Raw genomic sequence first — 115,343 nt, 5'->3', positions numbered from 1 at the left:
CGCCGCGGCGAGGAGGTCCCCTTCGGCGGCGTCGTGATGGCCCCGCGGCCTTACTCCGACGGCAAGTGGTACGTGAAGGTGGCCGGCGGGAGCCTGCTGAACACCCCGCTCGACTCCCACGAGGAGATCGCCGCCTTCGTCCGCACCGGCGGCCGCAAGGAGGACATCGACGAGGCCTACGAGGTCCTGCGCGAACTGCTGCCCGGCCGGGAGTTCGGCGCCGCGCGGACCTGGCCCGGGATCGTCTGCGCCACCCCGACCGAACGCCCCTACATCGACTGGGCGGACGAAGGCGGCGAAGACGGCAGGAGGATCGTCGTCGCGGTCGAGGGGGAGCGCGGCGCCATGGCCGCCGACGAGATCGGACGGCTGGCCGCGGAGCTGGCCGTCAACGGACGGTGGAAGGACACCGTCCCGCACGAGGTGTTCAAGGCGCGGTGGACCGAGCCCGGCTGGACCACCTCGGGGTGGCTCGCCTCCATGATGGCCTGACCCGAGAAAAGGACGAGAACATGCGAGATGAGCAAGGACCCGTCATCCCGGACGGGATGCAGGAGATGTACGACGGCTGGCACATCGCGCCCGCCTTCCGGGCCGGGGACTTCGTCTTCTGCTCGGGCGTGCTGGGCACGGGCCCGGACGGACAGGCCCTGGCCGACCCCGCCGAGCAGTTCGACGCGATATTCCGGAACCTGCGCCATGTGCTCTCCGCGGCCGGCGCCGACCTGTCGCACATCGTGGACGTGGTGACCTTCCACATCGATCTGGAGGGGGACTTCGCCGCCTTCTCCGAGGCCAAGGAACGCCACATGAGTGAGCCCTATCCGGCCTGGACCGCGGTCGGCGTCTCCCAGCTGGGCGCGGGCGCGATACCCGGAGCCCTGGTGGAACTCAAGGCGACGGCTTACCTGGGCGGCTGAACCACCCGCCACGGACACCGGGGGTGGAACCTGCGCCGCCGGGACGTCCGCGGAACTCGCGGGTTCCCCAGGCCTCGTCGCCGGTCACTGACGACCGGGGCCGCCCGGCTCTGGACCCACGGTCCCGGGCCGGGCCGTCCGCGCACCAATCCTCTAATACTCTTTGGAATGTCATAATGAGGGATCCGGGCGGCCGGATCACGCACACCGAGGAGAGCGCATGGACCAGCGAACGGCCGAGGGGCACTGGGAGGGCGTCTACCGCGATCGAGGCGCCGACCAGGTCAGCTGGTTCCAGGAGGTCCCGCAGCCGTCGGCGGACCTGATCCGCGAGCAGACCGAGCAGATGGACTGCGGCCGCCGGTGCTCGGTGATCGACGTCGGCGGCGGCGCCGGTCCGCTGGCGACCCACCTGGTCCGGGAGGGGTTCACCGACGTCACGGTGCTGGACGTGTCCGCGGCGGCGCTGCGCGTCTCGCGGCAGGCCGCCGTCGACGCCCTGGGCCGGGCCGCGGACGCGATCGCCTGGGTCCACGCGGACCTGCTGCGATGGCGGCCCGAGCGCGCCTGGCGGGTATGGCACGACCGGGCGGTCTTCCACTTCCTCACCGACCCCGCGGACCGCGCCGTCTACCTGGACGTGCTGCGCGCCGCGCTGCCCGCCGACGGCGTGATCGTGCTGGGGACCTTCGCGGCCGACGGGCCCACCCACTGCTCCGGACTCCCGGTCGTCCGCTACACGCCCCAGGCGCTGGCCGCCGAGTTGACCGGCGTGTTCGGAGACGCCCTCACGGTGACCGGAACCCGCGCCCACGAGCACCGCACTCCCGCCGGAGCCGTGCAGCCCTTCACCTGGATCACCGCCCGCCTGCGCTGAGAAGGCTCCGGGAAACGGCGGGCGCACACCGGACGTTAGATGTCGTTCTTTGTCTCATAAAGGCATCGATATTCGGTTGCCGCCGGTAAAGATCGTGAACTCTCATACGATGACCGGCGCCATCTCCCCAGACGATCATCGGAGTTCGCGTGTCCAGCCCGCTTCTCATCCTCCGTCGGCACCTCCGGGACGAGGAGGTGGGACATGGCTGAGGCGGCCACCGGACGGCGTCGTTTCCTGCGTGGGCTCGGCGGGCTCACGGCCACGGCCGCGGCCCTCGCGGCCTGGCCCTCGGGGGCCGGCCCGGTCTCCAGCACGGCCAAGGCGGTCGAGAAGCGACAGGGCCGCGCGCGGGGAGACCGGCCGAACTTCGTGGTGATCGTCGCCGACGACGTCGGGATCGGCGAACTGGGCTCCTACGGCCAGCGCAAGATGAAGACCCCGAACCTCGACCGGATGGCCCGCCAGGGCCTGCGGTTCACCGACGGCTACTCGGCGGCGCCCGTCTGCGCCCCCGCCCGGGCGTCCCTGCTGACGGGTCTGCACGCCGGCCACAGCCCCGTCCGCCGCAACCCGCCACCGGGCGGTGACCTCCCGCTCAACGGGCTCCCGACCGTCGGAACCATCCTCCAGCAGCGCGGCTACCGCACCGGGCTGTTCGGCAAATGGGGGTTCGGCCGTGACCAGATCAGCCCGGACCACCCCAACGACAACGGGTTCGACGACTTCTACGGCTACCTCACCCACCACTCGGCTCACAGCTACTACCCGCCCCATCTGTGGAAGGACCAGCAGAAGGTCGAGCTGCCGGGGAACAACGGCGACAGCGGCGGCCTCTTCGGGCCCGACCTGATCATGGACGAAGCCGTGAAGTTCCTCGGCAAGGCCAAGAAGGACCCGTTCCTGCTGATCGTCGCCCCGAACCTGGCGCACGCGCCGTCCGTCGTGCCGAAGCTGGGCGCCTACGCCTCCCAGTCCTGGAAGTATCCGAACAAGGTCCACGCCGCCCAGATCAGCAGGCTCGACCGCTACGTCGGGATCCTGCTCGACCGGCTCAAGGCGCTCAAGCTGATCGACAACACGATCGTCCTGTTCACCAGCGACAACGGCCCGCACGAGGAGAAGGGCGTCAACCCCGACTTCTTCAACGGCAACGGACGCTACCGCGGCTACAAGCGCAACCTCTACGAAGGCGGCATCCGCGTCCCCTTCATCGCCTGGTCGCCCAAGCTGCTCACCCGCACCGCGGGAAAGACCACCGGCCACCCCGCCATCCAGTACGACATCCCCTCCACCCTCGCCGACTTCGCCGACGCACCCGTCCCGGACGGTCTCGACGGCCTGTCCCTGCGGCGGGTCCTGGAAGGCCGCGGCGACGCGCCCGCCCACCGCTACCTGTACTGGCTGCGACTGCACGTCGGGTCCACCCCCCGCCACCTCAAGGAAGACCGCGGCAAGGGCAAGAAGGTCGCCGCGGCCGTCCGCTTCGGCGACTGGAAGGTCATCGGGTTCGGCCCCACCGAGGATTACACGCAGCCCGGCCAAGACTGGACCTACGAGCTCTACAACCTGAAGAAGGACCCCGGAGAGACCCGCGACCTCGCCGCCAAGAACCGCAAACTGGTGAAACGCGGAGAGACGTACCTACGCGAAGCCTGGCTGCCGAACTGATCCGCCCCACGACCCCGGCTCGTCCGCCGAGCGTCCCGGACGGTCCCTGCGACGGCTCCCGCGCGGGGACCGTCCCGGCACCGGCCTCCGCCGGAACGGTCAGGGGCGGGAGGCGACGCCCAGGATCTGCGGCGCCACCGGGAAGGGCATCTGGGTCTCCGCGGTGCCGAGCCGGTCGATCCGTTCGATGACGAAGCCGGCTCGCTCGATCGCGGCGGCGGTGTCGCGGCCGCAGTGGCAGCCGCCGCCGAAGAACGGGAAGACCGTGGCGTCCAGGGCCTTCTGAATCCGGCGGCGGCCGGGTGAGGCCGCCTGGACGTGTTCGAAGAACCTCAACTGCCCGCCGGGCCTGACCACGCGGAGCATCTCGGCGAGCGCCTTCGCCTGGTCGGGGACGGAGCACAGCACCAGGGAGGCGACCGCCGCCTCGCAGGAGGAGTCCTCCGCGGGAAGCCGGTCGGCGACGCCGTCCACGACTTCGGTCGGAACGGGCGCGTGCTCGGCGTTGCCCCGGGCGAGGGCCCGCAGATGGGGTTCGGGCTCGACTGCGAGGACCTCGGTCACGGTGGCGGGGTAGTGGGCGAAGTTGAGCCCGTTCCCCGCGCCGACCTCGATCACCCGGCCCGACAGGCCTTCCAGCAGGGTGCGGCGGTGGGTCGCGAGCCCGCGCTCCATGGCGAGACTGGTCCGCGCGTAGAAGCGGGCGAAAAGCGGATGATGGTGGCTCATCGTCTGTCTCCTCCGGATAAGGCTTCCCAAGCTAACGGCACTCCGCCCTCCCGGGACAGACCCGGGCTCTCGCGGTGGGACGCCGCTCCTAAGATGAACGGGTGATCGGCGACCTTCAGCGACCCGCGGGCCCGAACCGCGCCGCGCTCGGACTCCTGCTGCTGATCACGGCGGTGCTGGTCGGCCTGGTGGGCATGCACGGCCTGATGGGGGCCGTCCCCACGGGCGTGTCGGCCACGGACCGTTCGGCTCCGGCCACGGGGCACGCGGCCGGGCACCGGCATGGCGTCGACGGGTCCGCCCCGGCAGAGGAGGCGTCGGCGGACCGGCTCTGCCATCACCACCCCGCCGGCGGTCACATCGATCACGCGGCCTCCGACTGCGCGGCCACCGGCGTCAGCGCCGCCTCTCTGCCGTCCGCTCCGGCCCCATCCCTCTACATCCCGGTCGCCGCCACCGCGGCGGCACCGTCGTGGACCTCGGTGGAGCGAGCGCCTCCCGACCTGGCGGAACTGCAACTCCTGCGGATCTAGAAGGCCCCGGGCGCCCGGTCTCCTCACCGGCCTCGGGCTCCGGTGCCGTTCTGTCGGCACGCCTTCTTCCACATCCGCAGACACAGGAGCAGCATTCACATGATCGTCAAGTTCCCCCCGGTCCGCAGGACCGTCGCCGTGCTCGCCCTCACCACCGCCGTCGCCCTGGGGGCGGCGGCCTGCGGCGACGACTCCTCCGAGCACGGCATGAACCCGTCCGGCGGGCACCCCATGACCAGCGCGCCGATGTCGCCGTCCATGGAGGCCGGACGGCACAACGCCCAGGACGTGGCCTTCGCGCAGGGCATGATCCCGCACCACCGGCAGGCCGTGGAGATGGCCGACCTCGCGGCCACCCGCGCCGGGTCGCAGCAGGTCAAGGACCTCGCCGCGAAGATCAAGGCGGCCCAGGACCCGGAGATCACCACGATGTCCGGCTGGCTCACCGCCTGGGGCGAGCAGGTCCCCGCCGACGGCATGCACGGCATGGACCACGGGACGGGCCACCCCGGCCAGGGCATGCCCGGCATGATGAGCGAGACGGACATGGCCGGGCTGGCGAAGCTCTCGGGCACCGGATTCGACACCCGGTTCCTGAAGATGATGATCGCCCACCACGAGGGCGCCGTCACCATGGCCACCACCGAGAAGTCCGAAGGCGCCTACGGTCCCGCCAAGGACCTGGCCGCGTCCATCATCACCGGTCAGTCCACCGAGATCGACCAGATGAAGAAGCTCCTCGGCGAGTAGCCGGACGGAACACGAAGGGGGGCGTGCCGCACGCCCCCCTTCTTCGTCTTCGGACCCGCCTCAGGGGAACGAAGTACCGTGGATGCCGAGAAGGTCTGCCGCGGTCGCCGAAATCGGCCATCCCGTGAGCTGCCCGAGGCGCACGGCCGGGTCGGCCCTCCACGGCGGGAGGGGCGGAACGGTGTACTGGCACGGTGACCACATGAACGGCTGGGGCTTCGCCTTCATGATGATCGGCAACCTGGTGTTCTGGGGAGTGGTGATCTTCGCGGTCGTGATGCTCGTCCGCTCCACGGCGCGCTCCGAGCAGCGAGGACAGGCGGCGCCGCCCAGGGAGCACCGGGACCCGGAGGCGATCCTCGCGGAGCGGTTCGCCCGCGGCGAGATGGAGGCCGAGGAGTACCGGGCGAGACTCCAGGTCCTGCGAGACCACCGGCCTGACGCCTGATCGGCGCCCTGTGGAGAGGAACTCGTCCATGATCCATGACATCGGGCACCGCGACCGGTCCGGACGGCCGCTCACGTCGAGCACGGTCGTGCTGGATGTGAGCGGGCTGAACTGGGCGTCGGAACAGAACGTGGTCGAGACGAAGCTGGGCGCCCGTCCCGGGGTGCTGGGCATCGAGGTGAACCCGGTGGCGCAGGCGGCCACGGTGACCTTCGATCCGGCTCGCACGTCGGTGACGGAGTTGAGCGGCTGGGTGCGGGAGTGCGGTTTCCACTGCGCGGGCCAGTCGGTGCCCGCCCACATGTGCGACCCCCTGGCCGAGCCGGCCGGGGAGCACGCCCATCACGCAGAGGCCGAGGCGGTCCGTTCCCCGCACGAGGTGATGGGGCACGGGGGCCACGGCGGCATGTCGATGGCGGCGATGGTCGCCGACATGCGCGACCGGTTCCTGGTGGCGCTGGTCTTCTCGATCCCGATCGTGATCTGGTCCCCCATCGGGGAGGAGGTGTTCGGCCTGGACGCGCCGGTGCCGTTCGGGCTGCGCCAGGACGTGTGGGCACTGCTGCTGAGCCTGCCGGTGATCTTCTATTCGTGCTGGATCTTCTTCGACGGGGCGGTGCGGGCGTTGCGGGCCCGGACCCTGGACATGATGGTGCTGGTCGCGGTGGCGGTCGGCGCGGGCTGGTCGTACTCCCTGGTGATCACGCTCACCGGGGGCGGGGAGGTGTTCTACGAGGCGGCCACGGTGCTGGCCGCGTTCGTGCTGCTGGGCCACTGGTTCGAGATGCGGGCCCGGGGCGGCGCCAACGACGCGATCCGCACCCTGCTCGATCTGGCCCCGCCCAGGGCGGTCGTGCTCCGCGACGGCGAGGCGGTCGAGGTGCCCACCTCCGAGGTGCGGGTCGGGGATCTGCTGCTGGTCCGTCCCGGCGCGAAGATCGCCGTGGACGGGACGGTCGAGGAGGGCGGCAGCGAGGTCGACGAGTCCATGGTCACCGGGGAGAGCCTGCCGGTGCACAAGGAGCCGGGCTCGCGGGTGATCGGCGCGACCATCAACGCCAACGGCACTCTGCGGGTGCGGGCCACCGAGGTCGGTTCGGACACCGCGCTCGCCCAGATCGTCGAGCTGGTCCAGGAGGCGCAGAACTCCAAGGCGCCCGGACAGCGCCTGGCCGACCGGGCCGCGTTCTGGCTCGTGTTCGTCGCCCTGATCGGCGGCGGGCTGACGCTGGCGGTCTGGCTGCTGGCCGGGGCGGTGTTCGGCACCGCGATGCTCTTCGCCATCACCGTCGTGGTGATCACCTGTCCGGACGCGCTCGGCCTGGCCACCCCCACCGCGATCATGGTGGGCGCCGGGCTGGGCGCCGGGCGCGGCGTGCTGTTCAAGAACGCCATGGCCCTGGAGGCCTCCGCCCGCGTCCAGACCGTGGTCATGGACAAGACCGGCACTCTGACCAGGGGCGAACCCGAGGTGACGGATGTGATCACCGACGGGATCGCCGAGGACGAACTGCTGCGGCTGGTCACCGCCGTGGAGGCCGAATCCGAACATCCGCTCGCCGAAGCCGTCGTCGGCCATGCCGAAGCCCGGGGCGTCGTGTCACCGCGTGCCGAACGCTTCGAGAACGTCCCCGGCCACGGCGCCGTCGCCGAGGTCGAGGGCCACCGGGTGGTCGTGGGCAACCGGAGGCTCGCCGAACGCGAGCACCTCGACCTCGGTGAGCTCGGCGCCCGGCGCGAGGAGCTGGCCGCCACCGGCAGGACCGTCGTGATCGTCGGGATCGACGGACGTGCGGCCGGTCTGCTGGGCATCGCAGATGCCCCTCGTGAGACCTCGGCCGCCGCCGTCGCCGCCCTGCACGACCTGGACGTCGAGGTGGTCATGCTCACCGGCGACAACCGGGCGACCGCCGAGCGCATCGCCCGGCGGCTGGGCATCGACACCGTGATCGCCGAGGTCCTGCCCGGGGACAAGGCCGCCAAGGTCGCCGAGCTCCAGTCGGGCGGCCGCAGGGTCGCCATGGTCGGCGACGGCGTCAACGACGCTCCCGCGCTGGCCCAGGCCGATCTGGGCATCGCCATCGGCGCCGGCACCGACGTCGCCATCGAGACCGCCGACGTCGTCCTCATGCGTTCCGATCCCCTGGACGTGCCCACCGCCCTGCGGATCGGCCGCGGCACCCTGCGCAAGATGCGCCAGAACCTGGGCTGGGCCATCGGCTACAACGCCATAGCCCTGCCCATCGCCGCCGGTGTCTTCGAGCCCGCCTTCGGCCTGGTGCTGCGTCCCGAGATCGCGGCCCTGTCGATGTCGGGCTCCAGCCTCATCGTCGCCGTCAACGCCCTGGCCCTCAAACGCCTGCGCCTTCCGGCGGGAGTGTGAGCGTTGTCTCATTTACCCCCAGGGGGTATGGGTTGTGTTCGATGATCCGCGGTGGCAGCATGGCCGTATCGGATACCCCATGGGGGTATATGGGACGAATACCGGGAGTAGTGATCCGCATGAGCAGCACCGCCACCTACACCGTCAGCGGCATGACCTGCGGGGGTTGCGCGAGCAAGGTCCGGGAGAGGGTCGGCCGGGTCACCGGCGTCACCGGCGTCGAGGTGGACCTGGGCGCCCGCCGGGTGACCGTGACCGGAGCGGGGCCGATCGACGACACCGCGGTGCGCGGCGTCGTCGAGGAGGCCGGTTACAAGGTCGAGGACTGATCCGGCGATGAGGACCGCGGTCGGGTCCGGGGCTTTGCCCCGGCTCGGCCGCGGTCCTTGACGGCCGGTGAACATGCCCCCGCAGTTTCGATCTTGCGACCCCCGCCTGGGCAAATTAGAAGAAATTGGACATCTGGTAGGTCTGGTGAGGAACTCCGGCGGGTGGGATGGAGACGTGCGGTCGGAGGAAGACGCGCCGTGGGGGAGCGTGGTGGGCTGTGATGGACGGCTGGGGCTGGATGTGGGTCTGGCCGGTACTGATCGTCATCGGATTGGCGCTTCTGGGCTACGCCGGGGTGAAGGCCGCCCAGGGAAAGCGGCGTTATCCGCCTCCCGGGAACGACCCGGGGGCTTCGGCACGCAGAGTCCTCGACGAGCGCTTCGCCCGCGGGGAGATCGATGAAGAGGAGTACGTGCGCCGCAAGGAGACGCTGGGATGAGCGGCGAGCCCGTCAGCCGGCGGAAGATCCTGACCCTCGCGGGGCTGGGCGCGGCGGCCGTGGCGGGCGGCACGGCCGGATGGCTCGCCGGATGGGGGGCTCCCGAGGACGAGAGGACGGATCGCCCCGCCTCGACGGGCGGAGACCTGTACCAGCCACCGGTGCTGACCAGCAGGGACGGGCTGCTGGAGGTGGAGCTGACCGCGGCGGCCGGGGCCCGATCGGCGGGCATGGACGCGTCGGTCCTGGGGTTCAACGGGACGTCGCCGGGGCCGACGCTGAAGGTGCGGCCGGGGGACCTGCTGAAGGTACGGCTGTCGAACCGGCTCGACCAACCGACCAACCTGCACACCCACGGCCCGGAGGTGTCACCGGCCGGCAACTCCGACAACCCGTTCGTCGTCATCGATCCCGGCGACGACTTCGACTACCAGATCCGGATCCCCGACGGCCATCCACCAGGTACCCACTGGTACCACCCGCATCATCACGGGACGGTCGCCGATCAGCTCTTCGGCGGGCTGATGGGGGCTCTCGTGGTGGACGGAGGCCCCGACCTGGGAACGAGCGCCGACCGGATCCTGCTGGTCTCCGACCTCACACTGGACGGCTCCGGCGTCGCGGCGGTGAGCCCCAGAGACCGGATGCTGGGCAGGGAAGGCGAACTCGTGCTGGTCAACGGCGCGCGCCGCCCGGTGATCGAGGCCGCGCCCGGCTCGTCGGAGCGGTGGCGGGTCGTCAACACCTGCACCTCCCGGGTGCTGTCGCTGCGACTGGAGGGCCACCGCCTCACCCAGCTGTCCCTGGACGGACGGTTCCTGCCGGCGCCCGTCGAACTCGACCGGCTGGTGCTGGCCCCCGGCAACCGGGCAGACCTGCTCATCCGCCCCAGGGAGGCGGGCCGATACGCCCTGATCACCGACCCCTACGATCGGGGCGGCCCCGGCATGATGGGCGGTCCGGGTCCCGGTCCCGGTCCTGGCCGGGGACGGGGAAACACCCCCTTCACGACGGATCCGGTGACCCTGGCGACCCTGTCGGTGTCGGGCCGCGCCACGACGTCATCGCAGCCGCCCGCGTCCCTGCCGGCACCCTCCGCCCCGGCGGGAAAGACGGCCAGACAGCGGCGGGTCGCCTTCCAGATGGGGATGGGCACGGGCCGGGGCATGATGGACTTCACCATCGACGGCCGCTCCTACGACCCCGACCGCGACGACCAGGTGGTCCGCCTGGGAGACGTCGAGGAGTGGACCGTGGTCAACGAGAGCCCCATGGACCACCCGTTCCACCTGCACGTCTGGCCCGTCCAGGTGATGGCCGCCGGAGGCGGCGACCCGCCGGCCGCCGGAGTGCGGCAGGACGTGGTGCTCATCCCCGCCCGCGGCTGGGTCCGGCTGCGCATCCCCTTCATCGGCTTGTCCGGCCGCACCGTCTACCACTGCCACATCCTCGACCACGAGGACCTCGGCATGATGGCCACCGTCGACGTCCGCTGAACTCCACTCCTCGCGATGCGCCGGACCGGCCGATCACACCGGGACCGGAGTCCCTGGCGTCCACGGTGCGGGCCGTGTGAGTGTTCCGGCATGAGGGGTTCTGCCGTGGCCTGGCTGGGGCATCCGGTGTCATTGGCGGCCGTGATCGTGCTGGCGGTCAACGACCAGGTGCTGAAGGAGGCCTTTCCCGGTCCGGTGACGGGGAAGATCAGCGATTTCGCGGGCCTGGTGTTCGCTCCCGCGCTGCTCGCACTCGGAATTTCGATGCTGGGCTGGTACGGGGACCGGGCGGCCCGGGGCGCCATCGTGGCGACCGGGGCCGGGTTCGTGCTGGTGAAGACGACCGCCGTCGGCGCACGGATCGCTGGCGAACTGTGGAGTCTGGCGGCGGGGCCGTCACTGATACGAGCCGACCCGACCGACCTCCTGGCGCTGCCCGCACTGGTGGTGAGCTGGAAGGTCCACCGGCGCGTGCGGGAACGGGACGTCTCCGCGCGGTGGATGCGGTTCGGGCGGACGGCGCTGCTCGTGCCCTTCGCGGTCGTCGCCACGGCGGCCACCTCGGCGCCCCTCGAGAGATCGGTCCTCACCGTCGAGATATCCGGCGAGCGAATCGTCGCCTGGACGAACTGGGAGATGGGCGTCTCGACCGCAGACGGCGGCGCCACCTGGCAGAAAATAGAGAATAACTGGGTGAAACGGGACGCCAAGGATCGGGCCTGTGTGCCGTCGGAGCCGCTGCACTGCTACCGCGTGGTGAAAGGACGGCTCGCCGTACAGGAGACCACCGACGGCCGCACCTGGCGCACGGCCTGGGAGATCTCACAGGGACGGACCGATTTCCTGCGACGCCAGGCCGGGGACAACGGCTACGACTCCGACATCTCCAGCAGGGCTCTGGTCGTGCAGCAGCAGCCGGGAGGGCATGTCGTCGTGGTGGCCAACGGAGGTGACGGCCTCACGATGCGCGACACGAGCGGCACCTGGCACCGGCTGGGCTTCCCGACCTGGACGGAGAGAGAAACCGGGATCGCCGAACCGGCCGCGCAATGGGAGGCCCCCGCACTGAAGGACGGGTCGGCCTACCGGTTCCGCGCCGGCTTCACCGTCCTGATCGTCCTGGCTCTCACCCTGCTCGCGGGTCTGGAACCCCGCGCACGCCTGCACTGGGGTTCCCTGCTGACCCTGGGCGGCGCGGTGGCCGGTCTGACGCTGCACTCGATGGACCTCCTGGCCGTCCTGATCGCCCCCCTGTCCGCACTCCTGACCCTCGCCGGTCTCACGCTGCTGTTCGTAGAAGTGTTCACCGCGGCGGACCCGCGACGCCCCCTCCGCGTCGTCCCCCTCGCCCTGATCAGCGCCCTCCTCTCTCCGGTCCCTCTGCTGTCCTGGACCGCCGGCGCACTCGACGACTTCAGGATCGCGGCCCTGGGCGCCGTGCTCATCGGCGCCGCCGGAGTCATCGCGACCCTCTTCGCCGGAAGGGCTCCGGCACGAAGAGCGTGACGCCTCGAAGACAAGTCCACGGCGAGCCCTGCCGGGGTTCCGCGCAGAGAGCAGAGAAGTTAGCATCACGGCCATGGCAGACAAGCAAGTGGTCACTTACTGCAGGATCTGTGAACCGCTCTGCGGGCTGGTCGCCACAGTGCGCGACGACCGGCTGGTCCAGCTGCGTCCCGATCCCGACAACCCGCTCTCCCGGGGCTTCGCCTGCCCCAAGGGCATCGCCATGGCCGAGGTGCAGAACGACCCCGAACGGGTGCTGCACCCGCTGCGCCGCACCCCCGACGGCGAATTCGAGCGGGTGAGCTGGGACGAGGCGCTGGACGGGATCGCCGCGCGGCTCAAGGACGTCCCCCGCGATTCCATCGGCTGGTACTTCGGCAACCCGGCGACCTTCTCCTACAGCCACCCGATCTGGCTCAACGGCTTCATGGGCGCGCTCGGCTCGCCGCACGTCTACTCCGCCGGAAGCCAGGACGTCAACAACAGGTTCGCCGCCAGCGCGCTGCTGTACGGCTCGCCCCTGCTCGTCCCGATCCCCGATCTGAAGCGCACCGACCTGCTGCTCATGCTCGGCGCCAACCCGCTGGTCTCGCACGGCAGCCTCATCTCCGCCCCGCGCATCAAGGAGGAGCTCGCGGCGATCCGCGACCGCGGCGGCAGGGTGGTCGTCGTCGACCCGCGCCGCACCGAGACCGCCAAGGCGCACGAGCACCTGCCCATCCGGCCCGACACCGACGCCTGGCTGCTGCTGTCCCTGCTCCAGGTCATCTTCGCCGAACGGTTGGAGGCGCCCTTCGAAGCTCGCGGGACCGAGGCACTGAAAACCGCCGTCGCCCCGTTCACCCCGGAGCACACCGAGACGCGCACCGGAATCCCCGCGGAGGACGTCCGGACGCTGGCACGGGACCTGGCCGCCGCCCGGCACGCCGCGGTCTACGGCCGCATCGGCTCCTGCCTCGGCCGGTTCGGAACCCTGACGGCCCTGCTCATCGACGCCCTCAACCTGGTGACCGGCAACCTCGACCGGGAGGGCGGGGTCCTGTTCGGCCGCGCCCCGCTGCCGGTGGACCACCTGGCCAGGATCGGCGGCCTAGCCTCCTACGGCAGGAGCCGTTCGCGGATCGGCGGCTACCCCGACGTCCTGGGCACCTTCCCCGCCGGGGTCATGGCCCGCGAGATCACCACCCCCGGCCCCGGACGGCTCCGGGCATTGTTCGTCTCGGCCGGAAACCCCGCCAACTCGCTGCCCGGCGGGCTGCCCGCCGACCGGCTCGACCTGCTCGTCTGCATCGACCTCTATCTCAGCGACACCGCCAGGCAGGCCGACTACGTCCTGCCCGCCACCACCTTCCTGGAACGCGAGGACTTCCCGCTGGCGTTCGGCCAGCTCGACCTCACCCCGCACGCCATCTGGACCGAGGCCGTGGTCCCGCCCCGGGGCGAGGCCAGGCAGGAATGGCAGATCATCGAAGACCTCGCCCGCCGGATGGGCCTGGGCGTCGGCGCCATCGCGCCGCAGCGGCTGGCCCACCGGCTGGGCGTGCGGCCCGGCCCCCGGATGATGCTCGACGCACTGCTGCGGATCGGCCCCTACCGGCTGAGCCTGCGCAAACTGCGCAGGCACCCTCACGGCCTGGTCCTGGCCGACCACCAGAAGGCCGGGACGCTCCGCAAACGCATGCTCCACAAGGACGGACGCGTCCACGTCGCGCCACCGGAGATCCTCGCCGAGATCCGGCGGCTGACCGAGGCGGACGAGCCCGCCGACTACCCGCTGCGCCTCATCGGCCTGCGCGAACTGCGCTCGCACAACTCCTGGATGCACAACGTGCCGGGCCTGATGCGCGGCAAACGCACCCACCTGGCGCGGATCAACGACCAGGACGCCGCGGAGCGCGGTATCGCCGACGGCGACCTGTGCCGCATCACCTCCGCCCGCGGCTCGCTGGAACTGCCGGCCAAGGTCACCGACGAACTCGCGCCCGGCACCGTCGCGGTCCCGCACGGTTGGGGCCATCAGGGAGGCTGGAGCCGCGCCAACGCGGCGGGCGGCGCCAACGTCAACGACCTGGCCGACCCCGAGGACCTCGAACCCCTGGCCGGGATGGCCCGGCTGAACGGCATTCCCGTCCGGCTGGAAGCCGTATCCCGTTAGCCGGATAAAGGCGAGAACGGGGTGAACGGCCCGGCGGAGCCTAGACTCAGGCCATGCCGATCGACCTGAGCCTGCTCGACGATGTGCGGTGGCGGGGGCGGCCGGTGGTCGGCGAGAGGGCTCAGGCGCTGCTCGCCGCGCTCGCGCTCGCCGGCCGGGCCGTGAACGCGGAGCGGCTCGTCGCGGAGGTGTGGGGGGACGACGAGCCGGCCCGTCCGGCGAAGGCGCTGCAGGTCCTGGTGTCCCGGACCAGGGCGGTCGTGGGGCCGGAGACGCTGGCCACCGAAGGGGGCGGCTACCGGCTCGAGGTTCCGCCCGACCGGGTCGACGCCGGCCGGCTGCACGCTCTGGCTGGCCGGGCGCGGACGCTGCTCGTCGAGGATCCGGCCGCGGCGGTCGTGGCAGCGGAGGAAGTGCTCGCACTGGGCGCCGGGACACTGCCTCCCGAAGGCGGCGGCCCGCTGGCCGAGGTGCGGCGGCGTGCGGAACGCGACCTGGCGTCCGCACGGGTCGTGCTCGCCCGGGCCCGGAGCCGCAGCGGCGACCACGGCCCCGCCCTGCCCGAGCTCGAAGAGGCCGCGCGCGTTCACCCGGAGGACGAGGGCCTGCTCGCCGACCTCCTGCGCAGCGAGGCGGCGGTGCGCGGGACGGGTGCGGCGCTGGACCGCTTCGAACGCCACCGGTCGGACCTGCGCGACCGGATCGGCGCCGACGTCGGCCCGGAGCTGCGGCGGGTCCACCGGGAGCTGCTGGCGCTCGACAATCCTGTGCGCGCCGGCGTGCGGTTCGACGCGACCCCGCTGCTCGGCCGTGACGACGACCTCCGGCGGGTGCGGGCGCTGCTCGCCACGTCCCGGGTGGTCTCGATCCTCGGCCCGGGCGGGCTCGGCAAGACCCGGCTCGCCCATACCGTCGCCCGCGAGGCCGCGCAGCCGGTGGTGTACTTCGTCGAGCTGGTCGGCGTGACCGCGCCCGAGGATCTGATCGGCGAGGTCGGGTCGGCGCTCGGCGTCCGCGACTCGGTGACCGGGCGCCGCACGCTCACCCCTCGGCAGAGCGCCGACGTCCGAGCACGGATCGCCCAGCAGCTCGGAGTGGCCCCGGCGCTGCTGGTGCTCGACAACTGCGAGCATCTGGTGGAGGCGGTCGCCGACCTGGTCGCCTACCTGGCCGCGACCACGCGGGAGCTGCGCGTCCTCACCACGACCCGCTCACCGCTGGCGATCGCCGCCGAACGCGTCTACCCGCTGCCGCAGCTGGGGACCGGCGACGCGGTCGAGCTGTTCCGTGACCGCGCGACCGCGGCCCGGCCCGGCGTGCGCCTCGACGAGGAGGACGTGCATGCCGTCGTGTCCCGCCTGGACGGCCTGCCGCTCGCGATCGAGCTGGCCGCCGCGAAGGTGAGGGTGATGTCACCGGCCGAGATAGCCCGCCGGCTGGAGGACAGGTTCGCGCTGCTGCGCGGCGGCGACCGGAGCGCCCCCTCCCGGCACCGGACACTACTGGCGGTGATCGACTGGTCCTGGAACCTCCTCGGGGAGCGAGAGCGCCGGGCCCTGCGCCGGCTCTCGGCCTTCCCGGACGGCTTCGCCCTCGACGCGGCGGAGGCGGTGCTCGGCGGTGAGGCCCTCGGCGAGGTGGAGGAGCTCGTGGAGCAGTCCTTGCTCACCGTCGTGGAGACGGCCGATGGCGTCCGGTACCGCATGCTCGAGACGGTGCGCGAGTTCGGCCGGATGCAACTGGACTCGGCTGGCGAGGCCGCCGAGGCGCGGACCGCAGTGCGCGATTGGGCCGTCGGTCACGCAGACCGGCACGGTGCTCGGCTGTACTCGCCGGAGCAGGTCGACGCGATGGCCCGGCTGCGTTCTGAGGAGACGAATCTCGCCGACGTCCTGCGTGAGGCCCTCGCCGACTCTGATCCGGAGGCGGTGGTGGTGCTGTACTCCGCTTTGGGCGGTTACTGGTCGATCTGCGGAGACCATCCGCGCAGCGTCGTCGTCGCCCCGGCCGTCGCCGCCGTCCTGACCGGATGGACGCCTCCGCCCCGGCTCCTCGACCGGACCCGGGTGGCACTGGGCATCGCGCTGCTCAACGCCACCGCCGTCGCCTCCGACGAGGTCGGGACGCTGGCGCGGCTGCTGGCCGCGCTGGGCGCCGATTCGGAGACCCCGGCCGTCCGGGCGCTGACGACCGCGCTGCTCACGATGATGTCGGACCCGGAGAAGGGCGTCGAGGAGATCCTCGGCGACCCCGACCCCATGATCCGCGGGTTCGTACTGCACTGGCTGAGTCATGACCGGGAGAACGCCGGCGACCCGGTCGGCGCGATCGAAGCGGCCCGGGCCGCCCTCGAGCTCGTCGGGGAGGGCAACGGACCCTGGCACCGGGCGGTGCTGCACACCCAGCTGGCCGGCCTGCACTCGCACACCGGAGACTCCGCACAGGCCTCCCGGCACGCCGCCGAGGCGCTCCCGGTGCTCGAACGCCTCGGAGCGGTGGACGACGCCATCCAGATCCGCGCCGTCCTCGCCTCGGCGGCGCTCGCCGAGGGCCGTCGCGACGAGGCCGCGCGGATGATCGACGAGTTGGAGGCGCTCGCCTCTCGGAGCAGCCACGCCGAGATCCTGTCGGTCACCGCCGGCAGAGCTCAGCTGGCCCTCGTCGACGGTGACATCGCCGAGGGACTGCGGCGGCACCGCGAGGCGGTCGCGGCGCTCCGGAACCTGCGTGTCCCGGGCATGCCGGACGGCCTCACACCTTGGTCCATCGCGGGCGAGGCCGCCGCGCTCTCCGCGTTCGCGCAGTATGGAGAAGGCGACGACGGCGCGGACTTCTTCGAGTCGCTGCGGGACAAGACCTCGATCGTGTTCGGCCCGGACCATCCCTTCAAGGACTATCCGGTGGCGGGTATGGTGCTCGCCGCGCTGGGCGTCTGGGGCCTGCTGAGGGAGGCGCTGCCCGCCCAGGAGGCGGTCCGGCTGCTCGTGCTGGCCGACAGGTTCGCCTACAGCCGGTTCGTCCCGACGATGCGGTGGTCGGTGCTGTCAGCGCACGCCGAACGCCTCGCCCCCGGTGTCCTGGCCCGGATCGAGGCCGAGTACGGCGAACGGCGCGGCCCCGACCTGCTGGCCGAGGCCCGCGCCGTCCTGGAGCGGGTGCTGTGAACCGCCTCAGATCTTGCGGGAGTACGAGCGGACCGCCAGCGGGGCGAACACCGCGACGACGACCGCGCAGCCGATGACCGCCCAGCCGACCTCGGCCGTCACGGCCCCGTCGTTGAGCAGGTCGCGCACCGCCGAGACGACGTGCGACACCGGGTTGACCTTCACGAACGCCTCCAGCCAGCCGGGCAGCGTCTCCGCGGGGACGAAGGCGTTGGACAGGAAGGTGAGCGGAAACATGATCATCATCGAGATGCCCTGGACGCTCTGCGCCGAACGCGCCATCGTGCCCAGCCAGGTGAAGATCCACGCCAGCGACCAGCCCGCGATCACGGTGAGCGCGACGCCGCCGACGCAGCCGAGCACGCCGCCGCCGGGCCGGTAACCGATGAGCAGGCCGGTGAGGAGCGTCAGCACCGACGCGATGCCGTAACGGGTCAGGTCGGCGATCATCGGTCCGGCCAAGGGGGCGATTCTCGCGATCGGCAGTGATTTGAAGCGGTCGAAGACGCCCTTGTCCATGTCCTCGCGCAGCTGCACGCCCGTCGCCATGCAGACGGTCAGGGCCGTCTGGGCGAGGATGCCGGGGATCAGCACAGGCAGGTAGTTCGACACGCTGCCGGAGACCGCGCCGCCGAAGATGAACGCGAACATCGCCGTGAACAGCAGGGGCTGGATCAGGACGTCGAAGAACTGCTCGGGCTTGCGGCGCATCTTCTTCAGGGCCCGCCACGCCATCGCCAGGACCTGGACCCGGGTCTCCTTGAGCGAGCTGCGGGGTGTCGTGCGGGCGACCACGGCGGCCGGGTCGACGCGCCGGGGGCCGAGAACGGTCGGGGTCACGGTGCTCATGGTGCTCATCGGGCCGCCTCCATCTGTGTCTCGTCGTCGGCGCCGTGGCCGGTCAGCGCCAGGAAGACCTCGTCCAGCGTCGGTTTGGCGACGCTCACCGAGGAGATGCCGAGACCCGCGTCGCGCAGGCCGATCAGGACGTCCGCGGCCCGGTCGGGGTCGGGGAGGGGTACGTTCATGCGCCCTGATTCCGGGGTCAGGACCGGCTCCTCACCGAGGAGCCGGCGGACGACGTTCGCGGCCAGCGCGGCGTCGGAGCCGTCCGCGAGCTTCAATTGCAGGGTTGAGTCGCCGACCTGGGTCTTCAGGGCGTCGGGGGTGTCCTCGGCGACCTTCCGCCCCTGGTCGATGACGGCCACCCGGTCGGCCAGCTGGTCTGCTTCGTCCAGGTACTGGGTGGTGAGGAGGATCGTCGAGCCGTCGGTGACCAGTTCGCGGATCGTGTCCCACATCTGGCCCCGGGTCCTCGGGTCGAGCCCGGTGGTCGGCTCGTCCAGGAAGATCAGTGGCGGACGGGTGATCAGGCTCGACGCCAGATCCAGCCGCCGGCGCATCCCTCCGCTGAACTGCGACAGGGGCCGGTCGGCCGCCTCCTGAAGGCCGAAACGTTCGAGCAGGTCGTCGGCGATGGCCTTCGCCCGTCTGCCGCTCAGGCCCTGGAGGCGGGCGAACAGCCACAGGTTCTCCCGTGCGGTCAGATCCTCGTCCACCGAGGCGTACTGCCCGGTGACACCCACCAACTGCCGGATCCGGTGGGGTTCCCGCCGAACGTCGACCCCGAAGATCTCCGCGTGCCCGCCGTCGATCGGCAGCAAGGTGGCGAGCATGCGGAGCGTCGTGGTCTTGCCTGCCCCATTAGGCCCCAGAACCCCGAAGATCTCGCCCTGCCGCACCTGGAGGTCGATCCCGTCCACGGCCCGGAAGCTCCCGAAGTCCTTGACCAGCCCGTCCGCCCGGACGGCACTGAGATCCGCCATGACGCGCCCCCTCTCCTCGCCGGGCACCTCCCGGCATCTGAAAAGAGCTTCCGCGTCCCCGGCTTCACCACGGCTTCAAGCCGGTTTCACCCCGGCCCGTCGGCGCCACGCCCACTCGGCGTGCCCGCCGTGGTCAGAGCCAGCCGTCCGAAGACCGGTCCGCAGGCCACACTGCCAGTTGCCACTGCGACCACCAGACCAGATCCGTGGGCTGCGGCTTTGACGGGCTGGGCGGAAAATCTCGGGCCTGCACCTCGTCAAGAAAGCGTTGGAACTTCACACACTGGCCGCTGCGCTTCAGGTGGATGAGGTCGGGATCCTTTTCCAGCCATTCAGAGGGGTAAGGCAGATTGCAGAGGGGATCGTATACGGCGTGTTCCAGAAGGTGAATGACGGTTTCGGCCTGCTTTTCGCTGATGATTCCGCCCTTCTCTGGTATCGCGAACAGGCAGGCCGTATTGTAGACCAGTTGCCACTTCGGTCCCGAAGCCGGGTACGATTCGGTGAAATCATGGTTTCTGCCGATCATCGGCAGCCGGGAGGCCAGGCGTGCGAACTCCTGGAAGAACCGTCCGTCCAGCCAGGGACCGCCCGGTCTCTTGAGCAGATCCCCGGGAATGACGATTCCGGTTTTCTTGACGAACTTCGCTGCCTTCCTCCTCCTCTTCCGCACCTCCCTGACCAGTACTTCTCCGTCGTCGGAGAGCTGGAACCTGCGCATTTCCGCTAGGTAACGTCCGACTTTCGCCATGTACCGCATGTCCCTGCGGGACCTGCGGTCGGTCAAGTAGGAGAGATTCCACATCCTCCTCTTTCGGAAGAAGACGGACTGGGAGAGGAGTGCGGGCAGGCTCAGATGCCCATAGAATTCCTTGAATTCATTAACCGATATATCGAGCAGGGCTTTGCGAATTTTCTCCGGGTTCCCTTCGCCGCCTTCTCTGGTCATCTCCTTGAAGACTTCCAGACTCCTGACGGGGGCACTTACTTCGGATCTCTCTATGAGCCTGGTGATCTCCTTGCGCAGCTGACTTCTTTTCATTTTTCGGGGCTCCCCCACTGGGGAGAAAATTTCGTCCTCCGCGTCTTTCCACTGGCGTCCGAACGTATCTTCTGCGGCGAGCATGGACAGGGATGAGGCCAACCGAAAACGCGCTCTCTTGAAGTCCGGATGGAACACCCTGTTGATGAGATTGAGGCGGATCGACTCAAGATGTTCTCCGTCCATGTCATGGAGGAGGGCCAGTTCATGACGTACCAGACCCGCACTGGGGCTGCTCATGACGGGAGTGGAGAGGATCTCCTTGCGTCGCTCCCGCTGTTTTATCTGCTCTTCCCTCCCGCCTTTGTCAGAACATACTCTCTTGGATTCAAGATAAGCGTTCAGATCCTCACCATCGATGGATCCGCTCATCCATCCCGGCATCGCCCTGTCCTGTAGGAAGACATACCGGCCGATGAAGGCAGCGGCTTTCCGGGCTACGTCCTCCGGTTTTTCTGCGGCCATGGTCTTGACCACCACGCTCTGTTCCGTCTTTTTGTCACAGAGATCGATGGTGAACAAACGGCCCGAGCCGGATCCCGTATTTTCCACCCGGAGCCGCACGCCAAATGATCGGGGCTTCGGCTCGATCGACTTGATGAGCCTCATGAACGCGCCGAAAACCCTGCCCCGATCAGACTGGAAAGACTCCGCTACAGAAGCGATGTTCTCCACCGTAGAACTACCGGGAATGAGCGGGGGCTTCTTGAGCTCGACCGCCGCGAGCATGAATTTCAGTTCATCCTTGACCTCTTTGCTCCCCTCGCCCGAAACTTCAATTTTCTGCACATCGACGGTCGGAGAAGAACGACGTGCAGAAACGGTGTCCAAATAGATCATGAAGGCCACCACCAGTGCGATGGCCGTGACCTCCCCCGCCAGGTCGGTTTTAGGGGTCGGCGACACCCCGAAAGCTGCGAAAAAAGGAGAAAAGAAGTCTCTCACGAGATGCGAGACCCCTTTGAAGAAAGCGGTGGCAAAACGCTCCGGTCCGGGAACACTATGGGCTCCGTAGATCGTGATGCCCACCAATGCCAGGACAATGAGGGAGGCCTCGACGCCACGCAAGGTCTTCTGGGTAAAATTGCGTGCCACCCACAACAAAAAAAGTGCAAGAGTAATAATGAATACATACTGAAGTATTATGTGAGTCATCATCTCGGCCTCGGTTGGGTGTGGCCTGAGGATCTATAATGGGCTCGTCGCTGCTATTTTATTCAGGAAGTCGCCATCCTCAAATATGTAAACAGGAAGGTCTTGGATACGTTGAGGCCGTAGTGGGACGCCTCGGTTGAGTGATGGCCGCCCTGTCGGCTCCCGTGGCTCTGCAGACCTTTGAGCGCCTCCATCCGTCTGCGCGCCCATACGTGCGAGGCGGGGGTTGCGTCCACGGAGGTGGTGTATGGGTTTCCCCGGGGCAAGAGTGTCGTCGTGACGTGAGACGGCCACCGCGTGATTCTTCGAATCGACCAAGATCTCGAAGAAAGGGAACGCGATGGCCGTGCATGACAGTGTGGACCCCGGGACGTGGCTGGCTGAGCAGATCGGGGCGTGTGAGCGGTCCGGACGGACCTGGCGGGGAAGCACGCGCTGGGGCTGGAGCTGGGTGACCCGGGGTTCGGCGCGAGTGTGCTTTGCGAGTTCCGGTCCCGGGTGATCGCGCGTGGCCTGGAGGAGCGGGTCCTGGACCTGCTGCTGGATGCGCTGAAGGACAAAGGGCTGGTGAAGGCGGGCGGCAAGCAGCGCACCGATGCCACGCATGTGGTCTCGGCGGTGCGGGACCTGAACCGGGTGGAGCTGGCCGGTGAATGCGTGCGTGCCGCGCTGGAAGCACTCGCGTCCGCGGCGCCCGGCTGGGTGGAGCAGGTGCTGGAGGTGCCGGGCTGGGCCGAGCGGTATCGCGCTCGTATCGACTCGTGGCGGCTGCCGGCCTCCAAGGCCAAGCAGGAGCAGCTCGCGCGTGCTTACGGCGCTGACGGGTATGCGCTATGCGCGGCGGTCTACGCGCCGTTCTCCCCCGCCTGGCTGCGGGAGCCGCCCGCGGTGCAGGCGTTGCGGGTGATGTTGATCCAGAACTTCGTCCGGGCCGTCGATGCCCGCGGGCGCCAGGTGGTGCAGCGGAGGCGGCCACTGAGCGAGGGCGGAGCGGGGCTGCCGCCCGGCAGGCACCGGCTGGCCTCTCCCTACGACCCCGACACCCGCTGGTCGGTCAAGGCCGACGTGTTCTGGAACGGCTACAAGGTCCACGTCAGCGAAACCTGCGGCCCGAGCGGGGGCACGGCAGGGCGAGCGCGCCGCCGAATCTGATCACGAACGTGGCGACCACGGATGCGACCGCCGTGGACAGGGCCATGACGACCTTCATCCATTCCTCGCCCCAGGCCCGCGCAGCCACCGGCTACGACCGGGCCGCGTTCACCATCGGCTGGACCGCCCGGCAGGCCATCTGCCCTCAAGGACAGACCAGCAGCTCCTGGACCCGCACCCAGGCCCAGCAACAAGCCCTCGACGCCGCCCGCACCCTCGCCGCCTGAACCGAGTTAGCCAGCAGGGTCAAGGCCGCAACAAACCCGAGCCCCAGAAGCAGGCGAACCGCTCGCACGCCCAGCTCCGCGGCCCCGGAGAGCGCGCGAACGCCCAGCTCAAGCAGTGGAAGATCCTGGCCAAGCCACGCTGCTGCCCCCATCGCGCCGGTCATCTCGCCAAAGCCATCAGCGTCCTGCAGAACCGCGAAGCCGTCGCGTGGTGAAAACGTTCAGTCTCTTTTGTGGTGCCAGTCCCACCGGTCACCGGCCGCATCTGCTTTCAAGGCCTCTGAAACAGAGCCTCCACGAGCCGGGGTGGTGGGGGTCAGGAGTTGGTGAAGGTCTTGGCGGGGTTGGAGCCGTAGGTCCAGGCGAGGTCGGTGCCGGGGACGCTGATGAGGCTGCCGGGGGAGATTCCGGGGGCCGGTTCGGGTTCTGTGACCCAGTCGGCGCCGGTGAAGCGGAGGGTCCCTGCGGCCTTCGGGGACATCGCGATGTAGCCGCTGGCGAACAGGGCGCCCTGGCCGTCAACGTGCAGGCGATTCAGCTGGGTGGGGAAGGACGGGGAATGTTCGGTGAAGGCGTTGTCGGTCCAACGGTAGATGCGTGAGGCGGCCTCTTGGGGGCGCTCCTGGAGGGCCCACACTTCGCCGGGGCCGGTGACGGCGATGCCGTCGCCGGAGTAGACGTCCCACTCGCCGGTCATGGGGAGGTCGGCGACCTTGGTCCAGGAGGTGCCGTCCCAGCGCACCAGGAAGTATTCGCGGCTCTGGCCCGTGCCGACGCCCAGGCCCCAGGCCTCGTTCGCGCTGATGGCGTGGATATCGCCGGAGATGCCCCTGATGCCGGTGGGCATCGGCGTGACCGTCCAGCCCGAGCCGTTCCAGCGGTACTGGGAGGACTTCTTGAGCCAGACACCCGCGGGGTTGACCGACAGGGACACCGTGCGCTCGGACGGCAGCGGCACCTTCTGGAAGGCGGTGCCGTCGAAGCGGGCGAGGTACTCGGGGTAACTGAGCTGGACGTGGCTGTGCACCCACACCTCGCCGCCCGACGCGCCGACGTCGTCGATCGGCCCGACATTCGAGGGAAGGTCGCGCAGCGGGTATTCCAGCCACTGCCCGCCGTCCCACCGCCGGACCACGGGATTGCCCGGACTGGAGAGCACACAGCTGTAGGGCGTCCAGCCGGGGATGCAGAACTTGCCCTGCCCGCCGCCGATCCAGACGCTGTCAGGAGCTGCTGCGGCGAGCTCGTTGATGAAATTCGAGGGCCACAGCGGGGGCAGCGGAACCTCGTGCCACTCGCCGGCCGCCTGCGCGGGTGTCGCGGGAAGGAGCAGCGCCACCGAACCGGCTCCGGCCAGAAGAACCTTCACGAAGAGCTTTCTCATACGCGAACGATGCACCAGAAACCATTGATCGTCCATTGACAGTATTTGCAAAATGTATAATTCGCACCCACCAATAAAGTGTCGTCCGGATTTTTGCCGAAGATTACAAGACGGCCCGAACTCAGCAGTTCATGGCACTGGCCGGGATGAGCGGGAGACCGTCGGGCACACGGTTTCGGAGAGTGGCGCCGTGCGGCTGGTTCCGCTCGTACCAGAGCTTCGGGAAGAGGGACGGGGTGCTGGAGTTGATGACGGCGTGAATGCGCTCTGTCATTGAGGCGACTGCCACGCACTTTACCCAAAGTGATGAATGGTCACTCGTAGCGATATTGCTGGAGTGGCTTTGCCGGCGAGAACGGGACCTGGCACAGAGGCCGTGAAGGCGTGACGGAGTGTGAGTTCAGTAGGGCGAGCAGGATCTTCTTGTGGAGCAGGGCAAGTTCGCGAGAAGGACGCCATACGGGCTGTTTATGGCGGTCACCATGCCTTACCTTCCCTCGTATGGATCTTGAAGCTCTGCCGCTGCGGGAAGTCCGGCACGGAAAATTCGGTGTCAACGAGGTCGATGGCCGGGGCGGGTGCCTGGGCTACGTCTTCGGTGGCGAGCCGCGGTTCGGTGATCTGGCGCGGGTGCTGCGCGACGGTGTGATCGTCGCAGACGATCTGCGCGTTGGCTACATCGTGCCGGAAGGTCCGGGCGGCAAGGCCCTGTCGCGGGCGAGCAAGAAAGAGTCCTTCCACTTCGGACTCGGCTTCCCGGGACTGCGGCCAGGGGACGTCGTCGAGTGCTACGAGCGCGACCTGCGCGAGTTCCGGCCGGGTGCGCCCGCGACGACGCCGATCACACACGACTACCGCACCGAGGTGGAGCTGGGACGGGCCTGGGTGGAACGCCCGTACCTCTTCGAGCGGATCGACGGGCGCGGCGGCGTCGTGCAGCCGGCGGGCGGCGTGCTTTCGGCGGGCGACCGCGTGCGGGTGGTACGCGGTGGGCAGATCGTCGCGGACGTACTGCGGATCGTCCTCCTTCATGGCGCGTCGGGCGCCGAAGTCCCCTCGATCCAGGGGCCTGGCCTGCTCTACGTCGCGTTCGACGGGCTGGAGGCGGGCGATCTGATCGTCGCCTACCGGGTGCCCGAACCGCGATACCGGGAGCAGCGGCTCGGTGAGCTCGGCATCGATCAGGTGCGCCTTGCCGGTCACGGCGCTGTCGCGGTGTCGGGGCCTCTCTTCACCGGACCGGTGCGCGCCGACACCCGCGCCCGTCTCGTCTCCGGCGACGAGGTCGTCGCCGACGGGCTCCCCGTCCTGGCCCTGCTGCGCGACGGCCGTCAGGTCTCCGAGATCGATGACGAGGATTCCCCCTTCGAGATCGTCGTCGACCGGCCGTCGTTGCCCGAGGGCATCGTCCTGGAGACCTACAGCCACGTCCCATCCTGATCCGGAGCGCTCCGGCTGGGCGGCTATGAAGATGAGAACCGGATCTGGCACAAAGCCCGGCCGCCGGTGGCCAAAGTCCGGCCATCCGGACTGAACCCCACCGAAAACACACTGTTGGTGTGTCCGGCGACGGAATGTCACTACTTCACGGACTTTGTGCCAGATCCCGAGACCGGGAGCCATGAGGCGAGGCGGGTGTTCTGCGGTGCGAAGCACCTCAGGGACCACTACTCCCACTCAGCCCTCGCGAGTAGCCGCCCAGCGGCGCCACCCGGCCGTATGGTTCCCGTCCTGCTCTGGCGTAGGTATCCGCGATGTCGACCAAGCGCGGATTCCCCTTAGCCTGCGCGGCCGTGTACAGCACACCGATGGTGGTCGCCGTGGCCTGCGCGGCCCGGTTGCGCGCGGCATCGGCGCACGTCGGGGAGTTGGTGCTGCATGCCCTGGACGGCGCACGGCCGGTACGCGACCAGAGCGCCCTGGCGCAGAGCATCGGCGCCGACAAGACGCGGATCATCGGCGTGCTGGACGATCTGCAGGAGCGGGGCCTGATCAGCCGCCGCCCCGATCCGGCCGACCGGAGGGCGCATCTGCTGTCGATCACACCGCACGGGCTGCGGCTGCGCGAGGCGGTCCGGGCCGGGGTCCGTGAGCGGGAGGAGCGGTTGCTGACGCGCGTTCCCCCTGAGGACCGGCGGGCGTTCCCGCGGGTGCTGCGCACTCTGCACGCACTGCCGAAAGACGAGATCACCGGCGAAGCCCGACCGACCGGGACTCCGCCGGTCGTGCGGCCATGGCCAGGTGGACGGTGCGAGGACCGCTCTCTACGATCGGCGTGTGCGGCTGAACCTTCTCGGGCCTGTGGAACTGCTCGTGGCCGGGCGGCCCACATCGGTGGGACCGCCCAAGCAGCGCGCGCTGCTCGCCCTGCTGGCCGTCAACGCCGACCGGGTGGTGCCGGCCGACGTGCTCGCCGACCGGCTGTGGGCCGGCGCCCCGCCGGCCTCCGCGTGGAACAGCCTGCACGCCTATGTGTCCAGGCTCCGCAGATGCCTGGAGCCTGACCGAAAGACCGGTGCGGCCGCCTCAGTGCTCATCAGTGCCGCGGGCGGCTATGGGCTCATGACCGACCGGCTCGACTTCGACGTCCGCGAGTTCGGCGCACTGGTCTCCTCCGGGCTGGCCCACCTCGACGGCGGCCGCCACCAGGAGGCGGTCGAGAGTCTGGCCCCGGCGCTCGCGCTCTGGCGCGGCGACCCCTACACCGACGTCCGTTCCGAGGAATGGGCGCAGCCCGAGATCGGTCGGCTCGGGCAGCTTCGCCTCGACGCGGTCGAGGCCTTGGCGGGCGCGCTGCTCGAACTCGGCCGTCACCCCGACGTGGTGGCGCTGCTCGACCCGTTCGTCCGTGACCACCCCTTGCGGGAACGGGCCTGGGAACTGCTGGTCTTGGCGCACTACCGGTCGGGGCGGCAGGCCGCCGCCCTGCAGTGTCTGCGCACGGTACGCGAGCTCCTGGCCACCGAGTTGGGCATCGACCCCGGGCCGCGGCTGTCCGGCCTCGAGACCGCGGTGCTCCGCCAGGACGCCGGTCTGCTGCCCGCCGCCTCCGTTCCCGAACCGCCGCCGTACGACCCGTTCGCCGGGTCCGTACGGCAGGAGACCGGGCGAACGGCGAAAGGACCGTTCGTCGGCAGGGAGGAGGCCCTGCGCGTGCTAGCCGACGCCGCGGCGTCGGCGAACGGACGGATCGTCCTGGTCGACGGCGAGGCCGGCGTCGGCAAGACCAGCCTGCTCAGACGGTTCTGCTCGGCCGCGAAGATCGCGGTGGCATGGGGCGTGAGCCCCGATCACGAGACCGCCCCGCCCCTGTGGCCATGGGAGCAGGTGCTCCGAGATCTCGTCACCGCCGCGTCTCTCCCCGTCGCGGGCGAGATCGCCGCCTTCTTGTCCGGTGGGCTCGGGGCGGTGCCCTCCTACGACGCGCAGGGCGCCAGGCTCCGGTTCTTCGAGGCGGTCCGGGCCTTTCTCGCCGAGGCCGGGCCGGTGATCGTGGTGCTCGACGACCTGCACTCCGCCGACGACGCGACCCTGCGATTGTTCGTCCATGTGGCGTCCGCTCTCCCGCCCGGCATGCTGCTGCTCGGCAGCTTCCGCAGGCACGAGGCGTCCGCGCTGACCGGGACCCTGTCGTCGCTGTCGCGGCTGGGAGCGCGGCGGTTGAGCCTCGAAGGGCTCGGCACCGACGAGACCCGCCGGCTGATCCTGGCGGTCACCGGCCGCGATCCGGGCGGCGAGCGGGCCGAAGAACTCCGGGCGCGGACGGCGGGCAATCCGTTCTTCCTCACCGAGGTCGCCCGGTCGGGGGAGGAGGCGCCGCAGAACGTCCTCGACGTCGTGCTGCACCGCGTCGCGGGGCTCGGCGAGCCGACGGGCGGTCTGCTCGAGGTGGCGGCCATCATGGGCGGCGCGTTCGAGGCGGGGATCGTCGCCGAGGTCACCGGCCGTGACGTCGGTGACCTGTTGCCTTCACTCGACGCGGCCGCCGCGGCCGGGCTGATCCGGGAGTCCGCGTCCGGCCTCGGCCGCTACGAGTTCGCGCACGCGCTGGTCACCGACGCTCTGCTGTCGCGGCGGTCACGGCTGTGGCGGGCCCGGACCCACGGAATGGTCGCCCGCGCACTGACCCGCGCGGACGGAGAGCGCGAGGAGCGATACGGCGTCATCGCCGGGCACTGGCTGGCGGCGGCCGAACTGGGCGCCGAGCCGGCCCGGATGGCGATGGACTACGCCGCCCGGACGGCGCGGGCCGCTTTGCGCCGGCACGCCCTCGATGACGCCGTCGTGTCATGGCAGGAGGCCTTGGCGGCGTCCGTCCTGGCCGGGGCGGACCCGGCCGAGCGGTTCGAACTCGCCGTCGGTCTCGCCGAGAGCAGGTACGCCGCCGGACGGCTCGACGACGGATACGAGGCGGTCGAGCAGGCCCTGGAACTTGCGGGCGACGACCCCGATCGGGCGGTCAGGGCCGCCGACATCGCGATGGCGCACGGGATCTGGCTGCCGTTCCGCCATGGCCGGGATCCGGTCAGGCTGCGCGAGGCGATGACCGCGGCGGTGCGGTCGGTCCCGGAGGGCTCGCCGGCCTGGACGCTGGCTCTGGCGTGCCGATCGGTCGCCCTGGCCCAGACAGGGGGCGCGGCCCGGCTCGACGCGGCGACGGCGGAGGCGGTCGCGGCCGCCGAACGGCTCGCCCTGGTCTCGGGAGACGGCGCGCGAACCGGCCCGGACGTCGACGATGGAAGCGAGCACCGAAGCACGAGCGCCATCGGCCGCCCCGACGGCGAACTGCTGTCGCGGGTCCTGCATCTGAGGCTGATCGCGCTGACCGGGCAGGACTTCGCGGAGCAGCGCGCCGACACGGCACGGCGCCTCCTGGCGCATCCGGGTCTGTCACCGCAGCTCGGCGTGATCGCCCGGATCCATCTGGCCTCGCATCTGGTCGAGCACGGCCGGATGCCGCAGGCACGCGCGCTGCTCGACGAGACCGATGCGCTCCTGGACGAGCTGCACAATCCGACTCTGACGTGCCAGCTGGCGATCATGCATACCGGCCTGGATCTCTTTCAGCGCCGGCCCGAGCCGTTCCGGCACATGGAACGGGTGGAGCGGATGCTCTCGACGGGGGACCGGGGCTATTTCGAGGTCGCCATGAGCAGCCAGCTGCTGCACTCGCTTCTCGAGGAGGACCGGCTCGGCGACGAGCTCCCGCTGGTACGGGAGGCCTACGAGCGGACCGGGGCGACCGGGGTCGGCCACGCCCTGGCCTACGGGCTGGCGCGGCGAGGCGAGCACGACCGGGCCCGCACGCTGCTGCGCGGCCTCGGGCTGCCGCCGCGCGACTACACCTGGAGCTCGACGGCGATGTGCCGGCTGCACGTCGCCATCCTGCTGGCCGAGACCGAGATCATCCGGGAAGTCCACGATCTCTTCCTGCCCTTCGCCGGCCGGTTGCTGGTCAGCGGGGCCTGCACCAACGTGGCCGGAGCCTATGACGGCCACCTCGGTGAGGCGCTCTTGGCGCTCGGCGACCGTGCGGGCGCCCGGGCTCGGCTGGAGAGCGCTGTGAGCCTGCTCGACCGCAGCGGTGGAACGTACTGGGCGGCAAGGGCACGGCAAGCACTCGACAAGGCGACGTAAGGAGGCGCGCCGCAGGCTGTTCCCCACAAGGAAGGAACAGCCGATGATCACACAGGAACAACTCTCCGGCTTCATGCTCATGCACGCCGCTTTCCGCACCGAATTCGGCCGACTCGCCGAGGCCTGCCCGCGGCCACGGGACGCCGAACACATGGACCTGCTCGAGGAACAGCTCGCCCTGGTGCTGGAGATGCTGCACGCGCACCACCGCCACGAGGACGAGACCCTGTGGCGGCGGCTCACCGGGCGCGAGCCGGCGGCACACGAGGCCATGGCCGAACTGGAGGCCGAACATCTGGCGCTCGACCCGCTGATGCGGGCGGCCTCGGACCGGACGACCCCGCTGCCCGAGCGGGCGGTGGTTCTGGCCCGGCTGCACGAGGTCGTCAACGACCACCTCGACCACGAGGAACAGGCGGCCGTGCCGCTGATGCTCCGTCACCTGACTCCGGAGGACCTCGAGTCGGACAAACGCACGGCGATGAACGACTTCGGCCGCCGCCGGGTCCCGGTGATCTTCGGCTGGCTCGCCTCCTGCGCGAACGACGAGCAGGTCGCGGCCACGCTGGCGGACCTGCCACCCGTCGCGAGGCTGATGTTCCGGTTGTTCTGGTGGCCGGCCTACCGCAGGCGCTTCGCCGCCCTCTACGGTGCCGGAGTCCCGCTCGCCAACTCCGTGCTCGCGGGCTGAGCCGACATGACCGAACCGACCTCACTTGCCCCGGCCGCCCAGACCACCCCTGCCCCCGGCGTCACCGCGATCGAGGCGTTGCCGCCGGAAGTCCGCGAGGTGCTCGAACGATTCATCGTGTGCGAGTACACCTCGCTGACCCGGACCGGACGACCGATCACCTGGCCGATCACGCCGTTCGTCGGTGCTCATGGAACGCTTGATCTCACCACCGGCCTCGGTTATCCCGACAAGGCCGAGCGCGCCCGCCGCGACCCGCGGGTGGCGCTGCTCTACTCCGACCCCACCGGGAGCGGGCTGCACCGGCCGCCGGTCGTGCTCGTGCAGGGCCGGGCCGCCGTGCGCGACGCCGATCTGCAGGCCAACACCGACCGGTTCATCCGCGACTTGCCGACGAAGACCACCGGGTTCGCCGGCACACCGTGGTGGGTGGTGCGCCGATGGAACTGGTACTTCGCGCGCATCTACATCGAGGTGACGCCCGAGCGCGTCGTCTGGTGGCCGGAGGGCGATCTGTCACACCCGCCGCTGGCCTGGACCCGGCCGGACGGAGCCGACTTCCCCACGTCCGACCCCGCGCCATCCGGGCCGCCGGTTCCGGGCCGCGCGCCGGCGGCCGCCGCGCCGCCCGATCCACGGCCGTTCCTGGACCGCGCCGAACAGCTCGGCGAGCCGGTGGTGTCGGCGGTGGTGGACGGCCTCCCGGTGACGCTGCGCTGCCGCTCGGCGGTGCGGACGCCGGGCGGCTTTGAGCTGCGGCTTCCCGCAGGCGCCGGGCCGGTGACCGGCCCGGTCTGCCTGACCTTCCACCGGCACGGGCCGGCGATGGAATGGCAGGAGAACGTGGTGCTGGTCGGGACCGCAAGCGAGAGCGATGGTGACGGCGAGGGTCGGCTGCTGCGCGTCGAGGTCGAGCGGGCACTGAACGACTGGAGCCTCGCCGGCGGCGGTATCCGCCGCAGCCGCGCGTTCCTCGGACGGGCGAGGACCCTGCGAAAGAAGATGCGGGAGGAGGCGGCCCGCCGGGGGCAGCCGGTGCCGGTGGTCCGCCGTCCGAAGCCCCTCTGAGCGTGGGCCGGAGCCATGCCCTGCGGGCGGACCAGCCGTCGCCGAGCGGGGCGGGCTCCGGCCGCCCGTCGAACGGGACACCGCGCAGGCCGAGGACGATCCGCAGCGCCGCACCGCCGGCGAGCGCGATGTCGGCGATGTTGCCGACGACCGCGGCCGCCGCCGTCACGGCGAACACCCCGGTGGCCCCGGTCCCGATCGAGAAGGCCGCGCCGGGGTCGAACAACAGCCGGAGGCTGATCACATGGGGATCAGCGTGATGTCCCGATCTTCGGAGAGCGCGGAGACCGCCCAGAACTTGGAGGCCTGGTCGACGACGAGGATCACCGCGGCCAGCACGAGCATCCGTATGTAACTACCGTCGGCGGCCCCGACCATGCGCGGTGGACGGGCCTGGCGGCGCCGGTGACGGGCTGCTCCAAGCGATTCCTCCTGTCGGTGGCGCAGGGAAGGAGGCAGCCGCGAGAGCCTCGGGTGAAAGCGTGCCCGCATAGTTCGGTGTTCTCGTCCTCCTGCTCGCCATGTCCTTCAATTCATCGCAGGCAAGACGTGCGGCATCGGCTTGTGCGCCCTTGCCCTGGCGTGCGCGGTGTTCGGCCACCGCCTCGGCAAGGTCGGCCAGGCATGAGATCAGCTCGATCAGCGCGACCGTCATCTCGTAGGCCTTGCGGCTCTCGGGCCCCATTGCATGTGCGAGCAGCCGGCTTGCCGCCCTCAGCCCTCGCGAGTAGCCGCCCAACGGCGTCGCCCGCCCATACGGTTCCCGCCCCGCTCTGGCGTAGGTATCCGCGACGTCGGCCAAGCGCGTGCTGCCGGTCGCCTGCGCGGCTGTGTACAGCACGCCGGTGGTGGCCGCCGCGATGTCGGCGCGAACCTGGGGGCTGCTGCTCCACCGGAACTGTTGGGCCGCCCGGGTGACGGCCTGGGCGGACGCCCGGTAGAGAACATCCCTCTCCTTCGCACTCCGTCCGGCCCGCGGACGGGAGGAGAGATCGGCGGAGAGTGCCGGATCGGCCCAGCGGCGGAGCAGCTTCGGGAGGCTGAGTTCCGGGGCGAGCTTGCCGCCGGAGAACCAGACCTGCTGCCCATCCCCGGTGAGGTCCCCGGGCAGTCCGACTTTGTATCCGGTCACCTCGGAAGCGTTCGACTTGCTGTAGCGCTTGCCGACCAGCAGCCCTGCCTCGTCGAGTTTGCCGAAGAACTCCTCCATGCCGCCAGCCCCAGCCGCAGCGGTCGCCACCGCCTTCCGCAACGTGTGCCGTGGAGTCTCTTCGCGCCCCTGACGTGCTGCTTTCTCCTGCTCGGCCCGGGAGGGCCGCGGCGTGGCGGTGCGATCGGCCGGTGTCGTCCGCCTCAACCCGTACCGCTCCTCAGCGGCGAGGCAGGCACCTCTGACCTTGAGTTTGTCGTTCCACAGCCGCGGTATGCGCCCGTCTTCCCGGGCGAGCGTGACGACGAGGTGAATGTGGTCATCCGCGTGCCGGACCGCGATCCACCGGCATCCGGCTTCATCCTCGGCCCGGATGAGACCGACCCTGTGGAGGGTCTCCTCGGCGATCTCGGCCCACTGCTCGTCGCTCAGATACGGGTCTTCCGGTGCGGCCCGCAACGAGCACTGCCAGACGGGCTGCTCATAACCCGACTCCTGGAGGGCCGTGACCGGCTGACGCAACAAGCTGATCAGTGATCGAAGATCCCGCTCCCCTCGCTGATGCTCGGCTCCAACTCCGTAGGCGTGCGGAAGCCGGCCACCGCATGCGGGTCTTCGTGCACACTGCTGCGGCCAGGTCCGTACAGGTAGACGATCAGGTTCCCGACGTTCGACCCGCGGGTGATCTTCCCGATCATCGGCGGTCGATCACCTCGTCCAACCGCACCGCCAATGCCTCTAGCTGTGCCAGGCCCGCAGCCACCCGCTCCAAGCACCGTCCCAGCTCCGGTGGGCACTCCCCGGACGTGTGAAACCGCATGGTGATCTGGTTGAGGTTTGTGCCTGCCCGCCGGATCTGCCGATTTCCCTCCATGACCTCACGCAACAGCGCCCGATCAGCCGACCTCGCCAGCGGCATTTCCTCACGCGCAGCCAAGAGAACCGCCTCAGCGGCAAAGAATGTACGGGTCACCCCGTTCCGCTCCGCTGCTGCTCTAATCGCCTCGTGCTCGTTCTCGCTGAGCCGCAGGCACAGACACCGCCTCCGCGCATCCTCCACGCGCCGCCGATACCCCCGCTGACGTGGCCACCTGTCTTCGCCCTGCCCATTGTCCGACACCCCACCTCCATGTTCGCCGTGTGGACCGCGCTCGGTCCGCACCCGTCCAAAGACAAATGTGAGGACCGCGCCCGGTCCTCACATTTGTAGCCACAAAGGCATCATCTTGCACCCGGCGGAGCCGAGCCGATAGGTGACGGTGGAAATCGAAAACTGGCCTGCTGTCTCGATTCTGAAGACGAAGTGTTAAAGAATTACGTTTGGTGTCGACGGATGTGGATCCCAATGAGGTTTTCCCGGTGGGCTTCAGATGATCATGCGGTGTTCGAAATGACTGAGGAGCCGTGCAACCGCTCCTGCCGCCGAGGAGCGGTTGCCGAAAGCAAGGACTTCAGCAGAAGCGGGTCGGGCCGCGTTATCACCGGAAGTGCAGCAGCGCCGTTCGCTACACACACCCCTTGGCGGCGCCGCAGGCGACCGGCCAGGCGGTCTGCATGGCCTTCGCCCAAGCGCTGGGTGACAGAAGCTGACGGCCGCCGGCGCTCTCGCCTGATGTTCATACCGGCTTATGGATGTGGCAGGCCACCGAATGGCCTGTTCCGGAGCCTGTGAGAATCGCCTTCAGGCTGGTATGCACCACGCGTAGTTCTTCTACTGGTGCATCCCTCGGTTGGTGCCTTCCTCTTCGAGGAACGTGGTGGAGCCTCCAGCAACTGAGCAGTCCCGTCAGCGGTCGAGGTCGTGTTTCCCCTGTCTCACGTCAGTGAGGAAGGCGGCCCACGGCTTCTGGCTGAAAGTGAGATACGGGGTGTGTGGGGACTTGCTGTCCCTGAGGGCGATGAAGTGGTGTGTGCGGGCTACTTCGATGCAGTCTCCGCCAGCTCCGTTGCTGTGAGTGCTCTTGCGCCAGATGAATGGAGACAGGGGGTGGGGAGCGAGCATGGCCGACGTCCTCCTTCTCATGCGGGGCTAGGTCATGTCGTCGGCGAAGCGGGCGATGAGGGAGTCCGAAGCCTCGGGAGACAGGGCCGATGCACGTAGATGGTCGATTACCACCGTATACCGCTCTATATCGTGTGGCTCTTCGAGATATTGGCTTGTGGTGAGGTCTTCGATGTAGACGATGTCGGGGTCTCCGGCGTCGGGGAACTTCATGATGTTGAACGAGGTGCCCATGGAGGCGTGGGCACCTGCGTTGAACGGGAGGACCTGCAGGGTGACGTTCGGCAGGGCGGCCATCTGGCGCAGGTGGGTGAGTTGCGCTCGCATGATGTCCGCTGATCCGACGACGCGATGCAAGACTGCTTCGTCCAGGATCGCCCAGTAGATCAGGGGGTCCGTGCGGGTAAGGGTCGCTCGGCGGGTGGCTCGGGCCGTCAGTTGGCGGTCGATCTCCTCGGGGCCTATGGCCGGCTGGTGGGCTCGGATCACGGCGTTCGCGTAGTCGTCGGTCTGCAGGAGGCCGTGGATGAGCTGGTTCTGGTAGGTGATCAGCGAGCGGGCTCCGTCCTCAAGGCCGACGTAGTTGTGGAACCAGAGAGGGAAGGCGTCGGTGTAGGAGTGCCACCAGCCTCGGTGGCCAGCCTGCTTGCGTAGAAGCATCAGCTTCTCCTTGAGGTCCTCCGGCACTTGGAAGTGCTCCAGGAGCCTGTCAAGGTCGTCGGCTTTCACTCCCACTCGGGCGGTCTCGATACGGCTGACCTTGGCTTCTGACCAGCCGAGTCTCCTGCCGAGTTCAGCGCAACTCAGGCCATGCTCCTCGCGGAGTTGACGCAGGGCGTTGGCCAGGCGGCGGCGTCGGGCCGTGGGGCTGGAGCGTGGGGGCATGAGGAGCCTCCGAATCTGAGTGGTTCCAATCTCTGCATCTTGCTGGCCGATCTGCAAGATGCAATCTAGTCTGCATCCGCATGGCCGGTAGCACTATGTCAGCTAGCGGTCACCGTACGCACGAGGATCGCACCACTGACGGGGGTCGGATGAGTGATGACGAGACGGCGCAGCGGGAAAGCGAGGCCGCTTCGCTGGCATGGCAGGAGGGTTGGTGCTCTGAGCAAACGTTCTTCGCCGAACTGGTGCAGGTACGGGCGGCGCGAGCATGGCTGCGGGAAGTGTTTCCGCTCGAGTGTTCGCTGCGGGACGACTGCGTGACGGTGCTGTCGGAGCTGCTCGCCAACTGTGCCGAGCATGGCGGCGGCGGTCAGGCGAGCATCGTCGTGACGCATGTGTGGGGGCGGGTGACGGGGATGCTGGTGCATCACGCCGTGCCCACGGCACGAGTGCGGGTTCCTGAGCTCGGAGTGGATGAAGTCGGGGACATCGAGCAGCTGGAGGAGTCAGGTCGCGGGTTGGTCGTGGTAGCGGGACTCTGCGGCGGAGAAGTGGAGATCGAGCAGAAGACCGATCGCACGGTGACTCGGTGGAGGCTGAACGGCAGCTGCGCTTGTGAAGAAGCCGACGAGTACTAAGTCAGGACAGGCCGAGGCCAACCCAGCACCGACAGGACGGAGGCAGAGCATACGAGTCGCCAGGCTCGGAGCCCTGCTGGAGCACTCAGGCGTCCCTGGACGGAGCACTACCGAATGTTCTTGGACGGGGCAGAAGAAAGATCCGAGACTGCGAGGTGCGGGGGCCACGCCCAACGGAGTGGTGTATGAAACGATCTCCGCGTGATCCTGTTCGTGCTGGTCAGGCGGTCAGTGCCGCCGGTTCCTGATCTTCCTGCCCGGCTGGCCAGTGACTATTCTCAGGCGGGATTTGGCGAGGATCTCCGCGCCCATGTAGCGGCGGGATTCGGTCCATTCGTCGGTCTGCTCCATCAAGACCGCGCCGATGAGGCGGACGATGCTGGCGCGGTCGGGGAAGATGCCGACCACGTCGGTGCGGCGGCGGATCTCCTTGTCCAGCCCTCTCGGTTGCGTCCACGGAGGTGGTGTATGAGTTTCCGCAGGTGAGGGGCGTGTCGTCGTGGCGCGAGACGGCCACCGCGTGATCCTTCGAATCGACCAAGATCAGAAGGAGAGAAAACGCGGTGGCCGTGAACAACAGTGTGAACCCTGAAGGTCGGCTGGCCGAACAGATCAGCGCGTGCGAGCCGGATCTGTTGCGGGCCATGGTGCAGACCATTGCGAATGCTTTGATGTCAGCCGAGGCCGAAGCGCTCTGCGGGGCCTCCTATGGCGAGCGCTCCCCGAAGAGCGGGTCAACTCCCGCAACGGCTACCGGGTGCGGGAATGGGACACCCGGGCGGGAACGGTGGAGCTGGCGATCCCGAAACTGCGGTCGGGTTCTTACTTCCCCGAGTGGCTACTGGACCGCCGCAGGCGGGCCGAACAAGCCCTGGTCTCGGTGGTGGTGACCGCCTATCTGCTGGGTGTCTCGACCCGGCGGGTGGACAAGCTGGTGGAACAGCTGGGCATCAAGGGCATCTCCAAGTCCCAGGTCAGCGAGCTGGCCAAGTCCCTGGAAGCCCAGGTGGAGGCGTTCCGCAGCAGGTCCCTGGACGGCGGGCCTTACACGTTCGTGTGGCTGGACGCCCTGACCCAGAAGGTCCGCGAGGGCGGCCGGATCGTGAACATCCACGTCCTGGTCGCCGCTGCGGTCAACGCCGACGGGCGGCGGGAGATCCTCGGTCTGGACGTCACGATCCAGTCTCCAAGGTGTCCACATTCAAGGGGAATGCCCCGACTCAGAGTAATCATCGGCCAGCCGGGGCAAGAAGATCAGGAACCGGCGGCACTGGCCGCCTGACCAGCACGAACAGGATCACGCGGAGATCGTTTCATACACCACTCCGCTGGACGTGACCGAGGATAGTCGCTCCCAGTGAGCTCGGTGCGCGCCCCACTTCTCCCTCGAGGATCTGCGCTGCTCCTTCGCGGAAGCAGGCGCCTCATGCCTTCATATGCTATGAAATTCCTCTGTGAGGCGCTGAGATGTACCAAGATGAAGGTCGCGCGGACAGTGGCTGATCATACGTCTGAGGAAGGGCATATTGGATGTCTGATGGCGCGACGTCTGCAGAGCTGCCGCCGCCCACGTGGAGCGAGGCGTTCCCGTGGCTCAAGGGTGCGGCCAGCCTGGCCCCTCAGCCGTGGTGGAACGATGTTATAGAGACTGCTGATCAGGTTGTGCGTCAAGAGCGTTTGACCTCCATTTGCGACATCGCGATGGAAACGTTGACGCGATGGCGCATCAGCGAGCTGTTCCCTGGTCTGGCCCTCGACATCGAGCTGCGCCGCCTGCAACTGCCTAAGCGTGCGATGAACGCACTTGACCGGCAGGGCTATTGCTATACCGGTGATCTCGCAGGCCTCACAGTGGATGACATTCTCGAGTGGCGACAGATCGGCGTGGCCTCGGTTGAGGCGATCGTTCATGCACTCGCTGATGCTTCGACGTCGGAGGTAGTCCCGACGGTCGTCACGCCATCGTCGACTGCGACACAGCCGTGGTTGCAACCTCAAGAGCTGCCTGGACGGCCGCCCGAGGTGGCGACAGCGATTGCCGAAGACCTTTATCAGCTGGCCGTCTGGTCCGCGGCCATCGGTGTGCCTGACCGATCGCTGCTGGGACCGCTGGGACCGCTGGGAGAGGCGGGAGCTCCGCAGGAGGTCATCGATGCGCGACGGCGCATCGAGGCGTTCAGTGCGGACAGTGTCCTGGGAGCTGATCAAGCAAGGCGCAATGTCGCGATGCTCTTTGATGAGGCCTTGCGGACGTTCGATCCACGAGCCTCTCGCATCCTGGCGCTCAGGTTGTTCGCCAATGCCCCGTGCACACTTGACCACATTGGGCTTGAGTACGGAGTGACCCGCGAGCGGGTCCGGCAGATCGAAGGCAAGGCCCGTGGTGAGATGCTGAGCCTGCTCAACAATGGCGGTCCGTTGGAACTTGTAGCGAAGACCGTACGAGGCCTCATCGACATCATTCGGCCACTCGATGACCTGATCAACCTGCTTCCTGCGCTCGGTAACGTTGTGGAGGCCGTCGGGCAGCCAGCATGGCGTGTCCTGGACCGCCTCGACGACACCTATGAGATCGAGGACGGCTGGTGCGTGGCGCCGAGCATGGCCGCTGTGATCGCGATGACGCAGACGCACCTGCAAGAGCGCGCGGACCGCTATGGAGTGGTGTGTCTCGACGACGTCGACATAGTCCCAGGGGGCCATCCTGAGCGCCGCCAGGCGCTGACCGTCGCCTGGCTTCAACACTGCGGCTATGTGATCGATGGCGACCATGTGCTCACGCGAACACAGTCGGTCTCTGACTACGGTGCCGCAATCTTGTCGGTGACCGGATCTCCGATGGGGTCGCAGCAGATTATCGATCGATTCGTTATTGAACGCAGCGCGGCTTCTCTGCGTAACGCTATGAGCGTTGACGATCGTTTTGAACGAGTCGATCGCGATAGCTGGGCGTTGGCGGAGTGGGGTCTGGATGCCTACTCTGGGGTGCGGTCACTTATCCGGGAGCGCATAAGCCGGGCCGGCGGCCGCATCCTGCTTGATGATCTTATCGAGTCCCTTACTAGCAAGTACAGCGTCACGGCCAGCACGGTCGTGGCATACGCCAGCTCTCCTCCCTTCGAGAACCGTGATGGGATTGTACGGATGCGCTCCGGTGCTCTTACGGCGCGCAAGCCTCCCGAACGCACCCGTCGGCTGTTTCGTCGAGCCGGGTCGTGGGCCTACCGAATCAAGATCACAAAAGAGCATCTGCGGGGGAGCGGCACGGTGGCGCCGATGGCGATTGCCGCGATCGCTGGACTGGAGTATGGCCAGACCGTTTATCTGACCTCGCCATTGGGACCGCAGACGGTCAGCTGGAAGGGCACACAGCCCATGTTCGGGACGATCCGCAAATTTCTCAAGGACGATGACATCGCGACCGACACCGAAGCATTCCTGGTGATCGGCGATGACGGAACGTTCACTTTCGAAGCGATGCCCGAGCCGACCGGCGACGCGCTGGCCGATGCGCTCGGTTTGATCGGAGTGCCGGTGGCAACGCTGCGAGAGAATCGCGCGGCATTGTGCATGGCGATCGGGTTGTCCGAGGACACTCCCACCGCAAGCCTTATCGGTGCCTACCGCGAACGCGGCGACGGCGATATCGCAGACCTGCTCACTGACGCTCGACCAGCCCTGGAGAGCCACACGATGGCCCCGCAGTCGTCGAGTACCGACATCGACGAAATCATGGACCTACTGTGAACACATCCCCGCCCGGTCTACGGTTCTGTGGCGTCAAAGGTCACTATCGCAGCGATCGTGAGGATGTCGTCGCGAACTTCTATCTGCCGGTTTTCGATGTCGCCACCCGCTACGACCGTGCCGTCGGTTACTTCACCTCCACCAGCCTGGCGCTGCTCGCACGCGGGCTGGAGAACTTCACTGAACGCGGCGGCACCATGCGGCTGGTGGCATCACCTCATCTGACTGAGGAGGACATCACCGACATCGAACGCGGCTACGACCTACGTGCCGTGGTCGAGCGTGCGACCTTGCGCGAGTTTGACTCCGATCAGCCCGATAGCATCCTGGATGGTCTCGGTCTGCTCGGACGCTTGATTGCCGAGGGCACATTGGACATCAAGCTGGCCTTCGTCGAACAGCACGGCAAGATCGGCATCTACCACGAGAAGATCGGCATCTTCTATGACGCGGCCAGCGACATCATTGCGTTCACCGGAAGCAGCAACGAGACCTACGGCGGTCTCATAGCCAACTTCGAGTCTGTCGAGGTCTATTGCGGCTGGGTGCAGGGCGATGGGGCACGCGCGGTCCGTCTGAAGGACGACTTCCAGGCGCTGTGGGACAACCAGACTCCTCACCTGCGCATCGAACATTTCCCCAGCGTTGCCCGCGAGCGTATGGTCCAGCTGGGCAAGGAACGACCTGGATGCCATCTACCGGGCACCGACGACGCTCTGGCGTTCCTGCCGCAACCTGCTCTCGGGCTGGCACGCCTGTCCCTGCCTGCGGGGATGACCGTACGGCCCTACCAGCGGCAAGCCGTCGAGGCGTGGCTTGGCCAGCAGGGCCGCGGCATCCTCAAAATGGCTACAGGCACCGGCAAGACTAAGACGGCGCTGATTGCGGCCACCCAGCTAGCCAACGTCCAACGTCAACGGGAAGAGCCTCTGCTCGTCGTGGTAGTGGCACCTCTGATACACCTGGTGGATCAATGGGTCACTGAGGTCGAAGCATTCGGCGTACGACCGGTCGCGGTGTACGAATCGAGCTCCAAGTGGCAGCCGGTTGTGGAAGACCAACTGCATGAGGCGCGGATGGGACAGCGTCCGGTTGTTGTCCTGGTGGTTACCAACGACTCCTTCACCGGTGCCAGGTTCCAGTCGGTGTTGTCGCGTAACACCCTGCCGATGCTCATCATCGCCGATGAAGCGCACCATCTGGGCTCCTCATCGCGTCGTGCGGCGCTGCCGGCTAGCGCAATCTACCGGCTGGCGCTATCTGCCACGCCCGAGCGCTGGTTCGATGACGAGGGCACCGACGCGTTGATCGGCTACTTCGGGCCGATCGCCTTCGAGCTCGGTCTCGCCCAAGCCATCGAGATGGGAGCGCTGTGTCGCTATCACTATCGGCCACGCCTAGTGGAACTTACTGATCGCGAAACCGCCCTGTACCTCGAGCTGACCGGGCAGATCGCCAAACGAATGGCCGCTGGCGACCGCCTAGACGACACAGACCCTAATTCGCCGATTGGTTTTTTGCTGCGCCAACGCGCAGGTGTACTCGGCCATGCCGAGGGCAAACTTGCTCAACTGCGCATGGACCTTGGCGAGCGAAGCTCCTCTTGGTTCCAGCTGATTTATTGCGCGGAGGGGAACCGGCCCTCAGAAGTCGGGGAACCGCCGGGCCCCAATCAGCTCAAAGATGCCATGAACATCGTGGGAAATCAGCTGCACTTGTCGGCCTACCCCTATGTCGCCGATACTCCGCGCCGCCGCCGTCAGGAGTTGTTGCGTAGATTTGCCACAGGCGACGACCTACGGGTCTTGGTGGCGATGCGCTGTCTGGACGAGGGTGTCGACATTCCTGATGCTCGGGTTGCCTATCTGCTGGCTAGCAGCAGTAATCCGCGCCAGTTCATCCAGCGTCGCGGTCGCATCCTGCGTCGCGCCGAAGGCAAGGACCATGCTGAGATCCTCGACTATCTGGCTGTCCCACCCGCGCAGGCGCCGATTAACTTCGATGTTGAACGGGCGCTGTTGGTCCGCGAGTTCGCGCGGGCACATGAGTTCGGGAAATTGTCGGACAACTATGAGACGACGCTCTCAACGCTGCGGCCGTTGAAAGAGCGCTACCAGCTGATGGACATCTAGACGCGGTGACGTATCTCATGTGTAGAAAGGACACCAGGTGACTGCAGATAGGCGCACGGAACAGCAGGTGATCGCGGAACTGAGTACCGAGGAGCGGGCGCTATTGAAGCGAGTCCTGGAGATCGAGCGAGCCAAGCTACACGTGCCAGCCTACGATGCGACCGATGACCTGCTCGCTGCGGTGAAGGAGATCATCCCGTGAAACTGAGGTCGATCACGGTGACTAATTTCCGGCAGTTCAAAGGCGTTCAGACCTTCGACCTCAGCTCGACCTCCGCTCAGCCGGTCTCCTTGCTGTTCGGCGCCAACGGTGCTGGCAAGACCACCTTCCTCAATGCCTTCACTTGGGCTTTGTACGGCAAGATGTCCGAGGACGTCGAAGAACAGGACCGAATGGTCACTGACAGCGCCTGGCGGTCCTTGAAGACCGGAGATTCCATCGAGGTCTCCGTCGAGGTTCGGTTTGACCACGATGGCCGCGTCTACCGGTTGGTACGCTGTGCCGATCTTCGAAAGGACTCCGACCAACAGCCGAAGATCTCCCCAGAAGTCCGGCTGTGGATCACGGAAACTGACGGTTCCACGGAACTGAAGGAGGCCCCGCAACAGACCATCCTCAGTATCTTGCCGCGGGGTGTCAGCCGCTTCTTCTTCTTCAACGGAGAGCGTATTGAGAACCTAGTCAAGAAAGGTGCCTACGCCGAGGTCCAGCAGGACATCAAGGTGCTGCTAGACCTAGAGCAGGTTGAGCGCGCCTTGGTGCATTTGCCCAAGGTCGATCGGCGGCTGACCCAGGAGCTGAAAAAGCACGGCGGCGCCAAGGCCAGCGATATCCAGACAGAGATTGACAACCTGCGCGACGCCGAGGCTAAGGCCCACGAAGGGCAGGCCGTCCTTGAGGGCGATTTGGCGGAGTTGACCGAGGAACATGAGCGGGTTACCGAGCTACTGCGGCAGCATTCCGAGGCCGCTCCTATCCAGACAGAGCGCGATGAAGTGACCAAACAGCTCGAAGATGCGCGCTCCGCTCTCCGGACTGCTGTAAAGGAAAGGGCGCACCTGGCGGCCACACGAGGTTTTCTAGCCTTCAGCGAGGAGCTGTGCGACCGGACCGTCACGATGGCCGAATCCCTATACCGTAAGGGGGCCCTGCCTGCACCGCTCAAGCGTGAGTTCGTCGACAAGCTGCTAGAGGACCGTACCTGTATCTGCGGGACGCCGCTGACCGAGCATACCTCTGCTTGGGAACATGTCACTGAATGGAGGCAAAAAGCGGGTCTCCAGGCGGTCGAGACGGCCTGGCAGCAGCTCAGTGCCCAGATGGGACCGATGAGGTCGGCACGAGTCGACCTAAAGGAGGCACTAGCCACACTCACCAAGCGCATTGGTACCGAACGGGACAATGTCACGCGCTTGGAGGAACGCCTGTCGGAACTTGATGGCAAGCTCATCGGCAGCCGTTTGGAAGACGTGCAGGGTCTGGAGACTAAGCGCCTGGATCTTCACAACCGCATCGGTGTTAAGCAGCAGCGGATCGGTGCAGTGAAAAACCAACTGGAAGGCATCACCAAGGACATCGATCGGCTGAGCCGGGAGCGTGGCAAGGCGGAGGTAACCGACGAGCTCGCGCTCAAAGCACGATCCCGTTCTGATCTCGTGCAGTCCGTCCGGCGTGCGCTCGTCGAGATCCTCGCGATCCGCGAAGAGGAGATGCGCAAGCGTCTGGACGCGGAACTAAAAACGATCTTTCGCAGCATCACTCACCAAAACCATGTTCCGACGCTGAACAAGGGCTTCGAGCTTACCCTGCATAAGAATGTGGATGGCGTGGAGCTGCCGGTACCCAAGTCGACTGGTGAAAACCAGATCCTCAGCCTCAGCTTTGTCGCTGCTGTGTCGAAACTGGCCCGGGAGATTCGGCAGGAGCGGCGTGCCGAAGGTGACCGGACGGAAGACTCAGGAAGCTACCCCATCGTGATGGACGCGGCCTTCGGCTCCTTGGACCAGGACTATCAGCAGGCCGTCGCGCGCGTCTTGGCCGGAATGGCACCGCAGCTCATCGTCCTAGTGAGCAAGAGCCAAGGGCTTGGCAAGGTCGTCACCGAGCTCATGCCCTATGTCAGCCATCTGGGAGTCATTGAGACCCACACCACCGCGCCGGGCAGCGGCGCCGATGACATTGTCCTCGAAGGGATTTCTCACCCCTACATCGTAGCCTCCGAATCCGACTACTCTCAGCTGAAGGTGATTAAGTGATCAGTACCTCTGATGTGCGGGTTCGCCGGCCACACGATCACGAGGCTCTCATGACGGAACTGCAGAACGAAGGGGGGTTTGCCACCTTCCGCGACGTTCTTCTGTTCGCGGCCGCTATCGGGTTCCGTAATGATAGGAGCGTCCCGTTCACCGCAGCTTCTGGCGACCCCATCCGATACGAGACCCTGACTGGTCCGGCCTTCAGTGATGCGTTTATCAACATGATCGCCGTCAACGTGGTGGATGATCCGGAGATCATGGACAGCAGTCGCCTTGAAGACCGTATCAAGATCTTCGAGAACTACGCTAACGGTGGTCTCGAATATCTCCAGGAACAGGTGAATATCCGACACAAGCCTGCAGCGCAGATTGCCATCGATTTGGTCATCGAGGCTCTCAGCGACAGCGGCAGCGCCAAACCCGCATCGGTGGAAGAACTGCTAAGTGGCGCCACTTGGCACTGAACAATGAGCCATTGTCAGTAACGGTCGGCTGCTTTGCGTAGCCGCTGGGTGGTGTGCGCTGGCGACCGAGAAGAGTAAAGCCCCTGGTAGAAGTGGTCTTGTCTAGAGATCAACTTCATAGCCAGAGGCTTCACGTGCCCACCAGTGTCACATACTCGGCGACCCTTGAGGTCCGCCGCCAGGCCGTGCTGTTCCCGTTTGCTCTGCTGAACTCCGAGCGCCGCTGCCGAGGCACCCGCCGACGGCGTCGCGCGCTGGGGTGTTTCGCCCAGGCCGTGCTCGTGCTGCGCTGGTTCTGCGACGGCACCCGGCTGCGGCAGCTGGCCGCCGACAACAAAATCAGCCGTAGCACCGCCTACCGCTACCTGCATGAAGGCATCGACGCCCTCGCCTCTTGCGCCCCCGGCCTGCGGCAGGCCTTGGCCGGCGCCGAAGCCGAGGGCCTGACCCACGTCAACCTCGACGGCATCGTCATCGCCACCGACCGCCTGGCCGCCCCCGGGCTGAACGGAGCGGACCTGTGGTGGTCGGGCAAGCACACACACCACGGCGGGAACATCCAGGTGATCTCCGCCCCGGACGGCTGGCCTCTGTGGGGCTCCGAGGTACGACCCGGCCGTGAACACGACATGCCCTGTGCCCGCGCCCACGGCGTCATCGGCGCCCTCGCCGAGGTCTCCGCCGGCCTGCCCGCCCTGGCCGACCTCGGCTACGAAGGAGCCGCCCACGTCCTTCGCGTCCCGGTCAAGAAGAACAAGCGCCGCAAACTCACCGACGACCAGCGCACCTACAACAAACTCCTACGCGGCCTGCGCGGAGTCGGCGAACGCGCCAACGCCCTGCTCACCGTCACCTTCAAAGCCCTACGCCGCGTCAGCCTCGACCCTTGGCGCATCGGTCGCATCACCCGCGCCGCCCTCGTCCTGCTCTACCAAGAGCACAACTGGACCCTCACCCCGTCACACAACGCGATCTTCGCTTACTGACAATGGCTCAATGTATGACTCCATCGCGGCTGCACAGATGGCGATCGAGAAATTTGAGCTGATAGGCGTATTCCGCTTCATATTTTTCAGCAGCTGGAAAGCTTAGATAGGCCCGGTAGAATAATCACCGGGCCTATCTAAGCTTTCCTATTTTGACCAAGAGGCGAAGAGCTGGAAACCGGAATGATCCTACCGGTAGTGGAAGCCCGCCTGGATCTGGATGCTGCCTGGAACGCACGTGAGACATGGCCGCCATGGCGATGTGCTCTCGCCGAGAACCACAAGCGCCGAGATAGGTTCACAGTGGGGGCTTCGTATTAAGCCACGCGCGATGCGAGGGCTTATTTCGGATTTAATCCAAATGCGCACATTTGGTGCCATTGTTGAAATAGAATTCGCCGTGGCTGTGAGGTGATCTCAGCGGAATGGTTCGGTCAGCTGGGATTTCCGGGGTGTAGAGCTGGTATTTCGGGCGGTTCGGGAGGGGTTGCCGAAGGCCGGAAACGGGACGTGGAGCCCCGGTAGGAAGAGGGCCACCACAGCTACTCTTCGCGTCTTCCGGAAGGCTCCACGTGATTGTCCATCGTGCCACGCTCGACGTCTCCCGTGACCTCGTTCTGCATGTCTCCCGGCTGCTGGGGGCCGAACGGCGCTTGTGCGGCACGTCTAAGGGCAGCCGGGCGTTGACCCCATTCCGCCAAGCGGTCCTGGTGCTGCGCTGGTTCCGCGGGCAGAAGGACATTCCCGCCCTCGGCCGCGACCACGGAGTCTCACGGGCCACCGCCTACCGACACGTCGACGAAGGCATCGATGTTCTCGCAGCTCAAGCACCTGATCTGCACGAAGCTCTCGACCGGGCCCGCATGGACGGCCTCGCCTATCTGATCATGGACGGCGCCCTGCTGCCCACAGACCGGTGCGCCGAGCAGACCCTCAGCGTCAAGGGCGAGCCGATCGATCTGTGGTACTCCGGCAAGGCGCACCGGCATGCCGGCAACGTCCAGGCCCTGTCCTGCCCAACCGGGCTGCCGCTGTGGGTGTCCGATGCTGAGTCCGGCTCGGTCCACGACCTGACCGCAGCCCGCACCCACCTGCTCGGCGCCCTCTACGCCGCTGCGGCCGACGGCGGATACGAAGGCGCGGGAATCGGCGTCCTGACGCCTGTCAAAAACCCTTCCGACGGGCAGGTTCTTAGCATCGACAACCGCACCTACAACCGGCTCCTGCGTGGCCTGCGCTGCCTCGGCGAACGCGGATTCGCCCTGCTCAAAGGCCGCTGGCGCACCCTCCAGCACATCACCGCGAGCCCCAGCAGAATCGACGACATCGCCCGCGCCGCCCTCGTCCTCACTGAACGTTTTTCACCAGCAGATCCGGGCTCGTTGATCACGGCATGATCGCGGTGGCGTGTCGGCCTCGAGACATGAAGCCCCTGGTAGTCGGGTTGATCACCACAATCTCCTCGATCCGCCAGAGGCTTCGCATGTTGTTCTATCGTGCTTCGCTGCCGTTGTCGCGTCAGACCCTGAACTACACCACCGGTGTGGTGCGCCGGCACCGCAAGAGCATCGGCAGCAAGGGCCGAGCCCTCACGCCGGGGATACAGGCGTTGATGGTGTTGGTCTACCTGCGCAAAGGCGAGACGTATCTCGAGCTCGGTGCCGGGTTCGGGGTGTCGACCACGACCGCCTGGAGGTACGTCAACGAGGTCGTCATGCTGCTGTCGGCACGCTCGCCGAAACTCCGTAAGGCGCTGGCCGGGGCCAAGAGGGACGGACTGCTGTACCTGGTGCTGGACGGCACGCTCATCCCGATCGACCGGGTGCGCGCCGACCGGCCGTTCTACTCCGGCAAGCACCGGATGCACGGGATGAACCTGCAGGTCATCGCCGGTCCGGACGGGGGCATCGTGTGGGTGTCCGGGCCGCTGCCGGGCTCGACCCACGACCTGACGGCCGCCCGGATCTGGGGCATCGTCCGTGAACTGGCCGCCACCGGGATGATCGTCCTGGCGGACAAGGCCTATCAAGGGGCGGGCGAGCACATCACCACGCCCTACCGGGGCAGGAACAAGCCCGAGTCCCAGAAGCAGGCCAACCGCTCCCACGCCCGCCTCCGCGGGCCGGGCGAACGCGCGAACGCCCAGTTGAAGACCTGGAAGATCCTGCGGAAACTACGCTGCTGCCCGCATCGCGCCGGACACCTCGCCAAGGCCATCCACGTCCTTCACACCCGCGAACTCGCCGCACGCTGAAAAACGTTCACTTATTTCGAGCACGGCCACCTACCCGAAAATCGCTGAGATTACCTCTGTGCGTGTTGAATTGATGCCAATTAATTGAAAAACTTTTCCTGAGTGGAAATCGGTGCTGATTAATTTAGCTTGTATCTATAGATGCCTAAGCGGGGTATCGATAATTTGGTTCCATTTCGCGGGGTGTGGCACTTAAGGTCGCGCTGGAGAGCCTTGCTCGCATCCTTGGTTTTATCAATTCATGAAGGTTGGCGCTGTCGATGGAAATCTCCATATGATCGAGCTAGTGATTTCATAGTGGCTAAAGGGTTGCCGGAACGGGCATCCTGGCGCAGTAAGCGGACCGTTTCGGGCGGGGAACGTAGACTCGGGGGCGGGAAGGTGGTTTTATCGTACTCCTGTAAAAATTTTTGGCAACCCGAGCCTGAAATATTCCGAGATGTTGATTTTATTGCACCTTATCACGTTTGTCTGAATCTAAGGGTGGTTCCGGGCGTTCGCCCATGGTGGCGGCGGGTGGTTGGCTGCCTAATGTTCGGCATGCATACTGGCTTCCTTGCATTGTGATACAACCTGATACAGGGTTTTCCGACTTGAGTCGGCTTGGGATGCTTTGCATCATGATTTTTCGTAGGATGTGGGTGTTGCCCTCACATAGGGGAAGTGTGCTATCTTCGCACGAAAAAAATGGCCTTCAGGTCTGCGTCGGCGTCACCCATAATGGCCTCAGAGGTCACATTTGCTGATGCTTCCTGGAAGGGATTAGGGCAGTCGTCGGCACATGGGATCTCTGCACGTACTCGTTCAGGGACACATCTCAATCCAAGGATCCTTCATGCTCATCGAAATCAAGACCGACGGCTGGGAACAACGTCTGGGGAGGTCACTCATGGTTGTTCTGCCTCCCGGCAGCGCTGGCGGTATCGTCTGGTTGGCTCTTCAGGAACCCGGTCCGTCTGCTGTCCAGAGCTGGTCGGCAGTGGCATCAGTAACGCTGGTATGCGGGCTGTCCTACGTCCTGGGGCGTATCCCACAGGTCATCCGAACCTCGCCGTCGTCGCAGGTGGACTCCGAGACGCAGACCGCGGCGCCGGTCCGCAGTCGCGGTATCTCTGCGCTCGCCGCCGAACTCGCTCATGCACATAGGGAGATCGACCGGCTGTCCGCGGTCGTCGCGCAGCTGACCGACCGCCGCCAGCGCAAGGTCTCGCCGACGAAGCGGAAGCCGCGATGACTGAAGCGGAGCGTTTTGTCGTTGACGTGAATGACATCTCGCTACGCGGCTTCGCCGCTCAAGCTATGCGTATCACCGATGTCTCGACGGATCGACTGGTTGCCGAGCTGGCGTTCCTGCATTTCTACAGGGCGGCCATAGCGGGGGATCTCGAGGACTCAGCGATCCGTGAGTCCTGGCGACGCATCCATGAAGACAGCGATCAAGCTGAGGTGTGGCGACTGTCTGCCCAGGGCGAGTGCCTGGTGAGGCTAGCGAAGGAGTCGTACCGCATTGCGCTCGGCCAGATGCATGACACGCAAGGTGTCCTCGGTGCCCCAGGCCTGTCTGCACCAGATCTGTCCAAGCCCGACCCGTCCACAGCTGGCAGCATGCACGAACTCGCCGATCTGCTCGAACGCTATCGAGTCTGGTCCGGGGAACCGTCAACGCGCGAAATCTCCAGGGTTCTGCGTTCGGCCAAATACCCGCATCCGGTCTCGCACACCACCATCGCTCGGATCCTGTACAGGAAGGATGGGACAAGGCCGCATCTCCGTCTTCAGTATGTTCGCGCCATCATCATTGGCTGTAACGGCAGCGTGGAGGATCAGGAACTTTGGGTTCATGCATGGCGCAGATTGTCTGGCGAGACCAATAGCGGATAGGCAGCATGCTCTTCGCCTCTGGTGGAGGCCGATGCCTGGCTGGTCACGATCAGTCTCTGCATCTGTCGCTAGCGGTCCCTTGCTGAACCGACAGAACCAACGGGAGCTTCCATGTCTGGGTTGCACTGGGAAAGCGATCGCCGCCTCACCGCGATCGGCCGTACCACGCTGTCAATAGCAGCCCGACAGGCTGTCGTCGATGGAGAGGCGAGCACCTCTACCAGCGTTCTGGACTACGGCAGCGGACGTGGCGACGATGTCCGTGGCCTACGCGGGATGCGGTTTCAAGCTCGGGGGTGGGACCCTTTCTATGCCCCCGATGAAGCTCCCCAGCCAGCGGACGTCGTGCTGCTGACCTACGTTCTCAATGTCATTGAAGACCCTGAAGAGCGACGCGAGGCGCTACAACGTGCCTGGGGACTTACAGAACGTCTACTTGTGGTCACGACCCGGCTCACCTGGGACCGGTCAAAAGTCCGAGGTCGGCAGTACGAGGACGGTGTCTTGACCAGCAGGCGGACGTTCCAACATCTGTTCAGTCCGGCAGAGCTTCGTGCTTACGTAGAGAAGACGACTGGTGTCCGCTGTGTCTCCGCTGCCCCCGGCATTGTCTACGCCTTCAAGAGCGACGATGCCCGCCTCCGCTACCTGGCCCGGAAGATCGTTCCGCACGCCGACTGGTTGGCCTCCGACGACACCGGTTCGGCGATCGCTGCCGTTGTGGACTACACCGAGCGACGAGGTCGCCTGCCAAAGCTGGAAGAGATGCCCACGGAGATGGCCAAACTCCTCGCACATCTCCAGCCGAACGAACTACAGCGCATCGTGAGAAAGTCCGCAGACCCCCAGAAGGCCGAGGCAGGCGTCAGAGCATCGACCCTCTCCACGCTCCTGTTCCTCGCAGTTGAGCTGTTCAACGGCCGTGGACCCTACAGCAGCTTGCCCATGTCCTTGCAACTGGATGTTAGGGCTTTCTTCACCTCTTACAAGGAAGCCTGCATGCGGGCCGACCGCCTGCTGTTGAAGCTACGCGACGACACCTACATCAGGGGAGCGATGCAGGCGTCGAAAGTCGGGAAGCTGACCCCCACGGCGCTGTATGTACATAGACGCGCGGTCGATCAGATGCCGACGGTGCTGCGTCTCTATGAGCACTGTGCTTCGATCGCGGCCGGGCGGCCGCCCTTCTGGTCGCTGGTCAAGCTCCGTCATCAGGGCCGTGCGGTGAGCTGGCTGGACTATCCAGAGTTCGACACCGATCCGCATCCCAAGCTGCACTCGTCATACATGGTAGATCTCACCACACTGAAGACATCGTTCAAATCCTATGAAGAGGCTGCGAACCGGCCGTTGCTTCACCGCAAGCATGAGTTCTTGGCTTCCGATGATCCGGACGCCCCCAAGTACCGGCGGTTGACGCACTCCGAGGTGCGGGCCGGACTCTACCGAAACCCGCACCTCATCGGAACGGAGGATGGTTGGGAGACTGAACTCCTCCGCTGCGGAAGGGAGCTTCGGGGACACCGCCTGGTGCGTCGCAAGGAGTCCTGATCAGGCGAAGTAGGACGCCTCCGCCTGAAACTCAGAGATCTCGTCCACCAGCTCGTTGACGTCCAGGTCCTGCACCTGGTCGGGGAACCAGGACAGCCGCAGGCCGTTGCCGGCGATCTCGTCCGGCAGCCCCATGCCGCGCAGGACATGGCTAGGGGTGTAGGACGCGCTAGTGCAGGCAGAACCGGTGGAGACAGCCACAAGCTCCTTGAGCTGGACGATCAGGGCCTCGGCATCCACACCCTCAAAGGACAGGTTAAGGATGTGCGGGACCACGTGTTCCTGGTCACCGTTGAAACGAACCTTGGTCTTGCCGAGAGCCTCTACCAGGCGAGCGCGGAATGCCACGGCCTGGTTCCACCACTGCTCATGCTCCTTCTCAAAGAGCTCGGCAGCCTTGGCGAGGCCGGCGATGAGCGGGACCGGTAGCGTGCCAGGCCGAAGCTTGCGTTCTTGCCCGCCGCCGTACATCAGAGGAGTAAGCGGAACAGTGTCACGGCCACGCCGCCGGACGAGCAGCGCGCCGACCCCCTTGGGCGCTCCAACCTTGTGGCCGCTAATGCTGATCATGTCGATCGGTGCTTTGAGATCCTCGGGGAGCTTGCAGAATCCCTGAGCGGCGTCCACGTGCAGGTAGGTAGGGGTGTCACGCAGCTGCTCCGCCAGTTCCGCGACAGGCTGGATCACTCCAGTCTCGTTGTTGACGTGCATGACAGAGACCAGCAACGTGTCGTCACGCAGCCGCTCGCGGACAGCTTCGACGCTCACCCATCCGGATGGGCCCGGAGAAATCAGATCGACGTCGAATCCGCGGGAAGCCAGGTGCTCCAAGGGCTCAAGGACGGCCTTGTGCTCGATCGCGGAGCTGATGATGTGGCGGCGGCCTTGGGACTCTCCGTACGGAGCCAGGCCGAGCAGCGCGATGTTGTTGCTCTCGGTGGCGCCCGACGTGAAGACCAGCTCAGATGGTCCGGCGCCAAGCCGTCCGGCGAGCTGCTCCCGAGCCTGCTGGACTACTCGCTTGGCCCTGGTTCCCCAGTCATGGGTGCGGCTTCCGGCATTGCCGAACTCTGTGGTCATCCAGTGGAGGACCACCTCGGCGACCCGGGGGTCGACCCGCGTGGTCGCCGCCGAGTCCAAGTACGCGGTCATGCTTGCTGCACCCCTCTGCATGTCGACTCTCACGTAAGCACGTGAAAAACTAGACGTACATACGGTACCGTCAAGCCAGTGAGGCCACTCTTGTCACAGCCGTCGACGAGCGGAACAACAGCGGGATTTGAGTACACCTTCCCGGCGATTCGGGGCGTTCAGGCGCAGCGTGAATTCTATGTCTCGATGTGTCCGCTGCGGCTCATCCCCAAGATCTTCCTGTTCGATGAAGAAGAGTTGGCACCCGAGGTGCGGGCGCAGCGGGTGCTCAACAAGGGGCGAATCCCCGCTCTCGCCTCTTACATCCTCGACAACCCCACCGACTACGTCTTCTCGGCTCTGACCGCGTCGGTGGACGGAGAGGTGCGCTTCGTCGGGATCGCTGACGAGGGCCCTGGCATGCGGATCGGGCAGCTTCACATCCCGATGGCTGCCCGTTTCCTCATCAACGATGGCCAGCACCGGCGAGCGGCGATCGAAACAGCGCTCGCCGAGAACCCTGAGCTGGGTGACGAGACCATTGCGGTCGTTTTCTTCCACGATGCCGGCCTGGCTCGCAGCCAGCAGATGTTCGCCGACCTCAACCGGCACGCGGTACGCCCCGCCCGATCCATCGGAGTGCTGTACGACCACCGCGACGAACGCGCCCAGATAGCAAGGCTGCTGGCACTGAAGTCACCCATCTTCCGCAACTTCGTGGAGATGGAGAGCAGCACCCTATCCGCCCGGTCCCGCAAGCTCTTCACACTCAGCGCTCTCTACTACGCCACCGGTGCGCTCCTGCAGGGGCTTGCGGTGGATGATATTGACGAGCTGGCCAAGCTGGCGGAGCAGTACTGGACAGCTGTCGACTCGCTGATCCCTGAGTGGGAACTCGCCCGCAAACGGAAGATAACGGCAGCGGACGTCCGGCGTCAGTACCTACACAGCCACGGGATCGCGCTGCACGCACTCGGCCGTCTCGGCAACACGCTGTTGCTGGAATCCACAGAACCCGATTCGTGGCGCCCCCGGCTGGAGCCGCTTGCCACGATGGACTGGTCGAGATCGAACCCGGACTGGGAAGGCCGAGCCATCGTCGGCGGTCGTGTGTCGAAGAACCACACCAACGTCGTGCTGACCGTCAGCTACCTGCGGCAGAAGCTCGGCATGGAACTCAGCCCCGAAGAAGCCAATATCGAAGCGATACACCTGCGAGGAGATCGATGACCGTCCCCCTGGGCATGCCGGCCCGCCGGGCCATCCCGTTCAAGGACCGTGGGGGTCTCGCCGCCGTCGTCAAAGAGCTGACCGAGGAGATTCGAGAGCTCTATCTGGCTGACGAGGTTCCCTGGGTCATCGGTTATAGCGGTGGCAAGGACTCCACCTCCGTGCTCCAGCTGGTCTGGCTCGCACTGCAGGAGCTGCCGGAAGACAAGCGCACCAAGCCGGTACACGTCATCTCCACCGACACTCTGGTGGAGAATCCGATCGTCGCCAGCTGGGTCACGCAATCCCTGGTCACCATGGAGAAAGCAGCAGAAGAGCAACAACTTCCCATCAAGCCGCATCGACTCACCCCTGAGGTTAAGGACACCTTTTGGGTGGGCTTGATTGGTAAGGGCTACCCGGCGCCCCGTCCTAAGTTCCGCTGGTGCACCGAACGGTTGAAGATCCGGCCGTCCAATACGTTCATTCGTAACGTCGTGCGCGAGCACGGCGAGACGATCCTCGTCCTCGGAATCCGCAAAGCCGAGAGCCAGGCCCGAGCGCGAGCCATGACCCGGCACGAGAAGCACCGTGTCCGCGACCGCCTCTCCCCGAACGGCAACCTGCCCAACTCACTGGTCTACAGCCCGATCGAGGAGTGGACCAACGACGAGGTCTGGACATTCCTCATGCAGCTCCCCAACGCCTGGGGACACAACAACAAAGACCTGCTGACTATGTACCAAGGCGCGTCCAGCGACGGCGAGTGCCCTCTGGTCGTGGACAACACCACCCCGTCGTGCGGTGACAGCCGATTCGGCTGCTGGACCTGCACCCTCGTCGACCAGGACAAGTCCATGGCGGCAATGATCCAAAACGACGAGGAGAAGGAGTGGATGCAACCTCTCCTCGAACTGCGCAACAAGCTCGACGTCCGCAACGAAGAGGGACGCCGCGACGACAAGCACCTGAGGGACTGGCGGAAGATGAACGGCTCCATCCAGCTGTTCAACGACCAGGTCGTCCATGGCCCGTACACCCAGAAGTCACGCGCGAACTGGTTGCGGGAACTTCTCAACGCTCAAACCTGGGTCCGGCAGAACGGCCCCGAAAGCGTCCGTGGCATCGATCTGATTACCATGGACGAGCTTCACGAGATCCGTCGCCTCTGGGTCTTCGAGAAGCACGAGGTGGAGGATCTTCTACCCAAGATCTACGAGGAAGAGACCGGAGAGAAGTTCCCGGGTGGCCCCCTCGACGAACATCTCACCCTCGCTGAGGACGAGATGGAGTTGCTCCGCGAAGTCTGTGGTGATGACGAATTGCACTTCACCACCGCTCGCGAACTGCTAGCAGTGGAACGCAAGTTCCGGACGATGACGCGCCGCTCTGGGCTCTTCGAGGAACTCGAGAAGACGATCCGCCGCGGCTACTACGAGAACAAGGAAGACGCCGAACAGAGCGCTCTGCAGCTCCAGAAGGAAAAAACCGTACCCGAGCTGTCGCTCTTTGACGAAGAGATCACTGATGCTCCTGCTTAATGTCACCCTTGAGAACTTCGGTGCCTACAAGGGCAAGCAGTCTCTCGACCTGACCACCCGCCCTGGTCGCCCGATCATCCTGATCGGTGGCCTTAACGGCTGCGGTAAGACCACGCTGCTGGATGCCATCCAGCTGGCGCTGTATGGAGCACGCGCACGCACCAGTGGCCGCGGCAACCGTTCCTACGACGACTATCTTCGCGACAGCATCAACCGGCAGGCCAACCCCAAGCACGCCCGGGTGACCGTTGAATTCTCCACAACGGTTGAAGGCCAGGAACGCCGCTACAAGGTCGTCCGGTCCTGGGAGGCCAGCGGCAAGTCCGTTCGGGAGTTCCTCAACGTGCTCATCAACGGCGAACTCGACCTTGTGGTCAGTGAGCATTGGGCCGACTACGTGGAGGACCTTCTACCGCTTGAAGCATCCTCGCTCTTTTTCTTCGATGGAGAGAAGATCGAGTCGCTGGCGAATCCAGACCGAGCGGCTACAGTGATCGAGTCCGCCGTGCAGTCGCTGTTCGGGCTCAATGCGGTCGAACGGCTGCGTAACGACTTGCTCGCCGTCCAGCGCCGACAGAAGATCTCAAAGGAAGATCAGCAGGTGCTGGAACAAATCCAGCAGATCGAGAAAGAGATCAGGCAGACAGACCAGCTCTGCGACGAGGGCGCCCAACGTGCCGCGTCGAAGGCATCCGAGCTGGAAGCGGCTGAGCGGCGTTTTGCAGGCGTCGACGAGGTGTTCGCCAAGGAAGGCGGTGACCTCTACACCCGCCGGGCAGAGCTAGAAGCCGAACGATCTCAGACGGCTGCCCAGCTCAAGAGCGTCAACGAGACGCTGGCCAACACTCTCGCCGCTGGCCCTCTGCCTCTGATGCTGCTGGCTCCACAGCTATCAGCAGTCCGGGACCAGGTCGAGAATGAGAGACAGGCTGCTGAGGTAGCGCAGGTCATCGATGTGCTGAGCGAGCGGGACGGGGAGCTGCTGGTGCTGCTGAAGGACCTCGTGCCTACTGACAGCCTCACAGCGGCAGAGAAGCACCTCACTGCTGACCGGGAACGGCGTGCATCGATCGTTGCCGGGACTCGTCAGATGTTCGACTTCCCAACCGAATCCCTCCCGCAGCTGATGTCTCTGGAGGAGATCTTGGGGCAGGAGGTTGCGCGCGCGCGTGATCTTATCGAACAAGCCCAACTTCTTCGGGAGCTTCTCAATGTCCTCGAGCGTCAGCTTGCTGGCGTACCGGCTCACGATGTAATCGCCACGCTCCTTGAACAGCGAGACGCCCAACGGGACGAAGTGACTCGCCTTGGACTTGAGCTCGACAAACTCAAGGAAGAGTTGGAGACCGCCCGCCGCCGTCGTGAGCAGCTCGTGCTTGAGCGTGAGCGTGCCTACAAGGGACGTGCCGCGAAGCTGGCCCAAGCAGAGGACGCGGAGCGCATTGTCACTTACTCCGAGAAGGTCCGTTCGACCATGGAGAAGTTCGGTGCCGCGCTCCTGCAGAGACACATCAGCAAGCTCGAGGTCGCGGTCCTGAGGAGCTTCCAGCACCTCATGCGCAAGTCTGCTCTCGTACGCGACCTGCGTATCGACACACAGAAATTCACTCTCACCCTGGTTGGTCACGACGGCCAGGAGTTGGATCCCTCCCGCCTAAGCGCGGGTGAACGTCAGCTTTTGGCGATCTCACTCCTGTGGGGCCTGGCGAAGGTGGCGGGTAACCGCCTCCCCAGCGTGATCGATACCCCCCTTGGCCGTCTCGACAGCCGCCATCGCGAACATCTGGTGGACCGTTACTTCCCTCACGCCAGTGACCAAGTGCTCCTGCTGTCCACGGACGAAGAGATCGACGAGTACCTGCTCAGCAAGCTGAAGCCGTCGATCGCGCACACCTACATGCTGGTCCACGACGACAAGACGTTCACCACTTCAGTCGAGCCCGGCTACTGGTGGACTGGAGGTACGGCTCATGTCGCTTGACAACGTTCGGCTCTCCCAGCCGGCGAAAGACCAACTGGTCAAGCTCAAGCGCATCACCGGCATCAAGAACTGGAATACCCTGTGCCGCTGGGCGCTTGCGCTCTCTCTTCAGGATCCGACGCCACCGCTGGTTCGAGAAATCAACACCGACTCCAACGTCGAAATGTCCTGGAAGACCTTCACCGGTGCCTACGGTGATATCTACCTGGCGCTCCTGAAGCAGCGTTGCCTCGCTGACGGCGAGGAACCCACTGAGGAGAACATCGTTCATACCCTGACCATCCACATCCACCGAGGGATCGGTCACTTGGCTGGCCGTCAAGACCTCAAGAACATCAGCGACCTCGTCTCACTCGCTGTCGCCTGAATTTTCGAAGGGGCACATGGTGAACCATGTGCCCCTTCGTGGATCTTGAGGAGTGGGTCTCCTCGTTGCCGGTAGTGGCTGATGAGTGCGCGGGTCTGGTGGATTCTGCGGAAGAGCGACCAGGCCAGGACGTGTTCGAGGGCGCTGGCGGTGGAGATGAGGATGCAGGCGATGGAGCTGCCGATCTCGGCGAGCGAGGGTCAGATCGGCAGCGGGGTCGGTTCATGTGGCTCTCCCGGGTTCGGGGGTGTTTTCCCAGGCCAGGAGCGCGGGCGGTGCCCTGGGGCTGCGGGCCAGGTATCCAAGGGTGGCCCCGCAGTGCTGGCGGGCCACTCCGACGGACTTGGTCCCTTTCTTGATCGCCTAGGTGTCATCAGCGATCAGCATCCCTCTGGCGAGTCAAGATCTCCACCAGGTAGGAGCGGACCTCATCGCGGAGCGCGCTGGCGTCCCACTTCGCGCGGTTGAGGAGCCATTTCAGCAGATAGCGGTCCGAGCTTATGGAGCAGTGGCGGACGATTCGGGCGCTGGAGGCTGTGCAGGTCGTAACAATCACCTCAGCTGGCCCATCCACCATGTGGCCTGTCTTCGCCCGGTGCTCTCGGGAGTCGTGCCACGATGGAGACCGACAGACATGAAGCGCGAAGGAGCCTTGCCAGGTGGAGATCTCGGCAGATTACCTCAGTTGGATGCGGGACCAGGTCAACAGAGTCGCTGATAACTACGATGTGACGAGTGATCGTGCCTTCGCCGCTTGGGCGATTCACTATGCACTCGAAGTCGCCGAGGACGATGCCTTCAACCAGTCTGACACACTGCAGCGCGGCGACGCCGGGATCGACGGCTGGCACTACGATCACGACGCCGGCATCTTTCACCTGGTGCAGGCCAAGTACTCCGATGACCCCACCGGGACTTTCGGTTCACCCGGCACATTGGACTCCCTATTCAAGGCCGCCATGCTCCTACGTGATCCGGAGAAGATCGAGAAGGGCCAGAACGCTGAGAAACTCAGAGACGTCGCGCTCGCACTCAAGGAGGCGCTCGACGACGGCGCATCAGTGTCCCTCGACTTTTTCATCGCGGGGCGGCTTTCCGAGGAGAGCAAGAAGCGGCTCACCGACACGGCTGTCGGGTTCGGCGAGAGCTACACGGCCAACATCTTCGATATCGAGCGGCTCTATGAGATGAAGCTCAGCGAGGATCCCATCGAGGACCTCGCCGGGCAGTCGGTTACGTTCAAGCTGTCAGGGAAGAACGAATACTTCGAGCGGTCGGAGTTCTCTCTTCCAGGTGTAAAGAGCGCCGGCGTCTTCGCGCTCGATGGCCGTTCGCTCGCGGACGCCGTCGCTAAGTGGGGTCCCCGCCTGTTCCACGGGAACGTACGGTATTACCTGAAGAAGTCCAATCGGGTGAACAAGGCCATGCTGGGGACGCTGGACGACGCAGAGAAGCGGAAGGCGTTCTGGTTGTACAACAACGGGATCACCTTGGTCGCCGAGTCGTTCGAGTTTCGTTCCAGTGATGAGACTGGCCCCATACTCATCGCGAGGAATCCTCAGATCGTCAACGGCGCTCAGACATCGTCGGTCTTTCATGAGCGGCGGGCCAGCCTGGAGTACGGCGAGGTGGCCGTGCAAGCGAGGATCATCGCGATCGAGCAGGGCGATGCGGGGCGTGACGCCCTCCGAGAGATCTCCCAGTACACCAACAGCCAGTCGCCGGTCCGGGCCGGAGACCTGCGCGCAAACGAGAACCGACACCGCAGGATCCAGAGCAACTTCGGGATGCTGACACCCCCGATCTTCTACGAGCGCCGCCGCGGCGAGTGGCAGTCGCTGACACCCGCCGACCGCAAGGCCTACAACAACCGGCGAGTGACTAAGGAGGATATCGGCCAGCGTTACCTGGCTTTCCAGGGGCTTCCTGCGGACGCGATCTCCAAGCGGGAGTCGATGTTCGGTGATTTGGAGAACCAGGCGTTCGACCCTTCGGTATCGGCGAAGGAGTACCTACTCGCCTACGAGCTGTATGAGCAGGCCTCCAACCTGCTGAAGGCCTCCAACAGCGAAAAGCTCAGTGCTCTCGCCCCTTCGCTGGGCAACAAGATGGGCGGTGACCCGGACGGCCCCACCCGCGTGGACGCACTGCGTCCAGCGCACAAACTCGTCTGCGCCCACGCCACCGCGCTGGCCCACGAGGTTCTGATCTGGCGCTTCTCCTCGTTGGGCCAGATTCGGGCGACGGCGATTCTCGAGCGAATGGCCGTCGGTCCCGAGGACCCCACGTGCAAGTTCGTCTGGCTGCGGGTCTGGCAAGCGATCAGCCTGTGGCTCGCCTCCGCCAAGAAGGACAACATCACCGTTAAGGTTGCGCTCCAGCGCCCCGACGCATTCTCCCAGATGAACGGCATCCTCAAGGATGCCCTCGCTGAAGCCGAGAAGACTGCGATCCCTTCCATCTCCTAGACCTAGAAGAACGATAAGGATCTTGCTTGGGGGCTGTCTGGCCGTAGGCCGGGCAGCTTCTTTTGTGGTTATGCGGTGGTTGGGGTGAGGGCCCAGGCGGTGCCGGTGTGGGTGAGGCCGAGGTTGATCAGGCGGCGGAGGTTGAGGGGCGGCGCGAGTGTGCAGCCAGGTGTTGTTCTTGATGGCGCAGTGGTAGCGCGGGCGGCGACTGCCGTGGTGCACCAGCCATGAGCTTCCCCGTTCAACAGCCAGGCACGATGAGAAGGGTCAGGCAGATCGTGGGAAGGAAGATCACGTGACTTCACCTCATCAGCCGGAATTCTGGCGCAGCCGAACCGCCGATGCAGCATAGCTGGCGCTGACAGAGATCCTGGCCAGCGGCAGTCCCCATCTCGCGGTGATTCTGGCTAGAAAAGGAGGGAGTGGAAAGCGATGGGCGGGGCTTCAGTGGTCGTTGCCTCCGGGGTTCTCCAGGGTGAACCACCGTCGCTCGTGTATTGACGAGTCATAGCCGTAGTGGCGGTCCTTGTATTGGTTGAGGGCTGCCTGCCATTGGCTGAGGACGAGGACCGCGTCGCTATTCTGCGGGAGGGTTTCCTCATCGAGCATGTCGACGAAGGCAAAGCTGGGGTCGTTTTCGATGACCTTGCTGAGCTCATTGAGGAGACGGTTAAGCATTTTGATCTTGAGGGTGTTCACGATGCCGTCCTGCTTTTTCTTGGACAGCTCGGTCATCTCACGGTGGGCAGCCACCAGCATGGGGACGAGCCGGTCATAGGTCGCTGCCTGCTCGTCGGTAGGTGGCAGTGAGGTGCCGTCGTTCAGCGTGGTGCGGTGGGACATATGTTCTCCTACTTTGGGAGCCGGCGGGTGAACTCGACGTGCTTCTTGCGCAATGCTTCGATAGCGCGCCGTCCGGAGTCGAGGAGGGCGACCATGAGGTCGAGATCTGAGTCGTCCAGGCACAGGACCGCGCGGCGCTTGGACGAGTGCAAGTCGACGATATTGCGCTGGACGCTGGTCTTCGGCGGGTTACGTGCGACGATCACACCGAGGCGGCCCATGTCCTCGTCGTCGAGGTAGCGATAGAGCTGATTGACGTGCTCTGTGTCGAGCACGGCGACGTTCTTGAGCTCGAAGACGAGCTGGCGCGCGCCGTACTGGTCCCGGAGGTCGGTCAAGAACGGCGTCTTGCCGTCGTTGTGGAAGATGATGTCTCGGATGTGGGCACCGCTGATCGTTCGTTCCTGCTGGCCAGCGAGGTCGAGCTCGGGGTAGAGCACGGAGGACAGGACGTCGAATACGAGCTCCTCGAACTTCTTGTCCGCTCCGTCGACGCGCCCGGTCGGCAACGCCTTTATCTCGGAGACCTTCTTCTTGACGGTCGCGAGTCTGAGCGGCGTGAAGAGTGGGTCTGGGGTGCACACGTCGGCTGCGGCCTCACGCTCCGCGACGTAACTGCGGACAGTGTCGAAGTGTACGCGGTTGTAAGTGAGTACGTCCTGCTTGGCGACGGCTCTGCCCGCGCGGCCCGGCGGTAGTACGAGCGGCGCGTAAGCGCTGCGGTAGTAGTCGCCGTAGTTGATCCAAGGCAGCCTGCGGAGCAAATTCAGTGGTGCAAGTAGGACGGGCGAGCCGTCGGCAGGGTTGTGTGGAAGGCGAGCATCGAACGGCCGCCAGTCGAGCGCTGCGGTGTCCCAGCCCAGGAGACGGCGGCGGCTCGTCGGGATGCCCCAGTCAGCGCAGCGGCGCTCAGTGAATTTGCTGAGCCAGCGTTTGATGACTGAAGCGGTCAGATCGCTGATGCGATCCTCGGCGATGCGGGGCACGAGCAGCGAGAGGACCTCCAGGTGGTCCAGGCTAGCGGTTTGGAGCTGCGGAACCTGTTGGAATGTGTGGACGATGCTGTCGATGGTGCCGGAACCGAGCGCTGAGCCCCGCTTAGTCCCGGCGGCATAGCCCAGCCCGAGTTCGGCTGGCTCGCGGATTTCTGAGAGAAGCATTCTTGCTCGCATGGCCCGTCCGTCGACGGCGTGCTTGCGGACTTCGTCCACGAAGCCGAGCAGATCGGCATGAAGCCGTCGGTACTCCGGGTCGTCGGACTTCCAGAGCAGGAATGGATCGAGGTACAGCGGGAGGTCCTCGCGTAGATGGGGGACGACAAAGTCCACCTCGTCTTGCCGGATCATCAGGCCGAAGACGTCGCTTAGGCGTGGGTTGAAGATACCGGCTGCGGGGTCACCCGTATCGCCGTCCGCTGCCATGTCTCCCAACCTTTCGTTACTTTCCGACGAGGCTACGCTAACGAAGAGCACCGACATTTTCCGGCACGCTCACCTAAGCTTTCCGAGTCCTGCCCTCGAACTTGAGTCCCGCGCGCGGGCGCTCACTGAGCCTTTGCCGGTAATCTCTCGTGACTGTTCGTGATTTCAGATGGTGTGGTTGTTCTCATGGTGGAGCAGGACGAGGGCTGCCGCGGTGATGGCGCCGATCCTCCAGGGGCGAGGCTGACTTGGCGCAGGGCCTTGAAAGTGACGATGAGCAGTGCGTTCGCGCGTTCGCCGATGTCGCGCAGACCGCGTAGCAGTTTGTTGGAGGTCTTGTGGTCGTCGGTGAGCCGGCGTCCTTTGGTCTTCTTGGCCGGGACGCGCAGTGCGTGGGCGGTGCCTTCGTGGCCGAGGTCGGCCAGGCAGGTCAGGGTGTCTTTGACCTGGGCGAGGGCGCAGGTGATGTCGTGTTGGCGGCCAGGCTGCACGGAGGAGGTCCACAGCGGCCATCCGTCGGGGGCGGAGAGGACCTGGACGTTGCCGCCATGGTGCTTGTGCTTGCCCGACCACCACAGGTTCGCGGTGTTGGGGCCAGGCGTGCTCATCCAGTCGGTGGCAATCACGACGCTGTCCACATTCACGTGCGAGTACTTGGCCTCCTGGGCGTCCCGCAGGGCGCCGTGCAGGTTAGGGCATGGGAGGCGAGCACGTCGATGCCCTCGTGCAGGTAGCGGTAGGCGGTCGTGACGCTGATGGCGTTGTCGACGGCCAGCCGCCGGAGCCGGGGTGATCCAGGAACCACCGCAGGATCAGCACCGCCTGCGCCCGGCAGTCCAGGACCCGTCGGCCTGCGCGGTGCCGCGCTGCTCACGCTCGAACTCCAGTAGTCCCGACACGAAGACGACCGTCCCCTCCTGCACGTCCAGGACGGCGGAGTCTGTGACATTTGAGGACGCGTGAAGCCTCTGCTCTATGAAGTTGATCTCTCGACAAGACCACTTCTAGGACCCCACATGCATCGTATTGATTTGAGTGGGCTATGGGGTGCCGACGAAGGAGGCAGTGGTGCCGGGCGATGCTGATTGAGACCGGGTTCGCATGTGAGCTGCCGGGGCGTAGCGGCGATTCCCAGTGACATTTGGGTGACAAAAGATCTTGAGCCGTGATCCATCCAAGTGGATCACGGCTCTGACCTGCGGAAACCTGGAGCGGATGACGGGAATCGAACCCGCGTAGCTAGTTTGGAAGACTAGGGCTCTACCATTGAGCTACATCCGCGTGGGGCCGTTGTGTGTGGCTCCGTCGGTAGCGTACAGGGTTTTGGGGGGTGTACGCGAAATCGGGGGTCGGCGGGTGCGGTGTTGGGCCGGGGTGAGGCCGCGGGTGCGCTTGAAGGCGGTGCTGAGGGCGTAGGGGGTGGCGTAGCCGACTTTGCGGGCTATGGCCTCGAGGGTGAGGGCCGGGTCCTGGAGGAGGTCGGCGGCGAGGCTGAGGCGCCAGCGGGTGAGGTGGGCCATGGGGGGTTCGCCTACCAAGGTGGTGAAGCGGCGGGCCAGGGTCGAGCGGGAGACGTCCAGTTGCCGGGCTAGGAGCTCCACCGTCCAGGGGTGGGACGGGTTGTGGTGCAGCAGGCGCAGGGCCTGGCCGATCATGGGGTCGGATTGGGCCCGGTACCAGGCGGGGGGCTGGACGTCCGGGCGGGTCAGCCAGGAGCGCAGGAGCGTGATCGTCAGCAGGTCCAGGAGGCGGTCCAGGATGGCGTTCTGGCCGGGGGAGTCCTGGGTGATCTCCTGGGTGAGCAGGTCGATCAGAGGGGTGTGGGCGGGGTCGGCGGGGAGGGCCAGCAGCGGGGGCAGGGCGTTCAGCAGTTGCTGCGCGGTCTCCGTGGCGGTCTCGTAGGTGCCGGTGAGCATGACCGTCTCGCCCGTGGGGGTGTTGCCCCAGGTGCGGATGCCCTGGGACATCGTCTCCTCCAGGCGGGTGCCGTCCAGGGTGGTGCAGATCTGGCCGGGGTGGATGACGATCTGGGGCGGGGTGCCGGGGGAGTCGGAGACGACGTAGGGGTGGGGGCCGCGGGCCAGGGCGACCTCGCCGGGGGACAGGCGCAGGGGCGGGTCCGTCTCGGGGGTGATCCAGGCGTGGCCCTGGGCGATGACCACGACCGTCAGAGGCGAACGGTCCTGGATGCGCATGGACCACGGCGGGTTCATGACAGAGCGCAGTAGGAAGGCGCCTGCGGCGCGAGGGCCGTCCAGCAGGGCGGCTAGAGCGTCCATGGGACGAAGGTAACGCGTGGACGGACGCGTATGCGCGTGCGCTTCTCAGCGATGGAGGCCACGGCTCCGGCGCAGTGAGATGGGGTGTAGTCGAACCCCGGAGGAGAACACCTTGAACCGTACTCTGCTGCTCGTCTCGACCGTCGGAGCCGGAGTGAATGCCGGAGTCTTCTTCGCGTTCTCCACTTTCGTCATGCGAGGGCTGGCGAATCTGCCGTCCGCTCAAGGCGCCGCCGCGATGCAGTCGATGAACAGGGCCGCGCCCAGCTCCCTCTTCATGCTCACTTTGTTCGGCACGGCGGTGACGGGCATCGTCGTGGGCGTCGGGGGACTGCGCGACCTCAGTGCGCCGGGAAGCGTGTATGCGGTGGTGGGAGCCGGCCTGCATCTGGTTCCGATCGTGCTGACGGCGGTCTACCACGTGCCTTACAACAACCAGCTCGAGGCGCTGGACGCCGCGGCCGCCGGTACGGCCGACTTCTGGAAGACGTACGTGTCGCGGTGGACGGCGTTCAACCATCTGAGGTTCCTGGGTGCGCTCGGTGCGGCGGCCGCGTTCGCCCTCGCGTACAGAAGTGGAAAGTAAACCCTTACGGAGGGTGGAGGAAGCCGGGGTCATTGGGGTTGAATAAGAAACCGAATCCGATTCGGTTGAGGAGCCCGGATGACTGATATCGAGGCGTATGCCAGTCAGGTGAAAGCCTGGCTGGAGAAGACCCCCATACCGGAGAACACGGGCGTCGACGTGTCCCGGGAGTTCATGGCCGAGCTCTACGACGCGGGCTACTCCGGCATCTCCTGGCCGGCCGAGTACGGCGGGCAGGGGCTGAGCACCGCCGAGGAGCGCGTCTTCCAGCAGGCCGCGCGCGGCAGCGGCAAGGCACTGCCGACCGGCGTGTTCGGCATCGGCCTCGGCATGTGCGGCCCGACGCTGCTGTCACTGGGCACCGAGGAGCAGAAGAAGCGCTACATCAAGCCGCTGCTGCGCGGCGAGGAGATCTGGTGCCAGCTGTTCTCCGAGCCCGGCGCGGGCTCGGACGTCGCCTCCCTGCAGACCCGCGCGGTCCTGGACGGGGACTCCTGGATCCTGAGCGGCCAGAAGGTCTGGACGACCGTCGCGCAGCACGCCGACTACGGACTGATCATCGCTCGCACCGACGTGGACGTGCCCAAGCACAAGGGCATCACGATGTTCATCGTCGACATGCACGCCCCCGGCGTGACGGTGCGCCCGCTGCGTGACATGACGGGCATCGCGCACTTCAACGAGGTCTTCTTCGACGACGTCCGCATCGCCGAGGACCAGGTCGTCGGCGGGGTGAACAACGGATGGCACGCGGCCATCACCACCCTCCTGCACGAGCGTCTGTCGATCGGCATGGGCAGCGCCGCCCCCGACCGTCCCACCTCCTACCGGAGCATCGCCGCCCGCGCGAGCAAGCGCGGCCTGACCGAGGACCCGGCCGTCCGCGAGAAGCTGGTCGACCTCTACATCCAGGAACGCGCGCTGGAACTGTTCAACGCCCGCCTGGCCCAGGAGGTCAAGGCCGGGATCAATCCCGGTTCGCGCGGTTCGGTCACCAAGCTCCTGCTGGCCGAGCTGACCCTCGACAGCGCCGAGACCGCAGCCGAGATCTTCGGTGAGGGCGTCGTCGCGCACTCCGAGGACGACGAGCTGGCGCGCTACGCCGCGGCCCTGGCGTGGGCTCCGGGCATGGCGCTGGGCGGCGGCACCAACGAGATCGTCCGGAACGCGATCGGAGAACGGGTGCTGGGCCTGCCCCGCGAACCGCAGGTCGACCGCGACGTCCCCTTCCGTGAACTCAAGGTCGGCACGCAGAAGAAGGAGGCGGGCGCGTGAGACTCATCCTTACCACCGAGCAGCGGGAACTGGCCGAGGCCGTCCGGTCGTTCCTGGCCTCCGCCGCGCCGATCGCGCGGGTCCGGCAGATCGCCGAGGGCGAGGAGTCCTACGACCGCAAGACGTGGGAGCGGCTGGCCGGCGAGCTGGGCGTCACCGGCCTGGCGATCCCCGAGGAGTACGGGGGAGAGGGCGCCGGACACGCCGAGGTCGCCGTCGTCCTGGAGGAGCTGGGCGCGGCCCTCACCCCGGTGCCGTACTTCGCCTCGTCCGTCCTGGCCGCCGAGGCGCTGCTCGCGCTGGGCGACGAGGAGGCCAAGCGGGAGTACCTGCCGGGCATCGCGGCGGGAACGACGGTCGCGACGCTCGCGTTCGGTGAGGGCGTGACGGCCTCCGCCGACCACACCCTCGACGGGTGTGCCGAGCGTGTCCTCTACGGCGCCGACGCCGACCTGCTCCTGGTCGTCGCCGACCTGGACGGCAGGCCCGCCGTCTTCGCCGTCCGGGGCGAGGCTGCCCGGCGCACCCCGCTGGAAGTCCTGGACCCGACCCGTCCCCAGGCCGCGGTCGAGTTCTCCGGGACCCCCGCCCGCCTCGTCGGCCCGGCGGACGCGACGGAGGCGCTGGCCCGCACCCTCGACGTCGCGGGCGCGGTCCTGGCCTCCGAGCAAGTGGGCGGGCTGCGCCGCTGCCTGGACACGATCGTCGATTACGCCAAGCTGCGCGTCCAGTTCGGCCGGTTCGTCGGTTCCTTCCAGGGAGTGAAGCACCGGCTCGCCGACCTGCACTGCCTCCTGGAGCAGTCCGAGTCGGTGGCCAGGTACGCGGCGTGGGCCGCCGACGAGGCGCCGGACGAGCTGCCGCAGGCCGCGGCGCTCGCCCAGGCCTACGTCGGCCCGGCCTACTTCCGGGTGGCCAAGGAGCACCTGCTGCTGCACGGCGGTATCGGCTTCACCTGGGAGCACGACGCGCACTTCTACTACAAGCGCGCCAAGAGCTCCGAACTGCTGCTGGGTCCGCGCCGCGGGCACCGGGCCAGGCTCGCGGAGCGGCTGGGTCTGGGCTGAGCCGGAGCGGCGCGCTGTCCTCTCCGCTCAATTCTTGAGCGGAGAGGACAAAAAATCCGGGAACTCCTTGCCGTCGTTGCCTGCTAGCTGACATATCCGTCATGCCACGATGGGGCTCCCTTCGACCCACCCCCGGAGGAACCATGCAGCCCGTGCTCCTGGCGTGCGCCGCCCATCTCATCTACCTCACCGGTTTCGTGATCTTCAAGACGACCGGTGCCTCGCTTCCCCCGCTCACCGCCCGGCGCCCGTTCCACGCCACGATGAAGCTGGCGACCAGCGGCTCGTGGCTGATCGGCCTGACCACGGTGATGAGCGGCACCGTGGTGGCCGCGTCCGCGGTGAACACCGCACCGGTCTCGATCATGCTGGCCACCTACCTCTTCGGCCTGCTCCTGCTGATCGTGGTCGGTGCGTACGGCTTCAAGGAGCGGCTGGCCCGCCGCGAGGTCAACGCACTGATCCTGCTGGCCGGGGCGCTGGTCCTGATCGCGGTCTCGGTGTTCTACGGATACGGGTCCTTCCCCTCGCGCAGCCAGGCCGGTCCACCCGACCCCTCTCCCTGGACGTTCGCCGCCGCGACGGTCCCCTCGCTCCTCTTCCCCATCTGGCTGTTCTGCGTGCGGGAGCGCAAGGCGGAAGGCCGGCACGCCAGGCGGCTCACGGGGGTCGCGTACGGGATCGGCGCGGGCGTGCTGCTCGGCACCGCCGAGACGATGGGCGTGGCGATGATCCCCTACATCACCGGCGCTCCGCGCGACCTGCTGTTCACGCCCTACCCGGCGCTGTTCGTGCTGGCCGGGGGACTGGGCCTGGGCCTGCTGCACATCGGACTGCAGCAGCGCCGCCTGATCCTGGTCTGCGCCGTGATGAACATCGTCGGCAAGATCCAGCTGGTGTGCGGCGCCGCGCTGCTCTTCGGGGAGCCCTGGCCGTCCGAGCCGCTGTGGCTCGCCCTGGAACTGGCGGGCGTCTTCCTGGCGCTTTACGCCGTCCTGCTCTTCCCCCGCTACGAGCGGGTCACGGGGACCCTCGCGGCCGAGCCGCCCGCGCCCGTGCGCGTTCCCCGTCCCGAGCACCGGACGGCGCCGCGCATGGCGGCGCCCCCGCGTGCCCATCTGTGAGGACGGGCACGCGGGCGGGGCTCAGTTCCTGACGGGCTCGCCGTCTCCGTCCTCGACGGAGACGGGCCTCCCGGGCTCCGCATCGGCTTCGCCCGAGTCGTCGGACGCTTCGGCCGTCTGCCGCTGTCCTTTCTCGGCCTTCTTCCGCAGGAAGAAGGGGAGGTGCTCCTCGGGGCGGGCGGCCAGCGAGGTGATGAGGGGCTGCAGCAGCCGCGCCGCCAGCGGGCCGAACGCCGCGAGGATGAGGACGTAGCCCGCGGCCAGCGGGCCGAGGTCCGGGTGGGCTCCTGCCGACACGGCCAGACCCGCGATGACGATGTTGAACTCGCCTCGGGGGACCAGCGCGATTCCGGCCCTGGCCCGCCCGGCCCGGCCGATGCCCGCCTTCTGCGCCGCGTAGTAGCCGGTGAGCAGCTTCGTGATGATGCTGACGAAGGCCAGCAGCAGCGCCAGCCCGGCCACCGGCAGGATCTTGGCGGGGTCGGTGTTGAGGCCGAAGAACACGAAGAACACCGCGGCGAACAGGTCGCGCAGCGGGGCCAGCAGCTCCTGCGCCTCGTGGGCGAGCTGCCCCGACAGGGCGACGCCGACGAGGAACGCGCCGACCGCGGCGGAGACCTGCAGCTGCTGGGCGATGCCCGCGACCAGCAGCGCCAGGCCCAGCACCTTGAGCAGCAGGACCTCGGAGTTGGGGCTGGAGACGAACATCTCGAGGTAGCGGCCGAACTTCAGCGAGACGACGAGGACCACGGTGACCGTGGCCAGCGCGATGCCGACGCTGGTGGCTCCGGCGGCGAAGCCCGCGCCAGCCAGGACGGCGGTGAGGATCGGCAGGTAGACGGCCATCGTGAGGTCCTCGAAGACCAGTAGCGACAGCACGACAGGGGTTTCGCGGTTACCGATCCAGCCCAGGTCGGTGAGGACCTTCGCGGTGATGCCGGAGGAAGTGGCGTAGGTGACGCCGGCCATCGCGATGGCCGCGACCGGGCCCCAGCCCAGTACCAGCGCGATGATGGCGCCGGGGGCCGCGTTCAGCACGAGGTCGACCAGGCCGCCTCTGGCGTTGCCTTTCAGGGAGGTCACCAGCTCGTCGGCGTTGTACTCCAGGCCGAGGGTGAGCAGGAGGAGGACGACACCGATCTCCGAGGCGGTGTGGACGAACTCCTCGCTGGTGCCCAGGGACAGGATTCCGCCGTGGCCGAAGGCGAGGCCGGCGATGAGGTAGAGCGGGATGGGGGAGATGCCCGCGCGGAGGGCGAAGGAGCCGAGGACTCCGAGGGCGAGGATGATGCCGCCCAGTTCCAGGAACAGAATTGCTATGTCGTGCACGCGCTCCCCTACCCGCCGGTCAAGATCTGAGTCGCGCCCTCGGTGCTCTCCAGGTCTCCCACCAGCACCGCGACGTCGTGCTCCCGCAGGACGAAGTCCGGCAGGGGGCTGGTGTTGACCTGGCCGCCTCGGACGACCGCCACGATGGAGGCGCCCGTCAGGGTGCGGACCTGGGCCGAGCCCATGGTCTTGCCGTGCCACCTGGACGAGACCGGCACCTGCAGGCTGACCAGGCCCTCCACCTCGCGGTGGAGGTCGTTGAGCCGCTGGACGATGCGGGGCGCGCCGAGCAGCTCGACGAGGGCGTCGGCCTCCTCGTCGTTGAGCTTGACGGTCTCGCAGGCCCGGTCCGGGTCCGCCTTGTCGTAGATCACCAGGTCGCGTCGGCCGGTCCGGTAGGACACGACGCCGATCCGGCGTCCGGCGCGGGTGGTGAACTCATGGCGCAGCCCTATCCCGGGCAGTGCCGTCTGTTCTACGTCCACTGCTTCCCCTCCTTGGGTACAGCACGAAAGTCCAAAGGCCGATTTTGGCCCAATGCCGTGCGGCGGACCAATCGAGGCGATCCCCCCGGCACGTGCCGGGCTCCCTTCGGGGTTCTGGGAGCGGATCGGGGAGTCCCGGGATGGGGAGCGTCCGAAACCCGCCGAACAGTGTCCGATAAGCCTGCGGCATATACCTGACCAGTCCGGTAACGGAAATGTTACCGGCTCCTCACGGACCGGCTCCGCAGCGTCAAGAAGGGCTCACAGGACGCGCCGGGCCGAGTGCGTGACAGGTAATCGGGTCTTGACCTCGCGGCAACAGCCGGGAAGAAGCGCACACCTACCTTCAGGGCAACGCAACGACCGAGCAGAACAGAAGTACCTGGAGGCAGGGCATGACCACGCTGACCGGCGAAAGGCCCAAGGCGCCCAGCGCAGGACAGGGCCGCTGGATCGAGGACTGGCGACCCGACGACGAGCAGTTCTGGAACGAGACCGGCAAGCACGTCGCCCGCCGCAACCTCGTCTGGTCGATCGTCACCGAGCACCTGGGCTTCTGCGTCTGGCTGCTGTGGAGCATCGCCGTCATCAACCTCGACAAGGTGGGCGTCGCGCTCAGCGTCGGGGAGACCCTGTGGCTGACGACCCTGCCCAACCTGGTGGGCGCGGCCCTGCGCATCCCCTACACCTTCGGGCCCGCGCGGTTCGGCGGACGGAACTTCACCATCATCAGCGCGCTGCTGCTGCTGATCCCGTGCGCGCTGTTCGTCTACGCGATCGAGAACCCCGACATCCCGTTCTGGGCGCTGCTGCTCATCGCCGCCACGACCGGTCTGGGAGGCGGCAACTTCGCCTCCTCGATGTCGAACATCACGCACTACTACCCGACCACCAAGCAGGGACTCCCGCTGGGCCTCAACGCCGCGGGCGGCAACATCGGCGTGAGCGTCACCCAGCTGACCATGCCGCCGCTGATCGTCGCGGCCGGCCTGGTCGCCGTCGGCTGGGTGTGGATGCCGCTGGTGCTGGTCGCCGCCGTCGGCGCCTACTTCTTCATGAACAACCTGCGCCACGCCACCAGCTCCTACACGATCAAGGAGATGTGGGGGATCTCCCGCAAGCCGCACACGATCATCATGTCGGTGCTCTACATCGGCACCTTCGGCTCGTTCATCGGCTACTCCTTCTCCTTCGGAGTACTGATCAAGAACCAGTTCCCCGAGATCAGCGCGAGCAACTACATCTGGCTCGGCGCGCTGGTCGGCTCCGTGGCCCGCCCGCTCGGCGGCCTGCTGGCCGACCGGCTCGGCGGCGCGCGGGTGACGTTCTGGAACTTCCTGGCCATGGGGCTGGGGATCGTCGCGGTGTGGTTCGCGGTGGACGCCGCCAACTGGGCCTTCTTCCTGGCGGCCTTCCTGCTGGTCTTCGCCACGACCGGGATCGGCAACGGCTCCACCTACAAGATGATCCCGGCGATCTTCCGCAACAAGGCGCTGGAGGGCGTCGACCGGGACGACGAGGGGGCCGTCGCCTCGGCGCTGGGCACCGCCCGCCGCAACGCGGCGGCCGCGATCGGCATCTCCTCCGCGGTCGGCGCCTTCGGCGGCGTGCTGATCCAGCAGATCTTCCGCATCTCGCTGGAGGAGACCAAGGCGATCAGCGCCGCACTGGTGATCCTCGCGGTCTTCTACGCGGTGTGCGTCCTGCTCACGTGGAGCGCCTACCTGCGCCGTCGCCTCACCGTGGGCACGGAGAAGGTCAGCCTCGCCCAGGCAGGTGTCTGACCCGGGGCCCGGCCGGTCTCCAGGGACCGGCCGACATCCCCGCTGACAAAAAGAGCCCCGGCGTCATGACGCCGGGGCTCTCTCCTGTTTGTCGGGCTGGCGGGATTTGAACCCACGGCTTCTTGCACCCAAAGCAAGCGCGCTACCAAGCTGCGCCACAGCCCGTGACGCGCGACAGTCTAGCCGCTCGGCGGCCGCCGGGAGGGTGGTGTTCCACAGCGGACGATCATCCTCCCCTTCCCCCGCCGCCTCCCGGGGGCCGGAAGAGACGTCAAAAGGCCCATGAGAGAGGCGGCGCGCGCGAAGGCATGTCACGGGAGGTGGCCGTGACCCCCTAGACTGAGGGCCGCATAGGCATGTGCTGTGCCGCCCGAAACGACCACGTGAGACCGGCGGCCGCTCTCGCTCGCGGCCTGGCAGGGCCGCGCCACAGCGCGCCGAGCCGTGTGAACCGCCGGATCAAGGAGACCTGCCCCAGTGAAGACCGCTGTCGAGGAGCTGACCCCGACCCGGGTGAAGCTCACCATCGAAGTTCCGTTCGAAGAGCTCAAGCCGAGCCTCGACAAGGCTTACAAGGAGCTCGCCAAGCAGGTGCGGCTCAAGGGCTTCCGCCCGGGCAAGGCACCCGCGCGCCTGATCGACCAGTACGTGGGTCGCGGCGCGGTGCTCCAGGAGGCCGTCAACGACGCGCTTCCGGGCCTGTACGGCGCGGCGATCGAGGAGAAGGAGCTCTTCGTCCTCGGCCAGCCCGAGGTCGAGGTGACCAAGCTCGACGACGGCAAGGAGTTCGAGTTCACCGCCGAGGTCGACGTCCGCCCGACCTTCGAGGTGCCCGAGTACGAGGGCCTGCCCGTCACGGTCGACGACGCGGTCGTCACCGACGAGGAGGTCGCCGAGACCCTCGACAACCTGCGTGAGCGCTTCGCCACCCTCACCACCGTCGAGCGCGCCGCCGCCGAGGGCGACACCGCCACCATCGACCTGAGCGCCGCCATCGACGGCGAGACCGTCGAGGACGCCGCCACCAAGGGCTACTCCTACGAGGTCGGCACCGAGGGCGCCATCGAGGGCCTCAACGAGGCGATCACCGGCCTGTCCGCCGGCGAGTCCAAGACCTTCACCACCACGCTCGTGGCCGGTTCCCGCCAGGGCGAGGAGGCCGAGGTCACCGTCACCGTCCAGTCGGTGAAGGTCAAGGAGCTGCCCGAGGCCGACGACGAGTTCGCGCAGCTGGCCTCGGAGTTCGACACCATCGAGGAGCTCAAGGACGACGTCCGCAGGCGCCTCGACCGGCAGAAGAAGATGAACCAGATCGGCCAGGCCCGGGACAAGGCCCTGGAGGCCCTCCTGGAGAAGGTCGAGGTCCCGCTGCCCGAGAGCGTGGTGGAGAGCGAGAAGTCCCGCCGCAACGAGCAGCTCGACCAGCAGCTGGCCTACGCCGGTCTGACCCGCGAGGCCTACCTGGCCGAGGAGGAGAAGACCCCCGAGGAGTTCGACGCCGAGCTCGACGAGGCCGCCCGCAAGGCGGTCAAGGGCGGCTTCATCCTCGACCAGCTCGCCCTCACCGAGGAGCTGGGCGTCGAGAACGAGGAGCTCAGCGAGTACGTGGTCAGCCAGGCCATGCAGATGAACCTGCCGCCGCAGCAGCTCGCCCAGTACCTCACCGAGAACAACCAGATCCCGGCTCTCGTCGCCGAGGTGCTGCGCAGCAAGGCGCTCAACCTCATCGTCGAGCACGTCAAGATCTCGGACGAGTCCGGTAACGAGCTCGACCTCGAGGCGCTCCGCAGGGAGATCAACGGCGAGACCGCCGCCGAGGAGGCCGTCGAGGAGGCCGAGGAGACCGGAGAGGTCGCCGAAGCCGAGGTCGTCGAGGAGACCGGAGAGGTCGCCGAAGCCGAGGTCGTCGAGGAGGCCGGCGAGAGCGCCGAGACCGCCGAGGCGAAGGACGCCGAGGACGAAGAGGGCTCCGCCAAGGCCTGATTTGTGTAAAAAGCCCAAATGCGCCCCGTATGCCGGAAATGGCATGCGGGGCGTCGGCGTTCAAACCACCGTTCGCTCGCGGCTAAACCCCGGGTCGGGAAAAGGGCGGAGGGTACGCCGCCAGCGAAAAGAACGCCCGTATGGCGTGAGGCCCCCGCGGGGCGCGTTAGTGTCCAATCATCCGACCGTTCAGGGATCAGAACTCGCCAGACACCTACGGAGGAACAGGGTGAGCAAGCCTCCGATTTTCCACGATCCGCTCTTCGCCCGTGAGGGCGGCGGACTGCAGGCCATCGCCGCGCAGGAGGCCCTGCACCAGCAGCTGCTGCGCAAGCGGATCGTGGTCCTCGGCCAGCAGGTCGACGACGACATCGCCAACCGCCTCGCCGCCGAGCTGCTGCTGCTGTCGGCCGAGGACGGAAAGCGCGACATTACCTTTTACATCAACTCTCCGGGTGGCTCCGTGACCGCCGGCATGGCGATCTACGACATCATGGAGTACGTGCCGAACGACATCGTGACGGTCGGCATGGGTCTGGCGGCGTCCATGGGGCAGTTCCTGCTCTGCGCGGGCACCCCGGGCAAGCGTTACGCCCTTCCGCACGCGCGCATCATGATGCACCAGCCTTCGGGCGGCATCGGCGGTACCGCCTCGGACATCAAGATCCAGGCCGAGCAGATGCTCTACGTCAAGAAGACGCTCGCGGAGCGGATCGCCTACCACACCGGCCAGACGGTCGAGCAGATCACCGCCGACTCCGACCGCGACCGCTGGTTCACCGCGGAGGAGGCCAAGGTCTACGGACTGGTCGACCACGTGGTCACCAGCGCCAACGAGGTTCCCTCCGAGGGCCCGGTCTCCTGATGGAGGGGTTCCGACCGATCATGCAGAGCAGCCGTCCGATTATGGAGAGCAGCATGGAGATTCGTGCCGGCGGCGTTCAGCCGGTCGACAGCCGCTACATCATTCCGTCCTTCGTCGAGCGGACCGCGTACGGGGTCAAGGAGATGAACCCGTACAACAAGCTCTTCGAAGAGCGGATCATCTTCCTCGGCGTGCAGATCGACGACGCGTCCGCCAACGACGTGATGGCCCAGCTGTTGACCCTGGAGTCGATCGACCCCGATCGTGACATCAGCATCTACATCAACTCACCCGGTGGCTCCTTCACCGCGATGACGGCCATCTACGACACGATGCAGTACGTCAAGCCCGACATCCAGACGGTCTGCATCGGCCAGGCGGCCTCGGCGGCGGCGGTGCTGCTGGGCGCGGGCACGCCGGGCAAGCGGGCGGCGCTGCCGCACGCGCGGGTCCTGATCCACCAGCCCGCCACGGAGGGCACCTACGGGCAGGGCTCGGACATCGAGATCCAGGCCCGCGAGATCATGCGCATCCGCGAGCAGCTGGAGACCATCATCGCCCGGCACAGCAACAAGTCGGTCGAAGAGGTCCGCCAGGACATCGAGCGCGACAAGATCCTCACGGCGGACGAGGCCAAGGCCTACGGTCTGATCGACGATGTCTTTGTCAGTAAGAAGCGCCGGGTAGAGGTAGTGTCTTCGTAAGACGGCGCTAAGTTCGGGGAGACCCCCGGCTTCGCGGTCAGATCCCGCTTCCTCGGGATGTGACCCGGCGCCCCGGAGACGGTACCGTCGAAGCAGCCTTTGCCGGCGGTGCGGGGAACGAAAGCTCCGCGCACCGCCGGGCGCAAGGCGGCCCCACGAAAAGGAGACAACCGGGTGGCACGCATCGGCGACGGTGGTGACCTGCTGAAATGCTCTTTCTGCGGCAAATCACAGAAGCAGGTCAAGAAGCTCATCGCGGGCCCGGGTGTGTACATCTGCGACGAGTGCATCGATCTCTGTAACGAGATCATCGAGGAGGAGCTCTCCGAGAGCTCGGACCTCAAGTGGGACAGCCTGCCCAAGCCCCGGGAGATCTACGAGTTTCTCGACGGCTATGTGATCGGGCAGGAGAAGGCCAAGAAGGCGCTGTCCGTCGCGGTCTACAACCACTACAAGCGGATCCAGTCCGGAGACTCGCGGGACGACGGGATCGAACTGTCCAAGTCGAACATCCTGCTGCTCGGCCCGACCGGATCCGGCAAGACGCTGCTCGCGCAGACCCTGGCCAAACTGCTCAACGTCCCGTTCGCCATCGCGGACGCCACGGCTCTGACCGAGGCCGGCTATGTCGGTGAGGACGTCGAGAACATCCTGCTGAAGCTCATCCAGGCCGCCGACTACGACGTCAAGAAGGCCGAGACGGGCATCATCTACATCGACGAGGTCGACAAGATCGCCCGCAAGAGCGAGAACCCGTCGATCACCCGGGACGTCTCCGGGGAGGGCGTGCAGCAGGCCCTGCTGAAGATCCTGGAGGGCACGACCGCCTCGGTCCCGCCCCAGGGCGGCCGCAAGCACCCGCACCAGGAGTTCATCCAGATCGACACCACCAACGTCCTGTTCATCTGCGGCGGCGCCTTCTCCGGCCTCGAGAAGATCATCGAGTCCCGGGTGGGCAAGCAGGGCGTGGGCTTCGGCGCGGTCATCCGCTCGAAGGTCGACTTCGCCAAGAACAGCGACATCTTCGGCGATGTCATGCCCGAGGACCTGCTGAAGTTCGGCATGATCCCCGAGTTCGTCGGCCGCCTCCCGATCATCACCAGCGTGCACAACCTGGACCGGGACGCGCTGATCAACATCCTCACCGAGCCGAAGAACGCGCTGATCAAGCAGTACCGGCGCCTGTTCGAGCTGGACGGGGTGGACCTGGAGTTCACCGACGACGCCCTCGAGGCCGTCGCCGACCAGTCCATCCTGCGCGGCACCGGGGCCCGGGGCCTGCGCGCCATCCTCGAAGAGGTGCTGCTCTCGGTGATGTACGAGGTGCCCAGCCGGCAGGACGTCGCCCAGGTGGTCATCACCCGGGAGTCGGTGCTGGAGCACGTGAACCCGACGCTCGTCCCGCGCGAGCGCTCGCCGAAACGCGAACCGCGCGAGAAGAGCGCCTGAGCGTTCCCGACAGACCCGGCTCATCCGAGCCGGGTCTTTCGCATCTTCCGGGCCTTCCCCGCTCCTCTGCGGGAATCTCAGGGCCTTGGAGGGATGAAGGCGCGGCGTCCTCAGGCCAGGGGCAGCCGGGCGGTGACGACGGTGCCGCCCCCCGGCCGGGACGCGACGGTGAGGGTGCCGCCGAGCTCGGAGGCACGCTCCCGCATGGACGTCAGGCCCAGCCCCGACCGCGGCTGGCGCGGCAGGCCCCGTCCGTCGTCCGAGACGGTGATCTCCAGCTCGCCGTTCTTCTCGCCCAGCCGCAGCTCCACGCTGGTCGCCTTGGCGTGCCGCCGGACGTTGGTGAGCGCCTCCTGGATGATCCGGTAGGCGGTCACCTCGTGGACGGGGGAGAGCTCGGGAAGGCCTTCGCAGCGCACGTCCACCCGGGGTTCGGGCAGGTCCGCGGCGAGCGCCTGGATCGCTCCCAGCAGGCCGAGCCGGTCCAGGGCGGGCGGGCGCAGCCCGTGCACCAGTTCCCGGATGTCTCCCATCGCCGTGGTCATGCGCTCGCGCAGCGCCAGCAGGGACGGCTCCACCGACTCCGGATCGGTGGTGAGGCGGACCCGGGCCGCGTCCACCGACAGCGCCAGCGCGGCCAGGGTGGGGCCGAGCCCGTCGTGCAGGTCGCGGCTGAGCCTGCGGCGCTCGTCCTCTCGGGTGTTGATGACGGTCTCGTGGGAGACCCGCAGGAGCCGGACGGTGTGCGCGAGGTCGGCGACGTGCCGGGTGAGCACCCCGATCAGCCTGTGGTCGGCGTGTCCCGGCCCGTACAGCAGCATCCGGCCGATCTGCTCGCCGTGCCACACCAGCGGGACCACCTGCGCCTGGCCGTCCTCCACCCCGTCGGTGTGCACGACCGCCTCGTCGATCTCCACCGAGACCCCGGCGACCGCCAGCGTGCGGCGCACCGCCCGCACGGCCAGCCGCAGCGCGGTGGCGGGATCCTCCGTCTGCTGGACGGTCCTGGCCAGCTTGTCGGCCAGGCGGTAGGGGTCGCGTTCCACCCCGAACAGCAGGTCGATGGAGAGCTGGACGCGGGAGCGGACGGGCTGGAACAGCGCGCCGACCGTCAGGGCTCCGAAGAACCCGGCGGCCTGGCCCGCGACCAGCCTGCTGACCAGGGCGATGAGCCCGAAGTAGACGGCGCCCAGGATCAGCGTCAGGGTGCCGTAGACCAGCGTCCGGTTGACGATCACGTCGATGTCGTAGAGCCGGTGGCGCATGATGGCGATCGCCAGCGAGATCGGCACCATGCCCACCGCGGTGCAGGTCAGGGTGGCGAACAGCCAGAACGGCATGTCCGGCCAGATGAGATCGGAGTAGCCGGCGAGCGCGGTGCCCAGCAGCGGATAGGCGATGAGCGCGATCTGCCGCCGGGCGATGGGGCTGCCCGCACGGAAGCGCACCGCCAGCGAGAAGAGGTTCAGGAAGGTGACCGCCACCGTGAGCGGCTGGACGCCCCGCACGTAGACGTCGTCGAGGTCCAGGAGCGCCCGCACGCCGAACGGGTTGGCGGCCTCGTAGCCGCCCACGCCCAGGTCGGCGGGGAGCAACATCCGGTGCACGATGTTGACGCCGATGATCAGCGCCGACAGCCACAGCACCGGACGCCACCGCGGGGAGGGCGTCCTGCCGTCCGGGAAGAGCAGCGGGACGATCATCACCAGCGGGAGGAACTCCAGCATGTACAGCCAGGTGGCGCCCCAGCGCAGCAGGACCGCGCCCGGCAGGTCGTGCAGCAGGGCCCAGCGGGAGAACGGGACCAGCAGCCAGTGGGCCGCCGCGATCAGGCCGATGGCCCACAGCAGCCTGGCGATCACCAGCCCCCGTCTGCGGCTGAGCAGGTACGCCCCGACGGCCGGGTACAGGCAGCCCATGATGACCTCGGGCCGCCAGGACTGGCTGGTGCGGTACTCCAGCGGCACCGAGTAGCGGAAGGCGTACGCCAGGACGACGCACAGCGGGCCGGCCAGCGCCCCGGCCCACAGGATGGTCCTACGTGCCAAGGCCGGCCTCGCGAGCCAGCACTATCGCCTGCGCGCGGTCGGCCACGTGCAGTTTCATGAAGATGTTGGAGACGTGGTTGCGGATCGTCTTCGGCGACAGGAACAGGATCCCGGCGATCTCCCCGTTGTTGCGCCCCTGGGCGATCAGCTCGAGCACCTCCCGTTCCCGGTCGGTGAGCTCGGGGAAGGCCGACTTGCGCGGGTCGGGCATCTCGGTGAAGTAGGTGAGGACCCGCCGCGCGATCTCCGGCCCGTAGATCGCCTCTCCGGCCGCCACGGCCCGGACCGCCCGTGCGATCTCCTCGGCGCCCGACTCCTTCAGCAGGTAGCCGCGCGCGCCGGCGCGCATCGCGGCGAACACCGAGTCGTCGTCGCGGAACATGGTCAGCACCAGCACCCCGATGTGCGGGCTGGTGCGGGTGATGGTGCGGGTGGCCTCGATGCCGTTGCCGCCGGGCATGTGCAGGTCCATCACGACCACGTCGGGCTGGACGTCGTGGGCGAGCTTGACGGCCGCAGGACCGTTCTCGGCCTCGCCGACGACCTCGATGCCCAGGGCCTCCAGGAGGGCGCGCAGGCCCTGCCGGAACATGGGATGGTCGTCAGCGATGATCACTCGGATGTTGTCGTCGGACACGACTGGGTTCCTCCGGGAGCAGGTTGAGGGGGAGACGGGCGACCACCGCGGTGCCGCCTCCGGGTCGGGGTCCGATGGTGCAGACGCCGCCCACCTCGGCGGCGCGTTCGCGCATCGCGGCCAGGCCCACGCCGTCCCGGCCGGCCGGGACGCCGGTGCCGGGGTCGGCGACGACCAGGTGGAGGGCCTCGGGGCCGCGGTTGAGCCGGACCAGGGCGCTGGCGGCGAGGGAGTGCCGCCGGACGTTGCTGAGCGCCTCCTGGATGATCCGGTACGCGGCGACCTCGACCGCCGCGGGAAGCGAGACCAGCTCACCGCTGATCTTCACTTCGACCATGATTCCGTCCATTCCGTCCGCCAGCCCGCCGACCGCGCCGGCCAGGCCGAGGTCGTCCAGCGCGGGCGGACGCAGGCCCGCCACCAGTTCCCGGATGTCGCCGACCGCCGCGGCCAGCCGCTGCCGCAGATCGCTCAGCAGCGGGCCGATCCGTTCGGGCCGGTCGCCCAGGGTGAGCCGGGCGGTGTCGAGGGCCATCGCCAGGCTGGCGAGGGTGGGGGCGAGCCCGTCGTGGAGATCGTGCCGCAGCCGCCGGCGTTCTTCCTCGGCGGCCGCCAGGATGCGTTCCCGGGAGCGCTGGAGCGCTCCGGCACGGTCATCCGCGGTGGGGGCCGCCCGCCGGGTCAGGATGACACCGACGGTGAGCCCCAGCAGGAACGCGCCGAGCGCGGTGACGCCGTACATACCGGAAACTCTCTCCGATCGCCGGAGCCACCGAACAGGGACGCGTGTCCCGGGTCAGGCGGGCTTCTCCACATCGGGCCGCATCCGGCGCATGATGTCGGCCAGCTGGGTCCACTGCATGGAGGTGACGGAGGCTCCGTTGATGTCCGGGCTGGCCGTGACCATGCCGAGCGAGGTGTCGGTCTGCCAGTAGCACAGCGGCACGGTGACGGTCGCCACGGTGATCTCGGCGCAACCCGCGGTGCCGGAGCCGCCCGGGTCGGTGTCGTGGATGGTGACCTGGGCGCCGGCGCTGGAGCTCTCCAGGCCCTGGCGGAACCCGTTGGTGTCTCCCATGTCGGTGCCGCTGACCCCGGTGAAGGTGACCTTGGAGCCGTTGACGTCGTAGGTCGCCGAGACCACGGTGCCGCGCGAGCCGAGCAGGTTCTTGAAGGCGTTGCCGTAGGGGTCGCCGCTGGAGTCGGTGACCTGCGGGTACCCGCCGGCGGTGGCCGGGGCGCTGACCGTGTACTTCTGGCTGCCGATGCCGTCGCCGCCGCTCAGGCTCACGACGGCGACCACGGCGAGGATCACCACGACGACCGCGGCTCCGGCGAGCGCCAGGATCAGGCCGGTCTTGTTGTTTTTGGGCGGCGCGGGGCTGAATCCGGCCTGCCCGAAGGGCGGGGGCGTGGGCTGTCCGAACGGCGGCGGCGTCGGCTGCCCGTAGGGCTGGGCGGGTTGCCCGTACGGCTGCTGGGGCTGTCCGTACGGCTGCTGTCCGTAGGGCTGCTGCGGCGGTTGGTCCCCGCCGTAGCCGGGTCCCTGAGGCGGGGGATTCCAACCACTCAAGGTCATCTCCGGGGGCTTTACGATGGAAACGGTCAGAACGTTATTCTGTCCTATCCGCTGTCTTCTGTCTCTCGCTCTTTCGCTCCGGCCCGTGGCAAGGGTTGACAGCCCGTAGAATCGGCGTTCGTGACCGAGTCCCAGTTGCCTACTCAGTACGCGCCCGCCGAGGTCGAGGGGAAGCTCTACGAGCGGTGGACCTCCGCCGGCCTGTTCGAGGCCGACCCCGACCGCGATCCCGGCGCCCCGGCGTACACGATCGTCATCCCGCCGCCCAACGTGACCGGCTCGCTGCACATGGGTCACGCCCTGGACCACTCCATCCAGGACACGCTGGTACGCCGCAGGCGCATGCAGGGATACGAGGCGCTGTGGCTGCCGGGCATGGACCACGCGGGCATCGCCACCCAGAACGTGGTCGAGCGCGAGCTCAAGAAGGAGGGGCTGACCCGCCACGACCTGGGCCGCGAGGCGTTCCAGGAGCGCGTGTGGCAGTGGAAGGCCGAGTCCGGCGGCCGGATCCTGGGCCAGATGAAGCGCCTGGGCGACAGCGTCGACTGGTCGCGTGAGCGCTTCACCATGGACGAGGGCCTGTCCCGCGCCGTCCTGACCATCTTCAAGCGGCTGTACGACGACGGCCTGATCTACCGCGCCGAGCGCATCATCAACTGGTGCCCGCGCTGCCTGACCGCGCTGTCGGACATCGAGGTCGAGCACTCCGAGCGCGAGGGCGAACTCGTCTCCATCAGGTACTCCGACGAGGTCGTCGTGGCCACCACCCGGGCCGAGACGATGCTCGGCGACACCGCGGTGGCCGTCCACCCGTCCGACGAGCGGTACGCCCACCTGGTCGGCACCGAGATCGAACTGCCGCTGACCGGCCGCCGCATCCCGGTCGTGGCCGACGAGCACGTCGACCCCGAGTTCGGCACCGGCGCGGTCAAGGTCACGCCCGCCCACGACCCGAACGACTTCGAGATCGGGCAGCGGCACGGCCTGCCGTCGCTGACCGTCCTGGACGAGCACGCCCGGGTCACCGCGCCCGGCCCGTTCGAGGGCATGGACCGCTACGAGGCCCGCGCGGCCGTGGTGGAGGCGCTGCGCGAGCAGGGCCGCATCGTCAAGGAGGTCCGCCCCTACGAGCACTCCGTCGGCCACTGCCAGCGCTGCCGGACGGTCGTCGAGCCGCGGGTGTCCCTGCAGTGGTTCGTCAAGGTCGAGCCGCTGGCCAAGGCCGCGGGCGACGCGGTCCGCGACGGCCGGGTGCGGATCCAGCCGCCGGAGCTGTCCTCGCGGTACTTCGCCTGGGTCGACAACATGCACGACTGGTGCATCTCCCGGCAGCTGTGGTGGGGCCACCGGATCCCGGTCTGGTACGGCCCGGACGGCGAGCAGCGGTGCTTCGGCCCCGGCGAGGAGGTGCCCGAGGGCTGGACCCAGGACTCCGACGTCCTGGACACCTGGTTCTCCAGCGCGCTGTGGCCCTTCTCCACACTCGGCTGGCCCGACGACACGCCCGACCTGCGGCGCTTCTACCCGACGTCCGTCCTGGTGACCGGCTACGACATCCTCTTCTTCTGGGTCGCCCGGATGATGATGTTCGGCCTGTACGCCATGGACGGCGTGGAGCCGTTCAAGGTCATCGCCCTGCACGGCATGGTCCGCGACCAGCACGGCAAGAAGATGTCGAAGTCCTTCGGCAACGTCGTCGACCCGCTGGACTGGATCGACCGCTACGGCGCCGACGCCACCCGGTTCACGCTGCTGCGCGGCGCCAACCCCGGCAGCGACGTCCCGGTCGCCGAGGACTGGGCGCAGGGCTCGCGCAACTTCTGCAACAAGCTGTGGAACGCCACCCGGTTCGCGCTGATGAACGGCGCGCACGTGAACGGGGAACTCCCCGCCGAACCGTCCACTACGGACTCGTGGATCCTGTCCCGGCTGCAGACGGTCATCGCCGAGGTCGACGCCCACATCGAGAACTTCGACTTCGCCAAGGCGTGCGAGGCGCTCTACCACTTCGCCTGGGACGAGGTCTGCGACTGGTACCTGGAGCTGTCCAAGGTCCCGCTGGCCGAGGGCGGCGCGACGGCCGAGGCCACCCGCCGGGTGCTGGGCGAGGTGCTGGACACCGTGCTGCGGCTGCTGCACCCGATGATCCCGTTCATCACCGAGGAGCTGTGGACCGCGCTCACCGGCCGCGAGACGATCGTCCGCGCGGCCTGGCCGACGGCCGACGCCGCGCGTGCCGACGCCACCGCGGAGGCGACGGTCACCTCGCTGCAGCGGCTGGTCACCGAGGTCCGCCGGTTCCGCTCCGACCAGGGCCTGAAGTCCGGGCAGCGGGTCACCGCCGCGCTGGAGCTGGACGGCAGCCCGCTGGCCTCCTATGAGGAGCAGATCCGCTCCCTGCTGAAGCTGACGGCTCCCGGTGACTCCTTCACCACCACCGCGTCCCTTCCGGTCGAGGGCGTCGTGGTGAAGCTGGACACCGCCGGCGCCATCGACGTGGCCGCTGAGCGCGCCCGGCTGGAGAAGGACCTGGCCGCCGCCCGCAAGGAGGTCGCCCAGACGTCCGGCAAGCTGGCCAACGCCGACTTCGTCGCCAAGGCCCCCGAGGCCGTGATCAACAAGAACAGGGCCCGGCTGGAGGCCGCCCAGGCCGACATCGCCCGGCTGGAGGCCCAGCTGGCGGCCCTGCCCGCGGGCTGATCCCGTACCGACGGCCCGGCTTCCCCACCGGAGGGGGAGCCGGGCCGTCGGCGTCCCACCTGCGCCGGGAGCGGCTTTCAGCTGGTTCTCATACGGGACTCAGCGGCGGTTCAGGGGGCGGGGGCAACCTGAGGAATGTAGGACGCGGTTCCGCCGCGTGGTTTCTCCAGGGAGATGAAGATGACCGAGCAGCAGCAGCCGGAGCGGGCACCCCGGGCGACAAGGGGGTCCGAACCGCTGGAAGAGCGGGCTTCGACCGAGCGGGCTCGGGTGACTGGTGAGGAAGAGGGCCTCCACCCGGAGGCCTCGGCGGGAGCGGGGGCGCAGCCGGAGACGGCGGCCCCCGCCCCGGACGCCCTTCCGCCGGAAGAGGGACGGAAGGCCCGGATGTCGCGGGCGTTCCGCGGTTCGGCGGCGCGCGTCCTGGCGGCGGGCGTGTTCGGCGCGCTGATCGGCGGAGGCGTCATGGCGGGAGCGGTGGCGGTCTTCGACGGACGGGGACACGACTCCTCGATGAGCCGGGAGGCCGAGACCCGGATGCCCGGCCAGGGCGGCCACTGGGGAGGGCAGGACAAGGGCAACGGCCTCGGCGGTCGGCACCGGGACGATGCCGGGCAGCGGCCCGGCCCACGGGGACAGCAGGACGACCAGGGCTCGCAGGAGCGGCCCGGGCACCGGGGCACCGGGCAGGCCGACGCCGGAACCGAAGGGATCTAGCCGAAACCGGGGGACGCCGGAGGCGGGATAGCCTTCGGATGTGACGGATTATCGGACCGCCGTGGCGTCGATCATGGCACGGGGAGTCGAATGGGAGTTCGACCCCACTCTGGATCGTATCCAGGACCTGCTGGACCTGATGGGTGAGCCGCAACGGGCCTGCCCGGTGATCCTGGTGGCGGGGACCAACGGCAAGTCGAGCGTGTCCCGCATGATCGACGCGCTGCTCACCGAGCGGGGGCTGCGCGTCGGGCGGTTCACCAGCCCGCATCTGAGCGAGCTGCGCGAGCGCATCGCGATCGACGGGGAGCCGCTGAGCGAGGAGCGGTTCGCCGAGGTCTACGAAGACGTCGAGCCCTATCTGCAGCTCATCGACGGCAAGCACCCGGTGCGCCTGTCGTTCTTCGAGACGCTGACCGCGATGGCCTACTCGGCGTTCGCGGACGCCCCGGTGGACGTCGCGGTCGTCGAGATCGGCATGGGCGGCACCTGGGACGCCACCAACGTGGTGGACCCGGCCGTCTCGGTGATCACCCCGATCGGCCTGGACCACACCGACTACCTGGGCGACACGCTCGAGGACATCGCCCACGAGAAGGCCGGGATCATCAAGCCCGGCACGATCGCGGTGATCGCCCAGCAGCAGCCGGACGCCGCCGGGGTGCTGCTGCGCCGGGCGGTGGAGACCGAAGCGCAGGTCGTCCGGGAGGGCATCGAGTTCGGGGTGCTCCACCGCGACCTGGCCCTGGGCGGGCAGCGGCTGACCCTGCGCGGCATCCACGGCGACTACGACGAGGTCTTCCTGCCGCTGTTCGGCGCGCACCAGGCCGCCAACGCCGCGGTCGCGCTCGCGGCCGTCGAGGCGTTCGCCGGCGGCGCCCCCACCAACGCGGTGCTCGACCCCTCCGAGGTGACCCGCGGCAGCGTCTCCTCGGACTTCTCCACCCCCGAGGGAGGGGAGGGCCAGCTGGATCCCGCGCTGGTCAGGGAGGGCTTCGCCCGGGTGGCCTCGCCCGGCAGGCTGGAGGTCGTCCGCACCGGCCCCACCGTGATCCTGGACTCCGCGCACAACCCGCCGGGCATGGCCGCCTCGGCCCAGACGCTGAGCGAGTCCTTCGACTTCACCAGGCTCGTCGGAGTGGTGGCGGTGGCGGCCGACAAGGACGTCACCGGCATACTCGAGGAACTGGAACCGGTCCTGGCCGAGGTGGTAGTGACCCGCAACTCCTCTCCGCGCGGCATGCCGGTGGACGAGCTGGCCGCGCTGGCCGGGGAGATCTTCGGCCCCGAGCGGGTGCACCGGGCCGAACGGCTGGACGACGCGTTCGACCGGGCGGTCGCGCTGGCCGACGAGGCCGGGGAGTACGGCGGTTCCGGAGTGGTCATCACCGGGTCGGTCGTCACGGCGGGCGACGCACGAGTTCTGTTGAAGGTGAAGTAATGCGGCGTATGCTCGCCACGATCTTGAGTTGTGAGGCGATCATTCTCGCCCTGGCGATTCCGGTCGCGATCTCGGTCGCGAAGGTGGACGCCGCGACGGCGGGGATCACCGGGGGAGTGCTGGTGGTCCTGGCCCTGCTCCTGGCCGGGACGCTGGGCCGGCCCTGGGGAGTGCCGGTGGCGACGGGCTTCCAGGTGCTCGTGCTGGCGCTGGGTTTCTTCGTGCCGACCATGTTCATCCTCGGTGTCGTCTTCGGTGCTCTGTGGGCTTACGGCATTTGGCTGGGAGCGAAGGTGGAAGGGCGGCAGAACCGCTAGGTTCTCGGCCTTTCTCGGGGCGTTCGATCTCGAAAAACGGATATTGCAGATATCTGCGATATCCGTCCTGAAAGTGCTGCCCTTTGGCCGCTGGGCCTCGGGCTGCCGCTCGCGCTGTGCTTCCCGCACCGCTCGGCGGCGACCTGATCGCGGGCTCGCTCCAGGCGGACGAGGTGCGGGGCGCGGACGGCGCCGCCGCCCGTCTGGAGGCGCTCGGCTCGGTCCTCCAGACCTGGCTGACGGCCGCCGGACTGCCGGCGCCGACGCTCGGAGCGCTCTTCGGCCTCATGACACGGCGCGGGGACGTGATCGGGGAAGATAGGCTCTTCAGGGCATTCAACTAGTCGAATTCACTGGAGAGCACAGCCGTGTCCGAGCGCACTCTGATCCTGGTCAAGCCCGATGGCGTACGCAAGGGCGTCGTCGGCGAGGTCGTCTCGCGCATCGAGCGCAAGGGCCTGAAGCTGGTCGCGCTGGAGCTGCGCACCCTGGGCCGCGAGGTGGCCGAGGAGCACTACGCCGAGCACCGGGAGCGTCCGTTCTTCGGCGAGCTCGTCGACTTCATCACCGGCGGCCCGCTGGTCGCCCTGGTCGCCGAGGGCCCGCACGCCATCAAGGCCTTCCGCGGTCTGGCCGGCGCCACCAACCCGGTCGAGGCCGGTCCCGGCACCATCCGCGGCGACTTCGCCCTGGAGATCGGCGAGAACATCGTCCACGGCTCGGACTCGCCCGAGTCCGCGGCCCGCGAGATCAAGATCTTCTTCCCGGAGCTGGGGTCCTGACGAAGGGCTGATCCAGCCGTAAGGGCACCACAGCCGCACCGCGCGCCGTATGATCGGCGCGCGGTGCGGCTGTCTTTCGGAGACCGGCAGTCGTTTTGCTGGAAACTGAACGTCGGCCGGACGTATTTTCGCGTAAGCGCGACCCGTTGGCGGCTGCCGCGGGGGTGAATATCGCGTTACGATGAATCACGCCGCTTCGATCGTCATCTCTGGTGACACCGCCAGCAGGAAGGGCCCCCTTTTCTCCATGGGTAACAAGTTGTCGTTCCTCGGTCGTGATATGGCGGTTGATCTGGGCACCGCCAACACCCTCGTTTATGTCCGAGGGCGCGGGATCGTGTTGAACGAGCCCTCGGTGGTCGCCATCAACACCCACACGAACAAGATCGTCGCGGTGGGCATCGACGCCAAGCGCATGATCGGGCGCACGCCCGGCAACATCGTCGCGGTCCGCCCGCTCAAGGACGGCGTCATCGCGGACTTCGAGGTCACCGAGCGGATGCTGCGCTACTTCATCCAGAAGGTGCACAAGCGCCGCCACTTCGCCAAGCCGCGCATCGTCGTCGCGGTGCCCTCGGGCATCACCGGCGTCGAGCAGCGCGCGGTGAAGGAGGCCGGATACCAGGCGGGGGCCCGCCGGGTCTTCATCATCGAGGAGCCGATGGCCGCGGCGATCGGTTCGGGCCTGCCGGTGCACGAGCCGACCGGCAACATGGTCGTGGACATAGGAGGCGGCACCACCGAGGTGGCCATCATCTCCCTCGGCGGCATCGTCACCAGCCAGTCGGTGCGGGTCGGCGGGGACGAGCTCGACGAAGCCATCATCACCTTCGCCAAGAAGGAGTACTCGCTCATGCTGGGCGAGCGCACCGCGGAGGAGATCAAGATCGCCATCGGCAGCGCCTACCCGTCGGCCGACGGCGAGGAGCCGAACGCCGAGATCCGCGGCCGCGACCTGGTCTCCGGCCTGCCCAAGACCGTCGTCATCTCCGCCGAGGAGGTGCGCCGCGCCATCGAGGAGCCGGTCAGCACCATCGTCGACGCGGTGAAGACCACCCTGGACAAGTGCCCGCCGGAGCTGTCCGGCGACATCATGGACCGGGGCATCGCGCTCACCGGAGGCGGCGCCCTGCTCAAGGGCCTGGACGAGCGGGTCCGCGAGGAGACCGGCATGCCCATACACATGGTCGACAATCCGCTCGACTCCGTGGTCCTGGGCACCGGCAAGTGCGTCGAGGACTTCGAGTCGCTGCGTCAGGTCCTGGTGCCCGAGCCGCGTCACTGATGCGAGACACCCGACGGACCCGTCTGGTGCTGGGCTTCCTGCTCGTCATCTCACTGGTCTTGATCACCGTGGACTACCGGGGCGGGGAGAACTCCCCGCTACGCGGGCTGAGAGGCGTGGGCGCGGCGGTGTTCGGCCCGCTGGAGCGGGTCGCCTCCAGCGTCGTGCGCCCCGTGGGCAACACCTTCGACGCGCTGCGCGACGCGCCCGGCCAACGGCGGCGCGCCGAGGACCTGCTGCGCGAGAACCAGCGCCTGCGCGAGCAGCTCCGGTCGGGCACCATCGACAAGGACCGCGCCGCCCAGCTGGAGCGGCTGCTGGGCAGTGCCGGGCTGGGCGGCTACAAGATCGTGGCGGCGAACGTCATCTCGGCCGGCCAGGGCTACGAGGACACCGTCACCATCGACGCCGGCACCCTCAGCGGGGTCAAACCCGAGATGACCGTCATGACCGGAGATGGGCTGGTCGGCCGGGTCACCAAGGCCGGGCCCGCCACCGCGACGGTCCTGCTGGCCACCGACGCCTCCTCCACCGTGGGCGCGAGGCTGGAGGACTCCAAGGAGATCGGCGTCATCAAGGGCGAGGGCAGGCGCGGCCTCGGCGTCGGCGCCACCCCGCTGCGACTGCAGCTCTTCTCCGCCGACGCGACGCTGACCGTCGGCCAGAGGGTGGTGACGCTCGGCTCGAAGGGCGACCGCCCGTACGTGCCGGGCGTGCCGATCGGCACGGTGGAGAAGATCGAGAAGACCCCGGGCTCCCTCACCCGCACCGCGCTGATCCGCCCCTACGTCATGTTCACCAGGCTGGACGTCGTCGGCGTGGTGGTCGCCCCACCGCAGCGCGACCCGCACGACGCAGTCCTTCCGCCCAAGCCTTCTGCGAGCCCGTCGGGGAGCTAGCCGTGCTGAACTCGGTCGAAGAGGTCAGGGGCGGGCCGTTCCGCTCCTTCCTCATCATCATCGTGGCGATCCTGTTCCAGGTCGCGGTGGCCAACAGGCTCCCGCTGCCCGGCTCGGTGACCCCCGACTTCGTCATGCTCACCGTGGTGGCGCTGGCGCTGTTCAAGGGCGAGACGGTGGGCATGGTCTCCGGGTTCCTCGCGGGACTGGCCACCGACCTGGTGCCGCCCGCCGACCACACCATCGGCATGTACGCGCTGGTGTACTGCCTCGTCGGCTACCTGGCGGGGCTGGCCAGCCCGGAGATGGACCGTTCGCAGATCCTGCCGTTCATGGCGGTCGCGGTCGGCGCGCTGGTGGGCAACCTCGCCTACGCGCTGGTCGGGATGATGCTCGGCGATCCGCGCGCCGACTGGTCCATCGTCTCGCGGATGGTGCCGCTCGCCGTCCTCTACAACGTGCTGGCCAGCCCGTTCGTGGTCTGGGCGGTGCTGAGGGTGTCGCGCAGCAGCGAACGGCTGGAGCCGCGCGGCGGGCTCAGCGTTCCGGGCTACGCCGCGAGGCTCGGCAGGCAGCAGCGGTGAACCCCCGCAGCCACTCCCGTCTCCTGGTGCTCCACGTCATGGTGGGGGCGCTGCTGCTGGTGCTGGTCGGCCGCATGTGGGTCCTCCAGGTGGCGCAGGGCGAGCGGTACCAGACCATCGCCGCCAACAACCGCACCCGCGACATCGTCGTCCCCGCCGTCCGGGGGTCGATCCTCGACGACATGGGCCGTCCGCTGGTCCGCAACCGCACCGCGCTGGTCGTCTCGGTCGACAAGACGGTGCTGTCCCGGCAGAAGGACCAGGGCAAGGCCGTGCTCGCCCGGCTGGCCGAGGTGCTGGGCACCACCCGCGAGCAGCTGGAGCTCAAGACGAGGCTGTGCTCGCCGACGGTGCCCCGCCCCTGCTGGCCCGGCTCGCCCTACCAGCCGATCCCGGTGGACGACAGGGTGAGCGCCAAGGAGGGGCTGCAGATCCTGGAGCGGCCGGAGGACTTCGACGGCGTCATCGCGCAGGTCCAGGCCGTCCGGGAGTATCCGCGCCCGGAGGGGGCCAGCGCCGCGCAGACGCTGGGCTACCTCCAGCCGGTCACCCAGCAGGAGCTCGACGAGCGCGAGGGCCTGAAGGTCACCGGCTACAGCGGGGTCGACCTCATCGGCAGGGACGGCCTGGAGGCCGTCTACGACACCGACCTGCGCGGTGATCCGGGCATTCGGAAGGTGAACGTCGACAGCCGCGGCAGAGTCACCGGCATCGCCGAGGAGACCGAGGCGGTCCCCGGCTCGCACCTGGTGACCAACCTGGACGCCAAGGTGCAGGCGGCGGTGGAGGGCGCGCTCGCCGAGCAGATCAAGGCGGTGAAGAAGGCGGGCGGCGACCCGGCGGCCGCGGGCGTCGTCCTGGAGGTCGAGACCGGCAAGGTCGTCGCGCTGGCCAGCTACCCGACCTACGACCCGAAGGTGTGGACCGGGGGCATCTCCCAGGAGGAGTACGACGCGCTGCTGGGCCCCAAGCGGGGCGAGCCGCTGATCTCCCGGGCCATCGCCGGCCAGTTCCCGCCCGGCTCGACCTTCAAGATCTCCTCCCTGGCCGCCGCCGTGGCCGACGGCTATTCGCTGAAAGGCATCTACCCCTGCCCAGGCTCCTACAACGTGGGCAGCAGGGCGTTCACCAACTTCCGGAGCACGGGCTACCCCCCGATGAACCTGCACCGGGCGATCGTCGTCTCCTGCGACACGATCTTCTACAAGTTCGCCTACGAGCAGTGGATCCGCGACGGTTCGACCAAGCCTGTGAAGAACCCCAAGGACCCCATGATCCATATGGCCCGGGTGTTCGGGTTCGGCGCCAGGACCGGGATCGACCTGCCCGGCGAGACCCCCGGACGCATCCCCGACCGGGCCTGGAAGCAGAGCTACTGGGAGAGCACCAAGGACGTCGACTGCAAGCGCGCCAAGACCGGCTACCCCGAGATCAAGAACTCCTCGCACGCCGCCTACCTGACGGCCATCGCCAAGGAGAACTGCCTCGAGGGCTACATGTGGCGCGCCGGCGACGCCGCGAACTTCTCGGTCGGCCAGGGCAACGTGCTGGTCACCCCGCTGCAGCTGGCCCGCGCGTACGCGGCCATCGCCAACGGCGGCACCCTGGTGGTCCCGCAGGTGGCCAAGGCCCTCGTCCGTCCGGACGGCACCGTGGCGCGCGAGATCAAGCCGGCCGAGGGCGTGAAGCTGCAGGTGGACAAGAAGACCATCGAGTACATGCGCAAGGCGCTGGCCGCCGTCACGAAGGAGGGCACCGCGGCGGGGGCCTTCAGCGGCTTCCCGCTGGACAAGGTGCACGTGGCGGGCAAGACGGGTACCGCGGAGGCGTACGGCTACAAGGACACCGCGTGGTTCGCCTCCTTCGCCCCGGCGAAGAACTCCAGGTACGCGGTGGTCGTCATGATCACCGACGCCGGGACGGGCGGTAGCTACGCGGCCCCGGCCGTCCGGAAGATCTACGAGGCCATCTACGGGTTCGGTGGCAAGCCCGCCGCCCTGGAGAACGGCGAGCCGCCCGCCAGACTGCCGAAGGTGAGCCAATGACCACTTTGGGGGAACGGAGGGCCTGGCCCGGCCGGGTCGTGCGCCGGGACTCGGTGCTGCGCAGGCTGGACTGGGGGCTGGTGCTGCCCGTCATCGTGCTGGCCGTGATCAGCGCGTTGCTGGTCTACTCGGCGACCCGGGCCGGCCATCGCGGCGATCCCGAGGCGTTCCTCAAGAAGCACCTGCTCAACCTGGGCATCGGGACGATCCTCTACGTGGTCGTGGCGTCCTTCGACTACCGGTTGCTGCGCGCCTACGCGCCGATCCTCTACGGGCTCTCGCTCGTCGGCCTCATCGCGGTCCTGACGCCCCTGGGCGAGACGATCAACGGCTCCCATTCCTGGATCGTGATCGGCGGCGGCTTCCAGGTGCAGCCGTCGGAGTTCGCCAAGGTGGGGCTGGTCGTGCTGCTGGCGATGATCCTGGGCGAGCCCAGGGACGGAGAGGTCGGGCCCGGACGCAAGGACATCCTGGTCGCGCTGGCGCTGGCCGGGGTGCCCGCGGCGCTGATCATGCTCCAGCCCGACCTGGGCACCACGATGGTGCTGTGCGCCATCCTGATGGGCATGCTGGCGATCTCCGGGGTGGCCAAGCGCTGGACCCTCGGACTGGTGCTGGCCGGAGTCGCCACCGCTGCCGCCGCCGTGATGCTGGGGCTGCTGGAGGACTACCAGATCGCCCGGTTCACCGCCTTCATCGACCCGTCCGCCGACCCCAGGGGCGCCGGGTACAACGCCAACCAGGCCAAGATCGCGGTGGGTTCCGGCGGACTGCTGGGCAAGGGGCTCTTCCAGGGCGAGCAGACCACCGGCCAGTTCGTGCCCGAGCAGCAGACCGACTTCATCTTCACCGTGGCGGGGGAGGAGCTGGGTTTCCTCGGCTCGCTGCTGATCGTCGTGCTGATCGGCGTGATCCTCTACCGGGGCCTGCGGATCGCCGTCCACGCCAGCGACCAGTTCGGTACCCTGGTCGCGGCCGGGGTGGTGTGCTGGCTGGGCTTCCAGACCTTCGAGAACATCGGCATGTGCGTCGGCATCATGCCCATCACCGGACTGCCGCTGCCCCTGGTCTCCTACGGCGGTTCCGCCACGTTCGCCACGATGATCGCCTTCGGCCTGCTCCAGGGAGTGCACGCCCGGGGCAGGAGCCTGTGAGCGGCGGTACGCTGAGGGTTTGACCTGGGATGCAGATCCCGCAAGCCACCCGGAAGGTATGACATGCCTGTTGAGTCGGTGTTCCCCCGGCTGGAACCGCTGCTGCCGTCGGTGCAGAAGCCGATCCAGTACGTCGGCGGAGAACTGAACTCCCAGGTCAAGGACTGGGACTCCGCCGAGGTGCGCTGGGCGTTGATGTACCCGGACGCCTACGAGGTCGGCCTGCCCAACCAGGGCGTCCAGATCCTCTACGAGGTGCTGAACGAGCGCGAGGGGGTGCTGGCCGAGCGCACCTACTCGGTCTGGCCCGACCTCGAGGCGATCATGCGGGAGCACAAGATCCCGCAGTTCACCGTGGACGGGCACCGGCCCGTCGGCGCGTTCGACATCCTGGGCGTCTCCTTCTCCACCGAGTTGGGCTACACCAACCTGCTCACCGCGCTGGACCTGGCCCAGATGCCCCTGCACGCCGTCGACCGGCGCGAAGAGGACCCGATCGTCCTGGCGGGCGGGCACGCGGCCTTCAACCCCGAGCCGATCGCCGACTTCGTCGACGCCGCTGTGCTGGGCGACGGCGAGGAGATCGTGCTGAAGATCACCGAGGTGATCCGGGAGTGGAAGCGCGAGGGCCGCCCGGAGGGCCGCGACGGCCTGCTGCACCGCCTGGCGGTGTCCGGCGGGGTCTACGTGCCCAAGTTCTACGACGTCTCCTACCTGCCCGACGGGCGCATCCAGCGGGTCGCGCCCAACCGTCCGGGCGTGCCGTGGCAGATCGTCAAGCACACCGTGATGGACCTCGACGCCTGGCCCTACCCCAAGCAGCCGCTGGTCCCCCTGGCCGAGACGGTGCACGAGCGCTTCTCGGTGGAGATCTTCCGCGGCTGCACGCGCGGCTGCCGGTTCTGCCAGGCCGGCATGATCACCCGTCCGGTGCGCGAGCGGTCGATCACCACCGTCGGCGACATGGTGCGGCAGGGCCTCAAGGCGTCCGGCTTCAACGAGGTCGGCCTGCTGTCGTTGTCGTCGGCCGACCACAGCGAGATCGGCGACATCGCCAAGGGCCTGGCCGACCAGTACGAGGGCACCCAGACCTCGCTGTCGCTGCCGTCCACCCGCGTGGACGCCTTCAACATCACCCTGGCCAACGAGTTCTCACGCAACGGGCGGCGCTCCGGGCTGACGTTCGCCCCCGAGGGCGGCTCCGAGCGCATGCGCAAGGTGATCAACAAGATGGTGTCGGAGGACGACCTCATCCGCACCGTCACCACCGCCTACGAGAACGGCTGGCGCCAGGTCAAGCTCTACTTCATGTGCGGGCTGCCCACCGAGGAGGACGAGGACGTCATGGAGATCGCCGACATGGCCCGGCGGGTCATCCAGGCGGGCCGCGACGCCACCGGCAGCCGCGACATCCGCTGCACCGTGTCCATCGGCGGATTCGTGCCCAAGCCGCACACCCCGTTCCAGTGGGCGGCCCAGGCCGACCACGAGACCGTCGACCGGCGGCTGCGCGCCCTGCGCGACGAACTGCGCCAGGACAAGCGGTACGGGCGGGCCATCGGCCTGCGCTACCACGACGGCAAGCCCTCGATCATCGAGGGGATGCTCTCGCGCGGCGACCGCCGGGTCGGCGCGGTGATCCAGAAGGTCTGGGAGGACGGCGGCCGGTTCGACGGCTGGTCGGAGTACTTCTCCTACGACCGCTGGACGGCCAAGGCCGAGGAGGTCTTCGCCGACCAGGTGGTCGACCTGGACTGGTACACCACCCGGGAGCGCGAGGAGGTCGAGGTCCTGCCCTGGGACCACCTGGACGCCGGGCTCGACCGCGAGTGGCTGTGGCAGGACTGGCGGGACGCCGTGGAGGACGGCGCCGAGGTCGAGGACTGCCGCTGGACGCCGTGCTACGACTGCGGTGTCTGCCCGTCCATGGGAACGGAGATCCAGATCGGTCCCACGGGTAAGAAACTGCTTCCGCTGACCGTGGTGAACGGTTGAGGATCTTCCCCCGAGGGAAGGGCAGACGAAGCGAACGGGGTTCGGTCGGCGTCGGACACACAGCGGGCGGCATCGACGTTGAACCGCGTAAACACTGTCTGACAAGGGCTGCGGGCCGGGGGGAGCGCCGCGCTGGCCTCAGCTGGGTCGCGCGCACCGTACCCTAGGGGCAGATACTTGCTCGGACAGCGGTCCCCGGACCGCTGACAGAGACCTTAGTAGGAAGGACAGAGCACTGGCCCCCATGCCGGACGGTCCAGCACCGGCCCCGGTGATCCAGAAGCTGCGGGTCCGCTATGCCAAGCGCGGCCGCCTCAGGTTCACCAGCCACCGTGACATCTCCCGGGCCGTGGAACGCGCAGTGAGGCGCGCCGGGATCCCTGTCGCGTTCAGTGCCGGATTCACTCCGCACCCGAAGATCTCTTACTCGGGTGCGGCGGCCACAGGGACGGCCAGCGAGGCGGAATACCTTGAGATCGGGCTCACCGAGATCCGCGACCCTGAGCGGGTGCGAGCAGACCTCGACGCGGCGCTCCCCGACGGCATCGACGTCATCGACGTCGTGCCGGCCCGGGCGGGCACGGCTTTGGCCGACCGCCTCGAGGCGTCCGAGTGGCTCCTGCGGCTGGACGGTGTCCCCTCGGACACCGCCGCTTCGGCCGTAGCCGCCTTTCTCGGCTCCGAATTGATCGAGGTGGAACGCCTCACCAAAAAGGGACGGCGCAGGTTCGACACGAGGAGCGCGGTGGTCGCGCTGACGGTCGAGCCTTCGGACGCCGGTCCCGGTGCGATTTTGCGCATGGTCGTAAGGCACGCCACACCCGCCGTACGACCGGACGACGTCCTCACCGGGCTTCGTCAGGTGGCCGACCTGGCGCCGCCGTCACCACCCCTGGTGACGCGGCTGGCGCAGGGGCCGCTGGACGAGCACGGGATGATCGCGGACCCGCTCGATCCCGACCGTGACCCGGAGGTCATGGCCGGAGCGGGCACCGGGCCGGACGCCGTCGGTGCCTGACCAGGATCCGCCGCCCTCGCACGGGCGGCGGCTCCCAGGGACGGTCGGGCACACCCTCGTGAGCCGGAACGGCTCTGAAGACTTCGTCGTGGCCTGGCCACGACGCCGACAGAACGGAGAGCTCCTGTGCGGCGCACTTTGAGCCCCGCCCACGGCAGTGCCGCGGGCGTCCTCGGTGCTGCCCGGGAGCCTGACGGGAGACTGCCCGAATGCTCGACAACGAGAACGAACCCAACGCAGATGTGACGGAGGAGACCGCCGGCACCCGGGCCAAGGCCCCCGGCCGCCGCAAGGCGGCACGGCCCGCGGGCCCGCCGCCCGAGACCGAGGACGAGGCCGTTCCCGCGGTGATCACGGTCCCCGCGTCGGCGGTCCCGGCGACCCCGCAGGTCCAGGAGTCCTCGGAGGCCGGAGAGACCGAGGAGGACGAGGAGTCCGCTCCGGCCGTGGCGCCGGTGCGGAGCGAGCGGCGTGCCGCGCGTCCGGCCGGGCCTCCGCCGGAGGACGAAGAGGTGCCGGCGGTGATCACGGTGAGTGAGCCCCGGCCCGCCGCCGTGCCCGTCGTCGAGGCCGGCCCCGCCGAGCCGCCGGCCGTGGTGACGGTGCGCAACGAGCGGCGTGCCGCCCGGCCCGCCGGACCGCCGCCGGAGGAGATCGACGCGGAGGAGGCCGCCGAACTCGGCCCCGACACCGAGCTCGCCGAGCCGGTCGAGGACCTGGCCGAGGTGACCGGCGAGGCCGAGGCCGTGCTGGAGGCCGCCGCGGCGCTGGAGCCCGTGAAGCGCACCAGGACCCGCAGGCGCAAGCCCGCCGAGTCCCCGGAAGCCGCTGAGGCCGCGCCGGAGACCGCCGAGGCCGAGCCGCCGACCGCGGAGCCCGTCAAGGCCGCGGAGGTCACGGAGCCGGCCGTGGAGGCCGTGGAGCCCGCGGTCGTGGAGCCGAAGAGGACCCGCAGGCGGACCGTCCGCAAGGCCGAGCCGGCCGTCGAGGCCGACCGGGACGAGGCCGCGGCCTCCGCCGAGCAGCCCGCGCCGCTGGTCGCCGATCCGTTCGCCGCCGCTTTCGCCCAGCCGTTCGCCACTCCCTTCGCCCCGCCGGTGGAGGTCGCGCCCGCCGCCGAGACCGAGCCCGAGCCCGAGCCCGCAGGGGCCCCGGACGTGCTGTTCCAGCCGCCGATGGTGGTGTTCCAGCCGCCCACGGTGATCGAGCCCAAGCCCGTTCCGTCCGCCGGGCAGCCGCCCGTGGAGGAGGAGGCCGAGGAGGCCGAGGAACCCGAGGCGGGGGAAGAGGACGAGACCGAGGACCTCGAGCGGCCCACCCGTCGTCGGCGCCGCAGGGGCGGCCGGGGCAGGGGCCGCGGCCGGGACGAGTCCGGTGAGGACGAGGGCGCCGAGGAGATCGGCGAGTCCGCCGAGCCCGAGAAGGGCGCCGAGGCCGCGAAGCCCGCCGGAGCCGTGCAGGAAGAGCCCGCCGAGGAGGAGGGCGAGTCCGAGGAGGAGGCCGAGGAAGGCGCCGAGTCCGAGGAGGGCCTGTCCTCCAGCCGTCGCCGTCGCCGTCGCCGCCGCCGTTCGGGGGGCGGGGAGGACGAGCCGCACCCCGACGACCCGCCGAACACCGTGGTGCGGGTGCGCACGCCCCGGATCACCCGGATCGAGGACGAGGTCCAGGCGGTGCGGGGCTCCACCCGGCTGGAGGCCAAGAAGCAGCGCCGCCGTGAGGGCCGTGAGCACGGCCGCCGCCGCCCGCCGATCATCACCGAGGCCGAGTTCCTGGCCCGGCGCGAGTCGGTCGAGAGGGTCATGGTGGTGCGGCAGCAGGGCGAGCGCACCCAGATCGGGGTGCTGGAGGACGGCGTCCTCGTCGAGCACTACGTGGACAGGGCCAGCCACCAGTCCTACGTCGGCAACGTGTACCTGGGCAAGGTCCAGAACGTCCTGCCGTCGATGGAGGCGGCGTTCGTCGACATCGGCAAGGGCCGCAACGCCGTGCTGTACGCGGGCGAGGTCAACTGGGACGTGGCGGGCCTGGTGGGCCAGCCGCGGCGGATCGAGTCGGCGCTCAAGTCCGGCCAGTCGGTGCTGGTGCAGGTCACCAAGGACCCGCTGGGCCACAAGGGCGCCCGGCTGACCAGCCAGGTCTCGCTGCCCGGCCGCTACCTGGTGTACGTGCCGGACGGTTCGATGACCGGCATCAGCCGCAAGCTCCCGGACGCCGAGCGCTCCCGGCTCAAGTCGATCCTGCGCCGGATCATGCCGGAGAACGCGGGCGTCATCGTCCGCACCGCGGCCGAGGGCGCCTCGGAGGAGGAGCTGGCCGGCGACGTCAACCGGCTGGCGGCCCAGTGGGAGCAGATCCAGAAGCAGATGAAGACGGCCACCGCGCCGTCGCTGCTGCACGGTGAGCCGGACATGACGGTCCGGGTCATCCGCGACATCTTCAACGAGGACTTCGTCAAGCTGGTCGTGTCCGGCGACGGGATCTGGGACCAGGTCCAGGACTACGTGGACGGGGTCGCCCCGCACCTGGCGGACCGGACCGAGAAGTGGGACGGCGGGAGCGACGTCTTCTCGCACTACCGGATCGACGAGCAGCTGGCCAAGGCGCTGGAGCGCAAGGTGTGGCTGCCGTCCGGCGGATCGCTGGTCATCGACCGCACCGAGGCGATGACCGTCGTCGACGTCAACACCGGGAAGTTCACCGGGCAGGGCGGCAACCTCGAGGAGACCGTCACCCGCAACAACCTGGAGGCGGCCGAGGAGATCGTCCGCCAGCTGCGGCTGCGCGACCTCGGCGGCATCATCGTGGTCGACTTCATCGACATGGTGCTGGAGTCCAACCGGGACCTGGTGCTGCGCCGCCTGCTGGAGTGCCTGGCCCGCGACCGCACCAAGCACCAGGTCGCCGAGGTCACCAGCCTCGGCCTGGTGCAGATGACCCGCAAGCGCGTCGGCAGCGGCCTGCTGGAGGTCTTCTCCGAGATCTGCGAGTGCTGCAACGGGCGGGGCATCCACGTCCAGCTCACGCCGGTGGACGAGGGCAAGCCCGAGGCCGTCCAGAGCGGTCGCAAGCGCAAGCGCAAGGGCGAGATCGAGCGGGTCGTCGAGGCCAAGCTCTCCCGGCAGGAGGTCGAGCAGGCCAGGCCCGCCGAGGAGACCGTGGAGAAGGAGCCGCCGGTCGTCGTCTCCGTCGCCGAGCTGCCCGCCGTCGAGCCCCAGCCGGCCAAGCCGCGCCGTGCCCGCCGTACCCGCCCGGCCGGTCCGCCGCCCGAGGAGTTCGAGGACATCGGCACCGTCGCCCTCACCCTCGAGGGCGGCGAGACCGTCCGTGTGGAGGCCGTGGTGGGCAACGGAGACCTGGCCGACCCCGAGGCGGCCGTCGAGCCGGCCGAGCCCGCCGAACAGGGGGCCGAGCAGCTCACGGTCGAGGCCGCGGAGCAGGAGTCGGGAGAGCCGGAGGAGTCGGCTCCCAAGCGCCGCCGCACCCGCCGCCCCACCCGCGCCGAGAAGATCGAGGCGGCCAAGGCCGAGGTCACCGAGTAGGTCCCGTCCGGGCCCGAGGGCTGACGAGGCGAACCCGGCCGGAGGAACGACGTTCCTCCGGCCGGTCGTCTTCCGGGAGGATCCCGCGGGGGCGACCGATTCGCCTTTCTCCGCGGGGCTCCGGTAGTCTGAACGGCGGGCGTGTTCCAGCACGCCCCGATTCGCCTCCGACAGGGGCGCGTGCCTCATCCGAGGCGAGCAGAGAGCACCGGAAGTCGGCTTCGGTCGTTCTTCGCGGTGTGCCGTCCGGGCTTCAGCCGGGATAGGCCCTCACGCAGGGGCTCTGGAAGAAACAAGCGAAAGGTATCGCTGTGTACGCGATTGTCCGTGCGGGTGGACGCCAGGAGAAGGTCGCCGAGGGCGACGTCCTGAACGTCGACAAGCTGGGGGCCGAGGTCGGCGCCACCGTCACCTTCCCGGCGGTGCTGGTCGTCGACGGCGAGAAGGTCGTCTCCGCCGCCGACGAGCTGGCCAAGTTCACGATCAGCGCCGAGGTGCTCGGCGCGGTCAAGGGCCCCAAGATCAACATCATGCACTACCGCAACAAGACCGGGTACAAGCGTCGCCAGGGCCACCGTCAGCCCTACACCCAGGTCAAGATCACCGGCATCTCCGCGAAGTAAGGAGTCCCTGAAATGGCACACAAGAAGGGCGCATCGTCCAGCCGTAACGGTCGCGACTCCAACGCCAAGCGCCTCGGAGTCAAGCGCTACGGTGGTCAGGCCGTGCAGGCCGGCGAGATCATCATCCGCCAGCGCGGCACCCACCACCACCCCGGTCTCAACGTCGGCATCGGCCGTGACGACACGCTGTTCGCGCTCGTCGCCGGCACCGTCGAGTTCGGCCGTTACCGCGGCCGTCGTGCCGTGAGCATCGTCCCGGCCGCGGAGTAATCCGCACGGGCGACTGGTTGTACCGAGGGCGGACCTGCACTGGTCCGCCCTTGTCTTTTGTCCGGCAGATCTTCGTCCGGATGGCTTTCCGCTCGGGAAGCCCCACCCCGGCTGATACAGGAGCGCACAGTGGCTGACTTCGTGGACCGGGTCGTCCTGCACATCGCGGCGGGTAACGGCGGGCACGGTTGTGCCTCCGTGCACCGCGAGAAGTTCAAGCCGCTCGGCGGCCCGGACGGAGCGAACGGGGGCAAGGGCGGAGACGTGATCCTGGAGGTCGACTCCAACACCTCCAGCCTGCTGGACTACCACCGCCGCCCGCACCGCAAGGCGGGCAACGGCAAGCCCGGCGCCGGAGCCCTGCGCAACGGCGCCAACGGCGAGGACGTCCTGCTCAAGGTGCCGAACGGCACGGTCGTGAAGACCAAGGACGGCGAGGTCCTGGCCGACCTGGTCGGCGAGGGCACCCGCTACATCGCGGCGCGGGGCGGGCAGGGGGGCCTGGGCAACGCGGCCCTGGCCTCGGCCAAGCGCAAGGCGCCCGGTTTCGCCCTGCTGGGCGAGCCCGGCGACGAGCTCGACGTGGTGCTGGAGCTCAAGACCGTCGCGGACATCGCGCTGGTGGGCTTCCCCAGCGCCGGCAAGTCCTCGCTGATCGCGGCCCTCTCCGCCGCCAAGCCCAAGATCGCCGACTATCCGTTCACCACGTTGATCCCCAACCTGGGCGTGGTCAGCGCGGGCGAGAACGTCTTCACCGTCGCCGACGTGCCCGGCCTGATCGAGGGCGCCAGCCAGGGCAAGGGCCTGGGCCTGGAGTTCCTGCGGCACATCGAGCGCTCCTCGACGCTGGCGCACGTCCTGGACTGCGCCACCCTGGAGCCGAACCGCGACCCGATCACCGACTTCGAGATCATCGAGCGTGAGCTCGCGGCCTACGACGAGCTGCTCGCCGGGGAAGGCGTGGTGCCGCTGCGGGACAGGCCCCGCATCGTGGTGCTCAACAAGGTGGACGTCCCCGACGGCAAGGACCTGGCCGAGCTCGTCCGCCCCGAGTTCGAGGCGCGCGGCCTGCGCGTCTTCGAGGTCTCGGCCGCGGCCCACATCGGGCTGAAGGAGTTGTCGTTCGCGATGGCCGAGATGGTCGCCGCGCACCGCGCCGCCCAGCCCGAGCAGGAGCCGACCCGGCTGGTGTTGCGCCCGACCCCGGTCGCGGGACCGGAGTTCGAGGTCAAGACGCTGGGCGACAACCAGTATCTGGTCACCGGGACGAAGCCGGTCCGCTGGGTGCGCCAGACCGACTTCCAGAACGAGGAGGCCGTCGGCTACCTCGCCGACCGGCTGAACCGGCTCGGTGTGGAGGACGCGCTGCGCAAGGCGGGCGCCGAGGAGGGCGCCACCGTCATGATCGGCGCCCGGGACGACGCGGTCGTCTTCGACTGGCACCCCGACATCTCCTCCTCCGGTGAGGTCCACATGGGCCCGCGCGGCACCGACCAGCGACTCTCGGACTGGTAATCCGTCCCTTCAGGAGCAGCATGGACACCCTCAGGCCGGCGCTGTCCGGCGCCCGGCGGATCGTGGTCAAGGCGGGATCGTCTTCGCTGACCACACCTCAGGGCACCATCGACGGCGACCGTATCGACGCCCTGGTGGACGTGCTCGCCGAGCGGCGCAAGGCCGGCGGCGAGGTCGTCTTCGTCTCGTCCGGCGCGATCGCCGCCGGGCTCGGCCCGCTCGGGCTCACCCGCCGTCCCACGGACCTCGCCATCCAGCAGGCGGCCGCGAGCGTCGGGCAGGGGCTGCTGGTGGCGCGCTACACCTCCTCCTTCCACCGGTACGGTCTCGGGGTGGGGCAGGTGCTGCTGACGGCCGACGACATGATCCGCCGCGCCCACCACAACAACGCCCAGCGCACCCTGCTGGCGCTGCTGCGGCTGGGCATGGTCCCGATCGTCAACGAGAACGACACGGTCGCCACCGACGAGATCCGCTTCGGCGACAACGACCGGCTCGCCGCCCTGGTCGCCCATCTGGTCCGGGCCGACGCGCTGGTGCTGCTGTCGGACGTCGACGCCCTCTACACCGGCGATCCGCGGCTCCCGGAGTCACGCAAGATCCAGGACGTGCGTTCGGAGAGCGACCTGGAGGGCGTCCAGACGGGGTCGGCGGGCAGCAAGGTCGGCACCGGCGGGATGGTCACCAAGGTCGAGGCCGCCAGGATCGCCACGGGGGCGGGCATCCACACCGTCCTGACCGACGTCTCGGCGGCCGCGCAGGCGCTGGAGGGGGAGCCGGTGGGCACCTACTTCCACCCGAACGGCCAGCGGCCGTCGACCCGGCACCTGTGGCTGGCCCACGCCACCACGGGGCAGGGCAAACTGATCCTGGACGACGGAGCCGTCAACGCGATCGTCAACCGCCGCAAGTCGCTGCTGCCCGCGGGCGTGACGGGGGTGCGCGGCGACTTCGCCGCCGGAGACCCGGTCGACCTGTGCGGTCCCGACGGGCGGACCGTCGCGCGCGGTCTGGTGCACTACGACGCCTCCGAGATCCCCGACCTCATGGGCAGGTCCACCCGCTGGCTCGCCCGCGAGCTGGGCCCGGAGTACGAACGCGAGGTCATCCACCGGGACGATCTGGTGGTGCTCGACCCGCCGCGCTGACGGCGGAGCGGAACTCGGCGGACCGAGGCGTCCGCGGGCAGGATAGGAGGCCGGTCAGATCGGCCGGCCGAGGAGGAGCGGCTCACAGGAGCCGGGAACAGGAGCAGGCGATGAGCGAGGGCACGCGCGAGCAGGTTCTGGAGGTGGCGGCCCGCGGGCGGGCCGCGGCGGCGGACCTCGCTCCGCTCCCGCGCAGCGCCAAGGACGCCGCGTTGCACGCCGTCGCGGACGCGCTGACCGCCCGGGCCGAGGAGATCCTCGCCGCCAACGCCGTCGACATCGAGCGCGCGAAGGAGTCCGGCACGCCCGCCTACATGCTGGACCGGCTGGCGCTGTCCACCGACCGGCTGGAGCAGATCGCAGCGGCCGTCCGCGAAGTGGCGGGGCTGCCCGACCCGGTCGGCGAGGTCGTGCGCGGCTACACCCTGCCGAACGGCCTGGAGCTCCGCCAGCTGCGGGTGCCGCTGGGCGTGGTCGGCATCATCTACGAGGGCCGTCCCAACGTGACCGTGGACGCCGCCGCCCTGACGTTGAAGAGCGGCAACGCCGTCCTGCTGCGCGGCTCCTCGTCGGCGTACGACTCCAACGTCGCGCTGGTGAACGTCATGCGCGACGCGCTCGAGGGCACGGACGTGCCGGTGGACGCGATCCAGCTCGTCCCCGGCCGCGACCGCGAGTCGGTCAAGCACCTCATGCGGGCCCGCGGCCTGGTGGACGTGCTCATCCCGCGCGGCGGCGCCTCGCTCATCAACTCCGTCGTCGAGGAGTCGACGGTCCCCGTCATCGAGACGGGCGTCGGCAACTGCACGGTGTACGTGGACGGTGACGCCGACGTCGAGATGGCGCTGGGCATCCTCGTCAACGCCAAGACGCAGCGCCCGTCCGTCTGCAACGCCGCCGAGACGTTCCTGGTGCACAAGGACATCGCGGACGTGTTCGTGCCGCGTGCCCTGGAAGCGCTCAAGGACAAGGGCGTGACCGTGCACGGTGACGAGCGCGTGCGCTCCTACGGCGCCGACGTCGTGGAGGCGACGGAGGAGGACTACCGCACCGAGTACCTGTCGCTCGACATCGCCGCGGCGGTCGTCGACTCGCTCGACGACGCGGTCAAGCACATCCGCGCCTACAGCTCCGGCCACACCGAGGCGATCGTCACCAACTCGCAGCAGGCCGCCAAGCGTTTCGTCTCGCTGGTGGACTCCGCGGCCGTCGCGGTCAACGCCTCGACCCGCTTCACCGACGGCGGGGAGTTCGGTTTCGGTGCGGAGATCGGCATCTCCACCCAGAAGCTGCACGCGCGCGGTCCGATGGGCCTGCCCGAGCTGACCTCGACCAAGTACGTCTTCACCGGCGAAGGGCACCTGCGGGGCGTCTGAATGTGACATCACGGTTATTGATGTCACATGCGGGGTGTGGTCTCATAAAGTGTTGTGATCCGCGACACGCCTCCCGAGGCCACCCCCCGCGTGTTTCCCCGCCGTCAACTGCTCAAGGGCGCCGCGTTCGGCGCGGTCGCCTCGGGCCTGGTCGCCTTCCCCGGCCGTGCCGCCATCGCCGTACCCGCGCTGCGCGGCACCGTTGAGGGCACGACGCTCGCCCGCACCCTGCGACTCGGCAAACCGGGCAAGGGCGGATACCGGAAGATAGTCGCCGGTCCGGGCGAACCTCATCTCCTGCGCGACGACCTGGGCGGTACCGCCGCGGCCGGCCGCGTCTCGAAACGGCGCGAACTGCTGTCGTTCGTCCATCTCACCGACGTGCACATCATCGACGCGCAGTCCCCGGCCCGGGTGGAGTACCTCGACCGGCTGAGCGACCGGGGCGGGGTCCTGTCGTCCTTCCCCGTCACCGGCGGCTACCGGCCTCAGGAACTGCTGACCACGCAGGTCGCCGAGTCCATGGTCCGGGCGGTCAACCGGATCGGGCGCGGCCCCGTCCTGGGCGCGCGTCCGTCGTTCACCATCAACACCGGCGACGCCGCCGACAACGCCCAGTACAACGAGGTCCGCTGGATCATCGATGTGCTGGACGGCAAGCGGATCCGTCCGGACTCCGGCGATCCCCGCCGGTACGAGGGCGTCATGGCGTGGTCCGACGCCCGCTACTGGCACCCGCACGGAGGCGACGACCTGCCGAAACGCGAGCACGGCTTCCCCACCGTCCCCGGCCTGCTCCCGGCGGCGCGCCGCCCGTTCACCGCGACCGGTCTGAAGACCCCGTGGCTGGCCGTCTACGGCAACCACGAGGCGCTCGTCCAGGGGAACCTGCCGCTGCTGCCCGTCTTCAGGGAACTGGCCGTCGGCAATGTGAAGATCACCGCTCCGGTGAGCGACGCCGAGCGCCGTGAGGTCGCGGACGCCCTGCGCAAGGGCGACAAAGCCGCGGTCAAGCGGATGACGGAGAGCCGTTCGAAGGTCTTCCGCGAGGTCACGCCCGACCCGGACAGGCGGCTGCTCTCCCGCGCCGAGGTCATCCGCGAGCACGGGACGCATCACGGGTACACCGCTGCGAACCTGAAGAACGGCACCGCCTACTACGCGTTCGACAGGGGAGTGGTGCGCGGCCTCGTCCTGGACACCTGCAATCCCGCCGGCTACTCGGAAGGCTCCCTCGACAGCGCCCAGTTCGCCTGGCTGGAACGCGAACTCGTCAAGGGCTCCAGCCGCTACGTCGGCGAGGACGGCCGGATCGTCCGGCGGAGGGCGGCCGACAGGCTGTTCATCGTGTTCAGCCACCACACCATCGAGACCCTCACCAACGGGCTCGGCGGTGACCGGGTGCTGGGCAAGGAAATAGAGAAGCTCCTGCTGCGCTTCCCGAACGCTGTCCTGTGGGTCAACGGCCACACCCACGTCAACGAGGTCATCCCGCACCGGCGCAAGAAGGGCCCCAAGGGCGGTTTCTGGGAGGTCAGCACCGCCGCCCACATCGACTGGCCGCAGCAGAGCCGCATCCTGGAACTCGCCGACAACCGCGACGGCACCCTGTCGGTGTTCGCCACCGTCATCGACTCGGCGGCCCCGGCCTCCCACCAGGGCCGCCTCGACGATCCCGACCGGCTGGCAGCCCTCTCCCGAGAGTTGTCCGCCAATGACTGGCAGCCCCACCTCGACGGCTCGGGCAAGCCCGAGGACCGCAACGTGGAACTGCTCCTCCCCGCCCCGTTCTAATTCGGTGAGGCGTCGCCGCGGCGGCCGAGGCGGTCGAAGACCGCGCCGGCCAGGTCCGCGGCGCCGCCCGCCACGTCGCGGACCTTGCCGACGAACGGGTCGGCGGTCTGCTCCCAGGACTCCTTGTAGGTGCGGGCGGTGTTCTTCACCTCTTCGGTGAAGGACGCGCGGGAGTCGTCGGCGCGGCGCGGGTAGTCGCCGTTGAGGATCGCCTGGTACTCGCCGGAGAGGTGCCACTTGTGGATCTCGGCGAACCGGATGACCGCGAACGGGTGGCTCTGGCGCATGAGGTTGAGGAATTTCAGCACGCCGTCCCGCAGGTCGCCGGTCTCCTCGTACTCGCGGGCCTGGGCCAGGAACGCCTCGGTGGACATCTCGTGCAGCCGCGAGCCGCCGGCGATCTTCATCAGGGCGCGCTTGACCGCGTCGACGTCCTGGCTCGCCAGCAGCCCCGCCCGGTCGGCCGACAGTTCGGCCTTGCGCTGCCACTCCTGCAGCCCGATGAGGATCGCGCCGATCGCGATGTTGCCCAGCGGCAGCCACGCCAGCCGGGAACCCAGCCCGGTCAGGATCAGCGCCATCTGCCGGTAGACGGCGTGCCCGGACAGGACGTGTCCGACCTCGTGCGCGATGACGAACCGCAGCTCCTCTTCGTCCAGCAGGTCGATGAGCCCGGTGTGCAGGACGATGAACGGGTTGTCGGTGCCGATCGCCATGGCGTTCGGCTGCGGGTTCTGCACGACGTACAGCTCGGGGACCTTCGGCATGTCGAGGATGTAGCAGGCGTCCCGGACCATGTCGTTGATGTGGCGGAACTGCCCCTCGCCGACGCGGACCGTGCCGCCGAGGAACATGAGCCTGACGGACCGCTCGCTGATGAGCCCGGACAGTTTGCGCAGTACCACGTCGAACCCCGTGAGCGACCGCAGCGCGATGAGCGCGGAGCGGTCGAGCGGGTGCTCGTAGGAGCGGGAGGAGATTCCGGGGAAACGGACACGAGCACGATCGGGGGTGTTCGTCATATCGGGCATGCTAATCCGACGATCAGGGCCCCTGGCCAGGTTCCCGGAAAAGCGGTCACCTAGGCTAGGTCACCATGAGCGAGCGCCGGGTAGGGATCATGGGCGGGACGTTCGACCCGATCCACCACGGGCACCTCGTCGCGGCCAGCGAGGTACAACATCTCTTCGGGCTGGACGAGGTCATCTTCGTTCCCACAGGTCAGCCTTGGCAGAAGGCGGACAAGAAGGTCACCGCAGCCGAGGACCGGTACCTCATGACGGTCATCGCGACCGCCTCCAACCCCCGGTTCCGGGTGAGCCGGGTGGACATCGACCGGAGCGGGCCGACCTACACCTACGACACGCTGCGGGACATGCGCGAGTTCCTCGGCAGCGGCACCGACCTCTTCTTCATCACCGGGGCCGACGCACTGGGCCAGATGCTGACCTGGCGCCACGCCGAGAAGATGTTCGACCTCGCCAGGTTCATCGGCTGCACCCGGCCCGGACACGTGCTGGCCGATCCCGGCCTGCCCGAAGGACGGGTGGATCTGGTGGAGGTCCCCGCGCTGGCCATCTCCTCCACCGAGGTGCGCGACCGGGTCAGGGCCGGAGAACCCGTCTGGTACCTGGTGCCGGACGGCATCGTCCAGTACATCAACAAGTGGGAGCTCTACCGCGACTGAATCCGGTACCGCTCGGGCACCTGCTGCAGGTGCCCGAGCGGGGCGCGTCCGACCGGCTGGTCCGGACGGGGAAGCGTGGGCACCTTCTTGGGGATCGGACGGGTCAGGGTGTCCCGCAGCACATGCTCCTCCCCGTGGTGGAAGATCGTCAGTTGCGGCCCCTCCACCAGCTCGTAGACCGCCTCCCGCGAGTTCACCGTCACCTTGATGAGGGATCCCCGGTAGCGCAGCCGGAACTCCAGCCGCACCAGCGTCTCGGGGATACGGGGCTTGAAGCTCGGGTGTCCCTTGTGCCGGCGCAGTCCGCCGAACCCGGCGACCAGCGCGTTCCACGCCCCGGCCAGCGAGGCCAGGTGCAGCCCGTCCCTGGTGTTGTGCTCCAGGTCCCGCAGGTCCATCAGGGAGGTCTCGGTGAGGTAGTCGTGCGCCAGGTCCAGATAGCCCACCTCGGCGGCCATGACGGCCTGCGTCTGCGCCGACAGGGACGAGTCCCGTACGGTCATCGCCTCGTAGTAGCAGAAGTTGCGTTCCTTCTCCTCGTCGGTGAACGCGTCGCTGCACAGGTGCATCGCCAGTACCAGGTCCGCCTGCTTCACGACCTGTTTGCGGTAGAGGTCGAAGTAGGGGTAGTGCAGGAGAAGGGGGTAATGCTCCCCCGGGGTGTGCCGGAAGTCCCAGGGGGCGCCGTCGGTGAACCCGTCGTTCTGTGAGTGGACGCCGAGCCGGTCGTCGAAAGGAATGCGCATCTTGTCGGCGGCGTCGCGCCAGGAGGCGGCCTCCTCGGCCGTCACCTCCAGCCGGTCGGCCTCGTCCGGCAGGGAGAGCACCAGCTCCGCCGCCGCGCGCAGGTTCTTCTGCGCCATGAGGTTCGTGTAGACGTTGTTGTCCACCACCGCGGTGTATTCGTCCGGTCCGGTGACGCCGTGGATGCGGAACATGCCGTCGAGGTCGTGGTGCCCCAGGCCGCGCCACAGCCGAGCCGTGTGGACGAGCAGGTCGACTCCCACCTCGCGGGCGAAGTCCATGTCGCCTGTGGCGTCCAGATAGCGGCTGACGGCGTCGGCGATGTCGGCGTTGATGTGGAACGCGGCGGTGCCCGCCGGCCAGTACCCCGAGCACTCCCCGCCGCTGATCGTCCGCCACGGGAAGGCCGCGCCCTTCAGGCCCAGCAGCGTGGCGCGCGCCATCGCCTGCGGGAGCGTCGAGTAGCGCCAGCGCAGCGCGTCGGCCGCCGCGTCGGGGACGGAGTAGGTGAGCGGGGGCAGGACGAACGTCTCGCTGTCCCAGAAGGTGTGCCCGTCGTACCCGGGGCCCGTCAGGCCTTTGGCCGAGATGACCCGGCGCTCCGCCCTGGCACCGGCCTGCAGGATGTGGAACAGGGCGAACCGGACGGCCTGCTGGACCTCCGGGTCGCCGTCGACCTCGACGTCCGCGCCCCGCCAGAACTCGTCCAGGTAGGCGCGCTGCTCGGTCACCAGGCCGTCCCAGCCGTTCAGCTCGGCTCCCGCCAGCGCCGCGGCGACCTGATCGTGCAGCGCGGGACGGGACCGGTGGCTGGACCAGCCGTAAGCCACGTACTTCACCAGCTTCAGCCGCTCCCCGGGCTTGAGCCGGGTGGCCAGCGTGTACCGGCCGATGTCCTCCTGGGCCTCCACGTCGACTGTCTTCTTGCCGGGGGTCTCCACCTCGTGGCTCATCGCCGCGGCCATCCGCAGCCCGCTGCCCTTGGTCTCGTGCACCAGGACGATCCTGTCGCTGTTGGCCAGGTTCTCCAGGGCGCGCAGAGGACACTCCAGGATCGCCGCGGTACGCGGATCGGCTCCCAGGAAGGGCAGCGGCTCGTTGGCCACCAGCTCGGACTGGATCACCAGCTGCACCTCGGAGTCGAGCGGCTCGAGCTGGTAGCAGATCGCCATGATCGACCGCTGGGTCAGCGACACCAGCCGGGTCGAGGTCATCTTGATCGTGGGACCGGCCGGCGAGCACCACCGCATGGTCCGGGTGAGGGTGCCCGCCCGCAGGTCCAGTACCCGATCGTGGGAGTCCAACCGCCCGAACCGCACGTCCAACGGCTCGTCGTCCACCAGCAGGCGGATGATCTTGCCGTTGGTGATGTTGATCAGGGTCTCGCCGGTCTCCGGATAACCGTAGCCCGCCTCGGCGTAGGGCAGGGGCCTCAGCTCGTACATGGAGTTCAGATAGGTGCCGGGCAGCCCGTGCGGCTCCCCCTCGTCCAGATTGCCGCGCACCCCGATGTGCCCGTTGGAAAGGGCGAAGACGGACTCGGTCTGCGCGAGCCGGTCGAGGTCCAGCGTGGTCTCCCTGATCTGCCAGGGATCCACCTCGTAGGGAATGGCCATAATCGCTCCAGCAGTTCCGCCAGGTCGTTGACCACCAGATCGGCGCCGTGCGCCTTCAACGCCGGCCCGTGGAAGCCGTCCTGTATCCGGTCGACCCCGACGACGGTGCCGAACCGGCCGGCCCGCCCCGCCTCCACCCCGGCGAGGGCGTCCTCGAAGACCGCGCAGAACCCGGCGGGGACGTCGACCGCCGCGGCGCCGGCCAGGAAGGTGTCGGGCTCGGGTTTGCCCGGGAGCCTGCGCTTGCGGGCGACCACCCCGTCGATCCGGGCGTCGAAGAGACCGCTGATCCCGGCCGCCTGCAGCACCTGGACGGTGTTGGCGCTGGAGGAGACCACCGCGGTGTGCATTCCGGCCGCCCGCACCGCCCGGACGTACTCCACCGACCCGGGGAAGACCTTCACCCCCCGCTCGGAGATCAACTCGAGAAGGAGGGTGTTCTTGCGGGCGGCGAGGCCGTGGACCGTCTCGGCCTGCGGAGGGTCGTCCGGACCGCCCTCGGGCAGGGCGATCCCCCGGGAGATCAGGAACGTCCTGACCCCGTCCTCGCGCTTCCTGCCGTCGACGTACTGCCCGTAGTCCTTGACCGGATCGAAGGGGGCCTCGCCCCGAGAGGCCAGGAACGGGTCGAACATCGTCTTCCAGGCCGCGGTGTGCAGCACTGCGGTATCCGTCAGGACACCGTCGAGATCGAACAGGCAGGCCTTCGTCGTCTCGGGTAGTCCCAGCATGTTCCCTGCCCTACCCAGGCCGGGGACCGTTACTCGTTCGGCCAACCGGCACCCGGACGGATACGCTGAGACCGGCAGCATGGGCTACGAGAGGGATCACGACTTCGTGACCGCATCCGAAAGAGCCGTCCAGCTGGTCAGGCTCGCCGCAGAAGCGGCGGCCGACAAGCTGGCCGACGACATCATCGCTTACGACGTGAGCGAGCAGCTGGTGATCACTGACGCCTTCCTGCTCTGCTCCGGCACCAATGACCGTCAGGTCCAGGCCATCGTCGAGGAGGTGGAGAAGCGCCTGCGCGAGGAGGCCGGAGCCAAGCCGGTCCGCCGCGAGGGCCAGCGGGAGGGCCGCTGGGTGCTCCTCGACTACATCGACGTGATCGTGCACGTCCAGCACGAGGAAGAACGCGCCTTCTACGCGCTGGAACGGCTGTGGAAGGACTGCCCGCCGGTCGAACTGCCCGCGGACATCAACGCCCACATGGCCCAGCGCGCCAGGGGCACCGCGTGAGCAGACGCAGGCTCGTTCTCTGGCGGCACGGCCGCACCTCCTGGAACCTCGAGAACCGCTTCCAGGGCAAGACGGACATCCCTCTGGACGAGGTCGGGGTCGCGCAGGCCGAACGCGCGGCCCTGCTCCTGGCCGCGCTCGAACCCACCGCGCTGATCGCCTCTCCGCTGCAGCGCGCGGCCCGCACCGGCCAGGCCCTGGCCGTCCGCACCGGGCTGCCCATCGCCTACGACCCCGACCTCATCGAGCGGGACGGCGGCGAGTGGGAGGGCCTCACCGGAGCCGAGATCCGCGCCCGCTACCCCGCCGAGCACGCCATCTGGCAGCCGCCCGGCGGAGAGACCAGCGCCGAGGTCGCCAAACGGGTCGGCGGGGCGCTGGAGCGCGCCGTCAGCGGCCTGGAGGACGGCGGGCTGCTCGTCGTGGCCTCCCACGGCGCCGCCCTCAGGCTCGGCATGTGCTACCTGCTCGGCCTGCCCGAGGAGTTCTGGGAGCGCATCGGCGGCCTGTCGAACTGCTGCTGGTCCGTGCTGGCCGAGGGCCGCCACGGCTGGCGGCTGATCGACCACAACGCCGGGACCCTTCCCGAACCGGTGCTCAGCGACGACCGCGCCTGACCCCCCAACCGGTTCGAACTCCTCCCGGGAGTCAGATACACTGATCGGGCGCTGGGGATGAAAGTCCACCAGTTGCGGGGCTATAGCGCAGTTGGTAGCGCGCCTCCATGGCATGGAGGAGGTCTGGGGTTCGAATCCCCATAGCTCCACCGATCAGGCCCGTGATCTTCGGATCACGGGCCTTCGGCGTTCCGGGGTTCGTGGACGTCAGATCGCGGTGTAGGCGGCGGTGGTCCGCTCGGCCTGTGCCTTCGCCTCCGCCTCGGGGACGCCGCTCGCCGCGTTGGCCGCGCCCCACAGTTCGCTGCTCTCGGCCATGAATCGGCGGCCTTCGGGTGACACCGACCAGGCCATGGCCTCGGCCGGGTCCAGCGGCTCCCCGCCGGACAGGTGGATCGACAGCCCCAGCAGGGCCGAGTCCCAGCCGACGCCCACAGCACCGGGACCGAACTCCGCCCAGCGCTCGTCGTCCACGTGGGCGATGTGGCACAGCTCGAACCGGGTGCCGTCGCCCTCGGGGGTGAGGGTCAGCTCGATCCAGCTGATGTCGCCGCCGTACTCCCAGGTGGCGCGGAAGGACCGGGGCGGCTCACAGGACTCGACGACTCCGCCCGCGTTGCCCTCCAGCTGGTAGCGTCCGCCGACCTTGAGCTCGCCGGTCACGGGCATGAACCAGCGGGGGATGCGCTCGGCGCTGGTACAGGCGTCCCAGACGTCCTCCAGGTCCGCGGCGTAGGTCTGGCTGATGGTGATGATCCGGGCCTGGCCGGGCTCCAGGACCCGGGTGCCCACCTGGCGGCGGACCGAGTTGAGCTGATGGGTGACATCGATCATGGGGATTTCCTCTCGTCCTGCTCGTCTTGTCGCAGCCTGCGCTCACGTGCGCCTCTGGCCAGCTCGGTCGCCAGCGCGTCCAGGTGCGGGGTCCAGAAGCGACGGAACCTGTTCAGCCACTCGTCCACTTCGGCGAGGGGGGCGGAGTTCACCGCGTACAGGCGCCGCGCCCCCTCGGCCCGCACGTCGGCGAAACCCGAGTCCCGAAGGACCCGCAGATGCTGGGAGACCGCCGGCTGGGAGATGCCGAACTCCTCCTGGATCACCGCGCAGACCTGGCCGGAGGCCAGTTCCCCGTCGGCCAGGAGCTCCAGGATGCGGCGGCGGACCGGATCGCCGAGTACTTCGAACGCATGCACGAGATCACCGTATAGGCATCGGCTTATATAAGGCAATGATTAGACGATGGAGGCGTCGATTCGCGCTGAAGGCCGGACCCCTGTAAGCTCTCACCTCGTTGCCGGGAGATGAACTCGGCGGCGGGGCTATAGCGCAGTTGGTAGCGCGCCTCCATGGCATGGAGGAGGTCTGGGGTTCGAATCCCCATAGCTCCACTTTCGGGGAAAGGCCCCGCCTCGTCAGAGGCGGGGCCTTTCCGCTTCTCCGGGCCATCCCGCGGGCATGGGCTGCGGGACCCCTATCGGGGTGGAGGCCGGGAACGAAGGATCGTCGCGGACGTCCTGCGCCAGAACCCTCAGCACCCGCAGCACCAGGGAAGGATCCCCTGGAGCGACGGGCGCTCGGGCCGCCAGGCGGTCGGTCGCCTCCTCCACCTCGTTCCGGAGGGCGACGCCCCGGGCGGTCAAAACGCCCGAGCCGTCGAGGATCCCGCGGTCCGTCAGCTCCGCCTCAGCGGCCTCCCACTCCCCGTCGCTCCAGCCGCGCGTCGTCTGGACGGAATCCCGCCGCACCTTGCCGGTGGCGACATGGGTGACGCTCGCCTGCAGACCGGTCAGACCCCGCTTCGTCGCGGCGACGACGAAGAACAACGAGGTGACCACGGGCGCGGTCACCCGGCCCAGCGGGGCGGCCCGGCCGGCGAAGTAGCCGTTCCACCAGCCCGTCAGGCCGCTGTCGACCATGGCGGCGGGGACTCCCGCAGGTGGAGACGGGCAAGGTGACTCTTCCGAGAGAAGACCCTGCTTTGGTGTGCTTCGCGGGGCTTTGGAGGTTGACTGAGGTGTAGAGGACGAGCCGGAGGGCTTCGGAAGGTTTGAGGACTCTCAGCAGAGGGCAGGAACCTCGGTTTGACGGATCTTGCGAGGTGCCGTACAGTCGACACTCGTCGGTCGGAAGACCGAAACCTCCCAACGCAGATCGGCTCGAAAGAGCGGATTTGACAGGCTGAAACGGCCTGATAAATTGGAAGGGTTGCTCCGGAGGAAGCCCGAAAGGGTGGACGAAAGAGCGAGTCCGTTTCTTGAGAACTCAACAGCGTGCTAAAAGTCAGTGCCGAAATAACGGCCAGGACCTGTGGTTCTGGTCATCCTCGTCAAGAGGAACCTTTGAGGCAGATGCAAGGTCAGCCAAGACCTTGTTCTTGCCAGTGTCAACACCATGGGTTTGGCTTCCGGGTTTCCCGGGGGTCGTTGGACCTTAATGGAGAGTTTGATCCTGGCTCAGGACGAACGCTGGCGGCGTGCTTAACACATGCAAGTCGAGCGGAAAGGCCCTTCGGGGTACTCGAGCGGCGAACGGGTGAGTAACACGTGAGCAA

At 67.9% G+C, this 115,343-nt stretch carries 94 protein-coding genes, 4 tRNA genes, 1 rRNA gene and 5 pseudogenes (1 of these 104 running past the window's edge); 75 read left to right on the top strand and 29 right to left on the bottom strand.

What is annotated here, in order from left to right:
- The 4 genes from ABGB12_RS00520 to ABGB12_RS00505 all read left to right on the top strand — a co-directional run.
- Positions 1–492, top strand: partial view of an FAD-dependent oxidoreductase gene (locus tag ABGB12_RS00520; protein WP_347673546.1) — the final stretch only. It extends 774 nt beyond the left edge of the window; 492 of the gene's 1,266 nt are visible here — the last part of the coding sequence; its start codon lies off the left edge, out of view; the stop codon is at positions 490–492.
- A 20-nt stretch (positions 493–512) separates the two neighbouring features.
- The gene (locus ABGB12_RS00515) at positions 513–920 is read left to right on the top strand and encodes a RidA family protein (RefSeq protein WP_347673544.1); all 408 of its coding nucleotides are present in this window, start codon (positions 513–515) and stop codon (positions 918–920) included.
- A gap of 220 nt (positions 921–1,140) precedes the next feature.
- On the top strand, positions 1,141–1,797 hold the full coding sequence (locus ABGB12_RS00510; protein ID WP_347673542.1) for a class I SAM-dependent methyltransferase: 657 nt from the start codon (positions 1,141–1,143) through the stop codon (positions 1,795–1,797).
- 204 nt (positions 1,798–2,001) lie between these two features.
- Entirely contained in the window at positions 2,002–3,468 is a 1,467-nt protein-coding gene (locus tag ABGB12_RS00505; RefSeq protein ID WP_347673540.1) for an arylsulfatase, read from the top strand.
- Positions 3,469–3,567: 99 nt separating this feature from the next.
- Here ABGB12_RS00505 and ABGB12_RS00500 read toward each other — a convergent pair whose 3' ends face one another.
- Positions 3,568–4,197, bottom strand: coding sequence for a class I SAM-dependent methyltransferase (locus tag ABGB12_RS00500; RefSeq protein WP_347673538.1), 630 nt, complete (start codon positions 4,195–4,197; stop codon positions 3,568–3,570).
- A 101-nt stretch (positions 4,198–4,298) separates the two neighbouring features.
- Between ABGB12_RS00500 and ABGB12_RS00495 the strand changes: the two genes are divergently transcribed.
- The 10 genes from ABGB12_RS00495 (at position 4,299) to ABGB12_RS00450 (ending at position 17,401) form a co-directional block, all read left to right on the top strand.
- On the top strand, positions 4,299–4,730 hold the full coding sequence (locus ABGB12_RS00495; RefSeq protein ID WP_347673536.1) for a DUF6153 family protein: 432 nt from the start codon (positions 4,299–4,301) through the stop codon (positions 4,728–4,730).
- A 99-nt stretch (positions 4,731–4,829) separates the two neighbouring features.
- Positions 4,830–5,480: a DUF305 domain-containing protein gene (locus ABGB12_RS00490; RefSeq protein WP_347673534.1), complete on the top strand. Its 651-nt coding sequence runs from the start codon at positions 4,830–4,832 to the stop codon at positions 5,478–5,480.
- A gap of 181 nt (positions 5,481–5,661) precedes the next feature.
- Positions 5,662–5,928 (top strand): hypothetical protein, encoded by a 267-nt coding sequence (locus ABGB12_RS00485; protein WP_347673532.1) that lies wholly within the window; start codon positions 5,662–5,664, stop codon positions 5,926–5,928.
- 28 nt (positions 5,929–5,956) lie between these two features.
- Positions 5,957–8,311 carry a heavy metal translocating P-type ATPase gene (locus ABGB12_RS00480; protein WP_347673530.1) on the top strand — a complete coding sequence of 785 codons (2,355 nt, stop codon included), beginning with the start codon at positions 5,957–5,959 and terminating at the stop codon, positions 8,309–8,311.
- Positions 8,312–8,430: 119 nt separating this feature from the next.
- Positions 8,431–8,640: a heavy metal-associated domain-containing protein gene (locus ABGB12_RS00475; RefSeq protein WP_347673528.1), complete on the top strand. Its 210-nt coding sequence runs from the start codon at positions 8,431–8,433 to the stop codon at positions 8,638–8,640.
- 221 nt (positions 8,641–8,861) lie between these two features.
- Entirely contained in the window at positions 8,862–9,080 is a 219-nt protein-coding gene (locus ABGB12_RS00470; protein ID WP_347673526.1) for an SHOCT domain-containing protein, read from the top strand.
- A complete protein-coding gene (locus ABGB12_RS00465; protein WP_347673524.1) occupies positions 9,077–10,576 on the top strand; it encodes a multicopper oxidase family protein in 1,500 nt (499 codons plus the stop codon). Before ABGB12_RS00470 ends, ABGB12_RS00465 begins: the two co-directional genes overlap by 4 nt.
- A 90-nt stretch (positions 10,577–10,666) precedes the next feature.
- On the top strand, positions 10,667–12,082 hold the full coding sequence (locus ABGB12_RS00460) for a hypothetical protein (RefSeq protein ID WP_347673522.1): 1,416 nt from the start codon (positions 10,667–10,669) through the stop codon (positions 12,080–12,082).
- A 73-nt stretch (positions 12,083–12,155) separates the two neighbouring features.
- Positions 12,156–14,237, top strand: a complete 2,082-nt coding sequence (locus tag ABGB12_RS00455; RefSeq protein WP_347673520.1) for a molybdopterin-dependent oxidoreductase — start codon at positions 12,156–12,158, stop codon at positions 14,235–14,237.
- 53 nt (positions 14,238–14,290) lie between these two features.
- On the top strand, positions 14,291–17,401 hold the full coding sequence (locus tag ABGB12_RS00450) for a BTAD domain-containing putative transcriptional regulator (protein ID WP_347673518.1): 3,111 nt from the start codon (positions 14,291–14,293) through the stop codon (positions 17,399–17,401).
- A 6-nt stretch (positions 17,402–17,407) separates the two neighbouring features.
- On the opposite strand, the gene ABGB12_RS00445 is transcribed toward ABGB12_RS00450, so the two are convergent.
- The 3 genes from ABGB12_RS00445 to ABGB12_RS00435 form a co-directional block, all read right to left on the bottom strand.
- Positions 17,408–18,259: an ABC transporter permease gene (locus ABGB12_RS00445; protein ID WP_347673517.1), complete on the bottom strand. Its 852-nt coding sequence runs from the start codon at positions 18,257–18,259 to the stop codon at positions 17,408–17,410.
- The gene (locus ABGB12_RS00440; RefSeq protein ID WP_347673516.1) at positions 18,256–19,227 is read right to left on the bottom strand and encodes an ATP-binding cassette domain-containing protein; all 972 of its coding nucleotides are present in this window, start codon (positions 19,225–19,227) and stop codon (positions 18,256–18,258) included. Before ABGB12_RS00440 ends, ABGB12_RS00445 begins: the two co-directional genes overlap by 4 nt.
- A gap of 133 nt (positions 19,228–19,360) precedes the next feature.
- Positions 19,361–21,364: a hypothetical protein gene (locus tag ABGB12_RS00435; RefSeq protein WP_347673514.1), complete on the bottom strand. Its 2,004-nt coding sequence runs from the start codon at positions 21,362–21,364 to the stop codon at positions 19,361–19,363.
- Between the two features lie 558 nt (positions 21,365–21,922).
- On the opposite strand from ABGB12_RS00435, the gene ABGB12_RS00430 reads away from it, so the two are divergent.
- The 3 genes and pseudogenes from ABGB12_RS00430 to ABGB12_RS00420 form a co-directional block, all read left to right on the top strand.
- Positions 21,923–22,576 (top strand): hypothetical protein, encoded by a 654-nt coding sequence (locus ABGB12_RS00430; RefSeq protein ID WP_347673513.1) that lies wholly within the window; start codon positions 21,923–21,925, stop codon positions 22,574–22,576.
- Positions 22,577–22,584: 8 nt separating this feature from the next.
- Positions 22,585–22,803, top strand: a complete 219-nt coding sequence (locus ABGB12_RS00425) for a hypothetical protein (RefSeq protein WP_347673512.1) — start codon at positions 22,585–22,587, stop codon at positions 22,801–22,803.
- 20 nt (positions 22,804–22,823) lie between these two features.
- A pseudogene (locus tag ABGB12_RS00420) lies at positions 22,824–23,018 on the top strand (transposase family protein); the annotation flags it as partial.
- A gap of 101 nt (positions 23,019–23,119) precedes the next feature.
- Here ABGB12_RS00420 and ABGB12_RS00415 read toward each other — a convergent pair.
- A complete protein-coding gene (locus ABGB12_RS00415; protein ID WP_347673511.1) occupies positions 23,120–24,187 on the bottom strand; it encodes a hypothetical protein in 1,068 nt (355 codons plus the stop codon).
- 501 nt (positions 24,188–24,688) lie between these two features.
- Between ABGB12_RS00415 and ABGB12_RS00410 the strand changes: the two genes are divergently transcribed.
- The 5 genes and pseudogenes from ABGB12_RS00410 to ABGB12_RS00390 all read left to right on the top strand — a co-directional run bounded on the left by ABGB12_RS00410 (position 24,689) and on the right by ABGB12_RS00390 (position 31,583).
- Positions 24,689–25,627: a hypothetical protein gene (locus tag ABGB12_RS00410; RefSeq protein ID WP_347673510.1), complete on the top strand. Its 939-nt coding sequence runs from the start codon at positions 24,689–24,691 to the stop codon at positions 25,625–25,627.
- 314 nt (positions 25,628–25,941) lie between these two features.
- A pseudogene (locus ABGB12_RS00405) lies at positions 25,942–26,229 on the top strand (MarR family transcriptional regulator); the annotation flags it as partial.
- Between the two features lie 235 nt (positions 26,230–26,464).
- The gene (locus ABGB12_RS00400) at positions 26,465–29,824 is read left to right on the top strand and encodes a BTAD domain-containing putative transcriptional regulator (protein WP_347673509.1); all 3,360 of its coding nucleotides are present in this window, start codon (positions 26,465–26,467) and stop codon (positions 29,822–29,824) included.
- Positions 29,825–29,867: 43 nt separating this feature from the next.
- A complete protein-coding gene (locus ABGB12_RS00395) occupies positions 29,868–30,515 on the top strand; it encodes a hemerythrin domain-containing protein (protein ID WP_347673507.1) in 648 nt (215 codons plus the stop codon).
- 6 nt (positions 30,516–30,521) lie between these two features.
- Positions 30,522–31,583 (top strand): pyridoxamine 5'-phosphate oxidase family protein, encoded by a 1,062-nt coding sequence (locus tag ABGB12_RS00390; protein WP_347673506.1) that lies wholly within the window; start codon positions 30,522–30,524, stop codon positions 31,581–31,583.
- A 355-nt stretch (positions 31,584–31,938) separates the two neighbouring features.
- On the opposite strand, the gene ABGB12_RS00385 is transcribed toward ABGB12_RS00390, so the two are convergent.
- The 4 genes from ABGB12_RS00385 to ABGB12_RS00370 all read right to left on the bottom strand — a co-directional run bounded on the left by ABGB12_RS00385 (position 31,939) and on the right by ABGB12_RS00370 (position 35,620).
- Positions 31,939–33,258 carry a hypothetical protein gene (locus tag ABGB12_RS00385; protein ID WP_347673504.1) on the bottom strand — a complete coding sequence of 440 codons (1,320 nt, stop codon included), beginning with the start codon at positions 33,256–33,258 and terminating at the stop codon, positions 31,939–31,941.
- Between the two features lie 5 nt (positions 33,259–33,263).
- A complete protein-coding gene (locus tag ABGB12_RS00380) occupies positions 33,264–33,431 on the bottom strand; it encodes a hypothetical protein (RefSeq protein WP_347673502.1) in 168 nt (55 codons plus the stop codon).
- A 1,088-nt stretch (positions 33,432–34,519) separates the two neighbouring features.
- Positions 34,520–34,735 carry a DUF397 domain-containing protein gene (locus ABGB12_RS00375; protein WP_347673501.1) on the bottom strand — a complete coding sequence of 72 codons (216 nt, stop codon included), beginning with the start codon at positions 34,733–34,735 and terminating at the stop codon, positions 34,520–34,522.
- Between the two features lie 27 nt (positions 34,736–34,762).
- The gene (locus tag ABGB12_RS00370) at positions 34,763–35,620 is read right to left on the bottom strand and encodes a helix-turn-helix transcriptional regulator (protein ID WP_347674995.1); all 858 of its coding nucleotides are present in this window, start codon (positions 35,618–35,620) and stop codon (positions 34,763–34,765) included.
- Between the two features lie 149 nt (positions 35,621–35,769).
- Here ABGB12_RS00370 and ABGB12_RS00365 point away from each other — a divergent pair, with 149 nt between their 5' ends.
- Positions 35,770–36,258: an ATP-binding protein gene (locus ABGB12_RS00365; RefSeq protein WP_347673499.1), complete on the top strand. Its 489-nt coding sequence runs from the start codon at positions 35,770–35,772 to the stop codon at positions 36,256–36,258.
- A gap of 220 nt (positions 36,259–36,478) precedes the next feature.
- On the opposite strand, the pseudogene ABGB12_RS00360 reads toward ABGB12_RS00365, so the two are convergent.
- A pseudogene (locus ABGB12_RS00360) lies at positions 36,479–36,696 on the bottom strand (transposase); the annotation flags it as partial.
- Positions 36,697–36,821: 125 nt separating this feature from the next.
- On the opposite strand from ABGB12_RS00360, the pseudogene ABGB12_RS00355 reads away from it, so the two are divergent.
- The 12 genes and pseudogenes from ABGB12_RS00355 to ABGB12_RS00300 form a co-directional block, all read left to right on the top strand.
- A pseudogene (locus tag ABGB12_RS00355) lies at positions 36,822–37,435 on the top strand (transposase); the annotation flags it as partial.
- 353 nt (positions 37,436–37,788) lie between these two features.
- Positions 37,789–40,005, top strand: coding sequence for a sigma factor-like helix-turn-helix DNA-binding protein (locus ABGB12_RS00350; protein ID WP_347673497.1), 2,217 nt, complete (start codon positions 37,789–37,791; stop codon positions 40,003–40,005).
- Positions 40,002–42,137, top strand: a complete 2,136-nt coding sequence (locus ABGB12_RS00345) for a DEAD/DEAH box helicase family protein (RefSeq protein WP_347673496.1) — start codon at positions 40,002–40,004, stop codon at positions 42,135–42,137. The genes ABGB12_RS00350 and ABGB12_RS00345 overlap by 4 nt, the downstream gene beginning before the upstream one ends.
- A 67-nt stretch (positions 42,138–42,204) precedes the next feature.
- A complete protein-coding gene (locus tag ABGB12_RS00340) occupies positions 42,205–42,339 on the top strand; it encodes a hypothetical protein (RefSeq protein WP_347673495.1) in 135 nt (44 codons plus the stop codon).
- Positions 42,336–44,393: an AAA family ATPase gene (locus ABGB12_RS00335; protein WP_347673493.1), complete on the top strand. Its 2,058-nt coding sequence runs from the start codon at positions 42,336–42,338 to the stop codon at positions 44,391–44,393. The genes ABGB12_RS00340 and ABGB12_RS00335 overlap by 4 nt, the downstream gene beginning before the upstream one ends.
- Entirely contained in the window at positions 44,390–44,857 is a 468-nt protein-coding gene (locus tag ABGB12_RS00330) for a DNA phosphorothioation-associated protein 4 (protein WP_347673492.1), read from the top strand. Before ABGB12_RS00335 ends, ABGB12_RS00330 begins: the two co-directional genes overlap by 4 nt.
- Positions 44,858–45,042: 185 nt before the next feature.
- On the top strand, positions 45,043–45,843 hold the full coding sequence (locus ABGB12_RS00325; RefSeq protein WP_347674993.1) for a transposase family protein: 801 nt from the start codon (positions 45,043–45,045) through the stop codon (positions 45,841–45,843).
- Positions 45,844–46,415: 572 nt separating this feature from the next.
- Entirely contained in the window at positions 46,416–47,240 is an 825-nt protein-coding gene (locus tag ABGB12_RS00320; protein WP_347673490.1) for a transposase family protein, read from the top strand.
- An 86-nt stretch (positions 47,241–47,326) separates the two neighbouring features.
- Complete coding sequence (locus ABGB12_RS00315) at positions 47,327–48,097, top strand: transposase family protein (protein ID WP_347673489.1); 771 nt, start codon at positions 47,327–47,329, stop codon at positions 48,095–48,097.
- Positions 48,098–48,932: 835 nt separating this feature from the next.
- Positions 48,933–49,331, top strand: coding sequence for a hypothetical protein (locus ABGB12_RS00310; protein ID WP_347673488.1), 399 nt, complete (start codon positions 48,933–48,935; stop codon positions 49,329–49,331).
- Entirely contained in the window at positions 49,328–49,978 is a 651-nt protein-coding gene (locus tag ABGB12_RS00305) for a hypothetical protein (RefSeq protein ID WP_347673487.1), read from the top strand. The genes ABGB12_RS00310 and ABGB12_RS00305 overlap by 4 nt, the downstream gene beginning before the upstream one ends.
- A 111-nt stretch (positions 49,979–50,089) precedes the next feature.
- A complete protein-coding gene (locus ABGB12_RS00300; protein ID WP_347673486.1) occupies positions 50,090–51,529 on the top strand; it encodes a DNA phosphorothioation-associated putative methyltransferase in 1,440 nt (479 codons plus the stop codon).
- On the opposite strand, the gene dndA is transcribed toward ABGB12_RS00300, so the two are convergent.
- Positions 51,530–52,681, bottom strand: coding sequence for a cysteine desulfurase DndA (gene dndA, locus ABGB12_RS00295; protein ID WP_347673485.1), 1,152 nt, complete (start codon positions 52,679–52,681; stop codon positions 51,530–51,532).
- A 90-nt stretch (positions 52,682–52,771) separates the two neighbouring features.
- Between dndA and dndB the strand changes: the two genes are divergently transcribed.
- From dndB to ABGB12_RS00270, 5 genes are all read left to right on the top strand, one after another.
- Complete coding sequence (dndB, locus tag ABGB12_RS00290; RefSeq protein ID WP_347673484.1) at positions 52,772–53,890, top strand: DNA sulfur modification protein DndB; 1,119 nt, start codon at positions 52,772–52,774, stop codon at positions 53,888–53,890.
- Complete coding sequence (gene dndC, locus ABGB12_RS00285; RefSeq protein ID WP_347673482.1) at positions 53,887–55,410, top strand: DNA phosphorothioation system sulfurtransferase DndC; 1,524 nt, start codon at positions 53,887–53,889, stop codon at positions 55,408–55,410. The genes dndB and dndC overlap by 4 nt, the downstream gene beginning before the upstream one ends.
- Positions 55,397–57,391 (top strand): DNA sulfur modification protein DndD, encoded by a 1,995-nt coding sequence (dndD, locus tag ABGB12_RS00280; protein ID WP_347673481.1) that lies wholly within the window; start codon positions 55,397–55,399, stop codon positions 57,389–57,391. Before dndC ends, dndD begins: the two co-directional genes overlap by 14 nt.
- Complete coding sequence (dndE, locus tag ABGB12_RS00275) at positions 57,381–57,758, top strand: DNA sulfur modification protein DndE (protein ID WP_347673479.1); 378 nt, start codon at positions 57,381–57,383, stop codon at positions 57,756–57,758. The genes dndD and dndE overlap by 11 nt, the downstream gene beginning before the upstream one ends.
- A gap of 659 nt (positions 57,759–58,417) precedes the next feature.
- Positions 58,418–60,226: an AIPR family protein gene (locus ABGB12_RS00270; RefSeq protein WP_347673477.1), complete on the top strand. Its 1,809-nt coding sequence runs from the start codon at positions 58,418–58,420 to the stop codon at positions 60,224–60,226.
- Between the two features lie 444 nt (positions 60,227–60,670).
- Here ABGB12_RS00270 and ABGB12_RS00265 read toward each other — a convergent pair whose 3' ends face one another.
- The 5 genes and pseudogenes from ABGB12_RS00265 to ABGB12_RS00245 form a co-directional block, all read right to left on the bottom strand.
- Positions 60,671–61,069, bottom strand: a complete 399-nt coding sequence (locus tag ABGB12_RS00265) for a hypothetical protein (RefSeq protein WP_347673475.1) — start codon at positions 61,067–61,069, stop codon at positions 60,671–60,673.
- Between the two features lie 8 nt (positions 61,070–61,077).
- The gene (locus ABGB12_RS00260) at positions 61,078–62,490 is read right to left on the bottom strand and encodes a hypothetical protein (protein WP_347673473.1); all 1,413 of its coding nucleotides are present in this window, start codon (positions 62,488–62,490) and stop codon (positions 61,078–61,080) included.
- Positions 62,491–62,655: 165 nt separating this feature from the next.
- A pseudogene (locus ABGB12_RS00255) lies at positions 62,656–63,467 on the bottom strand (transposase family protein).
- Between the two features lie 230 nt (positions 63,468–63,697).
- Positions 63,698–63,771: transfer RNA gene (locus tag ABGB12_RS00250), tRNA-Gly, on the bottom strand.
- A complete protein-coding gene (locus ABGB12_RS00245; protein WP_347673472.1) occupies positions 63,762–64,769 on the bottom strand; it encodes an AraC family transcriptional regulator in 1,008 nt (335 codons plus the stop codon). Before ABGB12_RS00245 ends, ABGB12_RS00250 begins: the two co-directional genes overlap by 10 nt.
- A 112-nt stretch (positions 64,770–64,881) precedes the next feature.
- On the opposite strand from ABGB12_RS00245, the gene ABGB12_RS00240 reads away from it, so the two are divergent.
- The 4 genes from ABGB12_RS00240 (at position 64,882) to ABGB12_RS00225 (ending at position 68,821) form a co-directional block, all read left to right on the top strand.
- The gene (locus ABGB12_RS00240; protein ID WP_347673471.1) at positions 64,882–65,355 is read left to right on the top strand and encodes an anthrone oxygenase family protein; all 474 of its coding nucleotides are present in this window, start codon (positions 64,882–64,884) and stop codon (positions 65,353–65,355) included.
- Positions 65,356–65,433: 78 nt separating this feature from the next.
- Positions 65,434–66,630 (top strand): acyl-CoA dehydrogenase family protein, encoded by a 1,197-nt coding sequence (locus ABGB12_RS00235; protein ID WP_347673469.1) that lies wholly within the window; start codon positions 65,434–65,436, stop codon positions 66,628–66,630.
- Positions 66,627–67,697 (top strand): acyl-CoA dehydrogenase family protein, encoded by a 1,071-nt coding sequence (locus tag ABGB12_RS00230; RefSeq protein ID WP_347673467.1) that lies wholly within the window; start codon positions 66,627–66,629, stop codon positions 67,695–67,697. Before ABGB12_RS00235 ends, ABGB12_RS00230 begins: the two co-directional genes overlap by 4 nt.
- 143 nt (positions 67,698–67,840) lie before the next feature.
- Entirely contained in the window at positions 67,841–68,821 is a 981-nt protein-coding gene (locus tag ABGB12_RS00225) for a hypothetical protein (protein WP_347673465.1), read from the top strand.
- Positions 68,822–68,842: 21 nt separating this feature from the next.
- On the opposite strand, the gene ABGB12_RS00220 is transcribed toward ABGB12_RS00225, so the two are convergent.
- Both ABGB12_RS00220 and ABGB12_RS00215 read right to left on the bottom strand, forming a co-directional pair.
- Positions 68,843–70,150: a cation:proton antiporter gene (locus ABGB12_RS00220; protein ID WP_347673464.1), complete on the bottom strand. Its 1,308-nt coding sequence runs from the start codon at positions 70,148–70,150 to the stop codon at positions 68,843–68,845.
- An 8-nt stretch (positions 70,151–70,158) separates the two neighbouring features.
- The gene (locus ABGB12_RS00215) at positions 70,159–70,635 is read right to left on the bottom strand and encodes a TrkA C-terminal domain-containing protein (RefSeq protein ID WP_347673462.1); all 477 of its coding nucleotides are present in this window, start codon (positions 70,633–70,635) and stop codon (positions 70,159–70,161) included.
- A gap of 395 nt (positions 70,636–71,030) precedes the next feature.
- Here ABGB12_RS00215 and ABGB12_RS00210 point away from each other — a divergent pair, with 395 nt between their 5' ends.
- Positions 71,031–72,419, top strand: a complete 1,389-nt coding sequence (locus ABGB12_RS00210; protein ID WP_347673461.1) for an MFS transporter — start codon at positions 71,031–71,033, stop codon at positions 72,417–72,419.
- Positions 72,420–72,510: 91 nt separating this feature from the next.
- On the opposite strand, the gene ABGB12_RS00205 is transcribed toward ABGB12_RS00210, so the two are convergent.
- A tRNA-Pro gene (locus ABGB12_RS00205) sits at positions 72,511–72,584 on the bottom strand.
- Positions 72,585–72,896: 312 nt separating this feature from the next.
- On the opposite strand from ABGB12_RS00205, the gene tig reads away from it, so the two are divergent.
- From tig to clpX, 4 genes are all read left to right on the top strand, one after another.
- Entirely contained in the window at positions 72,897–74,402 is a 1,506-nt protein-coding gene (tig, locus tag ABGB12_RS00200) for a trigger factor (protein WP_347673459.1), read from the top strand.
- Between the two features lie 283 nt (positions 74,403–74,685).
- Entirely contained in the window at positions 74,686–75,267 is a 582-nt protein-coding gene (locus ABGB12_RS00195) for an ATP-dependent Clp protease proteolytic subunit (RefSeq protein WP_347674991.1), read from the top strand.
- 53 nt (positions 75,268–75,320) lie between these two features.
- Positions 75,321–75,971 (top strand): ATP-dependent Clp protease proteolytic subunit, encoded by a 651-nt coding sequence (locus ABGB12_RS00190; protein WP_347673457.1) that lies wholly within the window; start codon positions 75,321–75,323, stop codon positions 75,969–75,971.
- A 174-nt stretch (positions 75,972–76,145) separates the two neighbouring features.
- On the top strand, positions 76,146–77,420 hold the full coding sequence (gene clpX, locus ABGB12_RS00185) for an ATP-dependent Clp protease ATP-binding subunit ClpX (protein WP_347673456.1): 1,275 nt from the start codon (positions 76,146–76,148) through the stop codon (positions 77,418–77,420).
- A gap of 110 nt (positions 77,421–77,530) precedes the next feature.
- On the opposite strand, the gene ABGB12_RS00180 is transcribed toward clpX, so the two are convergent.
- Genes ABGB12_RS00180 through ABGB12_RS00165 form a run of 4 tightly spaced genes read right to left on the bottom strand, consistent with a single transcriptional unit; the run spans position 77,531 to position 81,684 of the window.
- A complete protein-coding gene (locus ABGB12_RS00180) occupies positions 77,531–79,468 on the bottom strand; it encodes a sensor histidine kinase (RefSeq protein ID WP_347673454.1) in 1,938 nt (645 codons plus the stop codon).
- Complete coding sequence (locus tag ABGB12_RS00175) at positions 79,458–80,105, bottom strand: response regulator transcription factor (RefSeq protein WP_347673452.1); 648 nt, start codon at positions 80,103–80,105, stop codon at positions 79,458–79,460. Before ABGB12_RS00175 ends, ABGB12_RS00180 begins: the two co-directional genes overlap by 11 nt.
- Positions 80,071–80,847 carry a sensor histidine kinase gene (locus tag ABGB12_RS00170; protein WP_347673451.1) on the bottom strand — a complete coding sequence of 259 codons (777 nt, stop codon included), beginning with the start codon at positions 80,845–80,847 and terminating at the stop codon, positions 80,071–80,073. Before ABGB12_RS00170 ends, ABGB12_RS00175 begins: the two co-directional genes overlap by 35 nt.
- A 54-nt stretch (positions 80,848–80,901) precedes the next feature.
- On the bottom strand, positions 80,902–81,684 hold the full coding sequence (locus ABGB12_RS00165; protein WP_347673449.1) for a hypothetical protein: 783 nt from the start codon (positions 81,682–81,684) through the stop codon (positions 80,902–80,904).
- A 120-nt stretch (positions 81,685–81,804) separates the two neighbouring features.
- Between ABGB12_RS00165 and ABGB12_RS00160 the strand changes: the two genes are divergently transcribed.
- From ABGB12_RS00160 to ABGB12_RS00065, 20 genes are all read left to right on the top strand, one after another.
- On the top strand, positions 81,805–84,387 hold the full coding sequence (locus ABGB12_RS00160) for a valine--tRNA ligase (protein WP_347673447.1): 2,583 nt from the start codon (positions 81,805–81,807) through the stop codon (positions 84,385–84,387).
- A gap of 180 nt (positions 84,388–84,567) precedes the next feature.
- Positions 84,568–85,104 (top strand): hypothetical protein, encoded by a 537-nt coding sequence (locus ABGB12_RS00155; RefSeq protein ID WP_347673446.1) that lies wholly within the window; start codon positions 84,568–84,570, stop codon positions 85,102–85,104.
- A 73-nt stretch (positions 85,105–85,177) separates the two neighbouring features.
- Positions 85,178–86,545, top strand: coding sequence for a folylpolyglutamate synthase/dihydrofolate synthase family protein (locus ABGB12_RS00150; protein WP_347674989.1), 1,368 nt, complete (start codon positions 85,178–85,180; stop codon positions 86,543–86,545).
- On the top strand, positions 86,545–86,862 hold the full coding sequence (locus ABGB12_RS00145; RefSeq protein ID WP_347673444.1) for a DUF4233 domain-containing protein: 318 nt from the start codon (positions 86,545–86,547) through the stop codon (positions 86,860–86,862). Before ABGB12_RS00150 ends, ABGB12_RS00145 begins: the two co-directional genes overlap by 1 nt.
- Before the next feature lie 116 nt (positions 86,863–86,978).
- A complete protein-coding gene (locus ABGB12_RS00140) occupies positions 86,979–87,206 on the top strand; it encodes a hypothetical protein (protein ID WP_347673443.1) in 228 nt (75 codons plus the stop codon).
- Between the two features lie 24 nt (positions 87,207–87,230).
- On the top strand, positions 87,231–87,644 hold the full coding sequence (gene ndk, locus ABGB12_RS00135; protein WP_347673441.1) for a nucleoside-diphosphate kinase: 414 nt from the start codon (positions 87,231–87,233) through the stop codon (positions 87,642–87,644).
- 259 nt (positions 87,645–87,903) lie between these two features.
- Positions 87,904–88,929, top strand: a complete 1,026-nt coding sequence (locus ABGB12_RS00130) for a rod shape-determining protein (protein ID WP_347674987.1) — start codon at positions 87,904–87,906, stop codon at positions 88,927–88,929.
- Positions 88,929–89,828 carry a rod shape-determining protein MreC gene (gene mreC, locus ABGB12_RS00125; protein WP_347673439.1) on the top strand — a complete coding sequence of 300 codons (900 nt, stop codon included), beginning with the start codon at positions 88,929–88,931 and terminating at the stop codon, positions 89,826–89,828. Before ABGB12_RS00130 ends, mreC begins: the two co-directional genes overlap by 1 nt.
- A 2-nt stretch (positions 89,829–89,830) precedes the next feature.
- Positions 89,831–90,412: a rod shape-determining protein MreD gene (gene mreD, locus ABGB12_RS00120; RefSeq protein ID WP_347673437.1), complete on the top strand. Its 582-nt coding sequence runs from the start codon at positions 89,831–89,833 to the stop codon at positions 90,410–90,412.
- Complete coding sequence (gene mrdA / locus ABGB12_RS00115; RefSeq protein WP_347673435.1) at positions 90,409–92,457, top strand: penicillin-binding protein 2; 2,049 nt, start codon at positions 90,409–90,411, stop codon at positions 92,455–92,457. The genes mreD and mrdA overlap by 4 nt, the downstream gene beginning before the upstream one ends.
- Positions 92,454–93,611 carry a rod shape-determining protein RodA gene (gene rodA, locus ABGB12_RS00110; RefSeq protein ID WP_347673433.1) on the top strand — a complete coding sequence of 386 codons (1,158 nt, stop codon included), beginning with the start codon at positions 92,454–92,456 and terminating at the stop codon, positions 93,609–93,611. Before mrdA ends, rodA begins: the two co-directional genes overlap by 4 nt.
- Positions 93,612–93,674: 63 nt before the next feature.
- The gene (locus ABGB12_RS00105) at positions 93,675–95,606 is read left to right on the top strand and encodes a TIGR03960 family B12-binding radical SAM protein (protein WP_347673431.1); all 1,932 of its coding nucleotides are present in this window, start codon (positions 93,675–93,677) and stop codon (positions 95,604–95,606) included.
- Positions 95,607–95,850: 244 nt separating this feature from the next.
- Entirely contained in the window at positions 95,851–96,624 is a 774-nt protein-coding gene (locus ABGB12_RS00100) for a TIGR03936 family radical SAM-associated protein (RefSeq protein WP_347673430.1), read from the top strand.
- Between the two features lie 209 nt (positions 96,625–96,833).
- A complete protein-coding gene (locus ABGB12_RS00095; protein WP_347673429.1) occupies positions 96,834–100,163 on the top strand; it encodes an Rne/Rng family ribonuclease in 3,330 nt (1,109 codons plus the stop codon).
- A gap of 311 nt (positions 100,164–100,474) precedes the next feature.
- Positions 100,475–100,786 (top strand): 50S ribosomal protein L21, encoded by a 312-nt coding sequence (gene rplU, locus ABGB12_RS00090; protein ID WP_344247781.1) that lies wholly within the window; start codon positions 100,475–100,477, stop codon positions 100,784–100,786.
- 12 nt (positions 100,787–100,798) lie between these two features.
- Complete coding sequence (gene rpmA, locus ABGB12_RS00085) at positions 100,799–101,056, top strand: 50S ribosomal protein L27 (RefSeq protein WP_347673427.1); 258 nt, start codon at positions 100,799–100,801, stop codon at positions 101,054–101,056.
- A 129-nt stretch (positions 101,057–101,185) separates the two neighbouring features.
- Positions 101,186–102,571, top strand: a complete 1,386-nt coding sequence (gene obgE / locus ABGB12_RS00080) for a GTPase ObgE (RefSeq protein ID WP_347673425.1) — start codon at positions 101,186–101,188, stop codon at positions 102,569–102,571.
- A gap of 20 nt (positions 102,572–102,591) precedes the next feature.
- Positions 102,592–103,719 (top strand): glutamate 5-kinase, encoded by a 1,128-nt coding sequence (gene proB / locus ABGB12_RS00075; protein ID WP_347673423.1) that lies wholly within the window; start codon positions 102,592–102,594, stop codon positions 103,717–103,719.
- A gap of 110 nt (positions 103,720–103,829) precedes the next feature.
- Positions 103,830–105,095: a glutamate-5-semialdehyde dehydrogenase gene (locus ABGB12_RS00070; protein WP_347673421.1), complete on the top strand. Its 1,266-nt coding sequence runs from the start codon at positions 103,830–103,832 to the stop codon at positions 105,093–105,095.
- Between the two features lie 54 nt (positions 105,096–105,149).
- The gene (locus ABGB12_RS00065; protein ID WP_347673419.1) at positions 105,150–106,889 is read left to right on the top strand and encodes a TIGR03767 family metallophosphoesterase; all 1,740 of its coding nucleotides are present in this window, start codon (positions 105,150–105,152) and stop codon (positions 106,887–106,889) included.
- Here the strand turns inward: ABGB12_RS00065 and ABGB12_RS00060 are convergent.
- A complete protein-coding gene (locus ABGB12_RS00060) occupies positions 106,886–107,920 on the bottom strand; it encodes a M48 family metallopeptidase (RefSeq protein ID WP_347673417.1) in 1,035 nt (344 codons plus the stop codon). The two genes, ABGB12_RS00065 and ABGB12_RS00060, sit on opposite strands and share 4 nt — an antisense overlap.
- 65 nt (positions 107,921–107,985) lie before the next feature.
- Here ABGB12_RS00060 and nadD point away from each other — a divergent pair, with 65 nt between their 5' ends.
- The gene (gene nadD, locus ABGB12_RS00055) at positions 107,986–108,576 is read left to right on the top strand and encodes a nicotinate-nucleotide adenylyltransferase (RefSeq protein WP_347673415.1); all 591 of its coding nucleotides are present in this window, start codon (positions 107,986–107,988) and stop codon (positions 108,574–108,576) included.
- On the opposite strand, the gene ABGB12_RS00050 is transcribed toward nadD, so the two are convergent.
- Together ABGB12_RS00050 and ABGB12_RS00045 are read right to left on the bottom strand one after the other, a co-directional pair.
- The gene (locus tag ABGB12_RS00050) at positions 108,564–110,888 is read right to left on the bottom strand and encodes a glycosyl hydrolase family 65 protein (protein ID WP_347674986.1); all 2,325 of its coding nucleotides are present in this window, start codon (positions 110,886–110,888) and stop codon (positions 108,564–108,566) included. The two genes, nadD and ABGB12_RS00050, sit on opposite strands and share 13 nt — an antisense overlap.
- On the bottom strand, positions 110,771–111,667 hold the full coding sequence (locus ABGB12_RS00045) for a beta-phosphoglucomutase family hydrolase (RefSeq protein ID WP_347673413.1): 897 nt from the start codon (positions 111,665–111,667) through the stop codon (positions 110,771–110,773). Before ABGB12_RS00045 ends, ABGB12_RS00050 begins: the two co-directional genes overlap by 118 nt.
- Before the next feature lie 106 nt (positions 111,668–111,773).
- Between ABGB12_RS00045 and rsfS the strand changes: the two genes are divergently transcribed.
- The 3 genes from rsfS (at position 111,774) to ABGB12_RS00030 (ending at position 112,941) form a co-directional block, all read left to right on the top strand.
- A complete protein-coding gene (rsfS, locus tag ABGB12_RS00040) occupies positions 111,774–112,175 on the top strand; it encodes a ribosome silencing factor (protein ID WP_347673411.1) in 402 nt (133 codons plus the stop codon).
- A complete protein-coding gene (locus ABGB12_RS00035) occupies positions 112,172–112,792 on the top strand; it encodes a histidine phosphatase family protein (protein WP_347673409.1) in 621 nt (206 codons plus the stop codon). The genes rsfS and ABGB12_RS00035 overlap by 4 nt, the downstream gene beginning before the upstream one ends.
- A 76-nt stretch (positions 112,793–112,868) precedes the next feature.
- A tRNA-Ala gene (locus tag ABGB12_RS00030) sits at positions 112,869–112,941 on the top strand.
- A 58-nt stretch (positions 112,942–112,999) separates the two neighbouring features.
- Here the strand turns inward: ABGB12_RS00030 and ABGB12_RS00025 are convergent.
- Both ABGB12_RS00025 and ABGB12_RS00020 read right to left on the bottom strand, forming a co-directional pair.
- A complete protein-coding gene (locus ABGB12_RS00025; RefSeq protein WP_347673407.1) occupies positions 113,000–113,626 on the bottom strand; it encodes an SRPBCC family protein in 627 nt (208 codons plus the stop codon).
- Complete coding sequence (locus ABGB12_RS00020; RefSeq protein ID WP_347673405.1) at positions 113,623–113,985, bottom strand: metalloregulator ArsR/SmtB family transcription factor; 363 nt, start codon at positions 113,983–113,985, stop codon at positions 113,623–113,625. Before ABGB12_RS00020 ends, ABGB12_RS00025 begins: the two co-directional genes overlap by 4 nt.
- 122 nt (positions 113,986–114,107) lie before the next feature.
- On the opposite strand from ABGB12_RS00020, the gene ABGB12_RS00015 reads away from it, so the two are divergent.
- A tRNA-Ala gene (locus ABGB12_RS00015) sits at positions 114,108–114,180 on the top strand.
- 24 nt (positions 114,181–114,204) lie between these two features.
- Here ABGB12_RS00015 and ABGB12_RS00010 read toward each other — a convergent pair.
- On the bottom strand, positions 114,205–114,708 hold the full coding sequence (locus tag ABGB12_RS00010) for a hypothetical protein (protein WP_347673404.1): 504 nt from the start codon (positions 114,706–114,708) through the stop codon (positions 114,205–114,207).
- A 514-nt stretch (positions 114,709–115,222) separates the two neighbouring features.
- Here ABGB12_RS00010 and ABGB12_RS00005 point away from each other — a divergent pair.
- Positions 115,223–115,343, top strand: a 16S ribosomal RNA gene (locus ABGB12_RS00005); the annotation flags it as partial.

The organism is Actinocorallia sp. B10E7 (assembly GCF_039871655.1).
Classification (GTDB): Bacteria; Actinomycetota; Actinomycetes; order Streptosporangiales; family Streptosporangiaceae; genus Actinocorallia.
This window is presented reverse-complemented; position numbering and strand designations above follow the sequence as displayed.

Bases quoted from the DNA above. Each gene is read 5' to 3' on its own strand.
- ABGB12_RS00515 (WP_347673544.1), top strand. From the start codon at position 513: ATGCGAGATGAGCAAGGACCCGTCATCCCGGACGGGATGCAGGAGATG.
- ABGB12_RS00510 (WP_347673542.1), top strand. From the start codon at position 1,141: ATGGACCAGCGAACGGCCGAGGGGCACTGGGAGGGCGTCTACCGCGAT.
- ABGB12_RS00505 (WP_347673540.1), top strand. From the start codon at position 2,002: ATGGCTGAGGCGGCCACCGGACGGCGTCGTTTCCTGCGTGGGCTCGGC.
- ABGB12_RS00500 (WP_347673538.1), bottom strand. From the start codon at position 4,197: ATGAGCCACCATCATCCGCTTTTCGCCCGCTTCTACGCGCGGACCAGT.
- ABGB12_RS00490 (WP_347673534.1), top strand. From the start codon at position 4,830: ATGATCGTCAAGTTCCCCCCGGTCCGCAGGACCGTCGCCGTGCTCGCC.
- ABGB12_RS00480 (WP_347673530.1), top strand. From the start codon at position 5,957: ATGATCCATGACATCGGGCACCGCGACCGGTCCGGACGGCCGCTCACG.
- ABGB12_RS00475 (WP_347673528.1), top strand. From the start codon at position 8,431: ATGAGCAGCACCGCCACCTACACCGTCAGCGGCATGACCTGCGGGGGT.
- ABGB12_RS00470 (WP_347673526.1), top strand. From the start codon at position 8,862: ATGGACGGCTGGGGCTGGATGTGGGTCTGGCCGGTACTGATCGTCATC.
- ABGB12_RS00465 (WP_347673524.1), top strand. From the start codon at position 9,077: ATGAGCGGCGAGCCCGTCAGCCGGCGGAAGATCCTGACCCTCGCGGGG.
- ABGB12_RS00460 (WP_347673522.1), top strand. From the start codon at position 10,667: ATGAGGGGTTCTGCCGTGGCCTGGCTGGGGCATCCGGTGTCATTGGCG.
- ABGB12_RS00455 (WP_347673520.1), top strand. From the start codon at position 12,156: ATGGCAGACAAGCAAGTGGTCACTTACTGCAGGATCTGTGAACCGCTC.
- ABGB12_RS00450 (WP_347673518.1), top strand. From the start codon at position 14,291: ATGCCGATCGACCTGAGCCTGCTCGACGATGTGCGGTGGCGGGGGCGG.
- ABGB12_RS00445 (WP_347673517.1), bottom strand. From the start codon at position 18,259: ATGAGCACCATGAGCACCGTGACCCCGACCGTTCTCGGCCCCCGGCGC.
- ABGB12_RS00440 (WP_347673516.1), bottom strand. From the start codon at position 19,227: ATGGCGGATCTCAGTGCCGTCCGGGCGGACGGGCTGGTCAAGGACTTC.
- ABGB12_RS00415 (WP_347673511.1), bottom strand. From the start codon at position 24,187: ATGAGAAAGCTCTTCGTGAAGGTTCTTCTGGCCGGAGCCGGTTCGGTG.
- ABGB12_RS00410 (WP_347673510.1), top strand. From the start codon at position 24,689: ATGGATCTTGAAGCTCTGCCGCTGCGGGAAGTCCGGCACGGAAAATTC.
- ABGB12_RS00395 (WP_347673507.1), top strand. From the start codon at position 29,868: ATGATCACACAGGAACAACTCTCCGGCTTCATGCTCATGCACGCCGCT.
- ABGB12_RS00390 (WP_347673506.1), top strand. From the start codon at position 30,522: ATGACCGAACCGACCTCACTTGCCCCGGCCGCCCAGACCACCCCTGCC.
- ABGB12_RS00380 (WP_347673502.1), bottom strand. From the start codon at position 33,431: ATGATCGGGAAGATCACCCGCGGGTCGAACGTCGGGAACCTGATCGTC.
- ABGB12_RS00375 (WP_347673501.1), bottom strand. From the start codon at position 34,735: ATGCTCGCTCCCCACCCCCTGTCTCCATTCATCTGGCGCAAGAGCACT.
- ABGB12_RS00370 (WP_347674995.1), bottom strand. From the start codon at position 35,620: ATGCCCCCACGCTCCAGCCCCACGGCCCGACGCCGCCGCCTGGCCAAC.
- ABGB12_RS00365 (WP_347673499.1), top strand. From the start codon at position 35,770: ATGAGTGATGACGAGACGGCGCAGCGGGAAAGCGAGGCCGCTTCGCTG.
- ABGB12_RS00350 (WP_347673497.1), top strand. From the start codon at position 37,789: ATGTCTGATGGCGCGACGTCTGCAGAGCTGCCGCCGCCCACGTGGAGC.
- ABGB12_RS00315 (WP_347673489.1), top strand. From the start codon at position 47,327: ATGTTGTTCTATCGTGCTTCGCTGCCGTTGTCGCGTCAGACCCTGAAC.
- ABGB12_RS00310 (WP_347673488.1), top strand. From the start codon at position 48,933: ATGCTCATCGAAATCAAGACCGACGGCTGGGAACAACGTCTGGGGAGG.
- ABGB12_RS00305 (WP_347673487.1), top strand. From the start codon at position 49,328: ATGACTGAAGCGGAGCGTTTTGTCGTTGACGTGAATGACATCTCGCTA.
- ABGB12_RS00300 (WP_347673486.1), top strand. From the start codon at position 50,090: ATGTCTGGGTTGCACTGGGAAAGCGATCGCCGCCTCACCGCGATCGGC.
- dndA (WP_347673485.1), bottom strand. From the start codon at position 52,681: ATGACCGCGTACTTGGACTCGGCGGCGACCACGCGGGTCGACCCCCGG.
- dndC (WP_347673482.1), top strand. From the start codon at position 53,887: ATGACCGTCCCCCTGGGCATGCCGGCCCGCCGGGCCATCCCGTTCAAG.
- dndD (WP_347673481.1), top strand. From the start codon at position 55,397: ATGCTCCTGCTTAATGTCACCCTTGAGAACTTCGGTGCCTACAAGGGC.
- dndE (WP_347673479.1), top strand. From the start codon at position 57,381: ATGTCGCTTGACAACGTTCGGCTCTCCCAGCCGGCGAAAGACCAACTG.
- ABGB12_RS00265 (WP_347673475.1), bottom strand. From the start codon at position 61,069: ATGTCCCACCGCACCACGCTGAACGACGGCACCTCACTGCCACCTACC.
- ABGB12_RS00260 (WP_347673473.1), bottom strand. From the start codon at position 62,490: ATGGCAGCGGACGGCGATACGGGTGACCCCGCAGCCGGTATCTTCAAC.
- ABGB12_RS00245 (WP_347673472.1), bottom strand. From the start codon at position 64,769: ATGGACGCTCTAGCCGCCCTGCTGGACGGCCCTCGCGCCGCAGGCGCC.
- ABGB12_RS00235 (WP_347673469.1), top strand. From the start codon at position 65,434: ATGACTGATATCGAGGCGTATGCCAGTCAGGTGAAAGCCTGGCTGGAG.
- ABGB12_RS00225 (WP_347673465.1), top strand. From the start codon at position 67,841: ATGCAGCCCGTGCTCCTGGCGTGCGCCGCCCATCTCATCTACCTCACC.
- ABGB12_RS00210 (WP_347673461.1), top strand. From the start codon at position 71,031: ATGACCACGCTGACCGGCGAAAGGCCCAAGGCGCCCAGCGCAGGACAG.
- ABGB12_RS00190 (WP_347673457.1), top strand. From the start codon at position 75,321: ATGGAGATTCGTGCCGGCGGCGTTCAGCCGGTCGACAGCCGCTACATC.
- ABGB12_RS00170 (WP_347673451.1), bottom strand. From the start codon at position 80,847: ATGTACGGCGTCACCGCGCTCGGCGCGTTCCTGCTGGGGCTCACCGTC.
- ABGB12_RS00165 (WP_347673449.1), bottom strand. From the start codon at position 81,684: ATGACCTTGAGTGGTTGGAATCCCCCGCCTCAGGGACCCGGCTACGGC.
- ABGB12_RS00155 (WP_347673446.1), top strand. From the start codon at position 84,568: ATGACCGAGCAGCAGCAGCCGGAGCGGGCACCCCGGGCGACAAGGGGG.
- ABGB12_RS00150 (WP_347674989.1), top strand. From the start codon at position 85,178: ATGGCACGGGGAGTCGAATGGGAGTTCGACCCCACTCTGGATCGTATC.
- ABGB12_RS00145 (WP_347673444.1), top strand. From the start codon at position 86,545: ATGCGGCGTATGCTCGCCACGATCTTGAGTTGTGAGGCGATCATTCTC.
- mreC (WP_347673439.1), top strand. From the start codon at position 88,929: ATGCGAGACACCCGACGGACCCGTCTGGTGCTGGGCTTCCTGCTCGTC.
- rodA (WP_347673433.1), top strand. From the start codon at position 92,454: ATGACCACTTTGGGGGAACGGAGGGCCTGGCCCGGCCGGGTCGTGCGC.
- ABGB12_RS00105 (WP_347673431.1), top strand. From the start codon at position 93,675: ATGCCTGTTGAGTCGGTGTTCCCCCGGCTGGAACCGCTGCTGCCGTCG.
- ABGB12_RS00100 (WP_347673430.1), top strand. From the start codon at position 95,851: ATGCCGGACGGTCCAGCACCGGCCCCGGTGATCCAGAAGCTGCGGGTC.
- ABGB12_RS00095 (WP_347673429.1), top strand. From the start codon at position 96,834: ATGCTCGACAACGAGAACGAACCCAACGCAGATGTGACGGAGGAGACC.
- rpmA (WP_347673427.1), top strand. From the start codon at position 100,799: ATGGCACACAAGAAGGGCGCATCGTCCAGCCGTAACGGTCGCGACTCC.
- proB (WP_347673423.1), top strand. From the start codon at position 102,592: ATGGACACCCTCAGGCCGGCGCTGTCCGGCGCCCGGCGGATCGTGGTC.
- ABGB12_RS00070 (WP_347673421.1), top strand. From the start codon at position 103,830: ATGAGCGAGGGCACGCGCGAGCAGGTTCTGGAGGTGGCGGCCCGCGGG.
- ABGB12_RS00060 (WP_347673417.1), bottom strand. From the start codon at position 107,920: ATGCCCGATATGACGAACACCCCCGATCGTGCTCGTGTCCGTTTCCCC.
- nadD (WP_347673415.1), top strand. From the start codon at position 107,986: ATGAGCGAGCGCCGGGTAGGGATCATGGGCGGGACGTTCGACCCGATC.
- ABGB12_RS00045 (WP_347673413.1), bottom strand. From the start codon at position 111,667: ATGCTGGGACTACCCGAGACGACGAAGGCCTGCCTGTTCGATCTCGAC.
- ABGB12_RS00025 (WP_347673407.1), bottom strand. From the start codon at position 113,626: ATGATCGATGTCACCCATCAGCTCAACTCGGTCCGCCGCCAGGTGGGC.
- ABGB12_RS00010 (WP_347673404.1), bottom strand. From the start codon at position 114,708: ATGGTCGACAGCGGCCTGACGGGCTGGTGGAACGGCTACTTCGCCGGC.